This window comes from Streptosporangium sp. NPDC000509 (genome assembly GCF_042898365.1).
Lineage (GTDB): Bacteria > Actinomycetota > Actinomycetes > Streptosporangiales > Streptosporangiaceae > Streptosporangium.
The window spans coordinates 57672-172780 of the sequence record NZ_JBIAYX010000008.1; the positions used below are offsets into that span (position 1 = coordinate 57672).

General features: G+C 70.4%; 99 protein-coding genes and 2 pseudogenes (1 of these 101 only partly in view). 63 read left to right on the plus strand and 38 right to left on the minus strand.

Annotated elements, in window-relative coordinates:
• Positions 1 to 361: the 5' portion of an HAD family hydrolase gene (locus ACFY3D_RS16175; protein ID WP_389980133.1), read on the minus strand. It extends 233 nt beyond the left edge of the window; 361 of the gene's 594 nt are visible here — the first part of the coding sequence; it begins with the start codon at positions 359 to 361; its stop codon lies off the left edge, out of view.
• 267 nt (positions 362 to 628) lie between these two features.
• A complete protein-coding gene (locus ACFY3D_RS16180; RefSeq protein WP_362898679.1) occupies positions 629 to 1003 on the minus strand; it encodes a hypothetical protein in 375 nt (124 codons plus the stop codon).
• 191 nt (positions 1004 to 1194) lie between these two features.
• On the opposite strand from ACFY3D_RS16180, the gene ACFY3D_RS16185 reads away from it, so the two are divergent.
• The 6 genes from ACFY3D_RS16185 (at position 1195) to ACFY3D_RS16210 (ending at position 6874) form a co-directional block, all read left to right on the plus strand.
• Entirely contained in the window at positions 1195 to 2079 is an 885-nt protein-coding gene (locus tag ACFY3D_RS16185; RefSeq protein ID WP_389980135.1) for a MurR/RpiR family transcriptional regulator, read from the plus strand.
• 2 nt (positions 2080 to 2081) lie between these two features.
• Positions 2082 to 2840 (plus strand): SIS domain-containing protein, encoded by a 759-nt coding sequence (locus tag ACFY3D_RS16190; protein ID WP_350944771.1) that lies wholly within the window; start codon positions 2082 to 2084, stop codon positions 2838 to 2840.
• 39 nt (positions 2841 to 2879) lie between these two features.
• On the plus strand, positions 2880 to 4289 hold the full coding sequence (gene ngcE / locus ACFY3D_RS16195; protein WP_389980137.1) for an N-acetylglucosamine/diacetylchitobiose ABC transporter substrate-binding protein: 1410 nt from the start codon (positions 2880 to 2882) through the stop codon (positions 4287 to 4289).
• A 108-nt stretch (positions 4290 to 4397) separates the two neighbouring features.
• Entirely contained in the window at positions 4398 to 5300 is a 903-nt protein-coding gene (locus tag ACFY3D_RS16200) for a carbohydrate ABC transporter permease (RefSeq protein WP_389980139.1), read from the plus strand.
• On the plus strand, positions 5300 to 6211 hold the full coding sequence (locus ACFY3D_RS16205; protein WP_389770095.1) for a carbohydrate ABC transporter permease: 912 nt from the start codon (positions 5300 to 5302) through the stop codon (positions 6209 to 6211). Before ACFY3D_RS16200 ends, ACFY3D_RS16205 begins: the two co-directional genes overlap by 1 nt.
• Positions 6212 to 6298: 87 nt before the next feature.
• The gene (locus ACFY3D_RS16210; protein WP_389980141.1) at positions 6299 to 6874 is read left to right on the plus strand and encodes a helix-turn-helix domain-containing protein; all 576 of its coding nucleotides are present in this window, start codon (positions 6299 to 6301) and stop codon (positions 6872 to 6874) included.
• A 186-nt stretch (positions 6875 to 7060) separates the two neighbouring features.
• Here the strand turns inward: ACFY3D_RS16210 and ACFY3D_RS16215 are convergent, their stop codons facing one another.
• The 3 genes from ACFY3D_RS16215 to ACFY3D_RS16225 all read right to left on the minus strand — a co-directional run bounded on the left by ACFY3D_RS16215 (position 7061) and on the right by ACFY3D_RS16225 (position 8903).
• Positions 7061 to 7342: a hypothetical protein gene (locus tag ACFY3D_RS16215; RefSeq protein WP_389980143.1), complete on the minus strand. Its 282-nt coding sequence runs from the start codon at positions 7340 to 7342 to the stop codon at positions 7061 to 7063.
• 107 nt (positions 7343 to 7449) lie between these two features.
• Complete coding sequence (locus ACFY3D_RS16220) at positions 7450 to 8133, minus strand: DNA alkylation repair protein (RefSeq protein WP_389770091.1); 684 nt, start codon at positions 8131 to 8133, stop codon at positions 7450 to 7452.
• An 80-nt stretch (positions 8134 to 8213) separates the two neighbouring features.
• The gene (locus ACFY3D_RS16225) at positions 8214 to 8903 is read right to left on the minus strand and encodes a TetR/AcrR family transcriptional regulator (RefSeq protein ID WP_350944762.1); all 690 of its coding nucleotides are present in this window, start codon (positions 8901 to 8903) and stop codon (positions 8214 to 8216) included.
• 350 nt (positions 8904 to 9253) lie between these two features.
• Here ACFY3D_RS16225 and ACFY3D_RS16230 point away from each other — a divergent pair, with 350 nt between their 5' ends.
• Together ACFY3D_RS16230 and ACFY3D_RS16235 are read left to right on the plus strand one after the other, a co-directional pair.
• Positions 9254 to 10759 carry a glycoside hydrolase family 3 protein gene (locus ACFY3D_RS16230; protein WP_389980145.1) on the plus strand — a complete coding sequence of 502 codons (1506 nt, stop codon included), beginning with the start codon at positions 9254 to 9256 and terminating at the stop codon, positions 10757 to 10759.
• A gap of 161 nt (positions 10760 to 10920) precedes the next feature.
• On the plus strand, positions 10921 to 11622 hold the full coding sequence (locus tag ACFY3D_RS16235) for a pentapeptide repeat-containing protein (protein ID WP_389980147.1): 702 nt from the start codon (positions 10921 to 10923) through the stop codon (positions 11620 to 11622).
• 205 nt (positions 11623 to 11827) lie between these two features.
• Here the strand turns inward: ACFY3D_RS16235 and ACFY3D_RS16240 are convergent, their stop codons facing one another.
• Positions 11828 to 12679 carry a helix-turn-helix transcriptional regulator gene (locus tag ACFY3D_RS16240; RefSeq protein WP_389980149.1) on the minus strand — a complete coding sequence of 284 codons (852 nt, stop codon included), beginning with the start codon at positions 12677 to 12679 and terminating at the stop codon, positions 11828 to 11830.
• An 86-nt stretch (positions 12680 to 12765) separates the two neighbouring features.
• Here ACFY3D_RS16240 and ACFY3D_RS16245 point away from each other — a divergent pair.
• Positions 12766 to 13547 (plus strand): annotated as a pseudogene (locus ACFY3D_RS16245) (SDR family NAD(P)-dependent oxidoreductase).
• 197 nt (positions 13548 to 13744) lie between these two features.
• Here ACFY3D_RS16245 and ACFY3D_RS16250 read toward each other — a convergent pair.
• Both ACFY3D_RS16250 and ACFY3D_RS16255 read right to left on the minus strand, forming a co-directional pair.
• Complete coding sequence (locus tag ACFY3D_RS16250) at positions 13745 to 14266, minus strand: ATP-binding protein (RefSeq protein WP_389980151.1); 522 nt, start codon at positions 14264 to 14266, stop codon at positions 13745 to 13747.
• Entirely contained in the window at positions 14263 to 14526 is a 264-nt protein-coding gene (locus ACFY3D_RS16255; RefSeq protein ID WP_389980153.1) for a hypothetical protein, read from the minus strand. The genes ACFY3D_RS16250 and ACFY3D_RS16255 overlap by 4 nt, the downstream gene beginning before the upstream one ends.
• Positions 14527 to 14691: 165 nt before the next feature.
• Here ACFY3D_RS16255 and ACFY3D_RS16260 point away from each other — a divergent pair, with 165 nt between their 5' ends.
• The 5 genes and pseudogenes from ACFY3D_RS16260 (at position 14692) to ACFY3D_RS16280 (ending at position 17664) form a co-directional block, all read left to right on the plus strand.
• Positions 14692 to 15549, plus strand: a complete 858-nt coding sequence (locus tag ACFY3D_RS16260) for a helix-turn-helix domain-containing protein (RefSeq protein ID WP_389980155.1) — start codon at positions 14692 to 14694, stop codon at positions 15547 to 15549.
• Between the two features lie 23 nt (positions 15550 to 15572).
• Positions 15573 to 15770: a DUF397 domain-containing protein gene (locus tag ACFY3D_RS16265; protein ID WP_389980157.1), complete on the plus strand. Its 198-nt coding sequence runs from the start codon at positions 15573 to 15575 to the stop codon at positions 15768 to 15770.
• A 50-nt stretch (positions 15771 to 15820) separates the two neighbouring features.
• Positions 15821 to 16027: pseudogene (locus tag ACFY3D_RS16270) on the plus strand (Scr1 family TA system antitoxin-like transcriptional regulator); the annotation flags it as partial.
• 14 nt (positions 16028 to 16041) lie between these two features.
• The gene (locus ACFY3D_RS16275; protein ID WP_389980159.1) at positions 16042 to 16254 is read left to right on the plus strand and encodes a DUF397 domain-containing protein; all 213 of its coding nucleotides are present in this window, start codon (positions 16042 to 16044) and stop codon (positions 16252 to 16254) included.
• A 576-nt stretch (positions 16255 to 16830) separates the two neighbouring features.
• The gene (locus tag ACFY3D_RS16280; protein WP_389980161.1) at positions 16831 to 17664 is read left to right on the plus strand and encodes a RimK family alpha-L-glutamate ligase; all 834 of its coding nucleotides are present in this window, start codon (positions 16831 to 16833) and stop codon (positions 17662 to 17664) included.
• A gap of 105 nt (positions 17665 to 17769) precedes the next feature.
• On the opposite strand, the gene ACFY3D_RS16285 is transcribed toward ACFY3D_RS16280, so the two are convergent.
• Entirely contained in the window at positions 17770 to 18531 is a 762-nt protein-coding gene (locus ACFY3D_RS16285) for an SDR family oxidoreductase (RefSeq protein ID WP_362920823.1), read from the minus strand.
• Positions 18532 to 19044: 513 nt separating this feature from the next.
• On the opposite strand from ACFY3D_RS16285, the gene ACFY3D_RS16290 reads away from it, so the two are divergent.
• From ACFY3D_RS16290 to ACFY3D_RS16310, 5 genes are all read left to right on the plus strand, one after another.
• Positions 19045 to 20718, plus strand: coding sequence for an ABC transporter substrate-binding protein (locus ACFY3D_RS16290; protein WP_389980163.1), 1674 nt, complete (start codon positions 19045 to 19047; stop codon positions 20716 to 20718).
• A 6-nt stretch (positions 20719 to 20724) separates the two neighbouring features.
• A complete protein-coding gene (locus ACFY3D_RS16295) occupies positions 20725 to 21759 on the plus strand; it encodes an ABC transporter permease (RefSeq protein WP_389980165.1) in 1035 nt (344 codons plus the stop codon).
• A 74-nt stretch (positions 21760 to 21833) separates the two neighbouring features.
• Positions 21834 to 22751 (plus strand): ABC transporter permease, encoded by a 918-nt coding sequence (locus ACFY3D_RS16300; protein ID WP_389980167.1) that lies wholly within the window; start codon positions 21834 to 21836, stop codon positions 22749 to 22751.
• A 13-nt stretch (positions 22752 to 22764) separates the two neighbouring features.
• On the plus strand, positions 22765 to 23775 hold the full coding sequence (locus tag ACFY3D_RS16305) for an ABC transporter ATP-binding protein (RefSeq protein ID WP_389980169.1): 1011 nt from the start codon (positions 22765 to 22767) through the stop codon (positions 23773 to 23775).
• Positions 23776 to 23884: 109 nt separating this feature from the next.
• On the plus strand, positions 23885 to 24871 hold the full coding sequence (locus tag ACFY3D_RS16310) for an ABC transporter ATP-binding protein (protein WP_389980171.1): 987 nt from the start codon (positions 23885 to 23887) through the stop codon (positions 24869 to 24871).
• Between the two features lie 10 nt (positions 24872 to 24881).
• Here the strand turns inward: ACFY3D_RS16310 and ACFY3D_RS16315 are convergent, their stop codons facing one another.
• Entirely contained in the window at positions 24882 to 26180 is a 1299-nt protein-coding gene (locus ACFY3D_RS16315; protein WP_389980172.1) for a DUF2252 domain-containing protein, read from the minus strand.
• A gap of 213 nt (positions 26181 to 26393) precedes the next feature.
• Between ACFY3D_RS16315 and ACFY3D_RS16320 the strand changes: the two genes are divergently transcribed.
• On the plus strand, positions 26394 to 27167 hold the full coding sequence (locus tag ACFY3D_RS16320) for an SDR family oxidoreductase (protein WP_389980174.1): 774 nt from the start codon (positions 26394 to 26396) through the stop codon (positions 27165 to 27167).
• A gap of 53 nt (positions 27168 to 27220) precedes the next feature.
• Here the strand turns inward: ACFY3D_RS16320 and ACFY3D_RS16325 are convergent, their stop codons facing one another.
• From ACFY3D_RS16325 to ACFY3D_RS16335, 3 genes are all read right to left on the minus strand, one after another.
• Positions 27221 to 28258, minus strand: coding sequence for a 1-aminocyclopropane-1-carboxylate deaminase (locus tag ACFY3D_RS16325; RefSeq protein ID WP_389980176.1), 1038 nt, complete (start codon positions 28256 to 28258; stop codon positions 27221 to 27223).
• Positions 28259 to 28260: 2 nt separating this feature from the next.
• Positions 28261 to 28911, minus strand: a complete 651-nt coding sequence (locus ACFY3D_RS16330) for a GntR family transcriptional regulator (protein ID WP_389980178.1) — start codon at positions 28909 to 28911, stop codon at positions 28261 to 28263.
• Between the two features lie 272 nt (positions 28912 to 29183).
• Positions 29184 to 29537: a hypothetical protein gene (locus ACFY3D_RS16335; protein ID WP_362898612.1), complete on the minus strand. Its 354-nt coding sequence runs from the start codon at positions 29535 to 29537 to the stop codon at positions 29184 to 29186.
• A gap of 136 nt (positions 29538 to 29673) precedes the next feature.
• Here ACFY3D_RS16335 and ACFY3D_RS16340 point away from each other — a divergent pair, with 136 nt between their 5' ends.
• The 3 genes from ACFY3D_RS16340 to ACFY3D_RS16350 all read left to right on the plus strand — a co-directional run bounded on the left by ACFY3D_RS16340 (position 29674) and on the right by ACFY3D_RS16350 (position 32067).
• Positions 29674 to 30420, plus strand: coding sequence for a GntR family transcriptional regulator (locus tag ACFY3D_RS16340; protein ID WP_362501119.1), 747 nt, complete (start codon positions 29674 to 29676; stop codon positions 30418 to 30420).
• Positions 30421 to 30692: 272 nt separating this feature from the next.
• Positions 30693 to 31349, plus strand: a complete 657-nt coding sequence (locus ACFY3D_RS16345) for a GNAT family N-acetyltransferase (protein WP_389980180.1) — start codon at positions 30693 to 30695, stop codon at positions 31347 to 31349.
• Positions 31350 to 31392: 43 nt separating this feature from the next.
• A complete protein-coding gene (locus tag ACFY3D_RS16350) occupies positions 31393 to 32067 on the plus strand; it encodes a copper homeostasis protein CutC (protein WP_350944725.1) in 675 nt (224 codons plus the stop codon).
• A 161-nt stretch (positions 32068 to 32228) separates the two neighbouring features.
• Here the strand turns inward: ACFY3D_RS16350 and ACFY3D_RS16355 are convergent, their stop codons facing one another.
• Together ACFY3D_RS16355 and ACFY3D_RS16360 are read right to left on the minus strand one after the other, a co-directional pair.
• Positions 32229 to 33479 (minus strand): DUF6986 family protein, encoded by a 1251-nt coding sequence (locus tag ACFY3D_RS16355; RefSeq protein WP_389980182.1) that lies wholly within the window; start codon positions 33477 to 33479, stop codon positions 32229 to 32231.
• 157 nt (positions 33480 to 33636) lie between these two features.
• Complete coding sequence (locus ACFY3D_RS16360) at positions 33637 to 34986, minus strand: FAD-dependent oxidoreductase (RefSeq protein WP_389980184.1); 1350 nt, start codon at positions 34984 to 34986, stop codon at positions 33637 to 33639.
• A 543-nt stretch (positions 34987 to 35529) separates the two neighbouring features.
• Here ACFY3D_RS16360 and ACFY3D_RS16365 point away from each other — a divergent pair.
• Both ACFY3D_RS16365 and ACFY3D_RS16370 read left to right on the plus strand, forming a co-directional pair.
• The gene (locus tag ACFY3D_RS16365) at positions 35530 to 36096 is read left to right on the plus strand and encodes a hypothetical protein (protein WP_389980185.1); all 567 of its coding nucleotides are present in this window, start codon (positions 35530 to 35532) and stop codon (positions 36094 to 36096) included.
• 108 nt (positions 36097 to 36204) lie between these two features.
• Complete coding sequence (locus ACFY3D_RS16370) at positions 36205 to 37947, plus strand: proline--tRNA ligase (protein ID WP_389980187.1); 1743 nt, start codon at positions 36205 to 36207, stop codon at positions 37945 to 37947.
• 126 nt (positions 37948 to 38073) lie between these two features.
• Here the strand turns inward: ACFY3D_RS16370 and ACFY3D_RS16375 are convergent, their stop codons facing one another.
• The 4 genes from ACFY3D_RS16375 to ACFY3D_RS16390 all read right to left on the minus strand — a co-directional run bounded on the left by ACFY3D_RS16375 (position 38074) and on the right by ACFY3D_RS16390 (position 39738).
• Positions 38074 to 38367, minus strand: coding sequence for a DUF4236 domain-containing protein (locus ACFY3D_RS16375; RefSeq protein ID WP_389980189.1), 294 nt, complete (start codon positions 38365 to 38367; stop codon positions 38074 to 38076).
• The gene (locus ACFY3D_RS16380; RefSeq protein WP_389980191.1) at positions 38367 to 38666 is read right to left on the minus strand and encodes a DUF4236 domain-containing protein; all 300 of its coding nucleotides are present in this window, start codon (positions 38664 to 38666) and stop codon (positions 38367 to 38369) included. The genes ACFY3D_RS16375 and ACFY3D_RS16380 overlap by 1 nt, the downstream gene beginning before the upstream one ends.
• 71 nt (positions 38667 to 38737) lie before the next feature.
• A complete protein-coding gene (locus ACFY3D_RS16385; RefSeq protein ID WP_362898597.1) occupies positions 38738 to 39220 on the minus strand; it encodes a ferritin-like domain-containing protein in 483 nt (160 codons plus the stop codon).
• Positions 39217 to 39738 carry a hypothetical protein gene (locus ACFY3D_RS16390; RefSeq protein ID WP_389980193.1) on the minus strand — a complete coding sequence of 174 codons (522 nt, stop codon included), beginning with the start codon at positions 39736 to 39738 and terminating at the stop codon, positions 39217 to 39219. Before ACFY3D_RS16390 ends, ACFY3D_RS16385 begins: the two co-directional genes overlap by 4 nt.
• A gap of 156 nt (positions 39739 to 39894) precedes the next feature.
• Here ACFY3D_RS16390 and rimP point away from each other — a divergent pair, with 156 nt between their 5' ends.
• The 15 genes from rimP to ACFY3D_RS16465 all read left to right on the plus strand — a co-directional run bounded on the left by rimP (position 39895) and on the right by ACFY3D_RS16465 (position 55238).
• Positions 39895 to 40395, plus strand: a complete 501-nt coding sequence (gene rimP / locus ACFY3D_RS16395; RefSeq protein WP_389980195.1) for a ribosome maturation factor RimP — start codon at positions 39895 to 39897, stop codon at positions 40393 to 40395.
• Between the two features lie 12 nt (positions 40396 to 40407).
• Positions 40408 to 41415 carry a transcription termination factor NusA gene (gene nusA, locus ACFY3D_RS16400; RefSeq protein ID WP_350944715.1) on the plus strand — a complete coding sequence of 336 codons (1008 nt, stop codon included), beginning with the start codon at positions 40408 to 40410 and terminating at the stop codon, positions 41413 to 41415.
• On the plus strand, positions 41399 to 41701 hold the full coding sequence (locus ACFY3D_RS16405; protein WP_389980472.1) for a YlxR family protein: 303 nt from the start codon (positions 41399 to 41401) through the stop codon (positions 41699 to 41701). The genes nusA and ACFY3D_RS16405 overlap by 17 nt, the downstream gene beginning before the upstream one ends.
• A gap of 143 nt (positions 41702 to 41844) precedes the next feature.
• A complete protein-coding gene (gene infB, locus ACFY3D_RS16410) occupies positions 41845 to 45003 on the plus strand; it encodes a translation initiation factor IF-2 (protein ID WP_350944713.1) in 3159 nt (1052 codons plus the stop codon).
• 110 nt (positions 45004 to 45113) lie between these two features.
• On the plus strand, positions 45114 to 45413 hold the full coding sequence (locus ACFY3D_RS16415) for a DUF503 domain-containing protein (protein ID WP_350944711.1): 300 nt from the start codon (positions 45114 to 45116) through the stop codon (positions 45411 to 45413).
• A gap of 68 nt (positions 45414 to 45481) precedes the next feature.
• On the plus strand, positions 45482 to 45970 hold the full coding sequence (gene rbfA / locus ACFY3D_RS16420; protein WP_389980197.1) for a 30S ribosome-binding factor RbfA: 489 nt from the start codon (positions 45482 to 45484) through the stop codon (positions 45968 to 45970).
• On the plus strand, positions 45967 to 46974 hold the full coding sequence (locus ACFY3D_RS16425; RefSeq protein WP_389980199.1) for a bifunctional oligoribonuclease/PAP phosphatase NrnA: 1008 nt from the start codon (positions 45967 to 45969) through the stop codon (positions 46972 to 46974). Before rbfA ends, ACFY3D_RS16425 begins: the two co-directional genes overlap by 4 nt.
• Positions 46975 to 47004: 30 nt before the next feature.
• The gene (gene truB / locus ACFY3D_RS16430) at positions 47005 to 47913 is read left to right on the plus strand and encodes a tRNA pseudouridine(55) synthase TruB (protein WP_389980201.1); all 909 of its coding nucleotides are present in this window, start codon (positions 47005 to 47007) and stop codon (positions 47911 to 47913) included.
• A 145-nt stretch (positions 47914 to 48058) separates the two neighbouring features.
• Complete coding sequence (locus ACFY3D_RS16435) at positions 48059 to 49012, plus strand: bifunctional riboflavin kinase/FAD synthetase (RefSeq protein ID WP_389980203.1); 954 nt, start codon at positions 48059 to 48061, stop codon at positions 49010 to 49012.
• Positions 49013 to 49414: 402 nt separating this feature from the next.
• Positions 49415 to 49684 (plus strand): 30S ribosomal protein S15, encoded by a 270-nt coding sequence (gene rpsO / locus ACFY3D_RS16440; RefSeq protein WP_350944705.1) that lies wholly within the window; start codon positions 49415 to 49417, stop codon positions 49682 to 49684.
• A 322-nt stretch (positions 49685 to 50006) separates the two neighbouring features.
• The gene (locus ACFY3D_RS16445; RefSeq protein WP_389980205.1) at positions 50007 to 52349 is read left to right on the plus strand and encodes a polyribonucleotide nucleotidyltransferase; all 2343 of its coding nucleotides are present in this window, start codon (positions 50007 to 50009) and stop codon (positions 52347 to 52349) included.
• Positions 52349 to 53662, plus strand: coding sequence for a M16 family metallopeptidase (locus ACFY3D_RS16450; protein WP_389980474.1), 1314 nt, complete (start codon positions 52349 to 52351; stop codon positions 53660 to 53662). The genes ACFY3D_RS16445 and ACFY3D_RS16450 overlap by 1 nt, the downstream gene beginning before the upstream one ends.
• A 129-nt stretch (positions 53663 to 53791) precedes the next feature.
• On the plus strand, positions 53792 to 54529 hold the full coding sequence (dapB, locus tag ACFY3D_RS16455; protein WP_389980207.1) for a 4-hydroxy-tetrahydrodipicolinate reductase: 738 nt from the start codon (positions 53792 to 53794) through the stop codon (positions 54527 to 54529).
• A 54-nt stretch (positions 54530 to 54583) separates the two neighbouring features.
• The gene (locus ACFY3D_RS16460) at positions 54584 to 54760 is read left to right on the plus strand and encodes a hypothetical protein (protein ID WP_389980209.1); all 177 of its coding nucleotides are present in this window, start codon (positions 54584 to 54586) and stop codon (positions 54758 to 54760) included.
• On the plus strand, positions 54729 to 55238 hold the full coding sequence (locus ACFY3D_RS16465; RefSeq protein ID WP_389980211.1) for a GNAT family N-acetyltransferase: 510 nt from the start codon (positions 54729 to 54731) through the stop codon (positions 55236 to 55238). Before ACFY3D_RS16460 ends, ACFY3D_RS16465 begins: the two co-directional genes overlap by 32 nt.
• Positions 55239 to 55276: 38 nt before the next feature.
• Here ACFY3D_RS16465 and ACFY3D_RS16470 read toward each other — a convergent pair whose 3' ends face one another.
• The 4 genes from ACFY3D_RS16470 to ACFY3D_RS16485 form a co-directional block, all read right to left on the minus strand.
• On the minus strand, positions 55277 to 56146 hold the full coding sequence (locus ACFY3D_RS16470) for a 1,4-dihydroxy-2-naphthoate polyprenyltransferase (protein WP_389980213.1): 870 nt from the start codon (positions 56144 to 56146) through the stop codon (positions 55277 to 55279).
• A 25-nt stretch (positions 56147 to 56171) separates the two neighbouring features.
• Complete coding sequence (locus ACFY3D_RS16475) at positions 56172 to 56783, minus strand: GNAT family N-acetyltransferase (protein WP_362501163.1); 612 nt, start codon at positions 56781 to 56783, stop codon at positions 56172 to 56174.
• A 132-nt stretch (positions 56784 to 56915) separates the two neighbouring features.
• Positions 56916 to 57482, minus strand: a complete 567-nt coding sequence (locus tag ACFY3D_RS16480) for a CGNR zinc finger domain-containing protein (protein ID WP_389980215.1) — start codon at positions 57480 to 57482, stop codon at positions 56916 to 56918.
• 268 nt (positions 57483 to 57750) lie between these two features.
• The gene (locus tag ACFY3D_RS16485; RefSeq protein WP_389980217.1) at positions 57751 to 59148 is read right to left on the minus strand and encodes a PLP-dependent aminotransferase family protein; all 1398 of its coding nucleotides are present in this window, start codon (positions 59146 to 59148) and stop codon (positions 57751 to 57753) included.
• A 22-nt stretch (positions 59149 to 59170) separates the two neighbouring features.
• Between ACFY3D_RS16485 and ACFY3D_RS16490 the strand changes: the two genes are divergently transcribed.
• From ACFY3D_RS16490 to ACFY3D_RS16505, 4 genes are all read left to right on the plus strand, one after another.
• A complete protein-coding gene (locus ACFY3D_RS16490) occupies positions 59171 to 60157 on the plus strand; it encodes a DMT family transporter (protein WP_389980219.1) in 987 nt (328 codons plus the stop codon).
• Positions 60158 to 60223: 66 nt separating this feature from the next.
• Positions 60224 to 60385, plus strand: a complete 162-nt coding sequence (locus ACFY3D_RS16495; protein WP_389980221.1) for a hypothetical protein — start codon at positions 60224 to 60226, stop codon at positions 60383 to 60385.
• A gap of 300 nt (positions 60386 to 60685) precedes the next feature.
• The gene (locus tag ACFY3D_RS16500) at positions 60686 to 61336 is read left to right on the plus strand and encodes a YoaK family protein (protein ID WP_389980223.1); all 651 of its coding nucleotides are present in this window, start codon (positions 60686 to 60688) and stop codon (positions 61334 to 61336) included.
• Between the two features lie 187 nt (positions 61337 to 61523).
• Complete coding sequence (locus tag ACFY3D_RS16505) at positions 61524 to 61994, plus strand: peroxiredoxin (RefSeq protein ID WP_389980476.1); 471 nt, start codon at positions 61524 to 61526, stop codon at positions 61992 to 61994.
• Between the two features lie 46 nt (positions 61995 to 62040).
• Here the strand turns inward: ACFY3D_RS16505 and ACFY3D_RS16510 are convergent, their stop codons facing one another.
• Positions 62041 to 62763, minus strand: coding sequence for a GntR family transcriptional regulator (locus ACFY3D_RS16510; RefSeq protein ID WP_389980225.1), 723 nt, complete (start codon positions 62761 to 62763; stop codon positions 62041 to 62043).
• Positions 62764 to 63208: 445 nt separating this feature from the next.
• Between ACFY3D_RS16510 and dapA the strand changes: the two genes are divergently transcribed.
• The 8 genes from dapA (at position 63209) to ACFY3D_RS16550 (ending at position 72892) form a co-directional block, all read left to right on the plus strand.
• Positions 63209 to 64135 (plus strand): 4-hydroxy-tetrahydrodipicolinate synthase, encoded by a 927-nt coding sequence (gene dapA, locus ACFY3D_RS16515; protein WP_389980227.1) that lies wholly within the window; start codon positions 63209 to 63211, stop codon positions 64133 to 64135.
• Between the two features lie 164 nt (positions 64136 to 64299).
• A complete protein-coding gene (locus ACFY3D_RS16520) occupies positions 64300 to 65985 on the plus strand; it encodes a ribonuclease J (protein ID WP_350944687.1) in 1686 nt (561 codons plus the stop codon).
• 205 nt (positions 65986 to 66190) lie between these two features.
• Complete coding sequence (locus tag ACFY3D_RS16525; RefSeq protein WP_389980229.1) at positions 66191 to 68713, plus strand: DNA translocase FtsK; 2523 nt, start codon at positions 66191 to 66193, stop codon at positions 68711 to 68713.
• 100 nt (positions 68714 to 68813) lie between these two features.
• Positions 68814 to 69569, plus strand: a complete 756-nt coding sequence (locus ACFY3D_RS16530; RefSeq protein ID WP_350944684.1) for a RodZ domain-containing protein — start codon at positions 68814 to 68816, stop codon at positions 69567 to 69569.
• A gap of 192 nt (positions 69570 to 69761) precedes the next feature.
• Positions 69762 to 71171 carry a 30S ribosomal protein S12 methylthiotransferase RimO gene (gene rimO / locus ACFY3D_RS16535; RefSeq protein WP_350944682.1) on the plus strand — a complete coding sequence of 470 codons (1410 nt, stop codon included), beginning with the start codon at positions 69762 to 69764 and terminating at the stop codon, positions 71169 to 71171.
• Positions 71172 to 71196: 25 nt separating this feature from the next.
• Positions 71197 to 71802 carry a CDP-diacylglycerol--glycerol-3-phosphate 3-phosphatidyltransferase gene (pgsA, locus tag ACFY3D_RS16540; protein ID WP_389980231.1) on the plus strand — a complete coding sequence of 202 codons (606 nt, stop codon included), beginning with the start codon at positions 71197 to 71199 and terminating at the stop codon, positions 71800 to 71802.
• Positions 71803 to 71833: 31 nt separating this feature from the next.
• The gene (locus ACFY3D_RS16545; RefSeq protein ID WP_362898557.1) at positions 71834 to 72337 is read left to right on the plus strand and encodes a nicotinamide-nucleotide amidohydrolase family protein; all 504 of its coding nucleotides are present in this window, start codon (positions 71834 to 71836) and stop codon (positions 72335 to 72337) included.
• Positions 72338 to 72544: 207 nt separating this feature from the next.
• A complete protein-coding gene (locus ACFY3D_RS16550) occupies positions 72545 to 72892 on the plus strand; it encodes a helix-turn-helix transcriptional regulator (protein WP_350944677.1) in 348 nt (115 codons plus the stop codon).
• Here the strand turns inward: ACFY3D_RS16550 and ACFY3D_RS16555 are convergent.
• Entirely contained in the window at positions 72889 to 73680 is a 792-nt protein-coding gene (locus ACFY3D_RS16555) for a DNA-formamidopyrimidine glycosylase family protein (protein WP_362898555.1), read from the minus strand. The genes ACFY3D_RS16550 and ACFY3D_RS16555 overlap by 4 nt on opposite strands.
• A gap of 201 nt (positions 73681 to 73881) precedes the next feature.
• On the minus strand, positions 73882 to 74331 hold the full coding sequence (locus ACFY3D_RS16560) for an Rrf2 family transcriptional regulator (protein WP_326637143.1): 450 nt from the start codon (positions 74329 to 74331) through the stop codon (positions 73882 to 73884).
• Between the two features lie 760 nt (positions 74332 to 75091).
• Between ACFY3D_RS16560 and ACFY3D_RS16565 the strand changes: the two genes are divergently transcribed.
• Positions 75092 to 76270 (plus strand): ROK family transcriptional regulator, encoded by a 1179-nt coding sequence (locus tag ACFY3D_RS16565; protein WP_350944675.1) that lies wholly within the window; start codon positions 75092 to 75094, stop codon positions 76268 to 76270.
• Between the two features lie 458 nt (positions 76271 to 76728).
• Positions 76729 to 78003, plus strand: a complete 1275-nt coding sequence (locus ACFY3D_RS16570; protein WP_389980233.1) for a condensation domain-containing protein — start codon at positions 76729 to 76731, stop codon at positions 78001 to 78003.
• 52 nt (positions 78004 to 78055) lie between these two features.
• On the opposite strand, the gene ACFY3D_RS16575 is transcribed toward ACFY3D_RS16570, so the two are convergent.
• The 4 genes from ACFY3D_RS16575 to ACFY3D_RS16590 all read right to left on the minus strand — a co-directional run bounded on the left by ACFY3D_RS16575 (position 78056) and on the right by ACFY3D_RS16590 (position 82891).
• Positions 78056 to 79510: a glycoside hydrolase family 3 protein gene (locus tag ACFY3D_RS16575; RefSeq protein ID WP_389980235.1), complete on the minus strand. Its 1455-nt coding sequence runs from the start codon at positions 79508 to 79510 to the stop codon at positions 78056 to 78058.
• 122 nt (positions 79511 to 79632) lie between these two features.
• Positions 79633 to 80541, minus strand: a complete 909-nt coding sequence (locus tag ACFY3D_RS16580; RefSeq protein ID WP_389980237.1) for a carbohydrate ABC transporter permease — start codon at positions 80539 to 80541, stop codon at positions 79633 to 79635.
• The gene (locus ACFY3D_RS16585; RefSeq protein ID WP_350944670.1) at positions 80538 to 81551 is read right to left on the minus strand and encodes a sugar ABC transporter permease; all 1014 of its coding nucleotides are present in this window, start codon (positions 81549 to 81551) and stop codon (positions 80538 to 80540) included. The genes ACFY3D_RS16580 and ACFY3D_RS16585 overlap by 4 nt, the downstream gene beginning before the upstream one ends.
• A 2-nt stretch (positions 81552 to 81553) precedes the next feature.
• Positions 81554 to 82891, minus strand: a complete 1338-nt coding sequence (locus ACFY3D_RS16590; protein WP_389980239.1) for an extracellular solute-binding protein — start codon at positions 82889 to 82891, stop codon at positions 81554 to 81556.
• Between the two features lie 207 nt (positions 82892 to 83098).
• Between ACFY3D_RS16590 and ACFY3D_RS16595 the strand changes: the two genes are divergently transcribed.
• Positions 83099 to 84283, plus strand: coding sequence for an ROK family protein (locus ACFY3D_RS16595; RefSeq protein ID WP_389980241.1), 1185 nt, complete (start codon positions 83099 to 83101; stop codon positions 84281 to 84283).
• A 241-nt stretch (positions 84284 to 84524) separates the two neighbouring features.
• Here ACFY3D_RS16595 and ACFY3D_RS16600 read toward each other — a convergent pair whose 3' ends face one another.
• The gene (locus ACFY3D_RS16600; protein ID WP_389980243.1) at positions 84525 to 85433 is read right to left on the minus strand and encodes a MerR family transcriptional regulator; all 909 of its coding nucleotides are present in this window, start codon (positions 85431 to 85433) and stop codon (positions 84525 to 84527) included.
• A gap of 286 nt (positions 85434 to 85719) precedes the next feature.
• On the opposite strand from ACFY3D_RS16600, the gene ACFY3D_RS16605 reads away from it, so the two are divergent.
• Positions 85720 to 86364 (plus strand): M15 family metallopeptidase, encoded by a 645-nt coding sequence (locus tag ACFY3D_RS16605; protein WP_389980245.1) that lies wholly within the window; start codon positions 85720 to 85722, stop codon positions 86362 to 86364.
• A 368-nt stretch (positions 86365 to 86732) separates the two neighbouring features.
• Complete coding sequence (locus ACFY3D_RS16610) at positions 86733 to 86969, plus strand: hypothetical protein (RefSeq protein WP_389980247.1); 237 nt, start codon at positions 86733 to 86735, stop codon at positions 86967 to 86969.
• 21 nt (positions 86970 to 86990) lie between these two features.
• Here the strand turns inward: ACFY3D_RS16610 and ACFY3D_RS16615 are convergent, their stop codons facing one another.
• The 5 genes from ACFY3D_RS16615 to ACFY3D_RS16635 form a co-directional block, all read right to left on the minus strand.
• Positions 86991 to 88823, minus strand: coding sequence for a N,N-dimethylformamidase beta subunit family domain-containing protein (locus ACFY3D_RS16615; protein ID WP_389980249.1), 1833 nt, complete (start codon positions 88821 to 88823; stop codon positions 86991 to 86993).
• Entirely contained in the window at positions 88820 to 90241 is a 1422-nt protein-coding gene (locus ACFY3D_RS16620; protein WP_389980251.1) for a hypothetical protein, read from the minus strand. The genes ACFY3D_RS16615 and ACFY3D_RS16620 overlap by 4 nt, the downstream gene beginning before the upstream one ends.
• 25 nt (positions 90242 to 90266) lie before the next feature.
• Complete coding sequence (locus tag ACFY3D_RS16625; protein ID WP_350944660.1) at positions 90267 to 90518, minus strand: acyl carrier protein; 252 nt, start codon at positions 90516 to 90518, stop codon at positions 90267 to 90269.
• A 75-nt stretch (positions 90519 to 90593) separates the two neighbouring features.
• On the minus strand, positions 90594 to 90767 hold the full coding sequence (locus ACFY3D_RS16630; protein WP_350944658.1) for an MbtH family protein: 174 nt from the start codon (positions 90765 to 90767) through the stop codon (positions 90594 to 90596).
• A 1-nt stretch (position 90768) separates the two neighbouring features.
• On the minus strand, positions 90769 to 97242 hold the full coding sequence (locus ACFY3D_RS16635; protein ID WP_389980253.1) for an amino acid adenylation domain-containing protein: 6474 nt from the start codon (positions 97240 to 97242) through the stop codon (positions 90769 to 90771).
• A 367-nt stretch (positions 97243 to 97609) separates the two neighbouring features.
• On the opposite strand from ACFY3D_RS16635, the gene ACFY3D_RS16640 reads away from it, so the two are divergent.
• From ACFY3D_RS16640 to ACFY3D_RS16665, 6 genes are read left to right on the plus strand one after another with little or no spacing between them, the layout of a single operon-like run.
• Positions 97610 to 99064 (plus strand): class I adenylate-forming enzyme family protein, encoded by a 1455-nt coding sequence (locus ACFY3D_RS16640; protein WP_389980255.1) that lies wholly within the window; start codon positions 97610 to 97612, stop codon positions 99062 to 99064.
• Entirely contained in the window at positions 99064 to 100707 is a 1644-nt protein-coding gene (locus ACFY3D_RS16645; protein WP_389980257.1) for a condensation domain-containing protein, read from the plus strand. The genes ACFY3D_RS16640 and ACFY3D_RS16645 overlap by 1 nt, the downstream gene beginning before the upstream one ends.
• Positions 100700 to 101623, plus strand: coding sequence for a thiamine pyrophosphate-dependent dehydrogenase E1 component subunit alpha (locus ACFY3D_RS16650; RefSeq protein ID WP_389980259.1), 924 nt, complete (start codon positions 100700 to 100702; stop codon positions 101621 to 101623). The genes ACFY3D_RS16645 and ACFY3D_RS16650 overlap by 8 nt, the downstream gene beginning before the upstream one ends.
• Positions 101614 to 102597 carry an alpha-ketoacid dehydrogenase subunit beta gene (locus ACFY3D_RS16655; RefSeq protein WP_389980261.1) on the plus strand — a complete coding sequence of 328 codons (984 nt, stop codon included), beginning with the start codon at positions 101614 to 101616 and terminating at the stop codon, positions 102595 to 102597. Before ACFY3D_RS16650 ends, ACFY3D_RS16655 begins: the two co-directional genes overlap by 10 nt.
• A complete protein-coding gene (locus tag ACFY3D_RS16660; protein ID WP_389980263.1) occupies positions 102590 to 103795 on the plus strand; it encodes a 2-oxo acid dehydrogenase subunit E2 in 1206 nt (401 codons plus the stop codon). Before ACFY3D_RS16655 ends, ACFY3D_RS16660 begins: the two co-directional genes overlap by 8 nt.
• Positions 103792 to 109437, plus strand: a complete 5646-nt coding sequence (locus ACFY3D_RS16665; protein ID WP_389980265.1) for an amino acid adenylation domain-containing protein — start codon at positions 103792 to 103794, stop codon at positions 109435 to 109437. The genes ACFY3D_RS16660 and ACFY3D_RS16665 overlap by 4 nt, the downstream gene beginning before the upstream one ends.
• Positions 109438 to 109754: 317 nt before the next feature.
• Here the strand turns inward: ACFY3D_RS16665 and ACFY3D_RS16670 are convergent, their stop codons facing one another.
• Positions 109755 to 109898, minus strand: coding sequence for a hypothetical protein (locus ACFY3D_RS16670; protein WP_350944646.1), 144 nt, complete (start codon positions 109896 to 109898; stop codon positions 109755 to 109757).
• Between the two features lie 262 nt (positions 109899 to 110160).
• Positions 110161 to 115047, minus strand: coding sequence for an ATP-dependent helicase (locus ACFY3D_RS16675; RefSeq protein ID WP_389980267.1), 4887 nt, complete (start codon positions 115045 to 115047; stop codon positions 110161 to 110163).
• Positions 115048 to 115109 lie beyond the last annotated feature (62 nt).

The window sequence follows — 115109 nt, forward strand, 5'->3', positions numbered from 1 at the left end:
GGCGGGTACCTCCCGAGGCCACGGCCATCGGCACCCGTCCCCGGTGAGCCTCGGCGACCGCGCTGACCGGCCGGTGCGGGGTGACCGTGTGGATCAGCCACTGGTAGGCGTCGAGCGCCGCCGCCCGCACCGCCTGGTAGTCGAGCTCGGCTCCGGTCTCGGTCTCCAGCTCCGCCAGCAGACGGTCGGACGACAGGCCCGTGCGCGCCCGGTACCACGCGGAGTCGAGATCGACCTGCCACCCGGCCAGCGCGGTCCGCCACGCGCTCTCGTTGGCGGAGGTGGTGTCGACGAGGGTCCCGTCGCAGTCGAAGATCAGGGCCGCGTAGGGGGTGGGGGGCTGGAGTCGCTGGTGGAGCATGGTCGCCTAACACGTGACGGTGGATCTACGCCCACTTTAGCCCGCCCAGGAAAGGGCGGGCGCCTGCCCGGGGGGTGGTCGCGTCACCGCGACGGGTGAGATCGCGAGGGGCGGTCAGGGCGGCGAACGTGCGTTTTTTCGGCTTCCGCAGGCGGGGCGGGCAGGGCTCCCGAGCTCGTCCGGCGGGCTCCGGCCCGGCGGGTGCGCGCGGTCGCCCGCGTACCCCGGAGGTGCCGATCCGTCGGAACGCGGCCGGTGCGGGAGGACTCAGCTGATCTCGTCGCCCCAGCCGTCGTGCCGTGCCCTGGCCAGCTCGTTCTCCATCTCCTCAAGCTCCCGCATGAACCCCTGGAACCCCCGCGGGCCCAGACGGCGCCAGACGAGCAGCTGCAGGGAGCGTGTCTCCTCGTCGACGAGCGGCTCCTGGTGAGGCGGCGACGTCAGCAGCTCCTGGGCCTGGCGCTCCGCGGCCTGGAGTTCTTCGGCGGTGAAGCGGATGCCGTGCTCGTGTTCCAGCAGCCGGATGTGCGGGTCGTTGCGCAGTCTCTGGTCCCGGGCGCGCCGGGCGCGCCGAGCGGCGAGCTCGTCGTGGACGTGCGCGCCGGAAACCTGGTGCGGCGTGTCGGCCGGACGTGGAGTCATCGTGGGGTTCGCCTCCGTCAGCGCGGTTCCTTTTTCTGGAACCTCTGCTAGAAACGACGCCCGAAAGGCGCCGGAGGTTGTCGATTTCTCCCCCGAAGCCCCGGACGGGCGGGCGCGGTGCCCAGAACGGTGCCCTCGACGGCCTTGACGTGAGCTTGACTTGAGAATAATTTTCACCCAGAAGAACTCTGATGAAAGGAATGCTTGTGGCCGCAGGCGCGCTCGGACGCATACAGACCGAGACACCCGCGCTGCCCGAGGCGCTGCGCCGGGTGGGGGAGGCGATCCTGGCCGACCCCGCCGAGGCCGCGCGATCGACGATCATCACGCTCGCCGAGCGGAGCGGCAGCTCGCCCGCCACGGTGACCCGCTTCTGCAGGGTGTTCGGCTTCGCCGGGTACGCCGGGCTGCGCGTCGCCCTCGCCACGGAGAACGGGCGTGCCGCGCAGGCCAACTGGGACGCGGGGGTGGGCCACGAGATCGGTCCCACCGATCCGCTCGACGCGGCGATCGGCGTGATGGCCGCCGCCGACTCCCGGCTCATCCAGGAGACCGCCGCCCAGCTCGACGTGGGCACCGTCGCCACGGTCGCCGACGCCATCGTCGCGGCCCGCCGCGTCCTCATCTTCGGGGTCTCCACCAGCGGGGCGGTCGCCGTGATGATGGGCGGGCGGCTGCGCCGCATCCGGATCCCCTGCTGGAGCCACGCCGACGCGCACGAGGCGCTCGCCGACGCCGCGCTGCTCGCCGAGGGCGACGTCGCGATCGGCATCTCCCACCAGGGCCGCACCCGCGAGGTGCTGGAGTCCCTCGGCGAGGCGGGGGACCGGGGCGCGCTCACCGTCGCGGTCACCTCCTTCGCCCGCTCCCCGCTCGCCGAGCTGGCGGATCAGGTGCTGACCACCGCGAGCCGCGAGACCACCTTCAGGCTGGGCGGCCTCGCCGCCGTCCACTCCCAGCTCTTCGTCCTCGACACCGTCTATGTCGCGGTCGCGCAGCGCACCTACGAGCAGACCAACGAGGCCTTCGAGTTGACGATCAGGGCTCTGGAGAGCCATCGCGTGGAGAGGAGCTGACCGTGCGGATCGGTGCTGCCGAGTACGTTCACGAGGTCAAGGCACTGGTGGACGAGGTTTCCGGCACCCAGCAGGAGGCGGTGGGGGCCGCGGCGGCGCTGATCGTCGAGTCCCTGCGCGGTGGCGGTGTGATCCAGGCGTTCGGCTCCGGGCACTCCGAGGCGATCGCGATGGAGATCGCCGGACGCGCGGGCGGCCTGGTGCCCAGCAACCGCCTCGCCCTGCGCGACGTCGTCCTGTACGGGGACGCCCCGGTCGCCACCCTGCTGGGAGCACCCGGCGAGCTGGAGCGCGACCCCTCGGTCGCCCGGCGGATCTACGACCTGGCTCCTGTCCGTCCCGAGGACGTGTTCGTGCTGATCTCCAGTTCAGGGGTGAACGGATCGGTGGTCGAGCTCGCCTCGATCGTCAAGGAGCACGGGCACCCCCTGATCGCCCTGACATCGGTGCGGCACAGCACCGCGATGACCTCCCGCCACCCCTCGGGCCGCAAGCTCCTCGACCTCGCCGACGTGGTGCTCGACAACCGCGCCCCGTACGGCGACGCGGTCCTGCCGCTCCCGGACGGCGGCACGTTCGGTGCGGTCTCCACCATCACCTCGGCGCTGCTCGCCCAGATGGTCGTGGCCGAGGTGGTGCGCGACCTGAGTGAGGCGGGCCTCACCCCGCCGATCTACCGCTCCGCCAACGTGACCGGCGGTGACGAGCACAACCGCGCCCTTGAGAACCGCTACGCCGGAAGGATCCGGCGAGGTGCCTGAGCACCGCCCCTCACTCCCAGGCCACTTCCAGGAGGAAGCATGACCCAGCTATCCAGGCGCGAGCTCCTGCGCGCCGCCGCCCTGGCCGGTCTCACCGTGCCGGCCCTGTCCGCGTGCGCCACCCCCGCGGGCAACGGCGGCGCCGCCTCCTCGGCACCCGTCGTCGGGGCCACCAGCGCGGCCAACCCGCTCGGCCTCGTCGAGGACAGGCCCCTGGAGGTCTGGATCTTCGACGGTGGTTTCGGCGACGCCTACGCCACGGACGTCCACGAGCCGCTGCTCAAGACGAAACACCCCAACCTGGAGATCAGTCACAACGCCACCAAGGAGATCGCGAAGACCCTCCAGCCGCGCTTCGCCGGCGGCGACCCGCCGGAGTTCGTCAACAACTCCGGCGCCAACGCGATGGACTTCGGCGCCCTCGTCCAGGACGGCCAGCTCACCGACCTCACACCGCTGTACGACGCGCCGAGCTGGGACGACCCCGCCGTCAAGGTACGCGACACGATCGATCAGAACGCCATCGAGCTGGGCAGCTACGACGGCACGCCGTACGTCCTCAACTACGCCAACACCGTCTGGGGCATCTGGTACTCACGAAAGCTCTTCGAGGCCGAGGGCTGGCAGGTCCCCAAGACCTGGGCCGACTTCCTGGCCCTGTGCGAGACCATCAAGAAGTCGGGCAAGATGGCGCCCTTCACCTACGCGGGCAAGCACCCGTTCTACATCTACGAGGCCATCCTCACGCTCGCCGCGAAGATCGGCGGCAAGGACGTGCTGAAGAACATCGACAACCTCCAGGACGGCGCCTGGAAGGCCGAACCGGTCAGGCAGGCCGCGGGGGCCTTCGTCGAGCTCGGGGCGAAGTATCTGCTCCAGGGCACCGCGGGGCTCGACCACGTGCAGACCCAGACGGCGCACAACAAGGGCCAGGTCGCGATGCTGCCCTGCGGCTCCTGGCTGGAGAACGAGCAGAAGGACTCCACTCCAGAAGGCTTCGACTACGCGATGTTCGCGCTCCCCGACTTCGGCACCTCCGACGCCCTGCCGTACGGCACCCTGCACGCCCAGCCGGGCGAGGAGTACGTCGTCCCCGCCAAGTCGGCCAACCCCCGCGCGGGCCTTGAGTACATGCGCGCCATGCTCTCCAAGGAGGGCGCGGGCAGGTTCATGGAGATGGTCTCCACGCTCACGGTCGTCAAGGGCGCCGACGCGGGCCGCACCCTCCAGCCGGGACTGAAGAGCGCCTCGGCCGCGCTGGAGGCGGCGGGCGACAACGCCGTCTGGTTCCTGTTCCGCAAGTGGTACGTCGAGCTGCACGACGAGGTGGCCGCCGCGACCGGGCAGCTCATGGCGGGCAAACTCACCGTCGACCAGTGGGCGGACCGGGCGCAGAAGAAGGCGGACGCCATCAAGAAGGACGCCTCGGTGAAGAAGTTCAGCCGATGACGGCGGCAGGCGACGGGGCGCCCGGGGGCCGGCCCGTCGCTCACCGGGCACCGGTCCTGGGCCGTTGCCTCGGTGGTGTGACGACGCCGGGGAAACGGTAGGCCGGCGATGGACCACGGCAGGACACGGTTCGTCGCGGGGTTCCTCGCGATCCCGTTGACGCTCTACCTGATCTACGTGATCGCGCCCTACGCGCAGGCCTTCTACATCGCGTTCACCGACTGGCGCGGGGTGAACGCGACCCCGCGCCTGGTGGGGCTGGAGAACTTCCGGCGGCTGCTGGCCGACACCGTGTTCTGGCAGGCGGTGAGCCACAACCTGGTCCTGCTCCTCCTGCTGCCGATCCTCACACTCGGGATCGCGCTCTTCTTCGCCTTCCTGCTCAACGCGGGCGGGCGGGGCGGCACCGGGGGCATCTGGGGGTCGAAGTTCTACCGCGTGGTGTTCTTCTTCCCCCAGGTGCTGGCCGTCGCCGTGGTCGCCGTACTGTTCCAGCAGGTCTTCAGGCCCGACCGCAGCGGCATGCTCAACGCGCCGCTCATCGCCCTGGGCTTCGAGCCGATCGGTTTCCTGTCCAGCACCGACGTCGCCTTCTGGTCGATCCTCGCCGTGCTGGTCTGGCAGGCGGTCGGCTTCTACGTCGTGCTCTTCTCCGCGGGCATCGCCTCCATCCCGCGCGACCTCTTCGAGGCGGCGGCGATCGACGGCGCCGGAGGGCCCTCGCTGTTCCTGCGGGTCACGCTGCCGCTGCTGTGGGACACCATCCAGGTCGGCTGGGTCTATCTGGGCATCGCCGCGCTGGACGTCTTCGCCATCGTGTGGGTGATGACGGCCGAGCACGGCGGCCCCGACCACTCCACGACCGTGATGGCGGCGGAGATCTACCGCACCGCCTTCCAGTACTTCAAGTTCGGCTACGCCTCCGCGATGGGCGTGGTCCTGTTCTTCTTCACCATCGGGTTCGCGGCGCTGGCCCTGCGCCTGTCGCGGCGTGAGCGGATCGAGTTCTAGTGGCCGACGTCGTGACTTCCCCGAGCAGGGCGTTCGCCCGCGAGGAGCGCAGGCGGCGCCTGGGGCCCCTGTCGGCCCTGACGCACGTCGCGCTGCTCGTCTGGACGGTTCTGGTCGTCGTGCCGATCGTGTGGACGTTCCTCGCGTCGGTGAAGAGCGAGGACGAGATCTTCGGCGACGCCTGGTCGCTGCCCGCCCACCTCCGCCTCGACAACTGGGCCCGCGCCTGGGAGCAGGCGCACATCGGCCAGTACATGATCAACAGCATCGTCGTGGTGGCCTTCGGCACCCTGGGCACGATGCTGTTCGGCTCGATGGCCGCGTACGTGCTCGCCCGCTACCGCTTCCGGGGCAACCGGTCGATCTATCTGCTCTTCGTCTCCGGCCTCGCCTTCCCGGTCTACCTGGCGCTGACCCCGCTGTTCTTCGTCGTGCAGAACATGGGGGCGGTCCCGGTGATCGGCCCGTTCATCGGCCTGAACACGCACGGCGGGCTGGTGCTGGTCTACATCGCCTACTCGCTGCCCTTCACCGTCTTCTTCCTCGCGGCCTTCTTCAGGACGCTGCCCGGAGCGGTGGCCGAGGCGGCCTTCGTGGACGGGGCCTCGCACGCCCGGGTGTTCTTCCAGATCATGCTGCCGATGGCCAAGCCGGGCATCGTGAGCGTGACCATCTTCAACGTGCTCGGCCAGTGGAACCAGTATCAACTGCCCCTCGTCCTGCTCAACTCCGACCGGGACAAGTGGGTGCTCACCCAGGGCATCGCCGACATCTCCACCGCCGCGGGCTACGACGCCGACTGGTCGGCCCTGTTCGCCGCCCTCAGCATGGCCATCCTGCCGATGCTGATCGTCTACACGATCTTCCAGAGCCAGATCCAGAAGGGCCTCACCGCCGGCGCCCTCAAGTAGGACACCCGGTCGCCTCCCGCAGGAACCATCTCCGTGACACTTCGGCATCGTTGACGCTCTCGTATAACGAGAGTTATCGTCAACTATATGAGAGCATCAGCTCCCGAACTCATGCCCATCTTCCGATCACCTCTTCAGGCCCGCCTTCTGACACGCCTGTTCCTGGCCGCCGACGAAGAATTCACGATCACCGATCTGGCCGACCTCCTCGGTTCTCCGCTTCCCACGGTCCAGCGGGAGGTGCATCGCCTCGTGCGCGCCGGTCTCCTCAGGGAGCGCAGAATCGGCAGGGCGCGGCTTGTCAGAGCCAACGCCGAGGCCGCCGCCTCACGGCCGCTGGCGCAACTGCTGGCCGTCACCTTCGGTCCTCCCGCGATCATCGCTGAGGAGTTCGCGTCGGTGTCGGGGATCGAGCGGCTCGTCATCTTCGGCTCCTGGGCCGCGCGTTATCACGGACACTCCGGCCCTCAGCCCAATGACGTCGACCTCCTGGTCATCGGCTCCCCCTCCCGGGGGGACGTCTACGACGCGGCGGAGCGAGCCGAGCGCCGTCTGGGCATTTCCGTGAATCCGGTGTTACGGAGCGTATCCGCGTGGGAGTCTGGCGACGAAGGCCTGCTCCGCGAGATCGCGAACGGGCCGACGGTAACCGTGGAGGTCTAGGGGGAACTCGGCAGTGCAGTGGACCATCGGGGAAGCCGCGATCCGCAAGCTTCTCGACGATCGTGAGCTCCAACGGGTTCCCCTGGCCGATCACATGGCCGAGTCGATGCTCGAATCGGCGCGAAGCCATCTCGAATCGGTGGAGTTGATCCGTGACACCGATCCCGACGGTGCCTACACCCTCTGCTACGACGCCGCGAGGAAGGCATCAGCGGCGCTTCTGCCGGTGGCCACATCGCCCTCAGGGAGGCTGTCACGGCCCAGTTCGGGCAGACCAGGGAAGGTGCTTCGCTCCGTCGACTCGATCATATGCGGCGAAGAAGGAATGTCCTCGAATACTCCGGCCAGCCCAGCGAGGCGGTCACCGGCGCCGAACTCGACGAGGCGACCGCGTGGACCGCTGAGATCATTGACTTCTGCGAACGTCTCGTGTCGAAGCTCGATCTCTTTCCGCAGGGGTCGGTCCACCGAAAGTGATCATCGACATCGTCGTTCTGCCGTGAAACAGGCATATTCGGGCTTGGGCAACATGGGGCGCGGTCTTCCCAGGAGAGCCATGACGGCGCGTATCGGGTCTATCGGTTGGGGAGATTTTTCAGGGCCTCTCGGCGGCTCAGGCCGCTGATACGGGTGTGGTCGACGTAGCGGACGACCTCGTCGGGGTTGGTCTTGGCGTACTCGCGCAGGGCCCAGCCGATCGCCTTGCGGGCGAAGAAGTCGTTGTCGGACAGGCTCGGCTCGATGCAGGCGTACAGCAGGCCGGTGTCGGTGGCGGACTTGAAGCGGTTCTGGCTGAGGATGGCCGTACGGCGCTTCCACAGGTCGGTGCCGCGGGCCCAGCGGAGCATGAGCGGGCGCATGGTGTCGGGGAAGGCCGCGAGCAGGCCGCCGACGCGGTGGATGGCGAGCTCGTCGACGTAGTCCCACCAGGCTCCGGTGACGATCATCTCCTCGTACATCGGCAGCGCGTCGAGCGTCTGGAAGGAGCGGTAGAGGCGGAAACCGGTCAGCTCGATCGCCGCGTAGCGCTCCTCGCGGTATTCGGCCCCGCGCCACAGGGTCAGCGTCGCCTCTCGCCACGCGGACGCCTCGTCGACGGGATAGTCGGCGAAGACCCGCTTCAGCGCGGCGCGGCGGGGCGCGGCCTGCACGCCGAGAAACGGCATCGACGACCTCATGTAGGTCTGCATCACCGGAGCCTTGGCGGGATCGGCCACGTCGGTGAGCGCCATTCGTACGGCCTTCTGCAGAATCTCCACGCTGCCCACCACTTCCCGTTCGCTTCGCGGACGCTTGATTCTCACAGGCCGCGCCGCCCGCCGCGCCGGTTCCGTGGGCGTTATTCGTTCTGGCTACTTCGCTCGCCGGTCGCCAGGCCGTCGAACAGGATGGTGATGTAGTGCTCGGCGAGGCCCGCCGTGTTGAGACGGCCCCCCGGGCGGAACCAGCGCACCGTCACCCAGATGGTGTCGCGGATCATGCGGTAGGTGAGCTTGGGGTCGACGTCCGCGCGGAGCAGGCCGGCGGCCTGGCCGAGCTTGATCTGCCCGACCCACATGCGCTCGACCTCCTCCTCGGCCCTGACCAGGTAGTCGAAGCGGTCGCCGGGGAGCGACCTCAGGTAACTCCAGTCGTTCTGCATGACGGTGATCGCGGCGCGGTGGGGCTCCAGCGTGCCGAACCCGATGCGCACCATCTCTGAGAGGATCGTGCGGGGGTCGCCGTCGCGGTCCAGGGCGGCGCGGTAGCGGCCGACGAGGTCGTCGAGGAAGGTGGTGAGCACCTCGTCGACGATCGTCTCCTTGGAGTCGAAGTGGTGATAGAGGCTTCCGGACAGGATGCCCGCCTCTTCCGCGATCTCCCGGACGGTCGTCGCCTGGAAGCCCTTGCGTGCGAAGAGCTCGGCGGCGAGTTTGACGAGATGGTCACGGCGCTCCGAGGCGGGGCCCGATGTGGCCGCGCGTCTGGTCCCGCTCTGGCGCCTGACCGGGGTCGTGGTCGCGCCGCCGGAGTTCTTTCGCGTGTTCACGCCCCCATTATGAGCCCTTGCGCAATCGCTTGTTCACCGGAACGCGCCAGCTCATCCCGGTTATCTCCCGCGACCGAACGCTCACCGCATTTGTCGCCGGACGGGTCCCGCCGGGCGCGGGACCTCTCGTTCTCCGCCCGCCTATCAGCGGACCTTCGGCTCGTCCATCGTCGCGATCCGCAAAATCCTGAGCGGAAGCCCTATGGTCAGCCCACTAGCAATTAGGAAACTTTCCTATTAGATTTGCGCAGAGCCACCGTGGGAGCGCTTTCCCCGGAGGTCCGGTGACAACGCGGTGCCTGCGCGTTCCCGGCAGGGACGCCGACCGGTCGTCAGGCGAGGAGGGGTGAATGAAGCGCGGCCCAGAGCTGCTCCGTCTGGCGGAGACGGTCGTCTTTCCCGGGTTCGAGGGCAAATCGCCGCCGGACTGGATCCGACGCCGGATCGGCGAGGGACTGGCCGGAGTGGTGCTCTTCTCCAGGAACATCGCCACCCCCTCCCAGGTCGCCGAGCTCACCGCCGTACTCCGAGGGGAGAACCCCCAGGTCCTCGTCGGCATCGACGAGGAGTCCGGCGAGGTCACCCGCCTGGAGGCCGCGGGCGGGAGCACCCGGCCCGGCAACTTCGCCCTCGGCGTGGTCGACGACACCGACCTCACCGAGGAACTCGCCGCCGACCTCGGCCGCGACCTCGCCCTCGCCGGCGTCAACCTCAACTTCGCCCCCTCGGCGGACGTGAACTCCAACCCCGACAACCCGGTCATCGGCCTGCGCTCCTTCGGCGCGGACCCCGACCTCGTCGCCAGACACACCGTGGCCTGGATCCGCGGCATGCAGTCGGCGGGAGTGGCGGCCTGCGCCAAGCACTTCCCCGGCCACGGAGACACCTCCGTCGACTCCCACCACGGCGTGCCGCTCGTCGCCGCCACCCCCGAGGAACTGCGCGAGGTGGCGCTGCGGCCCTTCCGCGCCGCCGTCGAGCAGGGAGTACGCACGGTCATGACCGGGCACCTGCTCGTCTCCGCCCTGGACCCCGCGATGCCCGCCACCCTCAGCCGCCCGGTCCTGCACGACCTGCTCAGGGTCCAGCTGGGCTTCGAGGGCGTCGTCGTCACCGACGGCATCGAGATGGCCGCCGTCTCCGGCCCCTACGGCATCGGCGGTGCCTCGGTCCTCGCCGTCGCCGCGGGTGCCGACGCGATCTGCGTGGGCGGCGAGCACGCCGACGAGGAGACCGCGATCGGGATCCGCGACGCGATCGTGGACGCCGTGATCGAGGGCAGGCTCTCCGAGGAACGGCTCGCCGACGCCTCCCGGCGCGTCTGCGAACTCGCCCTCTGGAGCACGGCCACCCGTCGGAGCGCGTCGGCGGGCTCCGGCACCCCGTCGATCGGCCTGACCGCCGCCCGACGAGCCCTGCGGATCACCCGCCGCTCCGCGACCGCGCCCATCCCGCTGTCCGCACCGCCGCACGTTGTCGAACTCGCCCCCGAGATGAACCTCGCCATCGAGAAGGACACTCCGTGGGGCGTCGGGGAGCCGCTCGGCAAGCTCCTCCCCGGCACCACGGTCACCCGGCTCACCGCCTCCGGCGCCACCGGAGGCGCCATCGAGTCCGCACTCGCCGCGGCGGCCGAGCGCCCTCTCGTCGTGGTCGTCCGCGACGCCCACCGCCACCCCTGGCAGGCCGACGCGCTCCTGCACCTGCTGGCCGCCCGCGCCGACGCGGTCGTGGTCGAGATGGGACTGCCGGGCCGCTCCGACCTCGGCGCCGTCCACATCGCCACCCACGGCGCCTCCCGCGTCTGCGGCCAGGCCGCCGCCGAACTCCTCGCCGGGGATCAGGGCACGGCCTGAGCGGGAGCGCTCCCACCGACCACGACGGCCCCGGAGCGCCGTGGCCTCGCGGACCGCGGGACCTCTTGGACCACAGGGCCTTCCGGAGTCTCCGGAAGGCCCTGTGGTCTCCCGGAGCAGGGGTTGAGAATTCTGTCGGTGGGGGCTGCTTGAATCGCGGCATGAATGCGGCACGGTTGCTGACAGAGCAGCGGGAGATCCACGGGGTCGATCTGGCGGGGCTCTCGCTCAGCGATCATCTGACCGGTGAAGGACCCTACGTGTTCAGGGAGTGCGATCTCACCGGCGCGGACCTCGCCGGGGCGTCGCTGGTGGAGGCCTCGTTCGAGAAGTGCGTGCTGGAGCGGGCCGACTTCCGCCGCGCGGACCTGGACGGGGCACGCTTCTCCGGCGGCGGGGGAGCAGGGCTCAGGTTCACGAACGCCGAGCTGGTCGACGCGACCTTCACCGACGTCGACCTGTCCGGCGCGCGCTTCGAGTTGGCCCTGCTCACCGACGTCACCTTCACCGGTTGCCGCATGATCGGCGCGGTGCTGTCCTCCTGCCGGGGCACCGGCTACCGGTTCGACGGCTCCAACCTGGCACTGGCCGACCTCACCGGCTGCTCGATGCGAGGTCTCCACCTGCGGGGCGTCCGCTTCGACGACGCCAACCTGTCGGGCTGCGACTTCACCAAGAGCGTGTTCGAGGACTGCCGCATGATCGGCGCCCGCACCGTCGAGACGGTCTTCACCAAGGCGGACCTGCGCGGCGCCGACCTCGGCGAGGTCGACGACACCCGGCTCCGCTCGCTACGCGGAGCGATCGTCAGTCCCACCCAGGCCGCCCTGATCCTCGCCTCCCGGGGCCTGACCGTGGGCTGACGGAGGCTCACCGCAGACCAGACACACCGGCCCCAACCGGCCGGCCCACCTCGATCGCACTCACCTGGAGCCGTGACACCCGACCCTTGTCGAGCGGGAATCGGTGAACCTTGACCAGACGCTGCTGCCCCCGAAACCCGACAGGGGGTCGACCGTGCGCACCTAACGAACGCCTGGACTTCCGGCTTCGTCAGAGCTATCTGCGCTATCTGCTCGCATTGAAGCTCTCGGCTCCCAATACATTCAGAAGGGCGAGAATCTCGGCGTCACGGGATCCCGGTGGCGCGCTGTAGAGCACGAGGTTCTGGTCACGGTCGGCGAGCGTGAGCGAGTCGCAGTCGACGGTGACCTCTCCGACGACCGGGTGACGGAAGGTCTTCGTGAGCGTCGGCGCGGCCTGCACGTCGTGCCGCTCCCAGAGCCGGGCGAACTCGGGGCTGCCGTCGCGGAGCTCGTCGACGAGTTCTATCACCGCGGGGTCGGACGGGTACCGGGCGAGGGCGGATCGAAGTCCCATGACGACGTGGTGCCGGAACTCTGTGGCGTCGGAGACCCCGTACAGCGCCGCGTCGGCGTGCGCCGATCCGAAAAACGCCTTGCGCGCGAGGTTACGGTCCTTGGGGTCGAGTGTGGAGAAGTCCTCCATGAGCGCGGCCATGAGGTCGTTCCACGCGAGCACCTCGAACGCGGCGGATGTCACGAAAGCGGCCGTCTGCGGCAGCCGTTCGAGGAGCGCGAGGATGCTCGGGCGGACGTCGCGCCGGTGCAGTCCGCTACGGCTTGGCGCGGTGCCCGCCAGAACATGAAGGTGATCGGACTCGGCGTCGGTCAGCCGCAGCGCGCCGGCGATCCCGGAGAGGACCTCGCCGGACGGGCGTGGCGCCCTGCCCTGCTCAAGCCGGACGTAGTACTCCGTGGAGATGTGCGCGAGGACCGCCACCTCCTCACGGCGAAGACCCGGTGTCCGGCGTCGCGAGCCCGAGGGCAGGCCGACATCACGCGGCTGGAGCCGCTCGCGGCGGCTCCGGAGGAAGGCTCCGAGCTCCTGCTTGTCCATACTCCCAGTCTGCACGCCGCGCGGCGGCCGATCCTGGTACTGCCTGTGCCTGTATCCGGCCTGGTGGCCGACCTGACACTGCCGTCATGACGAACACCATCGACATCGCACCCATCGGCCTGCTCACCGGCAAGGTCGTGTTCATCACCGGTGCCAGCCGCGGCATCGGGGCGGCGGCGGCCCGGCTCTTCGCCTCCGAGGGGGCCGCCGTCGTGCTCGCCGCCCGCAGCACCGATGCCCTCCAGCGGATCGTCACCGAGATCCGTGCCGACGGCGGCGTGGCGGACGCCGTGACAGTGGACCTCGCCGACCGGGAGAGCTCCGCGCGGCGATCGACCACGTCGAGAAGCTGCACGGTCGGCTCGACGGCGCCTTCAACAACGGCGCGGCGATCCAGCAGCCCGGGCCGCTCGACACGACGAGCGACGAGGACATCGAGCAGCAGTTCGCGGTGAACTTCCGCGCGCACTGGACCGCGATGACAGCCGAGGCCACGCTCATGCGCCGGGGCGGTGGCGGGGCGATCGTCAACACCTCGAGCATCGGCAGCCGCCGCGCGAACCCGGAGCTCCCCGCGTACGGCGCGATGAAGCGCGCGCTCAACAGCATCACCGAGACCGCCGCCGTGACCTGGGGACGGCAGGGGGTCCGCGTGAACGGCATCACCCCCGGCGGCACCGCGACGCAGATGATCGACGAGTGGGAGGCGGTGTCCCCGGGGGTCGTCGAGCGCATCAACGCGAGCATCCCGCTCGGCCGGATGGCCGAGCCTCGCGAGGTCGCCGAGGTGGCGGCGTGGCTGCTCAGTGACCGGGCCTCGATGGTGACCGGCGCGATCGTGCCGGTGGACGGCGGCGCCGGCGCCTGAGTTCGAACCAATCCGTGATTCGAGCGGTTACCGAGACCGGCTCTCCAGGGCCAGGCCGGTTCGAAGGGGAGGTATCGCCTGCGTCGTCCCGCCAGGTGACGCAGGCCAAGCCCGGCTCATAGTCGGCACACCCCGCAAGACGTGCCCCTCGTGCACTTCACAAGGCCGGACCTGACGGCGCATCTCCGGCGTCCGGCCTACCGGGGAAACCCCAGGCCGCCTTCACCGTGAGGAAAGGGAGGCGTGTCCTGATCAGAAGGGCTGTGCCCGAGCCGGAACCAGACGGCCCCGCCTGCTTCGTCGTCGCGATCGGTGCCCCAGGCGCAGGCCAGACGGTCCACCCAGCTCAGGCCGCGCCCGCTGAGACTGTCGTCGTCGGTTGTCCGGATCGCGGGCACGCTGGTCGCCGAGCCGTCGTCGATCACCTCGATGTGGATCAGGTCGTCGCCCACCCCCACCCTGACCGTCACCAGCCCGCCGGGCCTGGCCGAGTCGCTGTGCAGGACGGCGTTGGTGACGACCTCGCTGATCAGCAGTTCGAGCGTTTCCAGTCTTTCAGCGGACGCGTGGCCCTCTAGAAGCTCCAAAGCCCACCTACGAGCCGCCCCCGCTGATTGCGCGATGCCGGGAAACTCCCGCTGACCCACGATCCGCAGCCCGTCCCAGCGCCCGGCCGCCGTATCCACCGCACCGGAGACGTCCTTCTCCGGCGCGCTCACGCGGTCACCGCCGACGCGACCATGTCGGCCGCGTTGTCGGCCTCGGCCCAGATCCAGTCGCGTCGCCAGACCCTCGACCACCAGGGACGCCAGACGAAGACCCAGCCGCAGGTGCGGCGAACGACCTGGATCCGAACCCGCACCCCACCAGGAGACATGATCTCCAGCACCGGCGCCCCGCCGACGGGGACGACCAGCGAGGTGGACACCCCAAGCCCTCGCAGACCCCAGCCGAGCCGCACGAGATGGATGTACTGCACTTGCTGCGAATCACGCTCTCGCGCCGGTATCTCCATCACCCCACCACTTCTGTAGTCGTTCGATTACACTCCGATAAGCTACCTCGGGTCGTATGTTCTTGGTAGTTACCTAAGGAAGTTTCCAAAGATAGTTTTCGGACGTAAGACCTCCAGGAAGGTGCGGTCATGGCTGCCGACACGAGTCCCACCGTCCGCAGGCGTCGCCTGGCGTCGGAGTTGCGCCGGTTGCGCGTCGAGCGCGGTCTGTCCATGCAGGAGGTGGCCGAGCGCATGGATCTGACGGCGGCCTCGGTCAGTCGGATCGAGACGGGCCGCCGGGGCATCCGGCCACGAGATTTGCGTGCGTTCCTCGACATGTACGAGGTCCCCGAGGTCGACAGGGAGCCATTGATGGCCCTGTCCAGGGAAGCGCGGCAACGGGGATGGTGGCAGAACTACGGGGACGTACTGCCTGGCGAGTACGCGACGCTCATCGGCCTCGAAGCCGAGGCGGCATCCGTCAGGACCTATCAGCAGACGCTGGTCCCCGGTCTACTGCAGACCGAGGAGTACGCGTGGGCGGTTGTCGCGGCTACTCGCCCCGGAGACGCGGAAGAGGAGATCGAACGCAGGGTCTCCGTGCGTATGGAGCGTCAGAAGCGACTCGCGGACGACCACCCGCTGGAACTATCCGTGGTTCTCGGAGAAGGGGTGGTGCGTCAGCACATGGGAACAACCGAGATCACTGCCACTCAGCTCAAATACCTTGCCGAAGTCGGCCGGCGACCCAACATCATGATCCAGGTCCTCCCTTACCGGGCCGGGGCGCATCAGGCGATGACCGGATCATTTAACATTGTGGGCTTTCCTGCTCCGAGTGACCTGGACGTCATCTATCTGGAGAACATGTCCAGCGGGCTGTACCTGGAGGACAGCGCTGACGTCCGACGCTACGTCGCAGTGTTCGACTACCTCAGAGCGGCGGCACTCAGTCCGGCGGATACGGCGGTTATGCTGATGAACGCGTCAAACAACCTGGTGTGAGTGTCCAGCGGAAGGGCCGTGCGATGTCCAACCCGGTAGACCCGACCAAAGCCATGTGGCGAAAGAGTTCGCTCAGCGGAGGCAACGGAGACTGCGTCGAAGTCGCGGACCTGGGCGATGCAGTGGCCGTCCGGGACTCCAAGGACCCCGAAGGCCCCAAGCTCGTCTTCGCCCGTAACGCCTGGACAGCATTCGTGACCGACCTGAAAAACGGTGCTTAGGCTGTAGCGCAACCAGGGTTCTATAACGGGCTGGTCCGGCCGACCCCCACTCTGGCATGCAAGGCTCATTTGCCGTCTTCCGCTTCTCGGAACCCGATCCGGATGTTGTGTATCTCGAAAGCATGGCTGGTGATCTTTTCATGGAGGCCGAGGTTGAGATCAAGCGATACAACCTGATTTTTGACTACCTCCATGACCTCGCCCTCAGCCTGGAAGCCTCACACGAACTGGCTGCCGACTTCGCATGGAAGACCTGATATTAGGAGGCGGGATGATCGCACCCGATCTGTCCCTCGCGAAATGGCGTAAGAGCAGCCGTAGCGGGGGCAACGGCCAGTGCGTCGAGGTGGCCGGCAACCTCGTTGGCATCGTGGCCGTCCGCGACAGCAAGAACCCGAACGGCCCCGCGCTGATCTTCTCACCCGGCGACTGGCGTGGTTTCGTCAACGGCATCAAGGACGGCGAGTTCGACAACTTGATCTAAGGCCATGCACACCAGCCTTGGGCAGGCCGGTCAGGTGCTCGACAGGGGGAGGTGGTGCTTAGGCCGTAGCGCAACCAAAGTTCCACAGCGGGCCGGTCCGGTCGGCGTCTTTCGCCTGCTCCGACGACATCGACCATGTTGCCCGTACCTGATCGACCCTGAAGTGGTGCGTGAGATACGCGTCAGCTACGGCGGTCGACTCTGGGCGGTCCCGTCGCGAGGGCTTCAGCATCGGAGAGCAGGCTGGGCGGCCGGAGAGTGAGCGACTACGGTCCGCACACGGTACGGCGAGGTGGGGGAGCGCGGAGGTGGGTGGGTGTTCCGGCCGGCGTATAAAAGCCCGCAACCGTCGCGCCCGAGCAGGCCGGAGGCCTGAAACACCGGGGAGCAACTGAGACGGCCGGCCGGAGCACCCACCCACCGGAGCGCGCACCTCGGATCAGCCGGAAACAGTCGCAGCACACACCCAACCCACCCGCCACCCAAGAACCACGACCCAGACCGGCCCGCAGCCGACAACGCGGCCATAGGTAAGGTGCCTTATGTCCAATTGATGCTGACATAAAGGGATGCCCCATGCCTGCTTCCGCGGCGTACGTGACCTTCACGGATCCGGACAAGATCGATGACGAGAAGGGAATCGCCGTCGCCGCCTGGGCCGACCAGGGGATCACCGGTCACATCGTGCGCTGGGACGACCCCGAGGTCGACTGGGCCGCGTTCGACGCCGTCGTGGTCCGCACCGCCTGGGACTATGTGACGAGGCGGGCGGAATTCCTCGACTGGGCGCGCCATGTGGAGTCCGTCACCCGGCTGCTCAACCCGGCCGCCGTACTGGAACGCAACACCGACAAGGTCTATTTGAAAGACCTGAAGGCGCCGATCATCCCCACCTTCTGGGTCGCGCCGGGCGAGGCCGCGGACCTCCCGCACCTCGACGAGTACGTGGTCAAGCCGTCGATCTCGGCCGGAGCCCGCGACACGATCAGGACCACGGACCGCGCACTGGCCGAGGAGCATGCCGCCAAGCTGGCCGCCAACGGCCGGACCGCGATGATCCAGCCGTACCTGGACATGGTCGAGGGCGAGGGGGAGACCTCGCTGCTCTACTTCGGCGGCCGGTTCAGCCATGCCGTCCGGCGCAGCCCGATGCTGACCGAGAACGCCACCAGGCCGGGACAGGGCGACGGCCACGGGGAGCTCCGTACCCCGGACCCCGACCAGTTCGCGCTCGCCGAGCAGGTGCTCGGCGAGTTTCCCGAACTGCTCTACGCCCGGGTGGACCTGGTCCGGCTGGCCGACGGCAGCCCGGCGCTCATCGAGATCGAGCTCGCCGAGCCCTACCTGTTCCTGTGCTACGCGCCCGACGCCGCCGCGAACCTGGCGACCGCCCTGGCCAAGGCGATCTGACCGATCGCGTTGGTGTGGACCCATAACGCTCCTGTTCAACGGCTCCGGACCACATTCCTCCGGTGCTTCGAAGCCGGAAATGCTCCAAGGTCCGATGGCGGAGGGCTACGCGCAGCCGGAGATGCCGCCGTCGACGGGGATCACGGTCCCGGTGAGGTAGGCGCCGGCGCGTGAGGACAGGAAGATCGCGGTGCCGGCCATGTCCTCCGGGCTGCCGATCCTGCCCAGCGGGACGTGCGAGGCGACGGCCGCGCGCATCGCCGGGTCGTCGAGTGCGAAGGCCATCATCTTCGACTCGAACGGCCCGGGAGCGATCGCGTTGACCGTGATCGACTCTCCCGCGAGCCGCTGGGCCAGGTGCCGGGTGAGCATGTGCACGGCCGCCTTCGCCGCAGAGTAGGCGTAGTTCTCCATCGCGGGCACCCGGAGACCGTCCACCGAGCCGATGTTGATGACCCTGGCCGGGTCCTCCGGGCTCGCGGCGGCGCGCAGCAGCGGCAGGAACCGCTGGGTGAGGTGGAAAACGCCCTTGACGTTGATCCCCCAGAGTTTGTCGAAGGCGTGCTCGGGATACTCCTCCAGTGGCGCTCCCCAGGTCGCCCCGGCGTTGTTGACCAGCACGTCGAGCCGCGACTCCCGCTCCGCGACCGCCTCGAACAGCGTGGACACCCCCTCCTGCGTGGACAGGTCTGCGGGGATCGCGGTGCACCCCAGCTCGGCGGCCGTCTTGCCGACCTCGGCCGCCTTGCGTGAGGAGATGTAGACCGTGGCCCCCGCGTCGACGAACCCGGACGCGATCATCCGGCCGATTCCCCGGGATCCGCCGGTGACGACGACCGTCTTGCCTTCCACCGAGAACAGAGTCATGTTCCGCAGCATGCCGCACCCCGCCGACCTCGTCCATACCAGCCGGTCGGTGCAGCGCATCGGCCGCCCTTTTCTCGAATAAAAATCCCTTTTGTCGACATTCGTCCCAGGGAATCTGAAAAATAATGTCGCCAAATAAAACGAGAGTGAAACAATCTTCCACCGCCCGTTGACACGCGCTGTTTGTATGGTGTGCCTTCGTTGTCAGGGAGTCACCGATCCGGAGGTGGGTACGGCATGCTCAGAAGGGGTGCGCGCCTGGCGGCGCTGAGCCTGGGACTGTCAATGGCACTCTCGACAACGGCACTTCCCATGGCGCACGCCTCACCCCCGGAACCCTCGGAACCCTCGGAACACCTCCCGTCGTCTCCAAGGCACTTCCCCCCACTTCCTGAACGCCCTCCCTCTCCCCAGCCCCTCACGCTCTCCGCCGCGGGGGCGTCGCAGTCGCAGTCGCAGCCACAGCGGCAGAAGAGGATCGTCCGGCTGGGCGCGACGCAGAGCGTGGACTCGATGAACCCGTTCCTGGCGGTCCGGGTGGTCTCCACGTCGATTCACCGCTGGATGTACGGCTTCCTCACGGTGCCCGACTCCAAGACCCTGAAGCCCAGCCCGGACCTCGCCGAGTCGTGGGAGACCTCACCGGACAAGCTGACCTGGACCTTCACCATGCGTGCCGGAGCCACCTGGTCGGACGGCAGGCCCGTCACCGCCCAGGACGCCGCGTGGACCTTCAACAAGATCATGACGGATGACGGGGCCAAGACGGCCAACGGCCCCGCCGTGGAGAACTTCGACACCGTGACCGCGTCCGACGACCGGACCTTGGTCATCACCACCAAAAAGCCTCAGGCATCGATGCTGGAGCTGCCGATCCCGATCATGCCCAAGCACGTCTGGGAGAGCGTCCCCGACATCGGCACCTACGAGAACGAGACCTACCCCGCCGTCGGCAGCGGCCCCTACATCACCGTCGAGCACAGGAAGAACGCCTATGTGAGGCTCAAGGCCAACCCGTCGTACTGGCGCGGCGCCCCCGGCATCGACGAGCTGCACGTCGTCTTCTACGAGAATCCCGAGGCGGCGATCGCCGGTCTGAAGAAGGGCGACATCGACTGGATCGGCCGCCTGCAGGGCCCGCAGTTCCAGGCTCTCGCGAACGACGCGAACATCACGCAGTGGAACACCCAGGGTCGCCGGGCCGCCTACCTGCAGTTCAACCCGGGCGCCGCGACGGCCGACGGCGAGCCGATCGGCGACGGGCACCCCGCGCTGAAGGACGTCAGGGTGCGCCGGGCCATCCACCACGCGATCGACAAGAAGACCCTCGTCGAGCAGGCGCAGAACGGTCTCGCCGTACCGGCGGACGGTTCGATCGTCCCGCCGATGTACCAGGAGTTCTTCTGGAAGGCCGAGGGCGAGGCGGCCGTCGCCTTCGACCTGGCGGAGGCCAACCGCATCCTCGACGAAGCCGGCTACACCAAGGGCGCGGACGGCATCCGCACCATGCCCGACGGCGGACGCAGGCTGGAGATGCGCTTCAGCATCCACACCGACGAACCCGTCGAGGACAAGATCGCCCAGTTCCTCACCGGCTGGCTGAAGGACATCGGCATTCAGGTCACCACCCGCAAGCTCGACTCCAACAAGTTCACCGAGGAGACGGGCAGCACGGCCCTCTACGACATCGCGATCAGCGGCTGGTCGGTCAACCCGGACCCGGAGGAGATCCTCGCCACCCACCTGTGCAGCCGCAGGCCCACCGCGAGCGGCCAGGGCGGCGGCACCGAGTCGTTCTTCTGTGACAAGGAGTACGAGCGGCTCTACCAGGCCCAGCTGGCCGAACTCGATCGGGCCGCCAGGGTCGAGCTGATCAAGCGGATGCAGGAGCGGCTCTACACCGAGGCCCCCGTCGTCGCGCTCTACTATCCCAACAACCTGGAGGGCTACCGCAAGGACCGGATCGCCGCCATCACCCCGATCCCCGAGGACAGGGGCATCCTGTACGGCGGGAGCAGCTACTGGCCGGTCTACTCGCTGCGTGCGGTGGAGCGCGTCGCCGCCCCGGCCGGGAGCGGTTCGGGAACCGGCACCGTGGTGGCCGTCGCGGCGGCCGTTGTACTGGCTCTCGGCGCCGGAGCTTTCCTCCTGCGGCGCCGCCGCGCCTCCGTCGACGACCGCGAGTAGCAGCCGATGCTCACAACACCGCGGGAGACGAGGGACGGCACCGAGGAGGGCGGTGCCCGCCGGGCCGTGGTCCGCTACGCGCTGGGCAAGCTCGGCGGGGCGCTGCTCGGCATCGGGCTGGTGATCGTCGCGACGTTCTTCCTGTTCCGCCTGATCCCCGGCGACCCGACCATCGCCTACACCCGCGACGTGCCCGTCACCCCCGACCAGCTCGCCCTGCTCAGACGGCAGATGGGCCTGGACCGGCCGCTGGGCGAGCAGTTCCTGGACTTCGTGCTGCGAACCCTGCGGCTGGATCTCGGCACCTCGTACGAGTACCGCAGGCCGGTCGCCGAACTCATCGGCGAGCGGGTGGGGCCCACACTGCTGCTGGTGGGCACCGGGCTCGCCGTCGCGGTCGGCCTGGGCATGTGGCAGGGCACGAGGGCCGCCTGGCGGCACGGAGGGCGGTTCGACCGCCTCTCCACGGGAACCGCGCTCACCCTGTGGTCGGTGCCGACCTTCTGGCTGGGGCTGCTGCTGCTCATGGTCCTCGCCGCGGGGGCAGGCCCGATACCCGGCCTGTTCCCCACCCGGGGCATGCGGGACGTCGACGCGCCCGACGGGCCGCTCTACCTCCTGCACGTCGCCCACCACCTGGTGCTGCCGTGCCTCACCCTGGTCGCCGTCGTCTACGCGCAGTACCTGCTGGTCATGCGCTCCTCGCTGCTGGACGAGATCGGCCAGGACTACGTGACCACCGCCCGCGCCAAGGGGTTGCGCGACGACGACGTGCGGCGGCGCCACGCGGTGCCGAACGCGCTGCTGCCGACGGTGACCCTGGTGTTCATGCAGATCGGCTTCGTGGTCGGCGGCGCGGTCTCGGTGGAGTTCGTCTACTCCTGGCCCGGCCTCGGCCTGCTGTTCGTCGAGGCGATCAGGGGACCCGACTACGCGGTCATGCAGGGGACCTTCATGCTCGTCTGCGTCGCGGTGATCGTCATGAACACGCTGGCCGACGTGGTCTACCACGTCCTGGACCCGAGGGTGAGGTCGGCGTGAGCACGAAAAAAGAGGACACGAGAGGCAGGCGGGCAGGCGAGGCGGCCTCACCGGTAACCGCCGATGGAGCCGCCATGACGTCGCCGACCGCCGATGACGACTCCGCGACTCCGCGCACGATCGCCAGGACGCGCCGCCGCGCCGCGTTCGCGCGGTTCCGCCGCGCGTACGGCCGCGACAGGGCCGGGTTGTACGGCGCGGCGATCCTGCTGATCGCCGTCCTGGCGGCCCTCGTCACGCCGCTGGTCACCGACCCGTCCGGCCTGGACGTGACCAGGGCGACGGGCGCCAAGATGGCTCCGCCGAGCGCCGGCTTCCCGCTCGGCACCGACGAGTCCGGCCGCTCGGTCCTGCTCATGCTCCTGTGGGGCGCGCGGGTCTCGCTGCTCATCGGGTTCATGTCCGCGCTGCTCAGCATGGTGATCGGTACGGTCTTCGGCATCGCCTCCGGGCACTTCCGAGGCTGGGTCTCCGCCGTGCTGATGCGCGTCACCGACTGGTTCCTGGTGCTGCCCGCCCTGGTCCTCGCCCTGGTGCTCGCGGCAGTACTCGGCGGCGGCACCTCCACGATCATCCTGGCGATCGGGGTGACCTCGTGGGCCTCCACGGCGAGGCTGATCCGGGCGCAGACGCTCGCGGTCGAGGCGAGGCCCTACATCGAGAGGTCCAGGGCGCTGGGCGCCGGGCACTGGCACGTGATGACCCGGCACGTGCTGCCGAACGTCGCCCCGCTGGTCCTGGCGAACACCACCCTCACGGTCGCCGGCGCGATCGTCACCGAGTCCACCCTCGCCTTCCTCGGCGCCGACTCCGGCCAGGTGTCGTGGGGCGGCATGCTGCGCGCCTCCTACGACTGGGGCGCGGCCACCTCGGGCGCCTGGTGGTACGTGCTGCCGCCGGGGCTGTGCATCATCCTGGTCGTCCTGGCGTTCACCCTCTGCGGGCGCGCTCTGGAGACCGTACTCAACCCACGTCTTCGGGGGGTCTCGTGACCGTACTCGACCGATGGTCTCCGGAGGTCTCGTGAGCCTGCTCGAACTGCGCGACGTGGCGGTGACCTACCGGAGCGCGACCGGAGACGTCCCCGCGGTGCGCGGGGTCTCACTCGGACTGGCGGAGGGCGAGGCCCTCGGCGTGGCGGGGGAGTCGGGGTCGGGCAAGTCGACGCTCGCCATGTCGCTGCTGCGGCTGTTGCCGAAGAACGCGCTGGTGTCTGGGGAGATCCTGCTGGACGGCGAGGACGTGCTCACGATGAGCTGGGGGCGGCTGCGCGCGGTCCGGTGGGCGTCGGCCTCCCTGGTCTTCCAGGGGGCACAGCACGCCCTGAACCCGGTGCGCAGGATCGGCGACCAGATCGCCGAGCCGCTGCGGGTGCACGGCATGGCGACCGGCGCGGCGGCGCGGCGCAGGACGGCGGAGCTGCTGGAGCAGGTCGGCCTGCCCGCCTGGCGGGCAGGCGGCTACCCGCACGAGCTGTCCGGCGGGCAGCGCCAGCGCGTGATGATCGCCATGGCGCTCGCCTGCTCCCCGCGCCTGATCATCGCCGACGAGCCGACCACCGCGCTGGACGTGATGATCCAGGCGCAGGTGCTCTCGCTCATCCGCTCGCTCATCGCCGAACACGGGATCGGCCTCATCATGATCTCTCACGACCTCTCGGTCCTCGCCGCGACGTGCGACCGGCTGGCGGTGATGTACGCGGGCCGCGTGGTCGAGTCCGGTCCCTCGCGCGAGGTCTTCCTGGACGCGAGGCACCCCTACGGCCACGCGCTGGCCGAGGCGTTCCCCACCGTCGGCGACCCGGCCTCCAGGATGGCGCCGAGAGGACTGGGCGGTGACCCGCCCGACCCGGCTCACCTGCCCGCGGGCTGCTCCTTCCATCCCCGCTGCCCGGTCTCGCTCGTCTCGTGCGCGTCGGAGCCGGTCGAACTCAGGGTCGTGGGCCGTACCGGGCCGGGTGGCGCCGAGGTGCCGCACACCGCCGCGTGCGTCCACGTCCCCGAGGAGGCCCGATGACCCCGCCGGAAACGCGGAGCGCGGAGTTCGTCGTCCGCGTCCTGTGTTCCCGAGGAGGCCCGATGATCCCGCGCGACGCGTGTGTCCACGGCGTCCCCGAGGAGGTCCGATGACCCTGCTCGAAGCGCGGGACCTGCGCGTGGAGTTCGTCTCGCGCGGGCGCCGCGCCCGCGCGGTGGACGGGGTGAACCTCGCCGTGGGCGAGGGGGAGATCGTCGCGCTGGTCGGCGAGTCCGGTTGCGGCAAGACGACGCTGGCTCGCACCCTGCTCGGCCTGGAGCGGCCCGCCTCGGGGGCGGTCCGGTACGGCGGGGCACCGCTGGCCTACTCCTCACGCGCGCTGCGGGCCCACCGGCGCGAGGTGCAACTCGTGCTCCAGGACCCCACGGGATCGCTCAACCCCCGGCACACCGTCTACGAGGCGGTGGCCGAGGGACCGCGCATCCACCGGCTGCCCGCGGAGGCGGACCGGGTCGCCTCCGCGCTGTCGCGCGCCGGGCTGCGCCCCCCCGAACGGTTCTTCGGCCGCTACCCGCACGAGCTGTCCGGCGGCCAGCGCCAGCGCGTCGTCATCGCGGGAGCCCTCGCGCTGGAGCCCAGGGTGCTGGTCGCCGACGAGCCGGTGGCCTCGCTGGACGCGTCGGTACGCGGCGAGATCCTCGCCCTGCTGCTCCGCCTCCGCGACGAGTTCGGCCTGGCGGCGCTGGTCGTCACCCACGATCTCGGGCTCGCCTGGAACATCGCCGATCGTGTCGCGGTGATGTATCTCGGCAGGATCGTCGAGGCCGGACCCGTGGAAACGATCCTCACCGCGCCGTCGCACCCGTACACCCAGGCATTGCTCTCGGTCCTGCCGGAGTCGCCGTCACCCGTGGTGCTGGGCGGCGAGCCGCCGGACCCGACCCGCGTCCCGCCGGGCTGCCGCTTCCATCCGCGTTGCCAGGTCCTCGCCTCGGGCGCGGCGGCCGAGGCGGGGGTCGACGGGTTGTGCGCGTCACGGCCGCTGCCCGTCCTGCCCTCCTCGGCCGAGGCCCAGGTCGCCTGCCACCACGCCGAGGCCCGCCGAGGGGCGGAGGTCGAAAACGGGAGACGGTGACCGGGAGAGGTCACAGACCGGGGAGGCGGCCGTTCCTGAACAGGTCGACGAAGAGACCGTGGTCGGCCCTCGCCCGCGCCCCGTAGGTGTGGGCGAACTCGACGAGGCCACGGGTGAAGCCTTCGGTGTCGCCGTCGATCACGGCCACGATCGCGTCCTCGGTGGAGAAGTCGACCAGGTCGTGACTGGACTCGTCGTCGGCCACCGAGTGCATCCTGGCCACGGCCCGGCCCAGGTCGCGGATGACCGAGGACAGCTCGTCCGGCTCGTTGACGTCGCCCCAGTCCAGGTCGGCGGAGTAGGGGGAGACCTCGGCGACCATCTGGCCGACGCCGTTCAGCGTGGTGTAGCCGAGCCACGGATCGGCGTACGCCTGCAGTGCCCGCTGCGACTCGGCGGTGCGGTGGCCCTGGTGTTTGAAGTAGCCGTGCACCTTCTCGTCGGTGATGTACCGCGCGACGGCCGGCACCTGGGCCTGCTTCATGTAGAGGATGACGTCGTTCTCCAGGGCCTGGGTGTGGCCCTCAAGAAGCATGTTGTACGAGGGCAGCCCGGCCGAGCCGATCCCGACGCCGGTGCGCAGCGCGAAGTCCTTGATCGTGTGTTCGATCTCGGAGACCGCGGGAAGGGTCGTCAGATAGTCGCGGAAGGCCACCTCCACCGCCTCGCGAGTCTCCTGGTCCACCGGGTAGCGGCCGTCCATGACGGCGAACCTGCGGTCGAAGTTCTCGATGGTGGTCTCCAGCTCCAGCAGCGCCACCCGGGTGTTCAGCCGGGCGTGCTGCAGCACGCGGTGCAGCACGCCGGTGGTGGTCTCCAGGGTGAGCGAGCCGATCGCGTCGTCCCCGCCCTCCGAGATGCCGTGCAGCTCGGAGAGGTAGGAGTGGGCGAACCCGGTCACCAGCTCGCCGATGACGTCGTCCGACAGCGCCTTGGCGTACCCGATGAGCGCGACGCTGGCCGCGAACCGCCGCAGGTCCCAGATGTACGGGCCGACGTAGGCCTCGTCGAAGTCGTTGACGTTGAACACCAGGACGCCCGAGGCGTTCATGTAGGTGCCGAAGTTCTCGGCGTGCAGGTCGCCGTGGATCCAGACGCGTCGCGTCTGGTCGTCGAGGAAGGTGTCGTCGGCGAACTCGCCGGTCATGTCCGCGTAGAACAGGCAGGCGCTGCCCCGGTAGAAGGCGAAGGGCGAGGCGGCCATCTTCCGGAACTTGCGCCGGAAGGCGGCGGGGTCGCGCTTCATGGAGTCACCGAACTCGGTGATGAGGACGTCGAGAATGCGCGCCGAGCGCCCATCGGTGGTCATGGTGGGCAGATTAGGTCGCGGGACCGAAATTCCGCCAGGGCCGGAGTATTACGGATCTGGAACGCGCCAAGGAACCGCTCCCGCTCCCATCCGGCGCGCGGGCTCCGGCACGGCTGTCCGAAAGGCGGAGAGGCATCGACAGGCACGCCGGTTGATCATAGATTCGCGGGAAGCCGAGGGGAGCGGACGGGGAGCGGACGCGAAGGCGCGGTCGTGGAGTTGGCGGTAGAGGCGGAGGTCGGCATGGCGGTGCTCGAAGGCAGGACGGCGGTGGTCACCGGGGGGTCCAGGGGCATCGGCCGGGCGATCGTGGAGCGCCTCGCCCGCGACGGGGCGGACGTCGTCTTCGGCTACGCGAACGCCGCCGTGTCCGCGAGCGAGGTGGAGGAGACCGTCAAGGAGGCGGGCGGCAGCGCCCGCGCCGTCCAGGTGGACCTCGCCAGGCGCGGCGCCGCGGAGTGGCTGATGGAGACCGCCGGGCAGGTCCTCGGCGGCCTCGACATCCTGGTGAACAACGCCGCGCTGAGCTTCACCCCGGTCTCCATCGCGGAGACCAGCGAGGAACTGTACGACCGCGCCATGGCGGTCAACGCCAAGGCCGCCTTCCTCACCATCCGGTACGCCGCGAGGCACATGCGCGACGGCGGCCGCATCGTCAACATCTCCACTCTCAACACCGTCCGCCCCGCGGCCGGTATCGCCCCCTACGCGGCGAGCAAGGGCGCGCTCGAACAGCTGACCGCCGTCGCGGCCCGCGAGCTCGGCGGGCGGGGCATCACCGTCAACACGGTCTCCCCGGGCGCGACGGACACCGACCTGCTGCGCGGTACCAACCCGGAGAAGGTCCTCACCGAGATGGCCGCACTCACCCCGCTCTCCCGCCTCGGCACCCCCTCGGACATCGCGGACGTCGTGGCCTTTCTGGTGGGACCCGACGGCCGCTGGCTCACCGGCCAGAACCTCCAGGCCAACGGCGGCCTCGGCTGAGCCGCGCGGTCCACGACGTCGAGGAGAGGTCCGAGCGCGAGCCGTGAGCGGGGTCAGGTGACCGGACCCGTGTGGGTGAACAGGGCGCTGTAGGCGTTCAGCGCCGGCTGGCCGCCCAGGTGGGCGTACAGGACGGTGGAGTCACGGGGGATCTCCCCGCCGGTGACGAGGTCGATCAGGCCAGCCATCGACTTGCCCTCGTAGACCGGGTCGATGATCACGCCCTCCAGCTCACCGGTGAGCCGGATCGCGTCCAGGGTCGACCGGACGGGGATCCCGTACAGGTCGCCCGCCCACCCGTCGAGGATGGTGATCTCGTCCTCTCTCAGGGGACGGCCGACGCCGATGAGCTCGGCGGTGGCCCTCGCGATCCGGGCCACCTGGTCGCGGGTCTCCTCGAGCTTCGCGCTCGCGTCGATCCCGATCACCCGGCGCGGCCGGCCGCCGGCCTCCTCCAGGGCGGCGAACCCGGCGATCATGCCGGCCTGGGTCGAGCCGGTGACCGCGCAGACCACGACGGTGTCGAAGAAGACGCCCAGCTCGCGTTCCTGCTCCGCCACCTCGTACGCCCAGTTCGCGAACCCGAGCCCGCCGAGCCGGTGGTCGGAGGCGCCCGCCGGGATCGGGTACGGCGTGCCGCCGCGCGCCTTCACGTCCTCGATCGCCCGGTTCCACGAGTCCTTGAAGCCGATGCCGAAGCCGGCCGGGTCGAGCCTGACCTCGGCGCCCATGATCCGGCTCAGCATGATGTTGCCGACCCGGTCGTTGACGGAGTCGGGCCAGTCGACCCAGTTCTCCTGCACCAGCACCGCCTTCAACCCCAGCGACGCGGCGACGGCGGCGACCTGGCGGGTGTGGTTGGACTGGTATCCGCCGATCGACACCAGTGTGTCGGCACCCTGGGCGAGCGCGTCGGGGACGATGTACTCGAGCTTGCGGGTCTTGTTGCCGCCGTACGCGAGCCCGGAGTTGCAGTCTTCGCGCTTCGCCCAGATGGACGCCCCGCCGAGATGCCGGGTGAGCCGCGGCAGCGGATGGACGGGACTCGGCCCGAAGGTCAGCCGGTGGCGGGGGAAATCGGACAGGGTCATGCTCACTCCTCGGTGGCGGGCAGTGTGTGCCAGGTGTCGAAGGCGACCGCTGCCGCCCGGTCCGTGTCTCCGGCCGCGCAGAGCCGGATCAGGTTGTCGTGCCGGGCGAGGGAGACGCGTCCGCCCAGTGACGAGAAGCGCAGCCGCTCGGCGCGGCGCAGCACCGGCGTGAACTGGTCGAGGACCGAGGCCAGGGCCCGGTTCGAGGCCACCCGCACGGGGATGCCGTGTAGTTCGTCGTCGGCGCGCAGGGCCGCCTCGACGTCGCCCTGCTCGATCGCCGCGCGGAACCGGTCATTGGCCTCGCGCATCGCATCGAGGTCGGTTTCGGTGAGAGCGCCCACCGCCTCACGGACGGCGAGCTCGTGCATCGCCGCCACCACGTCGCGGGCCTCACGGATGTCGCGGAGGTTCAGCGAGCTCACCGTCGTGGAGCGTCCTGGCTGGGCCACGACCAGCCCGGCCTCCGCGAGCCGCAGCAGCGCCTCGCGGACAGGGGTGCGGCTGACCCCGAGCCAGGTCGCCAGCTCGACGTCGCGTAACTGCTCGCCGGGCGCGAGGCTGCCGTCGACGATGGCGTCGCGCAGACGGTGGTAGACGTCGTCACGCAGGAGGCGCCGGTCGATGGCGGGCAGGTCCCTCGGAATGGGCATGCAATATATTGCACACATTAAACGGGAATCTTCAACCGGGCCGCGGTGGCAACGTGCGTCATCGCGCCGGATGCCTCCCGGCCGGGCATGGCGAGGTGCGCCTCGCGGGGAGGTGGGAGGCGAGCGATCACGTCCCGGCGGGTCCCTGTCCCGTCAGGACGCGTTTCCGTGATGGGAAGCGCGCCCTGGCGGGCGTGGGGGACCCGCCAGGACGCGTTCCGCCCCCGGCGCGGCGACGGAGGACCCCGGCGAGGGATGGGGTCCTCGGTCCGCTAGTCGCGCTCGGAGCCTGTGGCGGCGAAGGCGTGGACCGAAAGGTCCGCCGCCTCCTCCGGGAGGTCGTCGTCGGGTGTGGGCCGCCGGTAGTGCCGTGAGATGAGACGGGCCGCTCCCGCCGGGTCGTCGGCCGGGTGGGACGACTCGATGCCGTCCTCATTCCAGACAAACAACCCGTTTTTGCACCAAACGGTTAGATCGGTCATTACCGAGAGCACGGACATGCCGTTTCCGTTGCTCTGGTAGGTGTGGGTGAATCCCTGACGGTGCAACGCGTAACGCAGCAGACGCGTCGCCTCGCGGGGCTCACGCCAGGGCGCGTGCGGCGTGTTCGTGCGGACCGACAGCACCGGCTTCCACCCCCTCGTAGACCTTTCGGTGGATTTGTACCAACGATTGGATGATGCGGGTCTTGGGAGGTTGGGTCAAGGGGCTGTTCCCCACTAGAACCAGATCGTCTAGTTTTGTTGGCACAAAGGGGACTTAATGGCACGGTCAACGCTGTATCAACAGGTGGCCTCCGACCTGCGGAGGACCATCTACTCCGGTGCGCTCGGACCGGGAGATCAGCTGCCGACCGAGGCGGAACTCATGCTCGTGCACCAGGTGAGCCGCAACACCGTACGGCTCGCCCTCGGCGAGCTCGTGAACGAGGGCCTGGTCACCCGCACCCCCCGCAGGGGCACCGTCGTGAGGGAACGCCGCCCGCTGCTCATGCATCCCCAGCGCGAGCTGCAGCCGCGGCGCGAGGAGACCATGGAGGCCTTCGCCTGGGCCGTCTCCCGCGAGGGGCGCGCGCCGAGTCAGGAGATCGAGGTCTCGATCGTGCAGCCGGCCGAGGAGATCGCCAGCAGGCTGGAGCTCTCCGACGAGGAGCTCGCCGTGGTCCGCCGCAGGCTGCGCTTCGTGGACGGCCAGCCGTACAACACCAACGACTCCTATTTCCCCCTCGCCCTGGTCGCGGACTCCGAGATCACCCGCCCCGGTGACATCAAGCGCGGGGCGAACAAGGTCCTGGAGGAACTCGGCCACCGTCAGGTGCGGGTGGTGGACGACATCTGGGCGCGGATGCCCAACAGCGCCGAGAGCGAACGACTCCAACTCCAGCTCGGCACGCCGGTCGTCGTCTACATCCGGGTCGGCTACGACGAGGACGACACCCCCGTGCGCGTGGCGGTCTCCGTCCTGCCCGCGGACAAGCACCTGATCCGGTACGAGCTGGAAAGCCGTTGACGTCTCCGTGACCGCCCTGACGGGCCGGCCGCCGTTCCGCCCGCGCCGCGGGCGAACACAGGGTCGCGCCCGCCGGGTGGCTAGACGCCGCTCTCCGCGCCCGCCCGCACCTCTCGTTCCGCTGGGCCTCTCCCCGCCTCCTCTCCCCGGCGCGGCCCCGCCGCTCACCCCAGACCCCTAGGCATCCGCCTAGCCCGACATGGCTGCCGTGCGCCATCACATGGTCACGCTCCGTGTCATCTCACGCACCAAACGCAACGAAGGGATGAACCATGCACTCGAACACCGCCAGTTCCACCGCCACGCGCCCGTTCACGCTGCGCAGGGCCACGGACGGTGACCTCGACGGAGTGCTCGCGCTCCTCGCCGAGACCGCCGGATGGCTGAACGGCCGCGGCGTGCGGCAGTGGCCCGCGGACGGCTTCCCCGCCGGGCGCATCACCCCGCTGATCGGCGAGGGGGTCCTGTACCTGCTGGAAAGGCAGGCCGAGGAGGAGAGGCCGGACCTGGACGCCGACGACGGACACGTCCGGGAGGGCGGCCCCGTCGCCACCCTCGCCCTGGACGGCCACGCCGACCCCGAGTTCTGGAGCCGGGACGACGATCCCTCCTCGGCGCTCTATGTCCACAAGCTGGCCGTGGCGCGCGACCACGCCGGTACGGGCCTGGGAGAGGCGCTCCTCGACTGGGCGGGCCTGCGAGCCCTGGCCTTGGGGAAAAGATGGCTCAGGCTTGACTGCTCCAAGGACAACTCAAGGTTGCAGGACTACTATCGGGGACAGCGTTTCGCGCATCTCCGCACGGTCGACCTGCCGCACCGCGCCTCCGGCGCCCTGTTCCAGCGGCCGGGGGGCCTGCGCGCTCGCGCGTCCGGCCTCGCGCTGCCCTTCTCGGACCGGCGCGGAGCGTTCGTCCCCGAGCATGTCTGAACCACGGCGATCCCAGGACAAAACCATCCGATAACCTCCATCCATGACCGGATCCTTACTTGAGGTGATCACGCTCGATGTGCGTGACGCCGTCGCCGCGGAAGCGGGCGGCGCCGATCGCCTGGAGGTCGTCGCCGACATGACCTCCGACGGGGTCACCCCGGCGGTGGAGACGGTCGCGGCGATCTCCAGGAAGTGCGCGCTTCCGCAGATGGTGATGTTGCGCGCAGAGGCGTCGTTCCTGGCCACGCCCGAGTCGTTGAAGGCCCTGAGCCGCGCTGCCAGGGCCCTCGCCGACGCGGGCGCGGCCGGGTTCGTGTTCGGCTTCCTCGACGAGGCGGGAGCGGTCGACCTGGCCGCCACCGAGACGCTCATCCACGCGGTCGCGCCGCTGCCCTGGACCTTCCACCGGGCGGTGGACCACGCGGCCGACATCCAGGCGAGCTGGCGTGCCGTCCGTCTCCTGCCCAACCTCGCCACCGTGCTCACCTCAGGTGCGCCCGGTGGCGTGGCGGACGGGCTGCCGGTGCTCAAGACCCGGTGCGAGGCCGGCGACGGCCCGCTGATCATGGCCGGGGGTGGGTTGCGGCCCTGCCACGTCGGAGCGCTGATGGAGTACGGCGTGCGGGCCTTCCACGTCGGCAGCGCCGTGCGGGCGTCCTGGTCGGACCCTGTCGACGCCCGCCGGGTCCGCGAGTGGCGCACCCTGATCGACTGAGCCCCACAGGGCCTCGTCGGGCCTCGACGAGGCCCTGTGGGGGCGCGATGATCGGCCGCGAGAGACGGTGGGATCCCCGCCGTGCCACCCGGATCGGGCCTCCCCCGGCGGAACCCGTGCCCGGCACCCGTGGCCGAGACCGGACCCTGGAGGTGACCGGGTCAGGCCGGTGGCTTCGCGAGGCCGTCGTCCAGCGCCAGGTCGGCGCGGCGGAGAGCGGCGGCCATGGTCTTGACCGTGGCGGGCTCGTCCATCACCCCCTCACCGGCGTCGCGCCGCTCCTCCCAGGCGCGTACCCGGTGGGCGTACTCCCCGTACCGGGACAGGTGGAAGGCGTAGACCGCCGCGTACCGGCTGACCAGGTGTGACGGGTGCATGTCCCAGCCCTGGTAGAAGCCGTGCTTCAGGGAGTGCCCGACGAGCTCCGCGTGGCGCCGCCACAGGGCCCGCACGTCACTCCCGCCGTCCGAGGCGGGAGAGGCGGCCAGCGAGCCGTCCGACAGCTCCACCCCGGTCCCGGCGAAGACGGTCTGCATGACGTGCCTGGCGTGGTCGCAGGCGGGGTGGTCCAGCCGCTGCTCGTGCGGTGGAAGGGCGCAGCTCGCCGTGTAGTCGAAGACGCCGAAGTGGGCCGCGGCCAGCCTGCCCCGCAGGCTGGTCACCAGGCCCGCGTCGAGGAACAGCACCGTCTGCGGTGCCTCCACCTGGATCTCGAACCTCAGCGCGCCCCGGCCGAGACCCAGTCCGTCCTCCAGCGCGTCGAGGCAGTCGGCGAACTGGTACAGGTAGTCCCTCATCAGCACCTTCGGGAAGGTGACCACGAAACCTTCGGGCAGGTGCCCGGCCCGATCGAGCACGCCGGTGAGGAAACCGTCCAGGGTCCTGACGGCGCGGACCGGGTCGCCGTCGGCGAACGACTTCACCCGCAGCCCCCAGCGGCGGGGGAGCGTCCCGGCCGCGTGCATGGCCGCGATCGCCTTGGCGGCGGAGGAGGCGTGGCCGTCCTCCTCCCCGGGGCGCGTCCCGTAGCCGTCCTCGAAGTCGATCCGCAGGTCCTCGACGGGCTCCCCGGCGAGCTTGGCGGCCACCATCCGGTGCACGGCTCCGGCGACGTCCTCGCCCGAGCCGAAGGGCGCACCGAGGGGGACGCCGAGGGGGGCACCGAGAACAACGCCGGGGGTCGTGCCGAGGATCACGGCGAGGTCGCCCGCCGGCAGGTGCCGCCGGAACAGCTCCAGCGCCGCGTCCCCCCACTCCCGCGTCGTCCCGGCGTCGAACCGGTCGGCGGGGACGTAGACCGTGTGCACGGGCTGCCAGTCGGCCGGTCGGTACGGGTACAGCGCGGACTGCTCACGGTGGGTCTGCTCGAAACCCGAGATCAGGGCGGACGGGTCGGCGAGCGTGACGCGCATGCTGGTGCTCCTCCTGGACGTGCTGGTTCGCGCGGGGGCCGGTTCGGGGCGGGCGTGCCGGTTCGACCGGGGCGCGAGTACGAAAGCGCCCGGTTCACCGGCCATTCCCGGCTTTTGGTCGGTTCGGTCGGTAAGGGCTGCCCGGCCGGTCGCCGGTTCAGCCCGCCTGGCCGGTTCGGCCGGCCTCCAGATCGCCTCCCGGCCGTAGCTCCAGATCACAGGCGGTGAGCATGGCGGCGAGACCGAGGAGCTTCACCCGCTCTCCTCGGTCGAGGGACCTGGCCAGAGCCGCCTCGGCCGCCTCGATGGCGAGCCAGTGCTCGTAGGTGATCGGCGAGACGCCCCGGGAGGCGAGAAGCTCGTCCGGGTCCGCGCGGCGGACAGGATCGAGGTCGGCCAGGTCGGCGAGGAGGGTGCGGACCGTCTCCGCGGCGTCGGACTTGTTGGTGCCGATCACACCGGTGGGACCCCGCTTGAGCCAGCCCGCGACGTATTCGCGGTCGCGGACCCGGCCGGCCTCGTTCGGCACGGTCATGGTGGTCTCCGAGAAGGGGACACCGGGCAGTGGCACGCTCTGGTAGCCGACCGAGCGCAGCACCATGCCGACCGGGAGGGTCTCGAACTCGCCGGTGCCGACCACCCGGCCGTCCTCCAGCCGGGTGCGCTCCAGCCTGAGCGCCTCCACCCGCCCTTCGCCGAGGATCTCCACCGGGCGCATCCAGAACCGCACGTCCAGCCGCCGGGGGAGGCCCTTCGCGGGGCGGGTCGCCCAGCTCCGCAGCACCTCGACGTTCCCCCGGACCTGCCGGGAAGCCGCCGTGACGTCCGCCACGCACTCCTCGGGCCGTACGCGCACGTCCGCGTTGGCCAGCTCGCCCAGCTCCCTGAGCTCCTTCAACGTGAACTTGGCGTGCTCGGGCCCCCGGCGCCCGATCATGTGGACGGTCTTCACCTCGCTGGCGGCGAGCCGGGTCAGCACCTCCTCGGGCACGTCGGTGGCGCGCAACTCCTCCGCGGTCTTGGCCAGGACGCGCACCACGTCGACCGCCACGTTGCCCACGCCGATCACCGCGACCTCGGGGCTGTCGAGGACGAAACGGTCGGCGGGCATGTCGGGGTGACCGCAGTACCAGTTGACGAAGTCGGTGGCGGCCACACTGCCCGGCAGGTCCTCGCCGGGAATGCCCATCCGCCGGTCCACCATCGCGCCGGTGCAGTAGACCACGGCGTCGTAGCAGTCGAGCAGGTCGGCGACGTCGACATCCTTGCCCAGCTCGACGCCCCCGAGGAACCGCACCTCGGGAAGCTCCAGCACGCCGCGCAGGTATCCGGCTATCGACTTGATCGAGGTGTGATCGGGAGCCACTCCGTACCGCACCAGCCCGTACGGCGTCGGCAGCCTTTCCAGCACGTCCACCCTGAGAGGCACGGTGGCCTGTTTCGTCAGAGCCTCCGCGGTGTAGATCCCGGCGGGTCCTGACCCCACGATCGCGACTCGCAGTGACATATCGCCTCCTCGGCGTTGGATGTCATGAACGCGACGCCCTGCTCGATTCTGTATCACCGAGGGGGGCGACTGCCAGACTCACGCGCCGACATGATCGAGCCTTTCTTCGGTGAACGGCGGATGCGGTGATCAAGATGTCATCCGGTGCCGGGTTCCGCCTCCCGTCGTTGGAAGATCCTCCAGGGGAGCGTCGGGGGCGTGTTCCCGTGTTCTCCCGAGTGGACCCCGCCCACCCGACGGTGGACCGGTCCGGGGTGTCCGGAGGCCGGAATACCGCCGGAGAAAGACGCGGGCGGCGTCGCGGAGCTTCGGCGGAGTTCTGTGAAAGATTAATCAAACGCTCAAGGAAAGCCGGGAGCGGGCAGCGTGACCAAGCGCCCACCTGCTTTGCGAATTTGATTTGTTCAAGGTGTTGTCGCAGGTCAGATAGACTGCCGGTGGCCACTAGCAAATGTGATCGGGGGATCAGTGGCTTTGGTGGAACGCAATTACACGCTTGACTTCGCCGCAGGAGACCGCCGGGACCGCGCCATCCTTCGGCACATGCTCCTCTCGCTCTTCGTGGGAATGTTGCTCGGGGGCGTCGGAGCGCTGGCGGCCTACGGGCCCGATCTGCTGTACGCGCTTTACAACCCGTACGCCTACCTTCTCCTCGTCGTCGTCGTGGGGCGGACCGCCACCGGCTTCGGCTGGGCGGTGCTCTCCAGCGTGCTGGCCACGTTCGGGCCGATACTCTCGCTGCTCGTCGCCGCGATCTTCGAGTCGAGTGCCTGGAGCATGAGCCTCGGCGACGACGGCATCTCGATAAACCTCATGATCACGAACCTCGTCGCGATCGGCATCCTCTCCTACCTCGCCAAACGCCGCGACCGCTGGGGGACCACCGCGGCCGGCGGCGCGGCCGGGCTGGCGCTGCTCGACGGGATCGACAAGACGATGCCCGGTGGGCCCGAGTACGTCTCGGGTTTCTGGCCGTGGGGCGTCGCGGCGGTGGTCGCGATCGCGGTGGGGATGCTGGGTTCGCTGGGGCGCGGACGCGACCATGTCTGCTCCGCGCTGATCGCACTCGTCCTCGGTGCCTCGTACTTCGTTTTCCTCACCGGGCTCTGAGGGGCGCAGTGGGGTTCTGTGGGGGTTCGGAAGCCGCCGACCGCAGACAATCGGCTTGCGAGACTCGATAGCCTGTAGGGCATCGAACCTCGCTAGCTAGGAGTAGCCGTGCTGCTGCGCATGTCGTCGCTGTTTCTTCGAACGCTGAGGGACGACCCGGCAGACGCGGAAGTCCCGAGCCACAAGCTGCTCGTCCGCGCCGGTTACGTCCGCCGCGTCGCGCCCGGCGTCTATTCCTGGCTGCCGCTCGGCAAGACGGTCCTGGAGAACGTCACGCGCGTCGTGCGCGAGGAGATGGACCGCATGGGCGGACAGGAGGTGCTCTTCCCCGCCCTGCTGCCCCGCGAATACTACGAGGCGACCGGCCGCTGGACCGAGTACGGCGACACGCTCTTCCGCCTCAAGGACCGCAAGGGGGCCGACTATCTCCTCGGGCCCACCCACGAGGAGATGTTCACCGACATGGTCAAGGGGGAGTATTCCTCCTACAAGGACTATCCGGTGACCCTCTACCAGATCCAGACCAAATACCGCGACGAGGCCCGTCCCCGGGCCGGCATCCTGCGCGGGCGCGAGTTCGTCATGAAGGACTCCTACTCCTTCGACCTCGACGACGACGGCCTCAAGCGCTCCTACGAGCGCCACCGCGAGACCTACATCAAGACCTTCGACCGCCTCGGCATCGCCTACAAGATCTGCTTCGCCACCTCGGGGGCGATGGGCGGGTCGGCCTCCGAGGAGTTCCTCGCTCCCGCGGCCACCGGTGAGGACACCTTCGTCGCCTGCCACAACTGCGGCTACGCGGCCAACGCGGAGGCCGTCGTCACCCCCGCGCCGGCCGCGGTCACCGGTGAGCGGCCCGCGACGCGGGTGCTCGACACCCCCGACACCCCGACCATCGAGTCACTGGTCGGCCACGTCAACGAGCACTACGGCCTCGGCATCACCGCCGCCCAGACGCTCAAGAACATCGTGGTCAAGGTGACGGTTCCCGGCACCGGCAAGACCGAGACCCTGATCATCGGCGTTCCCGGAGACCGCGAGGTCGACTTCAAGCGGCTGGAGGCCTCCCTCGCCCCCGGTGAGCCCGCGATCTTCGAGGCCGAGGACTTCGCCAGGCACCCCGGCCTGGTCCGCGGCTACATCGGCCCCCAGGTCCTCAAGGATCTCGGCATCCGCTACCTCGTCGACCCCCGCGTGGTCGACGGCACCGCCTGGGTGACCGGCGCGAACGAGCCGGGCAAGCACGCCGTGGACGTCGTCGCCGGCCGTGACTTCGCCGCCGACGGCACCATCGAGGCCGCGGAGGTCCGCGCGGGCGACGCCTGCCCGGTCTGCGGCTCCGGCCTGTCCATCGACCGCGGCATCGAGATCGGCCACATCTTCCAGCTCGGCCGCAAGTACGCCGACGCCGCGAAGCTCGACGCCCTCGGCCCCGACGGCAAGCCCATTCGCGTCACCATGGGCTCCTACGGCATCGGCGTCTCCCGGGCCGTGGCGGTGCTGGCCGAGCAGAGGCACGACGAGCTCGGCCTGGTCTGGCCCCGTGAGATCGCCCCCGCCGACGTCCATGTCGTGGGCACCGGCAAGGACGGCCAGATAGAGGCCGCCACCCGCCTCGCCGAAGAGCTGGAGGCCCGCGGGCTGCGCGTCCTGGTGGACGACCGGGCCGGCGTCTCCCCGGGGGTGAAGTTCAAGGACGCCGAGCTGCTCGGCATGCCGACGATCCTGATCGTCGGCCGAGGTCTCACCCAGGGGGTCGCGGAGCTGCGCGACCGCGCCACCGGCGCCAAGGAGGAGATCCCGCTCGCCGAGGCCGTCGACCGCGTCGTGGCGGCCTGCCAGGGGTGAGAACGGCCCATCGGGGATGATTTCCGAACACGCGGCACGGCTTCGCGGCGGGTGATCCCCGAACGCGTGAGAGCGGCCCGCCCCTTCCAAGGGGCGGGCCGCTCTTTTCGAGTGTGTGGCCGCGCGTCAGTAGTGGTGGTGTCGGCGCCGGGAGCTCGGGCCGATCGCCTTACCCACGTGAAACCCGCCGGGCAGGTTGACGGTCACGTATGTGCGGCCGTCGGGAGTTCTGCTGACGTGAAATCCGCGACCGCCGAAACTGTGGCCGATCCCGCGCGGGGACAGGTCGATCCTGAAAGGACCGACTTCGACTGACTTTCTGTATCCCCAGCCCAATGCCTTCTCCCCGGACTCGCGGAAACGCCGTGTCGTCTCGTGAGAACGAGCGGCGTCCGCGAAGGGTTCCGGAGTGATGCCCATCAGCGACGGCTGCTGCTGACGGTCTTGCGCCAGTGGAAGCCACCGGGAAGATTGATGCTCAGCGTGCGGCGCCCGTCGGCCGTTCTGGTGACCCTGAAGGCGCGGTTTCCCCAGCTGTGGCCCACTCCACTCCGCGAAAGGTTAAGACGGAACGGACCGAACTTCATGGATTTCCGGTATCCCCAGCCCATTACTTCCTCCTTAGGCGTATTCGGCGAGATCCAACTACCCGGCAGGCACGGTGCAAACGTGGTCGAAATCGGGTTTGATTCGCGACTCGCGCCCCGGGCGACCCTCATTGGAGATCGATTTCCACGTTGACCAGTCCGTTGTGCCGGAAGGGGTCACCCGTGAAATGCGAAAGGAAAGGTCACTGGGACGTGGCCGGGGTGGGAGTGGGCTCCGGGTTCGGCGGCGCGGTCCTGGGCGGCATGCCGGGAAAGGCGTCGATCTCGGGCCGCAGGCTGTAGGAGCGGGTGACGCACTCCTGCATGACCAGCGCGGCCATCTTGCGCAGCGTGGTGTCGGTGGTCGCGGCCAGCTCCAGATAGGCGCCGGTCACCCCGCGCTCGACCAGCACGGCCAGCTCCACCGCCTGGTCCGGGCCGGAGGGCGTGATCGGAAGCTCGTAGACCGCTTTGGGCTCGGCGGGTGTGCCGCCCGCGGTGGTGATCATCGTGCGGAGCTGGTCGCGGCGGGCGCGATGGGCGTTGTAGGCCGTCGTCATCGCCGCCCGCAGCCTGCCCGTGGTCCTGGCCCCGAGGATCCCGTACGCGTACACGGCGGCGTGCTCGGCCGCCAGCGCCGCGCCGAGCCCTTGATCGGCCCCTGCGGACCCCCGCGCGCCTCTCACAGCGGCCTCGACAGGGCGAGGGCGTGCGCGGCCTCGCAGGCGCCGATGGACGCGAGCAACTGGGCGAGCGGGGGTGAGACCCCCTCGATCTGACGGGTGCGCAGCGCCGCGGCCTTGCGTTCCAGGTCGCGCAGGGCCCGCACCGACGTGCTCCGAGCCGGGCCACCCGACGGGGACGGCGTGGGCGAAGCAGAGGGGGGCGCGGCCGTGGACGCCGGAGCGGGCGGGAGACGGCGGCGGAGCTCGGCGAGATGGGCCTCGTGCCGCTGCCTGAAGGGCTCCAGCCGGGGCGAGGCGGCCGAGGCGTACAGCGCCACGGTCCGCTCCTTGCCCGCGATCAGCTCGCGCAGGAGCAGCGTCTCGGGGTCGGGCGGCGCGGCCACGGGCGGCACCGGCTCACCGGTGGCGCACCCCGCGGCCGTCACGGCTGCCACCCCGAGAGCGCCGCCCCTCAGCAGGGCGCGCCGGGAGACGGAACGCACGACGACCTCCGGTTCTGTGTCGGGCAGCTGACGCACTTAGCATCGTACGGGCTTGGAATAATGGCACTCACCTCGCTTCTCGGGCGGCTCCGCCACACCGAGTGGCGCTGTTTCTACGCCCTGGTGTGGATAGGCTGGTTAATCGCATGGGCGAGGTCCGCCCGGCTGAGATCGTGACAATGGGAGGTCGGCATGGGCAGCGCCACATCCCGCGACCGCCTGATGAAGCTTCTGGAACCTGTCGTCGGAGCCGGAGGGCTCGACTTGGAGGACGTCACGGTCACCCCCGCGGGCAAGCGGCGGCTGCTGCGTGTCGTGGTCGACCGTGACGGCGGCGTGAGCCTCGACGACGTCGCGGAGATCAGCCACGTCGTCTCCGAGACACTGGACGCCGACGAGGCGATGGGAACCACCCCGTACGTGCTGGAGGTCTCCTCTCCAGGAGTCGACCGCCCCCTCACCGAGCCGCGTCACTGGCGCCGCGCGGTGAAGAGGCTGGTCAAGGCCGACCTGCGGGACGGCACCGCCGTGGAGGGCCGGATCGTCGCCACCGACGAGACCGGCGTGGAGCTGGACGTCGACGGCACACCGCGCCGCATCGACTATGAGGACCTGACCCGAGGACGGGTACAGGTGGAATTCCGCCGGCTCGACGACGCCGAAGACGACGGCGAAGACGGCGACGAGGGCTAAGGGGGAAGCCTCGTGGACATCGACATGAGCGTCCTGCGCAGCCTGGAGAGGGAGAAGGACATCTCCTTCGACCTGGTCGTCAAGGCGATCGAGGACGCGCTGCTGATCGCGTATTTCCGGAGTGAGGGCGCGGCGGCCAAGGCGCGCGCCGAGCTCGACCGCAAGTCAGGGCACGTGACCATCTTCGCGGCCGAGCTCGACGACGAGAGCGGGGAGGTGCTCAGGGAGTTCGACGACACCCCGGGCAACTTCAGCCGCATCGCCGCGACCACGGCCAAGCAGGTGATCCTGCAGCAGCTCCGCGACGCCGAGGACGAGATCAACTTCGGTGAGTTCGCCAGCCGTGAGGGCGAACTCGTGGCGGGGGTCATCCAGCAGGGCAAGGACCCGAGGGTCGTCCTGGTCGACCTGGGCAAGATCGAGGCGGTGCTGCCGCACAGCGAGCAGGTCCCGGGCGAGGAATACGTCCACGGCGACCGCATCCGCTGCTACGTGGTGCAGGTCAAGAAGGGCCACAAGGGTCCCTCGGTGACCCTGTCGCGCACCCACCCCGGCCTGGTGAAGAAGCTCTTCGCGCTGGAGGTGCCCGAGATCGCCGACGGCACGGTCGAGATCGCCGCCGTCGCCCGCGAGGCCGGTCACCGCACCAAGCTCGCGGTCCGGTCCCGGCGCCCGGGGGTGAACGCCAAGGGTGCCTGCATCGGCCCGATGGGCTCGCGGGTACGCAACGTGATGACGGAGTTGCACGGCGAGAAGATCGACATCATCGACTGGTCGGAGGATCCCGCGGAGTTCGTGGGGAATGCGTTGTCCCCGGCCCGCGTTTCCCACGTAGAGGTGATCGACTTCGACGGCCGCGCCGCGCGCGTGACCGTGCCTGACTACCAGCTCTCCCTCGCCATCGGCAAGGAGGGGCAGAACGCCCGGCTCGCCGCCCGCCTCACCGGCTGGCGGATCGACATCCGTCCCGACACCCAGCCGGGGGACGCGGCCGGTGCCGCAGATGCGCCCACACGGTAAGCTGGAATATGGTGGCCAGGCTGCCCTACGAAGAACATGTGTGGGGTGCCGGGTTCGCACGGTTTCCTCCGAGCTGCTCCGCCTGGTGGTGGTCGAGGGCGTTATCGTCCCTGACCTGCGAAGACGGCTCCAAGGGCGTGGTGCTTCACTGCATCCCACCTTGAGCTGTCTCGAACTCGCAGAGCGTCGCCGAGCGTTTTCGCGGGCTTTTCGCGTCGCGGAATCGCTCGACCTGTCGCGACTGCGCGGCCACCTGGAAGAGCAACAGGCTGAAAGGATCGGGTGAAATGGTTACCGACTGTCATGTAGGACGCCGAACTGATGGGCTGGTCAGATAGCTATGAGCGCCTGATGAGCATGCGGCGATGAGTACGTCAACGTAACGACGGTCCGGCGGCACCGCCTCCCGGGCCGAGACAAGGGAGTGCAGTGGCGAAGGTCCGGGTATACGAGCTCGCCAAGGAGTTCGGTGTGGAGAGCAAGGTCGTGATGGCCAAGCTCCAGGAGATGGGCGAGTTCGTGCGTTCGGCGTCCTCGACTATCGAAGCACCGGTAGTCCGCAGGCTCACGGAAGCTTTGGGCGGCCCCAGTAAGGGCTCGTCCGACAGGGGCAGAGGCCCCAGGCCGCCTCAGGCGGCCCCTCGGCCGGGTGACGGCCAGCCAAACGGTGCCACCTCGGCGCCGACATCCATCCCCAAGCCGGGTCCGGCCCCCAGGCCGGGTCCTCGTCCGGGGCCCGTGCAGGCCCGTCCCGCGGCCCCCGCGCCGCAGGCGGCCCCGCCGGTGGTTCCTCCGGCTCCGCCGGTCCAGCCCCCGCAGCCGCCGCGTCAGCAGCCGCCGCAGGTGCAGGCACCGCGGTTCGAGGCGCCCCGCACCGAGAGCGGACGCCCGACCCCCGGCCCCAAGCCGGGTCCCAGGCCCGCCCCGCGTCCGGGTCCCGCACAGCGCCCCGAGGCGCGCCCCGAGGGCGGTCGTCCCTCGGGCGGTCCCGGTGGAGCACCCTCGGGCCCCAGGCCCGGTGCCGGTGCCCCCGGCGCCGGTGCGCCCAAGCCCGGCCCGCGTCCGGGCCCGCGCGGTCCGCGCCCCGGTAACAACCCGTTCTCCTCGAACGCGAGCGGCATGGGCCAGGCCCGTCCGCCGCGCGGTGGCGGCCCCGGTGGTCCCGGTGGCCCCGGCCGTGACGGCGGCCCCGGCGACAGAGGCCCGCGTCCCGGCCCCCGCGAGGACCGCGGTCCTCGCCAGGACCGCGACAACGCCGGTCCCCGTCCGCCCGGCGCCCGTTCCGGCCCGCCCGGATCGGGTGGCCCGCGTCCGGGGCCCGGCGCCGGTGGCCCGCGTCCCGGTGGCGGCGCCGGTGGTCCCGGTGGCCCGCGTCCGGGTGGTCCGCGTCCCAGCCCGATGATGATGCCCCAGGGCCGGCCCGCCGGTCCCGGCGGCGGTGGCGCCGGCCGTCCCGGTGGCGGCGCGGGTGCCGGTCGCCCGGGTGGCGGCGCCGGTCGTCCCGGTGGCGGCGGTCGTCCCGGTGGTGGCGGCGGCTTCGCCGGTCGCCCGGGTGGCGGTGGCGGCGCGGGTCGTCCCGGCACCGGAACCGGTGGCCCCGGTGGTGGCGGCGGCGGTTTCGCCGGTCGTCCCGGTGGTGGTGGCCGTGGTCGCGGTGGAGGCACCGCGGGCGCGTTCGGCCGTCCCGGCGGACGCCCGACCCGCGGTCGCAAGTCCAAGCGCCAGCGGCGTCAGGAATTCGACAACATGCAGGCCCCGGCGATCGGCGGCGTGCAGGCTCCTCGCGGCAACGGGCAGACGATCCGCCTGTCGCGCGGCGCCTCCCTGTCGGACTTCGCCGACAAGATCGGCGCGATCCCGGCGTCCCTGGTGCAGATCATGCTGCACCTGGGCGAGATGGTGACCGCCACGCAGTCGGTCAACGAGGAGACGCTCCAGCTTCTGGCCGCCGAGCTCGACTACAACCTGCTTGTGGTCAGCCCGGAGGAGGAGGACCGCGAGCTCCTGGAGACCTTCGACATCGAGTTCGGCGAGGACGAGGGCGACGAGTCCGACCTGGTCGCCCGCCCGCCGGTGGTGACCGTCATGGGTCACGTCGACCACGGTAAGACCAAGCTGCTCGACGCCATCCGCAACACCAACGAGGTGGCGCGGGAGGCGGGTGGCATCACCCAGCACATCGGTGCCTACCAGATCGCCACCACGCACGAGGACGAAGAGCGGAAGATCACCTTCATCGACACCCCGGGTCACGAGGCGTTCACCGCCATGCGTGCCCGAGGCGCCAAGGTGACCGACATCGCCGTCCTGGTCGTCGCGGCCGACGACGGCGTGAAGCCGCAGACCATCGAGGCGCTCAACCACGCCCAGGCGGCCGACGTGCCGATCGTCGTCGCGGTCAACAAGGTCGACAAGGAGGGGGCGGACCCGAGCAAGGTGCGCGCCCAGCTCACCGAGTACGGTCTGGTCGCCGAGGAGTACGGCGGCACCACGATGTTCGTCGACATCTCCGCCAAGAACGGGATCGGCATCGAGCAGCTGCTCGAGGCCATCCTGCTCACCGCGGACGCCGAGCTCGACCTGCGGGCCAACGCCACGATGGACGCCCAGGGCGTCGCCATCGAGGCGCACCTCGACAAGGGCCGCGGCCCGGTCGCGACCGTGCTGGTCCAGCGCGGCACGCTCCGCGTCGGAGACTCGATCGTCTGTGGCGAGGCCTTCGGCCGCGTCCGGGCGATGCTCGACGACAAGGGCGAGGCGATCCCGGAGGCCGACCCGTCCCGTCCGGTGCAGGTCCTCGGTCTGACCGCGACGCCGGGAGCCGGTGACAACTTCATCGTCGTCACCGACGACCGGATGGCGCGCCAGATCGCCCAGCAGCGCGCCGCGCGCAAGCGCATCGCGGACATGGCCAGGTCCGGCCGTCGCCGCACCCTCGAAGAGCTCTTCAGCGAGATGGAGAAGGGCCAGGTCGACGAGCTCAAGCTCATCATCAAGGGTGACGTCTCCGGTTCCGTCGAAGCCCTGGAAGACGCGCTGCTCAAGATCGATGTCGGCGACGAGGTGCGCCTGCGGGTGCTCCACCGCGCCGTCGGTGCGATCACCGAGTACGACGTCAACCTGGCGGTCGCCGACGACAACGCCGTCATCATCGGCTTCAACGTGCGTCCCGAGGTCAGGGCGCGCGATCTGGCCGAGCGCGAGGGCGTCGACATCCGCTACTACTCGGTCATCTACCAGGCGATCGAGGAGATCGAGGCGGCCCTCAAGGGCATGCTCAAGCCGGAGTTCGAAGAGGTCCAGATGGGCACCGCCGAAGTCCGCGAGGTCTTCAAGGTGCCGAAGATCGGCAACATCGCCGGTGCGCTGGTCCGTTCGGGCACGATCGTCCGCAACAGCAAGGCCCGGATCATCCGCGGCGGGGTCGTCATCTCCGACAACCTCACCGTCTCCTCGCTGCGCCGTTTCAAGGACGACGCGACCGAGGTCCGCGAAGGGTTCGAGTGCGGTATCGGTGTCGGCTACAACGACATCAAGATCGATGACGTCATCGAGACCTTCGAGATGCGGGAGAAGCCGCGAACCTGATGCCTCGGCAGGCAGGGAAACCGTTCCATCGGCCGCGCACCCTCGGGTGCGCGGCCGGTGGGCGGGACCCGAGCCCGTGGCACGGTGTCGATCGTGGCGAGTGACCCACCATGTATGTAGGTGCACTGACATTGGACATCCTGCTCGGCGACGTCCACTCGCTGAAGCAGAAGCGCTCGGTGGTGCGTCCCATCGTCGCGGAGGTGCGGCGACGGTTCCCGAATGTGGCCGTCGCGGAGACCGGTCATCTTGACCTGCATCGCCGTACCGAGATCGGGATCGCGGTCGTCTCCGCCACCGCCGCCAACTGCGGTGAGGTGCTCGACGACTGCGAGCGCCTGATCGCCTTCCACCCGGAGATCGAGCTGCTGTCCGCCAGACATCGGCTCTACAACGAGGACGAAGACTAGATACGGAGACGGCCGGTCGCGGAAGAACCCCTACCGCCACCGGCCATCCCCGTGAGAAGGGGGGAGCTATGGACGCCGCACGCGCGCGCAAGATCGCCGATCGGATCCAGCAGATCGTGGCGGAGATGCTGGAGCGCCGCATCAAGGACCCCAGGCTGGGGTTCGTGACCGTGACGGACACCCGCATCACCAACGACCTGGGCGAGGCCACGGTGTTCTACACCGTGTTCGGCTCCGAGGCCGAGCGGGCCGACTCCGCCATGGCACTGGAGAGCGCCAAGGGGCTCATCCGCTCGGAGGTGGGCCGCCAGACGGGGCTGCGCCACACGCCGACGCTGACGTTCACCCACGACCCGCTCCCTGACAGCGCCCGTCATCTGGAGGATCTGCTCGCCGAGGCGAAGGCCAGGGACGTGGAGATCGCCAAGCGGGCCGAAGGGGCGTCGCACGCCGGGGACGCCGACCCCTACCGCAAGCCCGAGGACAGGGAAGACGGCGACGAATCCGGGGACGAGGAAGACGAATCCCCGGAACGCGCGGGACGCTCCGCGACGTGACGCCCGCCTCGCGTGACGACGGCTCGGCCGGTCCGGTGTCCGGCCAGGACTGGGCACGGGCCGTCGAGCTCATCTCCGCCGCGGACGAGATCGCGCTCGCCTGTCACGTCTCACCCGACGGTGACGCGCTCGGCTCGATGCTCGCCGTCGGGCTCGCACTGCGCGCGGCGGGCAAGCGGGTCACCGCCTCCTTCGGCGACCGGCGCTTCAGTGTGCCCAGGCTGCTGCGTTTCCTGCCGGGGCAGGAGCTGCTGGCCGACCCCGCGCACTATCCCGCCGCGCCCGAGGTGATGGTCACCTTCGACGTCCCCACCGTCGGGCGTCTCGGCGTGCTGACCGGCAACACGGTCAAGGCGAACGAGCTGGTCGTGCTGGACCACCACCCGTCCAACACCGGGTTCGGCACCCTCAACCTGGTCGATCCCGACGCCGCGGCCACCGCCGTGCTCGCCGAGGAGCTGATCCACCGGCTCGGCCTGCCGATCGACAAGGACATCGCGACCTGCCTGTACGTCGGGCTCGTCACCGACACCGGCTCCTTCAGGCACTCCTCCACCACCCCGGAGGCGCACGCGATGGCCGCCCGGCTGCTCGACACCGGGCTCGATCCCGAGAAGATCTCCCGCGAGCTGTGGGATCGCTCTCCGTTCGGCTACCTGAAGGTGCTCGGCGTCGTGCTCGGCAGGGTGCGCCTGGAGCCCGAGGTGGGCGGTGGCCTGGTCTGGACGTTCGTCACCCGAGCCGACCGCGCCGCGTACGGGCTGCCGTACGACGAGGTCGAGGGGATGATCGACGTGATCCGGCGCACCGACGAGGCGGACGTCGCCACGATTCTCAAGGAGGACGACGACGGCGTCTGGCAGGTCTCCATGCGCTCCAAGGGCGGGGTGGACGTCTCGCGCGTCAGCGTCGCGCTGGGAGGCGGCGGGCACGCCAAGGCGGCGGGTTTCACCTCCCACCAGCCCGTCGAGGAGACGATCGCGAGTCTCCGGGCACTGCTGTAAGCCCTTCACCGCACGCCTGTGAGGACCACAATGAGTACGGCCCGCGCCAAGCGCACCCCGCCGCCGAGCGGACTGATCATCGTTGACAAGCCCGCCGAGTGGACCTCGCACGACGTGGTGGCCAAGCTCCGCGGCATCGCGGGCACCCGCAAGGTCGGTCACGCGGGCACCCTCGACCCGATGGCCACCGGCGTGCTGGTGGTCGGTGTCGAGAAGGCCACCCGCCTGCTCGGCCACCTCGCGCTCACCGAGAAGGGCTACGACGCCACGATCCGCCTCGGTCAGACCACCAACACCGACGACGCCGAGGGCGAGATCACCGCGTCGGTGCCGGCGGGGCAGGTCACCGAGGAGGACATCAGGAAGGGCGTCGCCACGTTGACCGGCCCGATCATGCAGATCCCGCCGCAGGTCAGCGCGATCAAGGTGAACGGCGAGCGAGCCTACAAACGGGCGAGGGCGGGGGAGGAGGTCGAGCTCAAGGCTCGCCAGGTGACCGTGTCGAGCTTCGAGATCACCGCCGTGCGCCGGCACGGTGAGTTCGGCGACCTCGTCGACGTCGACGCCTCGGTGTCCTGTTCCAGTGGCACCTACATCCGCGCGCTCGCCCGTGATCTCGGCGCCGACCTGGGCGTCGGCGGTCATCTGACCGCCCTGCGCCGTACCCGGGTGGGTCCCTACGACCTGTCGGTGGCCCACACCCTGGAGCACCTCGCCGCCGAGTGCGTGATCCTGCCGATGGCCGACGCGGTCGCGGCGGCCTTTCCCCGCCGGGACGTGACCGCCGAAGAGGCGGCCACCGTCGCGCACGGCGGGCGGCTGCCCGCGCTGGGCGCGGGGAGCGGGCCGATCGGGGTGTTCGCCCCCGACGGCACCCTGGTGGCGCTGATGGAGGAGCGTGGCCAGGTCGCCAGGTCCCTGGCCGTCTTCGTCCCCTGACGGGCCGTCCGTCGTCGTCTCGGGTGTTGTCCCGGACCTTTCGCGGCGAGGGGCGCGCCACGGGCAAGGGGCTCCCCGATTGGGGGGAAGGGCTCAGAGCATGGCAGGCTTTAGGGGTTCATCCGCTACGAGGGAAGAGGCTGCGGTGCGAGGCTGGCACGGATTGGACGACGTGCCCGAAGACTGGGGCAGGTCCGTCGTCACGATCGGCGTCTTCGACGGCGTTCACCGCGGGCACCAGCAGATGGTGGCCCGTGCCGTCGGGATGGCCGCTCGTCTCGGGGTTCCCTCGGTGGTGGTGACCTTCGACCCGCATCCCGAGGAGGTCGTGCGGCCGGGTACGCACCCTCCGAGGCTGACGACGGCGAGGCACCGCACCGAGCTCCTCGCGGGCCTGGGCGTCGACGCGGTGTGCGTCCTGCCGTTCACGCTGGAGTTCTCCCGGATGAGCCCGGACGAGTTCGTGCAGACCGTCCTCGTCGACCGGCTGCACGCCGCCGGGGTCGTGGTGGGGGAGAACTTCCGTTTCGGCCACAAGGCCTCCGGCGACGTGGAGACGCTGCGCACCCTGGGGGAGAAGTACGACTTCGTGGCCGAGGCGGTCCCGCTGGTCAGCGACGGGGAGACGATCTCCTCCACCCTGATCCGCGAGCAGATCGCCTCCGGCGACATGGAGGCGGTCCGGCAGACGCTCGGCCGTCCGCACCGGGTCGAGGGCGTGGTCGTCCGCGGTTACCAGCGCGGCCGGCAGCTCGGTTTCCCGACGGCGAACCTGGAGTCGCCGGAGTTCACCGCCATCCCCGCGGACGGCGTCTACGCCGGTTGGCTGCAGGGTGTCGAGACCGGCAACCTGCCCGCGGTGTACGGCGGCGAGCGCTGGCCCGCAGCGATCTCCGTAGGCACCAACCCGACCTTCGAGGGGGTGCCCCGCACCGTCGAGGCGTACGCCCTCGACCGCGACGACCTCGATCTTTACGGCGCGCACGTGGCCGTCGACTTCGGGCCCAGGCTGCGCGGCAACACCAGGTTCGACTCGATCGAGGCTCTCGTCGCGCAGATCCACGCCGACGTGGACGAGGTCCGGCGCTTGACGAGCTGACCACCTCCGGGAGGGGGCCCGCGGGGGTCCCGGCCGGTCCTCATGCCACGCCGACCCCGGAATTCCGGTTCCGTGCCCGATCCCCTGCCCGGTTCCGTGCGCGATTCCGTGCCCGATCCTGTGCTCGATCTCATGTCCGGTCCCACCCGGCCCCCGTGTCACACGGCCCTCGCGTCACGTGGACCTCGGAGGCCGAAATGCCGGTCCTGTAGGGGTTTCGGGTGAGACTCGCCGGGCTCTCACAGGATGTGCGGGGGTCGCGAAGCCGGTGGTAGCCTGGCATGTCAGCTCTGTAACCGGTGTCGTATGATCCCGGTGCTGATCTCGCCACGGCGACTGTAGGCACGCACGGTCGTTCGGGGAGCCGGAATTGCGCGTGCCCGCAGAGGTCCAAGGAGAAAAGTGTCTCTCGACACCGCAGCAAAGAAGAAGATCATCGGTGACTACGCCAAGGGTGAGACCGACACCGGTTCCCCCGAGGTGCAGATCGCGCTGCTGAGCAAGCGCATCAGCGAGCTCACCGAGCACCTGAAGGTGCACAAGCACGACCACCACAGCCGCCGTGGCCTGCTGCTGCTCGTCGGCCGCCGCCGCCGGCTGCTGAAGTACCTGCAGAGCAAGGACATCGCGCGCTACCGCTCGCTCATCGAGCGGCTCGGCCTGCGCCGATAGTGTTGTGAGGGAGTGGCGTCCGCGCCGCTCCCTCATCTCATGGGGGACGATGTCGGCGCGTCGCGCCACGAAGACGTCGCCCCGGTGAGCAAACTGAATAGCCGAGACAGTGCCCCGCGTCCGCAAGCAAGCGCGCCCCACGGCGTCGGAGGGCCGGTCCTCGGTAGTGGCCCCCGGTCATCATGGCACAAAGCCATACGGAACCGGGCGCTTCGATCGAAGACCGGCGCTGCACCTACGGGGAGCCGGCAAAACACGACGAACCAGGCGCGACACGTGCGTCTGGCCGGACGCGGGCGACCGATCCACAAGGAGGTCCCCCGTGGAGGGTGTCCACAGCAGCGAAGCCGTCATCGACAACGGCTCATTCGGCACACGTACCATCCGGTTCGAGACCGGACGGCTCGCGCGCCAGGCGGCGGGTTCCGCCGTCGTCTATCTCGACGACGACACGATGGTCCTCTCAGCGACCACCGCGTCCAAGAATCCCAAGGAGAACCTCGACTTCTTCCCCCTCACGGTGGACGTCGAGGAGCGAATGTACGCCGCGGGCCGCATTCCCGGCTCGTTCTTCCGGCGTGAGGGCCGTCCCTCCGAGGACGCCATCCTCACCTGCCGCCTGATCGACCGGCCGCTGCGCCCCTCGTTCGTCAAGGGCCTGCGCAACGAGATCCAGGTGGTCGCCACCATCATGGCGCTCCACCCCGAGCACCTGTACGACGTCGTGGCGATCAACGCCGCGTCCCTGTCCACCCAGCTCGCCGGGCTGCCGTTCTCCGGCCCGATCGGCGGCGTCCGCGTCGCGCTGATCGAGGGCCAGTGGGTCGCCTTCCCGACCAACACCGAGCTGGCCAGTGCCACCTTCGACATGGTGGTCGCGGGCCGGGTCCTGGACGACGGCGACGTCGCGATCATGATGGTCGAGGCCGAGTCCACCCGCGACACGCTCAAGCTCGTCGCCGAGGGCGCGGTGGCTCCGACCGAGGAGACCGTGGCCCAGGGCCTTGAGGCCGCCAAGCCGTTCATCAAGGTGCTGTGCGAGGCGCAGGCCAAGGTCGCGAAGGTCGCCGCCAAGGAGACCGCCGAATACCCGCTGTTCCTCGACTACCAGGACGACGTCCTGGAGGCGGTGACCGGCGCGGTGCGCAGCGAGCTCGCCGCCGCGCTCACCATCGCCGGCAAGCAGGAGCGCGAGATCGAGCTCGACAGGGTCAAGGCCCTGGTGCTGGAGAAGGTCGGCCCCGACTTCGAGGGCCGCGAGAAGGAGCTCGGCGCCGCGTTCCGGTCGCTGACCAAGAAGCTCATGCGCGAGCGGGTCATCGCCGAGGGCGTCCGCATCGACGGCCGCGGCGTCAAGGACATCAGGCAGCTCAGCGCCGAGGTCCACGTCGTACCCCGGGTGCACGGCTCGGCCCTGTTCGAGCGCGGCGAGACCCAGATCCTGGGCATCACCACGCTCAACATGCTCCGTATGGAGCAGATGATCGACACGCTGAACCCCGAGCGCACCAAGCGCTACATGCACAACTACAACTTCCCCCCCTACTCCACCGGTGAGACCGGCCGGGTGGGCTCGCCCAAGCGGCGCGAGATCGGGCACGGCGCGCTCGCCGAGCGGGCGCTGCTGCCGGTGCTGCCGGCGCGCGAGGAGTTCCCCTACGCGATCCGCCAGGTCTCCGAGGCGCTGGGCTCCAACGGCTCGACCTCGATGGGGTCGGTCTGCGCCTCGACGATGGCGCTGCTCGACGCGGGTGTCCCGCTCAAGGGCATCGTCGCGGGCATCGCGATGGGCCTCATCAACGAGGGCGACCAGTACGTCACGCTGACCGACATCCTCGGCGCCGAGGACGCGATGGGCGACATGGACTTCAAGGTCGCCGGCACCAAGGACGTCATCACCGCGCTCCAGCTCGACACGAAGCTGGACGGCATTCCGGCCTCCGTGCTGGCGGCCGCGCTGAGGCAGGCCAAGGGCGCCCGCCTGGCGATCATCGACGTGATGCAGGAGGCCATCGACTCCCCGGCGGAGATGAACGCGACGGCTCCGCGCATCATCACGATCAAGATTCCGGTGGACAAGATCGGAGAGGTCATCGGCCCGAAGGGCAAGATGATCAACCAGATCCAGGACGACACCGGCGCCGAGATCACCCTGGAAGACGACGGAACCATCTACATCGGCGCCACCGACGGCCCGTCCGCCGAGGCGGCCAGGTCGGCGATCAACGCCATCGCGAACCCGCACATGCCGGAGGTCGGCGAGCGCTACCTGGGCACGGTCGTCAAGATCGCCGCCTTCGGCGCCTTCATCTCCCTCATGCCGGGCAAGGACGGCCTCCTGCACGTCTCCCAGATCCGCAAGCTGCACGGCGGCAAGCGCATCGAGAACGTCGAGGACGTCATGAACGTCGGCGAGAAGGTCCAGGTGGAGATCGCCGAGATCGACTCCCGCGGCAAGCTCTCCCTGGTGCCCGTCGAGGTCATCGAGAAGGAGGCCGCGGCCAAGGCCGAGTCCGGCGACACCGAGACGTCGGCCGCCCCGGCGGCCGAGGCGTCCGCCGACGAGCGGCCCCGCGAGGAGCGGCCCCGTCGCACCCGCACCCGCAGCAGCAACAGCGGCGGTGGCAACCGCGGTGGCGGCGGAGGGGAAGACCGCAACTCGTGATCACCACCACTCTGCACCCCGGCAAGGACGGCGCCGGGGTCGTGAAGCGCACCGTCCTTCCCGGTGGGCTCCGGGTGGTGACCGAGTCCATGCCGACCGTGCGTTCCGTCGCGGTCGGCATGTGGGTCGGCATCGGATCGAGAGACGAGTCCCCCCAGCACATGGGCTCCTCCCACTTCCTTGAGCACCTGCTGTTCAAGGGCACGCCGACCCGGGACGCCCTGGAGATCTCCGCGGCCATCGAGGGCATCGGCGGTGAGATCAACGCCTTCACCGCCAAGGAGTACACCTGCTACTACGCGCGGGTCCTCGACGAGGACCTGCGGGTAGCGATCGACGTGCTCGCCGACGTGGTGACCTCCTCGCTCATCACCGAGGAGGACGTCGAGGCCGAGCGTGGCGTGATCCTGGAGGAGATCGCCATGCACGACGACGACCCCTCCGACGTGGTGCACGAGCAGTTCTCCGCGGAGCTGTACGGTGACACGCCGGTCGGCAGGCCGATCCTCGGCACGGTCGACTCGATCACCGCGGTCACCCGCGACCGGATCGCCGAGTACTACCGGCGTTTCTACCTGCCGACCCACACCGTGGTGTCGGTGGCGGGCAACGTCGACCACGAGCGGGTCGTGGCTCTCGTCGCCGCCGCCTATGAGCGGGCCGGGGCCCTGGGCGGGGACGCCTCGCCGGTGCCCCCGCGCGTGTCGGGGCCCGGCGTGGAGCTGCGCTCCGGCACGCGGGTGGTCCACCGGCCGACCGAGCAGGCGAACCTGGTCCTCGGCACGACCGCGCTGACCCGCACCGACGAGCGCCGCTTCGCGCTCGGGGTGCTCAACGCGGCGCTCGGCGGCGGCATGTCCTCGCGGCTGTTCCAGGAGATCAGGGAGAAGAGGGGCCTGGCCTACTCGGCGTACTCCTACACCTCCGCCCTCGCCGACACCGGACAGTTCGGCATCTACGTCGGCTGCCTGCCGTCGAAGATCGACGACGTGCTGAAGATCTGCCGTGAGGAGGTGCTCCGCGTGGTCACCGACGGCATCACCGAGGAGGAGATCGTCCGCGGCAAGGGCCAGATGCGCGGCGGCCTCGTGCTCGGCCTGGAGGACACCGGCTCCCGGATGTCCAGGATCGGCAAGGGCGAACTGGTCTTCGACGAGCTGCTCTCCGTCGACGACCTGCTCGCCAGGATCGACGCGGTGACCCCGGAGCAGATCGCCGAGGTCGCCTCGGACGTCCTCACCCGCCCGATGTCCCTCGCGGTCATCGGCCCCTACGAGGAGGACAGGGACTTCAGCGCGGTCGTCACCGGCTGACGACCCCGCCTGTCGCGGCCCCGGCGCATCCCGCGCGGGGGCCGCCCGTGTCTTCGGGGGCGCTCCCGGAGGGCCGGACCCGGTGGTCCGCGACAGCCCGGCGGGCCCGCACGGTATAGCCTTGGGGCCGTGATCAGGGTTGGAGTTCTCGGCGCCCGAGGGCGCGTCGGTGTCGAAGTGTGCAGGGCCGTCGAGGCGGCGGACGATATGGAGCTGGTCGCGGCCGTCGACCAGGGCGACCCGATCGAGGCGTTGGAAGGCGCCGAGGTGGTGGTCGACTTCACCCACCCCGACGTCGTGATGGGCAACCTCGAATGGTGCGTCTCCCACGGCATCCACCCGGTGGTCGGCACCACCGGCTTCGACGCCGGGCGGCTGGCGACCGTCAAGGGCTGGCTGGACGCCAACCCCGGCGTCAACGCGCTGATCGCCCCCAACTTCGGCATCGCGGCCGTGCTCATGATGCACTTCGCCCAGCAGGCCGCCCGCTACTTCGAGTCGGCCGAGATCGTCGAGCTGCACCACCCGAACAAGGCCGACGCGCCCTCGGGCACCGCCCGCCGCACGGCCGAGCTGATCGCCGATGCCCGGCGCAAGGCGGGCTCCGCGCCGATGCCCGACGCCACCAGCACGGAGCTCGACGGGGCGCGCGGCGCCGACGTCGACGGGGTCCGGGTGCACGCGGTGCGGCTGGCCGGGCTCATCGCCCACCAGGAGGTGATCCTGGGCGGCGACGGCGAGATCCTCACCATCCGCCACGACACCATGAACCGCTCGTCGTTCACCCCGGGGGTGCTCCTGGGCGTGCGCCGGGTCCGTGAGCTGCCCGGCCTGACCGTCGGCCTGGAGCCCCTTCTCGACCTCTGAGCACCCGCCCCGTGGGGCCCTGGCCCCCGGCCTGGCGCCGTTCGTCGCGCGAGTATGACGCACCCTGAGCTCGCCTGCCCGCTCTGTCGCGGCACGGAGTTCCGCAAGGAGACGGGCAGGCTCGACAGTCGCTGGGGCATCACCTCGCACCGGTTAACCCTGATGATCTGCGAGCGATGCCGCAATATCCTCCAGTTCCATGACAAACACTCGATCTTCGACTTCGACTGAGGTTCGCTGGGCGCGGCCGGAGGAGTTGTCCGGGCTGGCGGCGGTGGAACTGGCGGCCGACGGGCTGTTCGCCGAGGTCGGGATCACCTTTCCGCCGGGGACCACGATGATCGAGGAGACCGAGGACCCAGGACGGGTGCTCGTCGCGGGTGACCCGCCGATCGGGTTCGCCATGGTCGGCCTGGTCGACGGGCAACTCCACCTCGACCAGCTGGCCGTCCATCCCGACCATGGGCGCAGGGGTGCCGGTGGGCGCCTGCTGGAGGCCGTCTGCGAGCACGCGGCCTCGACCGGCTTCGCCGCCGTGACGCTGACGACCTACCGCGACGTGTCCTGGAACGCACCTTGGTACGCCCGGCGCGGCTTCGTCGTGCTCGACCCGGCCGAGTGGGGGCCGGAGATGGCCGAGTTGGTGCGCCACGAACGGGAACTGGGTATCGAGATCGTCCCCCGCGTCGTGATGCGCCGGATCCTGTGAAGGGCCTCGGCCGGGTGCGGCCGGGGAGCGTTTGAAGATCAGAGGGCGAGGCCGACGGTGAGCAGCAGGCCGTACACGAGCTGGAAGCGGCCCGTCTGCTGGAGCGTCGCGATGAGCGCCGGACCTGTGGCACCCGCCCGGACCGCCTTGACCGGGGCGACGGCGAGCGGGGCGGCGAGCAGTGCCAGGGCCGCGAAGGGCCGCCACGGCGCGAGCGCGAGCGCGATCACCAGGGGCAGGACGAGGCAGAGGGTGTAGAGGACGCGGGTGCGGGTGTCACCGAGCACCACGGCCATGGTGCGCTTGCCCGCGGGGCCGTCGGTCACGATGTCGCGCAGGTTGTTGACCACGAGCATCGCACAGGCCAGCAGGCCGGCCGGGACGGCGGCCACCACCGCGAGCCAGGGCAGGTGTTCGAGCTGGACGTAGGTGGTGCCCGTCACCGCCACCAGGCCGAAGAACACGAAGACCGAGACCTCGCCCAGCGCCCGGTAGCCGTACGGGCTGGAACCGCCGGTGTAGAACCAGGCCGCGGCGATCGCCGCCGCGCCGACCAGCAGCAGCCACCAGGCCCCGGTGACCGCGACGAGCACCAGGCCGGCCACCGCGGCGGCGAGGAAGCAGGCGAGGGCCGCGACGAGGACCTGACGAGGGGGCGCGGCGCCCGAGCCGACCAGGCGCATCGGACCGACCCGGTCGGAGTCGGTGCCGCGCACCCCGTCGCTGTAGTCGTTGGCGTAGTTGACGCCCACCTGGAGGGCGAGGGCCACGAACAGGGCCAGCAGGGCCCGCCACCACACTCCTCCGCCGTATCCGATCGCGACTCCGGTGCCGATCGCGACGGGGACGACGGCGGCGGGGAGGGTGCGCGGGCGTGCTCCGGCGATCCACTGGCTCGGGGTGGCCATGGCGTTGCGGCGTTCCTCTCGGGCTCTAGCTGATGTCGGTCGCCAGGCGGATCATCCGCACCGTACGGCCCATGTCGATGACCCGCTCGGCCCCGTCGGCGCCCCACCCGGCGGACTCCAGGAAGCCCCGCACCGCGTAGTTCTCGGCGAAGACCCAGGTCACGATGGTGTGGTAGCCGTCGTCACGGAGGTAGTCGACCGTGGCGTTCAGCAGCCTGCTGCCGTGGCCGCGCCGGACGTGGTCGGGGTCGATCAGGAACGTGAGCATCTCTCCGGCGGTGGTCGGGTCGAGGTCGGGATCCTCCGCCGGGGCGTGTGACGCCAGACCGGCGATCTTCTCCGCGCCCTGCAGCGCGGCCATGGCCTCGATGCCGCCCGGGCCGAGCGCCGGGAAGGCGTCGGTGTCGAGGACGACCTGCTCCACGGCCACCAGTACGCGGTGCCGGCGGCTGGGCGGCGAGGTGATCGCGTCGTCCCACTGCTGTCGCCACATGTTCTCGGCCGCGGGGCCGGTCATCTGCTCCAGCGGTCCTTCGGGAAGGAAGTCCCGGTAGCCGTATCTCCACGCGCGGATCTGGGTGCCCGTCACCGCGGCGACATCATCGTGCCGAGCCGCCCGCACGCCTACGTCTGCCATCTCGGCCCGCTCCTTCTCTGCCGTCTGCCGTCGCCTCGGAACGCGCTGTCTCATGGATCTCGTGCCACGCGAGCGGGCATCAGGCGGGTGGATCCGTGAGACAGGCTCTTACACCGTATCGGGGAATCCGACTCAGAGATGACGTGAACCCGGCTCCATCTGCCGTCGGGCCCGATATGCCCTTGTCTTCGTACGGTTGCCGCAGACCTTCATGGAACACCACGAGCGTGAGCGGTTCTTGGAGGAGTCGACGAACGCCCACTGGCAGGTGCTCTCGGTGCAGACCTTCAGGCGCGGCCACATCCCGTCGGAACGGGTGCCCATCACGGCGGCGACGATCCCGGCCAGCCCTCCGGGCACCCCCGTCGCGACCGGTTCGAGCACCGGCCCTGAGGCGGTGAGGGCGACGCGTAGCGGGAGGGCGGCGAAGGGCCTCGACAGCTCCGCCTCGTGACCGTCGCCGGTCTCGCCGGGGCGGTCGTGGTTGTGACGGAGCGCCTCGCGGAGTGCCTCGCGAAGATCGGCGGCCGTCGCCAGATCCCGCTCGTCGGCGGTGTCCCCGGGGCCGATCAGATCCCGCCCGGCGAGCCAGGCGGTGAGCGCGGCCGGGGAGGGGATCGAGTCGGTCCGCTCCTCGACGTCGTACGTGTTCACGAAGTCGATCACCAGGTCGGAGGGGTTGCCCATGGCGTCGCTCACCTCTTCCCTCTTCGCAACCACTGTACGGCATTAGGGGGTTGTGTTACTTTCAACACCTGCATAACGCGATAGATGGTGTTTTGATGGGAAGTGCGCATGTGGTACCTGGTCTATCTCGCGTTCAAGGAGGCCGGCAGGCGCACGTCGTACCGGAGGAGAGATCATGATCATGAGGGTGTGAAGAGGAGGTCTTCGCGGTCGGCTGACCACTCTCGCGGGGGTTCGGGGCAGGGGGCGCCTCCGAGTCCCCGCGAGGGTGACCAGACGGTCAGTGGTCGTTGAGGGCCGTCGCCAGCCTGCGTACGCCCTCGACCAGCTCGGCCGTGTGGACGGCCGCCGAGTGGGTCACCCTGATGCGCGGGCCCGGAGGCTCGGCCGGGTAGTAGATGCGCCCGGGACTCACCAGGGCTCCCGCCCTCCTGGCGGCCTCCACCGCACTCTCCTCGTCCCGGTCCTCGGGGAGCCGTACCCACAGGTGCAGGCCGCCTCGAGGAACGAGGTGGATCGTGGCGCCGGGCATCCGGGCGGTGAGGGCCGCGGCGAGGGTGTCCCTGCGGAGCGCCAGCTCGGTGCCGAGCGCGGCGAGGTGACGCCGCCAGGCGGGCGAGCCGACGAACTCCAGCGCCGTCTCCTGGAGCGGCCTGGCGACGAAGAACGACTCCACGAGCTGGCTCGCCCGGAGGCGCCGCGCAGCCGGACCTCGGGCGACGACCCCGGCGACCCGCAGGTTCGGCGACAGGACCTTGGTCAGGGAGTTGATGTGCACGACCGTTCCGTGGGCGTCCAGCGCGACCATCGGCGGGGGTACGGGTGCGGTGGTGAAGTAGCGCGCGTAGTCGTCCTCGATCACGAACGCCCCGGCGGCGCGGGCGATCGCCAGCACCTGCTCGCGCCGCTCCAGGGGCAGGGTCGCGCCCGTGGGGTTGTGCAGGGTCGGCTGGCAGAGGAACACCCGCGCGCCGGTCACGGCGAACGCCTCCGCGAGGAGTTCGGGCCGCACCCCCTCGCGGTCCATGGGCACGGCCGTCGCGCGAAGCCCCGCGGCCCGCGCGGCCGCGAGCGCGCCCGGGTAGGTGGGGGTCTCGACGAGTACGGGGGTCCCGGGGGCCGCGAGGGCGCGAAAGGCGTGAATGAGCGCCGTCTGCCCGCCGCTGACGATCAGGACGTCCGACGGGGTGACGTCACCTCCCAACTCCTGGGCGAACCACCTGCGCAGCTCGGGCAGACCGCTCAGCGGCGGCATCTCCCAGACGTCGGGACGTCGCAGCGCGCGGGAGGCGGCGGCCGACAGCGCCCTGGAGGGGCGCAGAGCCGGGTTGAGGTAGCCGCCGGTGAGCGGGATGACCCCCTCGGGCGGCGAGGCGAGAAGGCCGCTCACCTCGCTGTCGTCCACCACCCTGTCGCCGAGCGCCACCGTTTGCCATGACATGTCGGTGTTGTCGCCGCCCCGTGTGATCGCCGGAGCCACGTAGGCCCCGCTGCCGGGTCTGGTGATCACCCGTCCTTCGGCGGCGAGCCTGCCGATCGCGCGTGACACGGTCACCGGGCTCACGTGGTGCAGCCGGACCAGCTCCCGGCTCGACGGCAGCCGGTCGCCCGGACGGAGCCGCGACACCTCCTCACGGAGCGTGGCGGTGAGCCGGACGATACTGCTATCGTCATTCATGAGTGAAAAGAGTAGCGCTATCGTGCCAAATCGGATAGCGGCGGGTACGGTCCCGCCCGCAGAGGTGCTGTCCGGCCTCGCCTCACCGGCAAAGGCGCGTCACGATCGGCGGCCGGGGGGCGCGACGCCGCCGGAGGCGCCGGGCAGGGCGTGGCGGGGGACCCTGCTGGCCGGGCTCGGGGTGCTGGCCTTCTCGGGGTCGTTCCCGGCGACGGTCTTCGCGATGGAGGGCTTCGACCCCTACCTGGTGGCCGTCGGCCGGGCCGTCGTCGCCGCGGTCGCGGCCGCCCTGTTCCTGCTCGCGGCGAGAGTGCCGTTGCTGCCGCCCAGGTCCCAGCTCCGGTCCTACGGCGTCATCGTGGCGGGCGTGGTGTTCGGCTTCCCGCTTTTCAGCGGTCTCGCGCTTCACGCCGGGGCCTCCACCTCGCACGCCGCAGTGGTGATCGGGCTGCTGCCCGCCGCCACCGCCGCCTGCGCGGTGCTGCGGGCGTGGGAGCGGCCCAGGGCGCTGTTCTGGGTGTCCTGCGGCCTCGGAGCCGTGTCGATCACCGTCTTCACCCTCAGCATGGGCGGCGGTCACATCACCGGAGCCGACCTGCTGCTCGTCGGTGCGCTGCTGTCGGCCGCCGTCGGCTACACCGAAGGCGGGCGCCTGTCCCGCGACACCCCCGGCTGGAGGGTGATCTCCCACACCCTCGTCCTCGCCGCACCGCTGACCGTGCCGATCACCGTCGCGCTCGCGCTGGCCACCGATCCGCGCCCCACCACCGCCTCACTCGCCGGGTTCGCGTACGTCGGCCTGGTCTCGATGTTCCTCGGCTTCATCCCCTGGTACGCGGGCCTGGCCATGGGCGGCATCGCCCGCGCCGGGCAGACCCAGCTCGCCCAGCCGCTGCTGACGCTGCTGTGGGCCTGGCTGCTGCTCGGCGAGCTCTTCGGTCCCGTCACCATCGCGGCGGCTCTGGCCGTCCTCGCGTGCGTGGCCCTGACGCAGCGGGCCCGCTCCTGAGGCGTCCCTGACGGATGTGACGCACAGCTGCGAAAAGTGAGACGAAGCTGTCACAGTGGTGCGGCCATGGCGGACCCGACGATCCAGGAGGGCGGTTTCCAGGCGCTCCCGCCGTGCTTCCTGCACGACCATCGGGTCCTGGTGGAGCACGCCCGCGACGCGGATCTCGCCAGGGAGGCGTCGTACCGGCTGCCTGCGAAGGTGAGAAGCCGGGTGAAACCGCTCTGAGCTGGGAAGATCCACCATGCGCGCACCCGCATGACCACGGAGGACGGCAGATGGCCGATCAGCCCCATGACCCACCGTGAGGGGGAGGACCCCTCGGTGTCACCCGCCGGCCCGTCCTCCTCGCCCGCGCCCGACGCGCCTTCCGAATCCGTTTCGGCTCCCGCGTCCGGCGAGCCCGTTCCGGACCCCCTGCGCGGCCCGTCGTCCGCGCCCGTTCCGGCTTCCACGCGCGGTGGTGAGCCCGTTCCGGCGCGAACACCCGAGACGAGGTGCGTACAGCGGCGCGGCCATGCCGCTCTCGTGCTGCTGACGCTGGCGGCGGGGGCGATGGACGCGGTCGCCTTCCTCGGGCTCGGTGGCGTCTTCACCGCGAACATGACCGGCAACCTCATCCTCTTCGCCCTCGTCGGCCGCGAGGACTGGGTGCTCCACGCGTTGCGGTCCGGCCTCGCCTGCGTGGGGTTCTGCGCGGGACTTCTCATCGGCTTCACGATGCCCGGGCGTCACGAGGGGAACGCGTTGTGGCCGTTGGCCGTCATCAGGCTCCTGCGGGCCGACCTGGCCCTCCAGAGCGTCTTTCTCGCCGGCTGGGCGCTCAGCGGGGGCGCACCCGGCCCGGCCGTGATCCTCGCGCTGATCGGGGTGGGATCCTGCGCCATGGGCATGCAGGCCGCGGCGGCCCGCCGGGTCGACCTCGCCGGTATCACGGCAACGTTCGTCACGGGCACCCTCACCTCGCTGTTCGAGAGCTCGGCGTCGGGCTGGTCCACCGACAACCGGCGTCGCGCCGCCATCGTCGTCGCTCTCGTCCTCGGTGCCCTCTGTGCGTCCCTGCTCCTGCGTTTCGCGCCGCCCTGGGCCGGTGTGGTCGCCCCGGCCTTCACGCTCCTCGCGCTCGCCGTCGCGCACCCGTACGGGTTCCGGGGACGACCGGACCGGGGGAGCCGGTGATGATCCGCCGTTTTCCGGTTTCCGGACGGGAAGAACGGATATTCCACGGTGGGTCGGTTGTGGGCCTGTCGCTCGAACGGTGAATCGCTTAGAAATGGGGTTGGGACTCCGACTCTCAGCCTCGCCGATCACGACGGCCAAGGTGAGCGGAGATCCTCCGGTGAACTTAAGGAGATGACTCGTGGGCATGGGCCTCGCGGTGGGAGATGTGGTCGAGGACTTCGAACTCCTCGACGAGACGGGCACGCCGAGGCGGCTCAGCGAGTTTCTGGCCAAGGGGCCGGTGGTGCTCTTCTTCTATCCGGCGGCGATGACCTCCGGGTGCACGCTCGAGAGCTGTCACTTCCGCGACCTGGCCGCCGAGTTCGCGGCCGAGGGAGCGACCAGGATCGGGATCAGTCGCGACCAGGTCGAGCGGCAGGCGAGGTTCGCCACGTCCAACCAGCTGGGCTTTCCCCTGCTCTCCGACCCCGATGGCACCGTCGCCCGTCGCCTCGGCGCCCGCCGTACCGTCGCGGTGGGACCGTTTCTCACCCGCCGGATGACCTTCGTCATCGACGTGGACCACCGCCTCCTGGAGGTGATCCACAGCGAGACCTCCCCGGAGGCGCACGCCGACCACGCGCTCGAAGCCCTCCGCTCCCGCCCACGTCCCTGACCTTCACGGGTCCCGCGGTGCCCTACCGCCGCGGTGGACGCGGCGGTCAGGGGTGCAGGGGATGGGTGTACACGAGGCGGAAGCGGTCGCCGGGGATGACGATGTCGCTCGTCTCCACCGGGCGGTCCCCCGCCCAGTGGGTGCGTTCGACGTGCAGGACCTGGACGCCCGCGGGCAGGGCGAGGGCGTCGCTCTCGGCCGGTTGCGGGACGCGGGTGTAGACCTGCTCGACGATCTCGGTGACCTTGACGCCGATCGCCGACAGGCGGGCGATCAGGCTTCGGGGGCTCTCCTCCGTGATCTCACCGAACTCGGCTGGCTCGTAGGAGGTGGCGAGCTGGATCGGCTTGCCGTCGCCGCGGAAGACGTAGTGGGTGCGGGTGACCGGGGCCGATTCGTCCAGCCGCAGGCGGTGGGCGATGTCGGGGGTGGCGTCGGCGGGTTCGGCCCGCCAGTCCCAGGTGGCCCGGGTGCCCTGCGGCTGGATGTCGGCGCCGAAGGGGGTGGGGTGGTCGTGGAAACGCCATCGGTGCAGCGGGAGCAGCACCGGCTGCTCCCGTACGTAGTGGCCCGAGCCGACGCGGCCGACGATGAGGCCCTCGGCGGCGAGCACGCGCAGCGCGTGCCGGGCGGCCGTCTCGCCCACGCCGTACTTCCTGGTCAGCTGGGCGCGCGAGGGGATCGAGGCGCCGGGGGGAAGGGAGCCGTCGACGATCTGGCGCCGGATGTCGGCGACGACGCGCAGGTAGACAGGATCGGAGCTTGCCACGTGTCCATCCCTGGGGGTCTGGGGCGTTGCCCCATCCTGCCGTATTCGATACGCGACGCAGGGTAATGGCCCCGATTTGGAGCTCCAACTTTACCGTTGTCCCCAGAGGGATCCAAAAATATCTCAGAGACCCTGTAACGCCCGCGTAAGGACCGCCGATTCAACGGTAGAGGTCGTCGATGTGTGTACCCCCGAGCACATATCGGCGGCCTCTTTCTCGTTCAGGGAAGTCCGTGTCGCCACCAAAGTAGACAAAAGCCTTATTTGTCTATAAATGGGTCAGGGGTGTGATCGCCGGGGTCCGTCGCCGTGACGGGGTATATCCACGTGTACGGTGTGCAGCGGGCGCCTCGGGGGGATGTTCGCTCTTGGGCCCATCGGTGGACGGAGGTTAGGCGGGGTGGCGGGGTCCACCGTTTCGACGGATCCGGGTAGCGTTCGGTCTATGGCAGCGCCAACTGGAACCTCCGACGCCCCCTTCGGCCGCATGCTGACCGCCATGGTCACACCGTTCACACGTGACGGAGCGGTCGACTACGAGACAGCGGGTCGCCTCGCAACCTACCTGGTGGACGAGCAGCGTAACGACGGCATCGTCGTGAGCGGTACGACGGGGGAGTCCCCGACGACCACCGACGACGAGAAGGAGCGCCTCCTGCGCGCCGTCGTCGAGGCGGTCGGTGATCGCGCCACGGTCGTCGCCGGAGCCGGGACCAACGACACCCACCACAGCGTGGAGCTCGCCAGGTCCGCCGAGCGCGCCGGAGCCCACGGTCTCCTGTTGGTGACGCCCTACTACAGCAAGCCTCCCCAGGAGGGGATCTACCGCCACTTCGCCACCGTGGCGGACGCGACGGCCCTGCCGGCCATGCTCTACGACATCCCCGGCCGGAGCGGCGTGCCGATCCTGAGTGAGACGCTCGCCAGGCTCGCCCGGCACGAGCGGATCGTCGCGGTGAAGGACGCCAAGGCCGATCTGTTCGAGGGGACGCAGGTCATCGCGTCCACCGGCCTCGCCTACTACTCGGGTGACGACACGCTCAACCTGCCGTGGCTGTCGGTGGGAGCCGTGGGGTGCGTCAGCGTGATCGGCCATGTCGCGGGCGCGGAGATCGCCACGATGATCGAGGCGTACCGCTCGGGGGATGTCGCGGGTGCGCTCGCCGTCCACCGCAGGCTGCTCCCCGTGGTCTCCGGGATCATGATGCAGGCCGGTGGCGCGATCATGGCGAAGGCGGCGCTCTCCCTGGTCGGACGGCCCGCGGGGCCGATGCGGCCACCCCTGGTGGAGGCGACGGGGGAGCAGCTCGCCAGGCTGCGCGAAGACTTGATCGCGGGCGGTGTGAAGCTGCCCGACGAAGTTGTGACATGAGACAAGACGCCGCGGCCCTCACCGGCCGCATTCGGGAGGAACGAGAGTTTGCGCGAGAGAAGACACAAGGGTCCGCTGGGGGACGGAGTGCTCGGCGAGGGAGTGGTCCTGCTGCCCACGAGGGCTTCCGTCGCATGTGAGACCTCTGAGAGAGGTGTGGCCGGATGAGTCACCCCCATCCCGAACTCGGGCTGCCGCCCGCGCTCGTCGACGGTGCCCTGCGCATCGTCGCGCTGGGCGGGCTCGGTGAGATCGGCCGCAACATGGCCGTGTTCGAGTACGAAGGCCGGTTGCTGATCGTCGACTGCGGGGTGCTCTTCCCCGAGCCCGACCAGCCCGGCATCGACCTGATCCTGCCCGACTTCGAATACATCCGGGACCGCCTGGACGACGTCGAGGCCGTGGTCCTGACCCACGCGCACGAGGACCACATCGGTGCCGTGCCCTATCTGCTGCGCGAGCGCCGCGACATCCCGATCGTGGGATCGAAGCTGACGCTGGCGCTGATCGAGGCCAAGCTCACCGAGCACCGCATCCAGCCGACCAGACGTGAGGTCGTGGAGGGCGAGCGGCACAGGTTCGGGCCGTTCGAGTGCGAGTTCCTCGCCGTCAACCACTCCATTCCCGACGCGCTCGCCGTCGCGATCAGGACGCCCGCGGGCATCGTCCTGCACACCGGTGACTTCCGGATGGACCAGCTGCCCAGTGACGGGCGGCTGACCGACCTGGGCGGGTTCGCCAGGCTCGGCGCCGAGGGCGTCGACCTGCTGATGTCCGACTCGACCAACGCCGAGGTGCCGGGCTTCGTCACCAGTGAGCGGGAGATCGCGCCGGTCATCGACGAGGTCATCCGCACCGCGAGCAAGCGGGTGATCGTGGCGAGCTTCGCCTCCCACATCCACCGCGTCCAGCAGGTCATCGACGCGGCGGAGAAGCACGGCCGCAAGGTCGCGCTGGTCGGCCGTTCGATGGTGCGCAACATGGGCGTCGCCCGCGACCTGGGCTACCTGAGGGTCTCACCCGGCCTGATCGTCGACGCCAAGGAGATCGAGGGCCGTCCGCCGGAGGACGTGGTGCTGATCTGCACCGGGTCCCAGGGCGAGCCGATGGCGGCGCTGTCACGCATGGCCAACCGCGACCACCCGATCCGGATCGCCGAAGGCGACACGGTCCTGCTGGCCTCCTCGCTGGTGCCGGGCAACGAGACCGCGGTGAACAACGTGATCAACGGGCTGTCCCGCTGGGGCGCTCGCGTGGTGCACAAGGGCAACGCGAAGGTGCACGTCTCCGGGCACGCCGCCGCGGGCGAGCTGCTGTACGTGCTCAACCTGACGCGGCCGTCCAACTTCATGCCGGTGCACGGTGAATGGCGTCACCTGCGGGCACACGCCAAGCTCGCAGCGCTGACCGGGGTTCCCGACGACCACATCGTGATCGCCGAGGACGGCGTCGTGGTGGACCTGATCGACGGCCGGGCCAAGATCGTGGGTGCGGTTCCCGCCGGTTACGTCTACGTGGACGGCACCTCGGTGGGCGATGTCACCGACTTCGCGCTGAAGGACCGCCGCATCCTGGGCGAGGAGGGCTTCATCTCCATCGTCATCGTGGTCGACACCGCCACCGGCAAGCTCGCCGGGGGCCCGGAGATCCACGCCAGGGGATCCGGCATCGACCCGGCCATGTTCGACGACATCCTTCCGCAGGTCGAGAGGGCGCTGCAGGAGAACGCGGCCGACGGGGTGGTGGACATCCAGCAGGTCCGCCGCGTGGTCCGCAGGACCGTGGGGCGCTGGGTGAGCGACACCTACCGCCGTCGCCCGATGATCATTCCCGTGGTGGTCGAGGTCTGACCTTCGCCCCGTACGGCGGCCTCACCGGCCGTCGTACGGGGCCCTGCCGGGGCATGGAAGGCGCTTTCCAGCAGGCCAATGGGACATTCGTTGCTCTTCATTGCTTTTTGTGAAGTATCGACCGATATGGCGAAATGCGGCCGAGGGTCGATCGCTCCGGCGAGTCGGCGCGCAATCCACCACCCGTCTCGTTAACCTCCCTAGCATGGCCACCCGTACGTCTAAAGGATCCTCAGGAAAGCCCCCCGGGAAGGGGTCCTCCGGTCGTTCGGGCACCTCCCAGGCCCGTACGGCCTCCGCCAGGCGGCCGCCCGCCGCCCGGAAGAGGAGCACGAGCCAGGCCCGCAGGCCCTCGCCCCAGCACGACCCGATCAGCTGGGTGCTCATCATGATCGGCAAGCTGTTCATGGGCATCTGGATGCTCCTGGCGGGGGGCATCGGCAGCGCCGCGCGGGCGCTGGGGCAGAACGCGCGTGAGCTCGACCCCGTCCACCGCCGCGACGGGCTCGGCCTGGCGGTGTTCGCCGGAGCGGTCGTGCTCGCCGCCATGACCTGGCGGAAGAACACCGGCACCGTCTCCACCGTGGTCGACGGCGTCATGCGCGGCGTCTTCGGTTCGCTGACCTGGGTGATCCCGATCCTGCTCGTGCTGCTGGCCTGGCGGCTGCTACGCCACCCCGACCAGAACGCCGACACCGGCCGGATGATCATCGGCTGGTCCGCCCTGACCATCGGCGTGCTCGGCGTCGTGCACGTGGTCCACAACACCCCGTACCCGTCCGGGGGAGAATCCGACGGCATGGACAAGGTCTCGGCCGCCGGAGGCATGGTCGGCTTCATCGTCTCCGCGCCCCCGGCGAGCATCCTGCCGTCCTTCATCACCATCCCGCTGCTGCTGATCCTGTCGGGCTTCGGCATCCTGGTGATCACCGCGACGCCGGTGCACCGGGTCCCCGAACGGCTGGCAGAGATCCGGCACATGCTCTTCAACCGGGATATGCCCCCCGCGCCGCGCGTGTCCAGGAAGAAGCCCTCCACCCGCAAGAAGCCGGAGTCCGAGGGCGACGAGCTCGGCGACCACGTCAAGCCCTACGACACGCCCCTGGTCGCCGAGACGCCCGGCGGGTCACCGGAACACTCCCCGGAGATCGTGCCCGGCCTGATGGAGGACGAGGCGGCGGAGGAGGCGGTGGTCAGGGCCGCGCCGCCCGAGCCGTCCCCGGCCCCGCGCAAGGTCGAGCAGCTCGTCCTGTCCTCCCAGGCCGGCCCGTACACCCTGCCCGAGCCGCAGCTCCTGCGTCCCGGCACCGCGCCCAAGCCGCAGACGAAGGCCAACACCGTCGTCGTCAACGCGCTGACCAGCGTGCTGGAGCAATTCGCCATCGACGCCCAGGTGATCGGCTTCACCCGGGGGCCGACGGTGACGCGCTACGAGATCGAGCTCGGCCCGGCGGTCAAGGTCGAGAAGGTCACCGCGCTCACCAAGAACATCGCGTACGCGGTCAAGTCGGCCGATGTCCGGATCCTTTCTCCGATCCCCGGGAAGTCGGCGATCGGGGTCGAGATCCCCAACACCGACAAGGACCTCGTCTCGCTGGGCGACATCCTGCGCTCCCCGGTGGCCCAGGCCGACCATCACCCGATGATCGTCGGACTCGGCAAGGACGTCGAGGGGCGCACGATAGTGGCCAACCTGGCGAAGATGCCGCACCTGCTCATCGCGGGCGCCACCGGCGCGGGCAAGTCGGTCTGCGTCAACGGACTGATCACCTCGATCCTGATGCGCGCCACCCCCGACGAGGTCCGCATGGTCCTCGTCGACCCCAAGCGGGTCGAGCTCAGCGTCTACGAGGGTATCCCGCACCTCATCACGCCGATCATCACCAACCCCAAGAAGGCCGCCGAAGCGCTGGAGTGGGTCGTCGGTGAGATGGACCGCCGCTACGACGACCTCGCCGCCAGCGGCTTCCGGCACGTCGACGACTTCAACAAGGCGGTCCGCACCGGCAAGCTGGTGGCGCCGCCGGGCAGCGAGCGCGTCTACCAGTCCTACCCGTACCTGCTGGTGATCGTCGACGAGCTCGCCGACCTGATGATGGTCGCTCCGCGCGACGTCGAGGACTCCATCGTCCGCATCACCCAGCTGGCCCGCGCCGCGGGCATCCACCTGGTCATCGCCACCCAGCGCCCCAGCGTGGACGTGGTCACCGGTCTGATCAAGGCCAACGTGCCCTCCCGGCTCGCCTTCGCCACCTCCTCACTGGCCGACTCCCGGGTCATCCTGGACCAGCCGGGTGCCGAGAAGCTCGTCGGGCAGGGCGACTCGCTCTTCCTGCCGATGGGTGCGAGCAAGCCCATGCGGCTGCAGAACGCCTTCGTCTCCGAGAAGGAGATCGGCGAGATCGTCGGGCACTGCAAGGCCCAGATGACGGTCGAGTACCGCGAGGACGTGTCCGTCGTGGCGACCGCGAAGAAGGAGATCGACGAGGACATCGGCGACGACCTCGACCTGCTGGTCCAGGCGGCCGAGCTCATCGTGACCACCCAGTTCGGCTCGACCTCGATGCTCCAGCGCAAGCTCAGGGTCGGCTTCGCCAAGGCGGGTCGCCTGATGGACCTGCTGGAGAGCAGGAACGTCGTCGGGCCCAGCGAGGGGTCGAAGGCGAGGGAGGTCATGGTCAAACCCGACGATCTGCCCGGTCTCCTGGCCGACCTGCGCGGGGGCTGACGGCACCGTACGGGAACGGCACCCCCGCCGCACACCTTCCGCCCGGTTACTGATTGAATAGGTATCGCTACGCAACGTCGGGGGCTGGGAGGCGTGCGCCATGGGCATTGGAAGCGATCTGGCGGATGCCAGGCGGTCGATGGGGATGACCGTCGGGCAGTTGAGCGCGCGGACACGCATTCGCGAGGTTCTCATCCAGGCGATCGAGAGGAACGACTTCTCGCAATGCGGGGGAGATTTCTACGCGCGAGGCCATATAAGAAACATCGCCAAGGTCGTCGATCTCGATCCCGAGACGCTGGTGCACCGCTACGACGAGCAGCACGGGGGCGTGCCGCTGCCGGTGCGGGCCTCCAGCGTCTTCCAGGCCGACATGCCCCTGAAGATCCGTGAGCGCCGCTCGCCCAACTGGACGACGGCGATGGCGGTGGCGCTGGGCATCGTGGTCATCTTCGGTGTGGTGCGGACCATGGGCGGGGGAGACACTCCCGTGGCGGATCTCCGTCCCATGCCGGTGCCCGCCGTGCCGCCGCCCTCGGCGGGCTCGGGTCACGACTCACCGCGCCGGGCGGCGTCGCTGGCCGAGGGGAAGCGGCGCGACATGGTCGTCCTCCAGGTCAAGGCGAAGCGCACCTCCTGGCTCGACGTGCAGGACGCGGGCGGCCGGAGGATCTTCTCGGGGACGCTCGCGGCGGGCAAGACCTCGACCTGGAAGGCGAAGGTCGGCATGAGGGTCACTTTCGGTGACGGAGGAGCCGTCTCGCTGAAGGTGAACGGTAAGGACGTGGGTGCCCCCGGCCGCCGAGGACAGGTCGTCAACCGCTCCTACGAGGCTCCTGCGGCCAAGAAGCGCTAGGTCAGGCCATGGGGGAACGCCTCACGCGCCGCGCGTCCGGGAAGGCCCGCGGAGCCCCGGGACCGCCCGCGACGGCGGCGTGCCCGGGGTGGGGCGGTGCCTGAACGGAGGCCTGGGCGGGGCCTCGATGGGGGCCTCAATGGGGGGAGGTGCATCGGGTAGTGGCCAACTCCCGATACCGTAGTGTTCACCATGTCATCCCGCCGAACCGCATCGCTGATCACGCTTGGTTGCGCACGCAACGAGGTCGACTCCGAGGAACTCGCCGCTCGCCTTGAGGCTGCCGGTTGGCAGCTGGGCGACGACGATCCCGACGTCGTCGTCGTCAACACGTGCGGCTTCATCGACTCGGCGAAAAAGGACTCCATCGACACGCTGCTCGCCGCGGCCGACTCCGGGGCCAAGGTGGTCGCCGCGGGCTGCATGGCGGAGCGATACGGCGACCAGCTCGCCGACGCGCTGCCCGAGGCCGCGGCCGTCATCTCCTTCGACGACTACACCGACATCGGCACGCGTCTCGACGACGTGCTGGAGGGCAGGCCGCTCGTCCCGCACAGTCCCCGCGACCGCAGGACCCTGCTGCCCATCTCCCCGGTGGAACGCGCCGCGGCCCCCAGGACCGGCATTCCGGGCCACGGCGAGCTGCCCGAGGGCCTGGCCCCCGCGAGCGGTCCCCGGCCGCTCCGCAAGCGTCTGGGTGACGGCCCGGTGGCGTCACTGAAACTCGCCTCCGGCTGCGACCGGCGCTGTACGTTCTGCGCCATCCCCGCCTTCCGCGGAGCCTACGTCTCGCGCGGTGCCGAGGAACTCCTCGGCGAGGCCGCCTGGCTGGCCGAGCAGGGCGTGAAGGAGCTGGTGCTGGTCAGCGAGAACTCCACCTCCTACGGCAAGGATCTGGGCGATCTGAGGGCGCTGGAGAAGCTCCTGCCCTCCATCGCCGCGACCGAGGGCGTCGAGCGGGTGCGCGTCAGCTATCTGCAGCCCGCCGAGCTCCGCCCGGGACTGCTGGAGATCATCGCCTCGACCGAGGGTGTGGCCCCCTACTTCGACCTGTCCTTCCAGCACGCGAGTGGCCCGGTGCTGCGCCGGATGCGCCGCTTCGGTGACCCCCGGCGTTTCCTGGACCTCCTGGAGTCGATTCGTGCCCACGCGCCCGAGGCGGGTGTGCGCTCCAACTTCATCGTGGGTTTCCCCGGCGAGACCGAGGAGGAGTTCGGGGAGCTGGTGGGCTTCCTGGAGGAGGCCAGGCTCGACGTCATCGGCGTCTTCGGCTACTCCGACGAGGACGGCACCGAGGCGGCCTCGCTCCCCGGCAAGCTCGACCAGGAGATCGTCGACGCCCGGGTGTCCGCCCTCACCGAACTGGCCGAGGAGCTCATGGCTCAGCGGGCCGAGGAGCGGATCGGGACCGAGGTCGACGTCCTGATCGAGGAGGACCTGGGCGACGGCGGCTACGAGGGCCGCGCCGCTCACCAGGGGCCCGAGGTGGACGGATCCGTGACGGTCCAGGGCATCGGGCTGGTGCCGGGCCAGATCGTCCGGGCCGTCGTGGTCGACTCGGAGGGGGTCGACCTGATCGCCCGCATCAAGGCGGCCCCATGAGTGCGCCGCCGGGCCGGGAGAGCGTATGACCAACACGCCAGAGACCGGCACCGACTCGACAGCGGCATCCGCGCGCCCCAAGGTGAGCGCCTGGAACATCGCCAACGTCGTGACGGTGATACGGCTGGCGATGGTTCCGTTCTTCGCGGCCTGCCTCTTCTTCCCCGGAACCGGCTGGCGGGCCGCGGCGCTGGTGGTCTTTCTGGTGGCCTCGCTCACCGACCTGCTCGACGGCGAACTGGCCCGCCGTTACGGCTTGATCACCGACTTCGGGAAGATCGCCGACCCGATCGCCGACAAGGCCCTCATCGGCGCCGCCCTGGTCAGTCTCTCCATCCTGGGAGAGCTGCCCTGGTGGGTCACCGCCGTGATCCTGGGCAGGGAGTTGGGTGTCACCACGCTGAGGTTCGCGGTCATCCGGCACGGTGTCATCCCGGCCAGTTACGGCGGGAAGGTGAAGACCGTCCTGCAGATCGCCGCGATCGTCTCCTACATCTGGCCGGGCGTGCCCGACCTGATCCGCTGGGTCGTGATGGGCGCGGCGGCCCTCGTCACCGTCGTCACCGGCCTCGACTACGTGATCCGGGCGATCAAGCTGCGGCAGGTCGCGAAGCGGGCGCGGGCCAGATGAGGACGGGCGCCGAGTCTGTGAGGTGGGCCGGATGAGCCGACGCCCGCCCGTGACCGCCGAGATCCTCTCCCTTCTCGTCCGCAGGGGCGAGACGGTGGCGGTGGCCGAGTCGCTGACCGCCGGGCTGATCTGCGCGGCCCTCACCGGCCCTCCCGGGGCTTCGGCGGCCTTTTTGGGCGGGGTCGTCTCCTACGCCACCGAACTCAAGCACCGGCTGCTGAACGTTCCGGCGGACCTGCTCGCCCGTGAGGGGGCGGTGCACCCAGGGGTCGCCGCCGCCATGGCCGAAGGGGTACGCCTCCTCGTCGGTTCCACATACGGTCTGGCGGTCACCGGGGTGGCCGGCCCTGAGCCGCAGGATGGTAAACCGGTCGGCACTGTGCATCTCGCTGTTAGCGGTCCGGGAGGGCGGGTATGGCACCGGGATCCGCGGCTCTCCGGGACGCGCGATCAGATCCGGGAGGCGACCGTGAATGAGGCCGTAGACCTCCTCCGAGGTGTGCTGGAGGCGAACGTGAGGGAACATTCGGGATGATTACCGCGTTACGTCCCCAGCGAACATGCTCCACATGGTCTGCCGCGTTGTCGGTGGATACAGGTACGGTGGAACTGTGAGTGAGGTAAAGGTCAAGCGATGATGACGGCGAGGAGTATGTACCAAGGGTCGCGTTCGAAGAACGGGCGGCACGAACCGATAGCGCGGAGTGTCGTGAAGACGCCCGCGCCGGGGAGGGAGCGACAGATGGTCCTGCTGCGTCAGCTGCTCGGTGACGTGCTGCGGCGGCTTAGGGTGCGCCAGAGTCGCACCCTTCGTGAGGTGTCCACATTGGCTCGGGTTTCTCTCGGATATCTGTCCGAGGTGGAGCGCGGCCAGAAGGAGGCCTCTTCGGAGCTGCTCGCGTCGATCTGCGGTGCCTTGGGCGTGCCGCTTTCACAGGTTCTCCGTGAGGTTTCCGATCAATTTGCCCTGGCCGAGCTGCAGCATGCTCCGGTCCTGGCCAACGATGTTCCCGAACGGGAGCGTCTGCCGATCCCCGAAACCGTGCCTGATTCCGTGTTCCCCGAGGTCAACGACATGGTCGCCGCCTAGCCGGTCGGTTCTTCCGGCTGGCAGTGACGGCACCAGACGATCAGCCGTTCCTGCGGCTGTTCGCCCATCTCCCCACGACTGATCCGACGCCCGCAGCGCAGGCAAGGCCGCCCGGCTCTGCCGTAGACCCAGGTGCTCCGTCCCGGACGGAGGTCGCCCGTCGTCGTTCTACTCGGGCGTTCCTTGTTGGCGTCCAGTAGTCGCCGTGCGATCGACACGATCGCCCCCAGATCCTCAATGGCCCCTACGGGTCGCCACGGCGACACTCCGGCGAGAAAAAGCGTCTCGGCGCGATAGATGGTGCCGATTCCCGCCAGGTTGCGCTGATCGAGCAGCGCGACCCCGATGCTCGTTTCAGGCCGCCGTGCCAGCCGCCGTACGGCTTCGGTCTCGTCCCAGTCCTCCCCGAGCAGATCGGGTCCGAGGTGCCCGACGAGCAGTTCCTCCCGCTCGGTCGCCACCAGATCGACCATGCCCAGCCGTATCCCCGCCGCCTGCCATTTCGCGTTGGCGAGCACCAGGCGGACGACATCGCCGCCGGGCAGCCCACGTCCCGCGGGTGAGATCTGCCAGTGGCCCTCCATCCGCAGGTGGGTGTGGACGGTGAGCCCGCCCTCGACCCTGGTGAGCAGATGCTTGCCGCGCGAGACGGTCTCCAGCACCGCGCGTCCGGTCAGGTCGGCGGTGGAGTGGCGGGGCACGCGGAAGTCCGAGCGGGTGAGCACCCGTCCGTCGAGCGCCCGGCCGAGCCGCAGTGCGGAGCGGTGGACGACGTCACCCTCGGGCACGGCGCCCGCCCCGAGACGTGGGCCGCTCCCGTGCGGTGAGCTGGTCGAGTGAGACGGATGGATCCCGCGAGCCGGACCTGTCCCGGGTGGCGGGGCGGGCGGGTGAGACGAGGTCTCCTGAGATGAGCCGGTCTCGGACGGGAGGCCGGTTCCGGAAGGACCCGGCCGGCCGGAACCCTGTGGGCGGCCACCCCGGCACGGTCAGTCCCAGGCCGCGGGGTCCGCGGACAGGCTGCGGACCCGCTCGGGGAGGGCTCCGGTGGCCACGTTCTCCAGGGTGACCTCCTCCAGGATCGCCCGTTCGCTGGCACGCAGCGCGATCCAGACCTGCTGCAGTGATTCGGCGGGACCTCGGTATCCGACGTGCTCGGGCCGTTCCCCCCTGACATTGGCGAGCGGGCCGTCAACGGCGCGGATCACATCGGCGAGGCTGATCTCGGCGGGCGGGCGGGCCAGCACGTAGCCTCCCTCCGGGCCGCGCTGGCCGCGAACCAGTCCGGCGCGGCGCATCTGAAGCAGGATGTTCTCAAGATACTTGGGAGGCATGTCCTGCTCTTTGGCCAGCTCACCCACCGTGGTAGGGCCGTCACCCGCGGCGGCGAGTTCGGCGGCGGCACGGAGGGCATAGTCGACACGAGCGGATAGGCGCATGTAGCCGATTATCCCGCCTGCTATTGGTTCCTTACGCGCGAGGGGCCGAAGGAGGTGAAATCACCCCCGTCGCTCTCGGTGACGACGGGCACGTAGAGCGACGCGCCGGTGTGTCCCGGCGGGTGCGTGACACGGTGGTGAGGTGCCGTCGCGGGGGTACGGTCCGGCGGCGGAGCGAGGCGGCCGGTGGGGATCTCCTCGGGTTTTCGGAAGTGATGTCGCAGCTCAGAGGTGTGTCGGGGGTGTGTGTCACGAGGATGAGACGCCTTTGGGTGCTCTCGTGGGCCCAGTGGCACCACCGCGCCGCGGCTCACTCGATAGGGGGCGGTGTGATCCGTTCCAGATCGTGCCAGATAGGCGAAATTCCCGATATATTCGTAATGTCGGAAGCGTGGACACCTCCGCCCCGGCTCCGGACCGGATCGTGGCGATGGTGTCCGTGTCGAAGTCTGCCGCACCCCGGCCGTGAGGGCTTGCCGGAAAGAATCTCTGCCGCTTCTGGGAGCGTTCCACGCACCGGGCAGGCGTCGCGGCCCCTCGCCCTACGGGCGTCGCGGCGGCGGGTGCGGGAGACGTGCGGTGAAACGGCGACGAGCGGGAGAGGCGGCGCCGGCGTGTCCTCCGCAGCCCTCGCGGGGTGAGGGCGGGGCTAAACTGTCAGGAAGCCTTATTAAGAATAGAGTTCTTATTCTTGATTGAAAGTAATCGCGACGGGGAAGCGACGAGCAAAAGAGGAAGCGGCGAGCAAGAGAGCATGCGTATGGAGCGACGTCCTGGCGTGCCCAGGCTACTGAGGGAGATCAACGACAGGGCCGCCCTGGAGTTGCTGCTCGCTTCCGGACCGCTGACGCGGGGGCAGATCGGCGAGCTCACGGGCCTTTCCAAGGTGACGGCGTCGCAGACACTCGCCCGCCTGGAAGGGCGCGGGCTGGTGGAGGTGGCGGGGGAGCAGGCGGGAGGCCGGGGGCCCAATGCCGCCCTTTATGGGATTATTTCCTCCTCGGCCTATGTGGCGGGTCTGGACGTCGGCCCGGAATTCGTCACGACCGCCATCGCCGATATCCACGGGGAGATCATCGCCGAGGTGCAGGTGGCACCGAAAGGACACGACGATCCGGTGGCCCTCGTGCACAGCGCGGTGGTCAAGGCGTGCCGGTCGGCCAAGGTCGCGCTCTCCAAGCTGCGCTCGGTCGTCATCGGCACCCCCGGCGTGGTCGACCCCCGCACCGGGGACGTGCGGTTCTCCTTCGACCTGCCGGGCTGGCACGAGGGCATCCACGAGGCGCTCGCCCGTGACCTGCGCCGCGACGTCAGGATAGAGAACGACGTGAACCTCGTCGCCATCGCCGAGCGCACCCTCGGTGCCGCCCGCGAGGTCGACGACTTCGTGCTCCTGTGGGTGGGGCGCGGCATCGGTCTCGGTGTCGTGCTCGGAGGCCGGCTGCACCGGGGCCGCTCCGGCAGCGCGGGCGAGATCGGCTACCTGCCGGTGCCCGGGGTGCCGCTGGCCGAGGACGTGCGGGCCGTGCCGGGCAGGTTGCCGTCGCTCGCCGGGGGCCTGCAGTCCCTGGTCAGCGCCGAGGCGGTCGCCGAGCTCGCCGCGACGTACGGCTTCGAGGGGGAGAGCGCCGCCGAGTGCGTCGCGGCGGCGGTCGCGGCGGGGGAGCGGGGGGAGCCCTTGATCAACGACATCGCAGGGCGGCTCGCGCTGGGGGTGGCGTCGGTGTGCGTCGTGCTCGACCCCGGGCTCGTGGTGCTCGCGGGGGAGGTGAGCAGGGCCGGAGGCGACGAGCTCACCTCCAGGATCGAGGAGGCGGTGGCGAGGAGCTGCCCGGTCAGGCCGCAGGTGGTGGCGAGCGAGGTGGAGGGCAACCCGGTGTTGCGCGGGGCCGTCATCGCCGCACTGGAACAGGCGAGGGAAGAGATCTTCACCTCCTGATCCTTCTGACTTCTTGAGGGCCCGGGGTTCTGTCGCCGGGCCTTGAGTCCTCGGCGATTCCTTGGCCGGGAGTTCCTGGGGCCGGTTCCTGGAGCGGAAGTCCTTGGCCGTAAGTTTCCAAGGTCCGGTTCCTGGAGTCGGAATCCCTGGCCGGAAGTTTCCAAGGTCCGGGCTCCCGGAGCCGGAATCGCCCTGCCCGCGACCCCCGTGCCGATGAGTCCGGCCGGTTCGGGGCTCGCGCCGTCCGGTGCGCTCTTTCGGGCATCGCGGACGGTCGTCACCGTGCCCTGACCGGTTCGTGGCAGGTCGCTTGTCTCAGGCGTGTCTCGTGTGTAGCATTCTGGTTGTTTAAATAAACAAGAAACTTTCCTAATAATTAAGCGTCGAGATCGCATGTCGGAGGCGAGGAGGCCCCGGCGCCTGCCCGAGGTGAGCCACCCCCGAGGGAGACGGACAGGATGTCGCACAGTCCTTTCGACCTGCGGGGAATTCCGCTGGCGCTCCACCTGAACGGCCCCGTCGACGTCCTCGCGCTGACGGAGGCGTGCGCCGACGTGGCCGGCAGGCATCCGGTGCTCGGGCGCGTCAGGGTCACCCGCGCGGAGTCGACCCCGGAGCGCTACCCCGAGCTCGCCACGGCGGAGGCCACGCGCCCCTTCGACCTGGAACGCGGCCCGTTCGCCCGGTTCACGCTGGTCACGGTGGGTCCCGAGCGCGTCAGGCTGCTCTTCACCGCGCACGGACGAGTGTTCGACGCGGCCTCCAAGGACATCCTGGTCCGCGACCTCGCCGACGCCTACTTCTCCCGGGCGACCCTGCCGGTGCCGACGCCGCACTCCTCACCGGTCTCGCCGTCGTACGGCTCGGCGCAGGCCGTCCCGTCCACGCGGACGGGACGGCACGGCGGCTCGGAGGCGGACCACGAGGCGTCTCCGGCGACGCCCTGCGGAGCCGAGGAGTTCTGGAAGGAGCGCGACCGCGAGCCTGCGGAACCGATCCTGCCCGGGTTGCGCGCCGTCCCGCGTGGCACCGGCCCCGGAGAGATCGTCGAGATGGTCCTCGGCGGCGTGGAGTCCGGGGCCCTCACCGAGGCCGCCACAGAGCTCGGCGCCACCAGGTTCGAGTTGCTGCTCGCGGCCGTGGGCGTGCTGCTGCGCCGCTACGGTGCCTCCGCGTCACCGCTCGCCCTCGATCTCGGCACCCGCACGCGCGAGACGCGCGACCGCGTCGGGCCCTTCGTGGCGAGGGTGCCGTTCGTTCCGCACCCCGGCCTCGAAGAGGGTTTTCCCGGCTATCTGCGTACGGTCCGGACCGAGCTCCAGGCCATGTACCGCTTCCGGCACGCGCCTCCCGAGCCGCCCTCCTCACCGGTGCTGCTCAGCTACCGCAGAAGGACGGCCGTCCCTGAGTTCCCCGGTGTCGGGGCGGGTGTGGAGTGGACCGTCTTCAACGGGGCCGCCCACGGCGCGCTGCACGTCCAGGCCGTGGACGCCGGGTCGAGCCTCACCCTCGGCCTGCGCTTCAACCCCACCGCGATCGGCCACGACGATGTGTCCGCGATCGCGGGTCACCTGCGCGTGCTGCTGCGCGCCGTCTCCGAGCACCCCCGTGCGAAGGTCGCGGATCTGGTGGCATCGGCCGATTCCATGCCCGGAGAATCGGCCGATGCCACGCTTGAGGAGAAGCCTCCCGCGACCGGCCCGCTCGTCCCGGACCTCGGGAAGGTGACGTAACCGTCCGTGAGGGAAGGGGCGATCACCCCGCAGGCGAGGGTGGCCGGTGCCGTCAGACGCCGAGGAGTTCGGCGGCGGCCTGGGCGTTGGCGCGGGCGGCGCCGTAGGTGGCCAGGTAGGTGACACCCTCGGGACGCCAGATCGGCAGACCCATCTCGACGACCGTGGCGTCGGGGCGGGCGGCCAGCAACGCGGAGACCACCGACTGGCTGGCCTCGTAGCGATGGGCGTCCTTGACGACGACGATCAGGGAGCGGCCCGAGGCGCGCTCCAGGATGTCCGCCACGTCGGCCATCTCCGGCTTGACCCGCAGCACCTCCGCCTGCGGCAGCAGTGGCGTGAAGCCCCACGGTACGTCGCCGACCGCGATGGTCGGCGGGGTGTCCACCTCGACCACCAGCGGGTCTACCGGGGACGGGGCGGAGCCGGTGAGGCTGACCGCGCGACGGGCGGCGGTGAGACCGATCACGTCCCGCTCGGCCTCGCCGGTGCGTGGCGTGCCGAACCAGGCGCGCAGGGCGGCGACCCGCTCGGCCGCCGCCTCCAGGCGGGCCACGGGAAGCCGCTCGTCGTGGACGGCCGCGACGATCTCGTCCACGATGAGGCGGACGTCGCTCTCCGTGGGGATCGGGCCGAGGCAGAGCAGATCGGCTCCGGCGGCGAGGGAGAGCACCGAGCCCCCGGCGAGACCGTAGGCGGCGGTGACGGCCCCCATGTCGAGGGCGTCGGTGATGATCACGCCCTCGTAGCCCATCTCGCCGCGAAGCAGGCCGGTGAGGGCGGCGGGGGAGAGCGTCGCGGGAAGCGCGCCGGTGACGGCGGGGACGCGTACGTGCGCGGTCATGATGGATCTGGTCCCGGCCTCGATCGCGGCGCGGAAGGGGGCGAGCTCGCGCTCGCGCAGCAACTCCATGGAGGCGTCGACGAGCGGGACCTCCAGGTGGGAGTCCTGCCGGGTCGCACCGTGGCCGGGAAAGTGCTTGACACAGGCGGCCACTCCGGCCGCCTGCAGGCCGTGGACCGCGGCGACGGTGTGCCGGGCGACGAGCGCGGTCTGTGACCCGAACGAGCGGGTACCGATAACCGGATTGTCGGCGGCGGTGTTGACGTCCGCGGACGGCGCCATGTCCAGGTTGATGCCGCAGCGGGCCAGTTCGTCGCCGATGGACCGGTAGACCCGCCGGGTGAGCTCGACGTCGTCCACCGCGCCGAGGGCGGCGTTGCCGGGGTACGGGCTGCCGACGTGGTAGGCGAGCCGGGTGACGTCACCCCCCTCCTCGTCCAGCGATATGACCGGATCGGCGGACGCGCGCAGCCGGGAGGTGAGAGCGGACAGCTGGGCGGCGTCGGCGACGTTGAAGCCGAAGAGCGTGACGCCGCCGAGACCGTTCTCCAGCTCCCGCAGGACCCACTCGGGTGCCTCGGTGCCCTGGAACGCGGCGAGCAGCGTGCCGGCGGCGAGACGACGCAGCCCCTGGTCGCCGCGATCCGCGATGAACTCAGACATGGCGGTAGGTGTTCCTTACCTGAGATGTGGGGGTGTCGGACATGGAAGTGAGCAACAGGAAAACGGGCAGGGCCGGCACGGCCCGCGCCTTGTGGGTGCGTGCCGTGCCGGCACCGATGGGGTCAGCCCTTGACGGCGCCCGCGACGAGCCCGGAGACCATCCGCCGCTGCACCAGGAGGAAGAAGACGATGACCGGGATGGTCATCAGCGTGGAGGCGGCCATGATGCCGCCCCAGTCCACCGACCGCTGGCTGACGAAGTAGCGCAGCGCCACGGGCATGGTGAAGTTGCTCTGGTCGCCGATGAGCGTCAGCGCGAAGACGAACTCGTTCCACGCGGTGATGAACGAGAAGATGCTGGTCGCCACCAGCCCGGGGGCCACCAGCGGGAACAACACCCTCCAGAAGGTGGCGAACCGGCTCGCGCCGTCGATCCAGGCGGCCTCCTCCAACTCCTTGGGCACCGCCGCGACGAAGGTGCGCAGCATCCAGATGGCGAACGGCAGCGTCATGGCGACGTTCACCACGACGAGGCCGAGGAGCTGGTCGTACAGCCCGGCCCGCCTGACCATCAGGAACAGCGGGATGAGCAGCGCCTCGCCGGGGACCATCTGCACGATGAGCAGCAGGATGAGGAACGAGGTGCGTCCGCGGAAACGGAAGCGGGCCACCGCGGTCGCCGCCAGCAGGGCGAACACCGCGCCGACGAGCACGGTGCCGATGGCGACGATGGAACTGTTGAGCAGGTAGCGCCAGATGGAGTGGCCCGCGACGCCCTCGGTGAAGACCCGCTTCACGTGTTCGAGCGTGGGATCGGTGGGGAACGGGATGAAGTCCGTCGTGAAGATCTGCTCGCTGCTCTTGAAGGCCGTGCTCACCATCCAGTAGACGGGGAACACCGCGAACAGGAACACCAGGACGGCCATGGTGTTCAGGCCGATCTTGCCGAGCGTCCTGCGCCGCTTGAGACCGATCTGCGTCCCGGACGCGGGCCGCCGTCGCCGGGGTGCCCGTGTGTCGTAGGTGGTCATCGCACGTCCTCCGTCTTCACGATCTGGCGGACGTAGAAGAAGGTGATGACGAGCAGGATCAGCGTCAGCACCACGGCGATCGCCGCGCCCATGCCCATCTTGGGCGGCGCGCTGAAGGCCTGGGTGAAGGCGAACAGCGACAGGTTGAACGCCTCCCGGTTGGACGTGCCGCCCGCGAGCACGAACAGCTGGGTGAAGACCTTGAAGTCCCAGATCACCGAGAGCACCGTCAGCACCGCGAAGACCGGCTTCAGCAGCGGGAAGGTGATCCTCCAGAAGATCCGCCACGCGGAGGCGCCGTCCACCCTGGCGGCCTCGTACAGCTCCTGGGAGATGCTTTTCAGCCCGGCCAGCACCGAGACCGCGATGAACGGGAACGACGCCCAGACCACCGCGATGATCAGTACGACGTAGATGGTGAACGCGTCGTTGAGCCACGGCTCGCCGGTCCAGTCGGAGCGGCCGAACAGCAGGGAGGAGAACCAGTCGGGCAGCGCGTTGAGCGCCCAGTTGATCACGCCGGATTCGGCGTCGAACAGCCAGCGCCAGATGATCGCGGTGGCGATCTGCGGGGTGGCCCAGGCGGCCATGATGCCGACGATCAGGAAGGTCGACATCTTCTTGCCCAGCTTGTGCAGGAGCAGGCCGACCAGCGTGCCGAGGATCAGGGTGCACGCCACCGTGACGACGGCGAAGACGACGGTGTTGCGGAGCGACGTCCAGAACAGCTCGGACTCGACCAGCTTCTGGTAGTTCTCGACGCCGACGAACTCGGCCGGTACCCCCCGGATCTGCCGCAGTCCCACGTTCTGGAAGGACATGACGACCATCTGGTACAGCGGGTAGAGCAGCAGGCCGGCAATGACGATCAGGCCGGGGACGAGCAGCGCGTAGGGGACTGCCCAGGCGGGCAGACCCCTGGACCCGCGCGGGGGCGTGGTGCCTCGGTGCCCCCGCGCCGGGACGGAGGGGGAGCCCCCGTCCCGGGCGATGGTTGAGGTGTTCGCCATGGTTACTGGTTCAGGATCTCTTCGAGTTCCTTGTTGGCGTCGGTCAGCGCGGTGTCGACGTCCTTCTTACCCTCGATGACCGAGCGGGCCGCGCTCTGCAGGACCGCCTTGGTGTCGTTCGCCTCGGCCCAGTTGGTGTCGTTCGGGAAGCCCTTGGCGACCTTGAAGGTCTCGGCGAACGGCGCCTGCACCGGGTCGGCGGCGTACTCGGCCAGAGCCTCGGGGTAGAGCGGCAGCAGACCGCCCTCCTTGGCGTAGCGGGTGCCGAACTCCTTGCCGGCGGCGAGCTTGACGTACTCGGCGGACAGTTCGGCGTTCTTGGTGTCCTTCCAGATGGCGATGTCGTTGCCGCCCTGGAAGGCCGGGGCCGGGCCGCTGCCGTCCTTGGCCGGGAGCGAGAAGAAGGCCATCTTCGACTCGTCGACCTTGCCGCCGCTCTGCTCCTTGATGGTGGTGATGTCCCAGCCGCCGGTCACGTACATGCCGACCTTGCTGTTGGCGAAGCGGGTCGCGATGTCCACCGAGTTCTGGGTGAGGGCGGACTTGCGCGAGACGCCGTGCTTGGTCACCAGGTCGGTGTAGTACTGGAAGCCCTCCTTGAAGCCGGGCTCGGTCAGCTTGCCGACCCACTTGCCGCCCTCGAAGGCGGCGAAGTCGCCACCGGCCGACCAGACGAACGGGGAGAGCGACATGTTGGCGTCGGAACCGCCGTTGAAGGCGAAGCCGTCGACGTCCTTGCCCTTCTCGGCGACGATCTTCTTGCCCGCCGCGACGAGGTCCTCCCAGGTCTTGGGGACCTCGATCTTCAGGTCCTCGAACCAGTCCTTGCGGTAGAGGACGGCGCGGGTGCCGCCACCCCACGGGGCGGCGTAGATCTTGCCGTCCACCGTCTCGTAGCCCCACAGGTTCTGCGGGATCTGCTGGAAGTCGGGCGCGCTCTTGACGACGTCGGTGATGTCGGTCAGCGCGTCCTGCGCGACCCAGGCGGCGACCTGGTCGTTGCCGAACTCGGTGACGTCGGGGCCCTCACCGCCGGCGAGGGCGGCGGTCCACTTGGCCTGCGCGTCGGGCCAGGGAACCCACTGGACCTTGACATCTGCGCCGGTGGTCTCCTTGAACTTGGCGTTCAGGTCGGCCATCAGCTTGTCCTGCTTCTCGTCCGGAGCGCCGAGGCGCCAGACGGTCAGCGTCTGACCTGCGAACTTGGGGCCGGACGCGGCGGGGGCCGTCGCGTCGGAGCCGGCGGCCGGAGCGGCAGGCTCGCTGCTGCCACACGCGGCGAGACCCAGGGCGAGGGCGGCCGTGGTGGCCGTCGTGGTGGCGATTCTCGCGAACTTCACTGGAGTTCTCCCTTTCAGGCTTTCGCCGGGGTTTGCGCTCATCTGTTATGGCCGGGGTCCCCGTGACCCTCTGCACGCACTGGGAGCTGTCGGGTTTACCGCAACCCGCGGCTCCGATCGCTTGCCTGCGGGCTGACTAGGGTTAAACTAACAAGAAACTTTCTTAAAAGAAACGATCGTTAGCGGATCGTGACGGGGAGGACGGCCTTGCCCACACGCCCGGGGACCCCCCGGCTGCTGCGCCAGCTCAACGACCGCGCAGCGCTGGAACTCCTACTGTCCAGCGGCCCTCTCACCCGGGCCGAGCTGGGAGAATATACCGGGCTCTCCAAGGTGACCGCCGGTCAGCTGCTGTCCAGACTCCAGGATCGCGGTCTCGTCGCGGTGGTCGGCGAGCAGGCGGGCGGACGCGGACCCAACGCCGCCCTCTACGGGGTGGTGCCCTCCTGCGCGTACGTGGCAGGGCTCGACGTGCTGCCCGGCAGGATCAGCGCCGGGGTCGCCGACATCACCGGCACCCTCGTCGCCGAGGTCGCCGCGGATCCCAGCGGGCACGACGACCCCGTACGGCTCGTGCGGAGCGCGCTCGGCCAGGCGTGCGAGGCGGCGGGCATCGGCGTCGACCGGTTGCGCGCCTTCGTGATCGGCACCCGGGGCGTCGTCGACCCCGGCACCGGTGACGTGCGTTTCTCCTTCGACCTGCCCTCCTGGCACAACGGCGTGCTCGCCGAGCTCCGCCGCGACCTCGGGGTCCCGGTGACGATAGAGAACGACGTGAACCTGGCCGCGCTGGCCGAACGCTCGTACGGGGCGGCGCTGGGCGTCGACGACTTCGTGCTCGTCTGGGCGGGGGTCGGCCAGGGACTCGGCGTCATGCTGGGCGGACGGCTGCACCGCGGCTTCACCGGCGGTGCGGGCGAGATCGGCTGGCTCCCCGTCCCCGGCGAACCGCTCCCCACCGACGTGAGCGAGCCCCAGTCGGGCTCGTTCCAGCGCCTGGTCGGCGGTGACGCCGTGGCCGGGCTCGCGAGCGCCCACGGCATCGGCTTCGCCCCCGGGGCCGACCCCGACGCCGACTCCGTGGGAGAACATGTCCGTACGGCCGTCGCCCAGGGTGCCGAGGCGTTCCTGGACGAGCTGGCCGGGCGGCTCGCTATCGGCGTCGCCGCCGTCGCGGTGGTCCTGGACCCCGGGCTCATCGTGCTCAGCGGTGACGTCGGCAGGGCCGGGGGAGACGCGCTCGCCGACAGGGTGCAGGACGCGGTGGCCCGGTTCTGCCCGAGCCGGCCCAGGGTCATGGTCTCCCGGGTCAGGGGGAACCCCGTGCTGCGCGGAGCCCTGGTGTCGGCGCTGCACCAGGCCCGTGAGCAGGTGTTCTCGGACACGGTCTGATCTCGTTCTTCAACCTCCGAGATCGCGGTCGGGGACGCCGGTCACCTGTGGACTTTCCCCAGGTCATGTCGGGGAGCATGGCCTCGGTCGTGGGAACCGGTGTGCCGCTTGGGCGGAGCCCGGCCCGACGGGGTCCTACGAGGCGAGGGCCGGCCTGCACACGGCCTTCACCGCCTCCTCCCGCTTCCCGGTCAGCGGGCCCTCACCCGCGGGGTCCCCGACGAGGAAGGACGGGACTGGCTCAGCGGTGGGCGCGCAGCGCGGCGAGCAGCCATTGGAAGGCCGGCACCGCCTCCGGGGCCGGCGGCAGCCCCCGAAGGAGGTTCAGAAGCTGCCAGTACCGCTCCACCCGGGGCTCGGCGACCAGTTCCAGCCAGTCCGTCAGGGAGACGGTCTCCTCGGCGGGAAGCTCCACGGGGATGATCCGGTCCAGAATCACGCTTGCGCCAGGCGACTCCGGTGGGATCCCCTTCTCAAGGGCGTCGGCTGCGTGCTGGAGGACCAGGGGCCGGAGGTTGAGCCCGAACTCAAGGCGATTGTCCTGCCTTCCGCTCAGGACCATCTGCCGGACCGTCCGCCGGAAGCTCTCGTCGGCGACCAGTTCTGCCAGCTCCATCCAGGCGTCCACCTGCTCGGACGTCGGTTCTTCGGGAAGCTCGGAGGGGACGTCGCGCATCCATTCCGCGACGAGGGTGGCGTCCTCGTCGATGACGTCGGCGAATGCCCCGTTGACGAACTCGTCGATGATCTGCTGGCGTTCCCGCGCCGACAGTCGGGCCAGTGCATGCATCAAGGTGATCTCCTCGGTGGTGCTGTCACGTTCGGCGAGAACACGCAGGACGGCACGCCGTATCTTCAAGGTGCGGATCTCCGCGTCGAGCGCTTTGACGTGTGTCTCCGCCAGTTCCCTCAGTGGGGCCTGCTTTTCCAGGATCTGCTGGATGGCATCAAGGCTGAGCCCGAGATCGCGAAGGGTTCTGACCAGGTCCAGCCGTGCGACCGCCTCCGCGTCATAAAGCCGGTATCCCCCGCTCGACCTGCGGGCCGGGGGGACGACGCCGCTGTCGGACCAGAAGCGGATCGTGCGCGCCTGCAACCCGGTGCGCCGGGCCAGCTGCCCGATCGTGTAGAGATCCGTCGCGTCGCTCATGGCTCGAATCTGCACCTTCCACCCGCTGGAACCTCAAGCGATGCGCCCAAATTCTCGCCATAGGGCGGCCGTTTAGGCGTTATTTATACTTTTATGTCGTCGAATGGCTCGGCCGGTTCGTTGGTCCGGGTGGAGGTTTGGCGGCGAAACGCAGACCGCTGTCCCGTGCGACGGGGCCGGTGCCGGACCGGCGTACTGCGAGCGGGTGTTCCCGGGCACGGTTCGGCACCTCTGTTCCCCCGTGAGCGGGTCTGCGCACTGTGATGCTTGGGGAAGAATTACCGCCATGCGCGACATCGTTCTGATCTCCGATGCCAGAGTCGCCTCGATCCCCGTCGAGGAGTCAGGAGAGCGGCTGGTAGACGTCCGGGGACGGCTGCGGACGGACGGACGGCTCGCCGACCCCGCGGGAGCCTTCGCCCACCTCAGGCTCGGGCTGCTCACCCGGCTGGAGGAGGCCCAGGCACAGCTGCCGGAGGGATACCGGCTGCTGGTGGTGGAGGGGTACCGGCCACCGGCGACGCAGAAGGAGATCTTCGACGGCTACTCGGCGGAGCTCAGAACGCTGTATCCGGAAATGTCGCCCGCAGAGCTGCGAGCTGCGGCGAGCCGCTACGTCTCGCCCGTCGAGATCGCCCCGCACACCGCGGGAGCGGCGGTCGACCTCACCCTGTCCACCGAGGACGGGACCGAGATCGACATGGGCACCCGGCTCAACGCCACCCCCGAGCAGAGCGGCGGCGCCTGCTACACCGACGCCCCCGGCCTGTCGCCTGAGGCCCGCCACCACCGCAAGCTCCTCGGCGTCGCCCTGGAGGCGGCAGGACTGGTCAACTACCCCACCGAGTGGTGGCACTGGTCCTACGGCGACCGCTACTGGGCCCTCACCACCGGCTCCCCGGCCGCTCTCTACGGCCCGGTATCCGTCTGACCTGATACTCCCGGTGCGCTCGTTCGTGCCCTCACTCCGGCTCGGCCGGTGAGCCTGGAGATCATTCCGTATCTCGTGGAACACCTGGTGGCGGTGCTCGCAGGGCAGGAGCTGCTCCTGGTCCTCGACAACTGCGAGCACGTGAACGCCGCCGTCGCCGTGCCGGCCCGCAGGCTGCTGGGAGAATGCCCCGAGCTGGCCGTGCTGGCCACCGGCCGTGAGCCTCTTGGCATCATCGGCGAGACGCTGGTGCCGCTGGCACCGCTGGAGAGCCCGCCGCCGGACTCCCCGCCGTCCGTCGCCCTGGCATGTCCGGCCGTGCGGCTCTTCGCCGACCGGGCGGCGGCCGTACGGCCGGGATTCGAGGTGTGGCAGGACAACGTGGAGGCGTCGTCCGGATCGGCGCGGCGCTGGACGGGTTGCCGCTGGCCATCGAGCCGGCGGCCGCGCGGCTGCGTTCCTTCACCGTCGAGGAGATCGCCACGCGTCTGGAGGAGTACGGCCGGTTCCTGCTGCGGGCGTCGCTCAGGCTGACGGACAGGTTCGCCACCGACATCAGGCTCAAGGGCTACCCGGCGCTCGCCGGGACCTCCGCCGCGACATGAACGACGGTGGCCGCGAAGGGGTCACGGGGTCGGTGCCGCCTTCTTCAGGAGGTTCGCGCGCCGGAGCAGGGGGCGGTCGCGGGCGGTGCCGATCAGGGTGCCCGCGTGCCCGGTCAGCACGGTACAGCCGCCCGCGTCGCACAGGTCGGTCCATCCGGCCGGGGTCGCCACCGGCAGCCGCGTGCGGATCCCGCCGTCCGCGTCCGCCAGGTAGAGCCGGCCGTTCATCGCGGTCAGGGCCACGGCGCCGGAACCGGCCTCGACCAGGTTCCAGGCCGAGGTCTCCGGGTCGAGCAGCCACAGGCCCTCCGCGGCGGCGGCGAACAGCTCGCCGTTCACCATGCCCAGGCCGACCCCGTCGCGGGGCCCGTCGGCGAGGGTGATCCAGCCGTGCTCGGGGTCGCGGTAGACGAGCCGGTCGTCGGCGGTGAGACCGTACAGGCCGATCGGGTGGACGGCGGTGGCCTCTCTGGGGGTGGCGAGGGCGACGAGGGCGGGGGCGGTGCCGACGGGGCGCCAGCGCAGGTTCTGGCCAGAGACCTCGCGGGCGAGCAGCGAGCCGCCGGAGGTGGCACCGTACAGCAGGGAGTCGAACACGGTCAGCGCCCGGATCCCGTCCGCGGCGCCGATGGTCTCCCAGCCGTCCGCGCGCACCGAGAGCCGGTCCAGCACGTTGCGGGTGATCCGGTCCACGACCGGGTCGTGCAGGGTGTTTCCCCAGTTCACGGTGGAGGCGGTGAAGACCGTCCCGGCGCCGAGGCCGAAGACGCCCATCGTCGCCATGCCGCCCTGGCCGTACCGGTGCCAGTGGCGCAGGTCGGCGGTGGCGAGGATGACGAAGGACGGCGGGGTGCCGTCGCGTCCGGTGGCCACCGGCACGCCGTCCTCCTCGACGAAGTCGCAGGCGTCCGTCTCGTAGCCGATGGCGCCCTTGCCGAACGTGTCGCCCTCGTCCAGCTTGGTGCCCTCGAACACCCAGTGTTCGGGGAAGCGGACGGTGTAGGTCTCCTCGTGCATGAGCCGCATGTACGGGCCCCACGTCCCGGCGCCGCGCCGGAAGCTGACTCCGGTCAGGCCGTTCTCGGGGCGGTTCACCGGCGCGCTCGACCACTCGACCGTGGTGAGGGCGGGATCCACCGCGGCCATCGGGTCGGCGACCGCGTCGCGGTAGCAGACCATGGTGCGCCCCTCGTCCTCCAGCCGGAACTGCCACCAGCAGGTGTTGCCGGAGAAGACGGCCATGTTGCCGCCCCGGCGGACGAACTCCTCCACGCTGTCGCGCATCCCCGCCGACCAGTACTCGTCGTGTCCGCTGATCATCAGCAGCCGGTAACCGGAGAGCAGCTCGCGCCCGGAGTGCAGGTCCAGGGCCGAGCAGTAGTCGACGTCGTACCCGGCGGGGCCCAGCCAGCGGATCATGCCCTCCTCCCAGCGCTCGGGCGGCGGCCCGCCGCCCGGCCGGTCGAAGGAGACGCGCGCGGCGCGGGTCGGCTGCTCGGTCCAGTAGACGGACTCGCCGGGGATGCCCGCCCGGTTGTAGGCCTGCCAGGTCGGGAACGGGATCGACAGCAGGACCGGTGAGCGGGGACGGGCGGCCCGTACGACGAAGTAGACCTCGCTGCTCTCCTCGTCGGCGCTGAAGATCGCCCGGTAGAGCGAGCTGCGCCAGCCGGGGGAGACCTCCAGCGTCCACAGCGGCCCGGTGAACTCCCCGTCGAGCACGGCCAGGTCGGTGGCCACGTCCTCGACCAGCACCGAGCCGCGCAGCGGGGCGCGGGAGGCGCGGGCGAGATGGAAGCGGAGCGCGCCGCCCTGGACGCAGGACGTCGACTCGGCGTAGGCGTGGATCGTCAACCGACCGGCTCCAGCACCTCGCGGAACGCGGCCTCGACCAGCAAGGACTCCAGGTCGAGCAGGTAGCGTTCCATGGCGGGGCGGGAAAGACAGCCGGTGTCGGCGGTGAGCGAGACGCCCAGCCCGCCGGGCTCGTCGGTCACGTGCAGGCAGAAGCGGCAGTTGAGCCGTTCCTGGCTGAGCGGCCAGGTGAGGGTCGTCTCGTCCAGCGCCCGCCGCACGCTTCGCTCGTCGGGGGAGGCGTCCACCCGGTCGGTGAAGCGCATGTCGTTGAAGCAGCAGTACGGGTGGATCCGCACCCCCCGCTCCCGGCCGGCCCGCTCGGTGAGCCGGTCCCGGTCGTCCGGGTCGTGGTATGCGGACCGGTAGGCGCGCAGCGCGGCGGGCTTGGCCGCGCGCAGCAGCTCGGTGAAGCCGCCCTCGCGCAGGTCCAGCACGAACAGGCCCTCCTGGGAGAGCGTGGTGACCGCGTTGACGGTGTCGCCGCGGAAGCGGTTGCTCACGATCGGCAGCATCACGCCCAGGTCGTGGCCGGTCACCCTTCCGGCCAGCGCGGACGCGGCGGCGAGCAGGACGGTCGAGGTGGCCGCGCCGCGCACCGCGGCGATCCGCCGCACGGCCAGGTCCATCGCCCGTGAGACCAGGTGTGCCCGCCAGATCGGGGGATCCTCGGCGGCGCCGTCCGTCCGCCGCTCGAACACGGTCGGGGGGATGCGCCGGTACTCGCTCGCCCAGTGTTCCGCGGCCACCGCCGCGACCTTCAGACCGTGCTGCGAGCTCTGCCAGCGGGCCAGCTCCAGCGGTGAGGGCGGGGTCGGGCCGGGTACGGAGCCGCGCAGCAGGAGCAGCCGCAGGTTCGTGACCGCCACCTCGGCGCCGAGGCCGTCGGCCGCCAGGTGACAGAAGACGAGCACGATGTGGGTGACCTCGTCGCGGTCGACGACGAGCCCGATCCTGAGCGGCCATTCGCCGCCGTAGTCGAACGCGGTCTTCGCCAGCGCGTCCCGCAGCCGCTCGGGGTCGCCCTCCGACACGGTGACCGGGATGGAGCCGCCGGCGATGAGCACCTGCCACGGCTCCGCGCCGTCGTTTGCGCGGGAGCCGCCTTCGCGGGGTGTCGTGCCGCTCGCGTGGACCGCCTTTCCGTATGGCGTCGTGCCGCCCGCGTGCGCCGCGTTTCCGCGCGGCGCCTCGCCGAGCCTGGTGCGCAGGGACTCGTGCCGTTCCACCAGGGCGCGCAGCACCTCGGCCGCTCCCGCCACGGTGAGCGGCCTGGCTCTCCTGGGTACGGCGAGCACGCGGCCGAAGTTGAAGTAGTGGTCGTCCGGTGCCGTCTTTCTGATCGTGTCCCAGATGGCCCGCTGCCCCCAGGTCAGCGGTGCCATTCCCGAGCGGCTCCCCGAGAACCGGATGTCCATGTGTCTCCCCCGTTCGGAGCTGGGTTCAGGAACGCGCGCTTCGCGCCTCGTTGATGTGGCGTTCCAGCGCGTCCAGGTCGTCGAGCAGGTCGAACCCGTCGCCGGACAGGTCGATCTCGATCCCGAACTCGGTCTCCACCGCGTCGATCAGCCGCATCTGCGCCAGGGAGGTGACTCCCAGCGCGGACAGCGGGACCGTGGCGGCGAGTGCCTCCCCGGCCGTGACCGCTCCGTCGGACGCCGAGGCGACCATCGCCGCCAGCCGTTCCCTAACCATTGCGGGCCCCTCTCCTGCGGTCTCCGGCGCCGCTCGCCGGGATCCGGATCCAGTTGTCGAACATTTCCGGACTTTTCATGAACTTCTCGCGCTGAGCGGGCGCAGGTCGGTCCAGACGCGGTCGATGTGGGCGAGGCACTCCTCCTTGCTGCCGGAGACGCCCTCCTCTCGCCAGCCGTCGGGAAGGTCCCGGCCGTCCGGCCAGATCGAGTACTGCTCCTCGTGGTTGACCACGACGCGGTGACCCATCTCAGCTCCCGGTTTCCATGAGGCGCTCGGCCTCCTCGTCGGACATCTCAGCCAGCTCGGCGACGAGCAGCTCCTCCACCGCTGCCGCGAGGTCGGCCACGGTGCTTCTGGCGAACAGGGTGCGGATCGGCACCTCCACCTCGACGGCGGCGCGGAGCCTGGCGGCGGCGCGGGTGGCGAGCAGCGAGTGCCCGCCCAGCGCGAAGAAGTCGTCGAAGGCGCCGACCTCCTCGACGCCCAGCACCTCGCCGAAGATCTCGGCCACCAGCTCCTCGGCGTCACCGCGCGGGGCGGTCCTCATCCGGGAGCCGGCCTCGGGCGCGGGCAGCGCGGCCCGGTCGAGCTTGCCGTTCGCGGTCAGCGGCAGGACGGCGAGACCCACCCAGGCGGCCGGGACCATGTAGGCGGGCAACGTCGCCGCCAGGTATCCGGCCAGCTCGTCTCCCGTGGCCGTGCCGACGACGTAGCCGACCAGCGTCTCCCCGCGGACCGCCACCGCCGCCTGGCCGACGCCCGGGTGGGCGAGCAGCCGCGCCTCGATCTCGCCGAGTTCGATCCGGAAGCCGCGTACCTTGACCTGGTCGTCCAGGCGGCCCAGGAACTCCAGCCGCCCGTCGGACCGCCAGCGCGCCAGGTCGCCGGTCCGGTAGATCCGCTCTCCGCCGAGGGCACCGGGAACGCCGGGGACACCGGGATCACCGGAGACACCGAGGGTGGGGAAGCGCTCGCCCGTGAGGTCCGGTCTGCCCAGGTAGCCGACGGCCACCCCGGCCCCGCCGACGCACAGCTCACCCGGCGCTCCCGGCGGCACGGCCTCACCGGAGCCGTCCAGAAGCAGGACCGAGGTGTCGGCGATCGGGACGCCGATGGGCGGGCGTCCGGGGGAGCCGTCCAGTTCGGCGGCGGTGGCGATGATCGTCGCCTCGGTCGGGCCGTAGGTGTTGACCAGCCGCACCTTGTCGCCGAAGCGTTCCCGCCAGCGGGTCACGGCCGCCTCGTGCACCTGCTCGCCGCCGAGGATCACCAGCCGCAGCGTCGGCGGCCAGGAGATCTCGTCGATGTCGTCGACCAGCGCGTGCCAGTACGCCGTCGGCAGGTCGAGCACGGTGACCTGGTCGAGGTGGTCGGGCAGGGTGACGCCGCCCTCGGGCAGCAACTCCAGCCGGGCCCCGGCGGCCAGCGCCGGATAGATCTCCTCGGCGTGGGTGTCGAAGCTCAGCGAGGCGAACTGGACCACCCGGTCTTCGGGGCCCAGCTCGTACGCCTCGCGCATCCACGCGACGCGGGCGGCCAGGTTGTGGTGCGAGACCACGACCCCCTTGGGCGTTCCGGTGGATCCGGAGGTGTAGATCACGTAAGCGGCCGAGCCGGGCGCGGGGACGCTCGTCGGGACGTTCACCGTGCCGTTCAGCATGGTGGGAGGGCGTTCGTTCGTGTGCGCGCGTGGCGTTCCCGGCGGCAGGCGGTCGCCCAGGTCCGCCGAGGTGAGGACGAGGGAGGCGGCGCTGTCGTCCAGCATGAAGGCGAGCCGCTCGGCGGGATGGTCCGGGTCGAGCGGCAGGTAGACCGCCCCCGCCCGCCAGACGGCGAGCAGGGCCGCGACGGCGTCGGGCGACCTGTCCAGGCAGACGCCGACCACGTCGCCGGGCACGACCCCCCGCCCCCGCAGCAGCGCCGCGAGCTCGTCCGCGCGGGCGTCCAGGTCGGCGTAGCCGAGCGTGGCGCCCCCGCATCCGATCGCCGTCGCGTCCGGCGTGTCCCGTACGGTCGCCGCGAACAGGGCGGGCACCGGGAGCGCGGGGGGTCGCGCGGGTCCCCGCGAGAGGCGCCGCAGCAGGGCGTCGTCCTCCCCGGTGCGCAACGGAAGCTCGGAGATCCGGTCGCCGGACGCCTCCGGCAGCGCGGTGAGCAGCAGGCGGAACCGCGCGGCCATCGCCTCGATCGTGGACCGGTCGAACAGTTCGGCGTCGTAGACGAAGCTGAGCGTGAGCTCGTGCTCGTCCTGCCAGGCCTCCAGCATCAGTTCGAGCTTGGCCTGCCGCATGCCGTGCTCGAACCCCGTCGTGGTCAGCCCCGCGAAGGCGTCGCGGGGCCGGCCGACGTCCTGGGTGTGCAGGATGAGCATGGTCTGGAACAGCGGCGTGCGGGTGAGGTCGCGCTCGACCCTCAGGGCCGCCACCAGCTCCTCGAACGGCACGCCCTGGTGGGAGAAGGCGTCCAGGACGCCGATCTGGGTCTCGCGGAGCAGCTCGGCGAAGGTGGGGTCGGCAGACAGGTCGCCGCGCATGACCAGGGTGTCGCTGAGATAGCCCACGACCGGTTCGAGCTGGACCCGGTCCCGGCCCGCGGTGGCCGTACCGACCAGGATGTCGCTGTGCCCGGTGTGCCGTGACAGCAGGACCTGGTAGGCGGCGAGCAGGACCATGAACATGGTCGCGCCGTGCTCCCTGCCCAGCCGGGCGAGGGCGGCGGCCTCCGCCGCGTCCAGCCGGACGTTCGCCACGTCGCCGCGCCTGGCGGCACCCGCGGTACGCGGCCGGTCGACCGGAAGGTCCAGCGGGGTGGGGTCGGCGAGCCTGTCCCGCCAGTAGCCGAGCAGGTCGCCGAGATCGCGCCCGCGCTGCCAGAGGGCGACGTCGCCGAACTGGAGCGGGACCGGCGGCAGGGCGCCGGCGCCGGAGTACAGGTGCGACACCTCGTCGAAGATGAGGTTGAGCGACCAGCCGTCGCCGAGGATGTGGTGCAGCACGACGCACAGGACGTGGTCGTCCTCGGCGATCCTGATCAGGGTGACCCGCAGCGGCGGCCTGGCGCCCAGCTCGAAGGGCGCGTTGGTCAGGGTCGCGACCAGCTCCAACGCCCCGGCCTCGCCCGCCGCGTCCGTCTCCTCGACAGCCACCGGCCCCGGCGGGTCGACGACCACGACCGGCACCCCGTCCACCTCGGGAAAGCGGGTGCGCAGGCTCTCGTGCCTCGCGACGGTCCCGGCGAGGGCACCGGCGAGCGCGTTCCGGTCCAGTGGCCCGCGCAGCCGCCTGACCAGGCACATGTTGTACGACGCGTCATCGGGATCGAGCCGGTTGAGGAACCAGAGCCGCTCCTGCCCGAAGGAGAGCGGCGGGACGGTTCCCTCCGGCCGAGGCCGCGGCCCGTCGCTCCTGTCGCCGGACGCGGTGGCGATCAGTTCTGCCACGGACGCGGTGGCGATCAGGTCCGCCAGCGCGGCGACCGTCGGACGCAGGAACACCTCCCGCACGGGCACCTCCATCCCGGACAGCGCCGTCAGCCGCGCGGTGACCATGGTGGCCAGCAGCGAGTGGCCGCCGAGGGTGAAGAAGTCGTCGTACGCCCCGACCTCCGCGGTCCCGAGCACTTCGGCGAAGACCTGCGCGACCATCCGTTCGCCCGGGGTGCGGGGGGCGATCGCGTCCGGTGAGGGCGCCGCGTCCACGTCGGGGAGCGCGTTGCGGTCGACCTTCCCGTTGGGGGTGAGCGGCAGCGTCTCCACCTCGACGAACACGCTGGGCACCATGTAGCCGGGCAGCTCGCGCGCGGCGTGTTCCCGAAGACCGTCAAGCGTTCCCACGCCCTGCGCCCGGCCCGTTTCGGCGCCGTCCGTTCCCATGCGGTCTGCTCCGGACCCGCCCGTTCGCGCACGACCCGTTTCCGCGCCGCCCGTTTCCGGGCGGTCCGGTCCGGTGGGCGCGGCGTCCGTCTCAGAGAGGACGGCGGGTACGGCGAAGGCGACCAGGCGGTCTCCGCGCACCACGACGACCGCCTGCCGCACGCCGGGGCAGGCGTCGAGCACGGCCTCGATCTCGCCCAGCTCGATACGGTGACCCCGCAGCTTGACCTGGTTGTCGGTCCGGCCGAGAAACTCCAGGGTGCCGTCGTTACGCAGGCGGACGCGGTCTCCCGTCCGATAGTGCCGCGAACCGCCGGGGCCGGGGACGAAGCGTTCAGCGGTCAGGGCGGGGCGGCCGAGGTAACCGGTCGCGACCCCCTCGCCGCCGATGAGCAGCTCCCCGGCCACCCCGATCGGGCACGACCGGCCGCCGAGGTCGACGACGTGGACGACGGTGTTGGCGATCGGGCGGCCGATGACGATCTCGCCGGGGTCCTCGGGAACGTCCCAGGCCGTGGACCAGATGGTGGTCTCGGTCGGCCCGTAGACGTTGACGAGCCGGTCGACCCGGGGACGCAGTTCGCGGGCGAGCCGGGGGGCGAGCGGCTCGCCGCCGGTCAGGCCCACCACGCGCGGCAGGTCGCCGGTGAGCAGGACGCGCCACCCCGAGGGCGTCGCCTGGACGTGGGTCACGCCCTCGTCCCGCACGAGCCGGGCGAGCCGCACCCCGTCGCGGGCCGTCTCCGCGTCGGCGACGACCACCCGTCCTCCCGTCACCAGCGGCAGGTAGAGCTCCAGGGCGGAGATGTCGAACGACAGCGAGGTCAGCGCGAGCCACACGTCCTGCGGCGAGGACCGTACCAGGTCACGCATGGCCAGCAGGAAGTTGGTCAGTGCCCGGTGGGGTACCACGACGCCTTTCGGCCGGCCGGTGGATCCCGAGGTGTAGAGCACGTACGCGGTGTCGTCGGGAAGCGGCCGGGCGGGTGCCGCGGGGACCAGCGCGCCGGTCACTGTGCCGGTTACCGGGCCGGTCGCCTCGCCCGTCATCGCGCCCGTCATCGGGGGGAGGTCGTCGAGGCCGGTCAGGACGAGCGCCGCCGCGGAGTCCTCGATCACGTACGAGACGCGGGCCTCGGGGTAGTCGGGGTCGACGGGAAGGTAGGCCGCGCCGCTCATCGCCACGCCCAGCAGGGCGACGAGCATGTCGGCGCCGCGCTCCATCCGGACCGCGACGAGCGAGCCGCGCCCGATCCCGGCCGCGCTCAGCCGCCCTGCCAGCTCCGCCGCCCGTCCGGCCAGCTCCGCGTACGTCAGTTCCCGCGCGGCGGGTCCGTCCACCGGCGCTCCCTCGCGCACCGGTTCGTTCGCGGTGAGCGGGGTGGTTCCGGCCGGTGTCGCGGCGGGGGCGGGTGTGGCGCGTACCGCGATCGCGTCGGGGGTCGCCGCGACCTGTTCGAGCAGCAGGTCGACAAGTGTGAGCTCCGGTAGTTCGGTCGCGGTGTCGTTCCACTCCTCCAGCAGGTCGAGCTCGGCGTCCGGCAGCATCCGCAGCGAGCTCACCGGAGCGCCCGGGTCCGCCACGGCGGCTGTGAGCAGCTCCTGGAAGCGGGCGATGATCCGTTCCACGGTCTCGTGGTCGAACAGGTCGGTGCTGTAGATGGCGGTGCCGTTCAGGGCGCCGTCCTCGCCACGGTAGAGGTCCACCGAGAGGTCGAGCCGGGCGCGGGCCCAGCCGTTGGGGAAGTACGTGGCGTCGAGGCCGGGCAGCGGCTCGTCCGGTTCGCCGTGGGTGTGGAAGGCGAACAGGGTCTGGAACAGGGGAGTGCGGCTCAGGTCCCGTTCCACGTCGAGATCGGCCACGAGGCGCTCGAAGGGGACGTCCTGCCGCGAGAGCCCGTCCAGCACGACCCTGCGAGTGCGCCTGAGCAGCTCCTCGAAGGTGGGGTCGCCGGAGACGTCGCAGCGCAGGGCGAGGGTGGTCGAGAGAAAACCGATCATGGTCTCCAGCTCGGTGCTGCCGCGACCGGCCGAGGGGGTGCCCACGCAGAAGTCGCTCTGGCCGGTGTGCCGGTGCATCAGGACCTGGTAGGCGGAGAGCAGCACCATGAACGGTGTGCACCGGGTGCGGCGGGCGAGGTCGCCGATCGAGGCGGTCAGGTCGGGGGCGATCCGGAAGTCGACCTGGGCGCCCGCGCCGGTCCGCCGGGCCGGGCGCGGCCGGTCCGTGGGGAGTTCCAGGGGAGGCACCCCGGCCAGCCGCTCGGTCCACCAGCGCAGCTCGGAGTCCTCGGGACGCTGGGCGCGGGCGTACTCGCCGTACTGCAGGGGCAGTTCGGGCAGCGGGGCGCTGCCCCGGCTTCCGTAGTGGACGGCGACCTCGGAGCGGAGCACGCTCAGCGACCAGCCGTCGCCGTTGATGTGGTGCAGGACGACGCAGAGCACGTGATCGGCGGGGCCGAGCTGGATCAGCGAGACGCGGAACGGCGGCGCGGCGGCCAGGTCGAAGGCCGTGTTGGTGAGCGTCGAGACCAGAGCCGTGGCTTCCCGCTCGTCGGGGGCGGTGAGGTGCTCGACCGTCACCGGCGACGGCGGCTCGACGATCGCGACGGCCTCCCCGGCCACTTCACGGAACCGGGTCCTCAGGCTCTCGTGCCGTGCCGCCACGGCGGTGAAAGCAGCGGCCAAAGCGATCTTGTCAAGGCGACCTTTCAACCTGTAAACATAGGATGTGTTGTAGGCCGAGTCGCTGGGGTCGAGCTTGTGGAGAAACCAAAGCCGTTGCTGACCGTACGACAGGGGGTATTCCGTCCCTGTTTGACCGGTTGGAACGGTCTCCGGTGGGAACACAAAGGGCTCCTTTGCCGGCCACGGGCCCGTTAGTTCACGCAATCGCGTTGGAGGTTGGTACGCAAAAAACCCACTCTGTGCCTATTTGACCAGTTAAGTGGGCGTCGGGAAAGGTCTCTTTCTGGAAAGAAACCTTTCAGTTAGCTCCGCGGTCGTCAGTGTTACACCTTCGTCCTGAGGGCGCAAGGGTCACTTTCGCGCGTTTTCAGTTCCTTTGTGAACCCCCTCCCCAAAGTCTTGTGTGAGCCTTACGATCATGTAAGACTAGCGCTCGATTTTAAATAGTAAAGATTCTTTCCTGTTGCGCCTTCGGTGCTCGCACACACCGAACGCGCATACATCCGATCTTTAATGGGAGGTTCACTTGGTGAACCTGACCGTCCCCCAGTTGCTCAGGGATCGAGCCCTCGCCGACCCCGAGGGGGTCGCGCTGATCGTGCACGGCTCGGCTCGGCTCACCTATCGCGAGTGGCACGAGCGGTCCACCGCGCTCGCGAACAGCCTGGTCGCACGGGGCGTCACCCGAGGCGACCGGGTGGGTCTGGTGTTCGGAGCCGCGGACTGGGCGGACTACGCCGTGGCGTTCTGCGGGGTGCTGGCGGCAGGGGCGGTGGGCGTACCGCTCTCCGACCGCCTCGCCCTCGATGACCTGCGCCTCATGCTGGAGAACTGCCGCGCGACCGGCGTCGTGCACGCCCCGGGTCTCGCGGTGCCCGAGGTCGGCTGGAGCGCCACGGTCGACGGTCTGAACGTCGAAACCTCCTATGAGAAGGCCGATATCGCGCCTCCGGAGCCCGGAGATCTCGCCCAGATCCTCTACACCTCCGGTACGACGGGCCGTCCCAAGGGGGTCTCGGCGACCCATGCCAATCTGGCCTACGGCTGCGGTGCCAAACGCCGCCCGTTCGCGCACTCCCGGCATCTGGTCCACGCCTTCCCGATCGGGACCAACGCCGGACAGGCGATGCTGATCAACGCGCTCGACGCCCATCCGGCCGTCGTGACGCTGCCGCGCTTCACCCCGGCCCGTTTCGCCTCGCTGATCGAGTCCTACCGCGCGGGAACGGTCTTCCTCGTCCCCGCGATGGCCATCGAGCTGATCAACGCGAAGGTGGCCGAACGGCACGACCTGTCCAGCGTGCTGCTGCTCGGCTCGGCCGCCGCGCCGCTGCCCTCGGCCGTCGCCCAGGCGCTGACCACGGCCTTCCCCAGAGCGACGATCACCAACTACTACACCTCGACCGAGGCGGCCCCGGCCCAGACGGTGATGATGTTCGACCCGGACCGGCCGGGAAGCGTCGGCCGCGCCATCGCCGGAGGACGGGTCAGGATCGCCACCGCGGAGGGGGAGCCACTAGAGGCGGGAGAGACCGGGGAGGTCTGGATGCGATCCCCCGCGGCACCGCGCGCCTACTACGGCGACCCCGAGAACGGGACCTTCCGCGACGGCTGGGTGCGGATGGGCGACCTCGGCTACATCGACGCCGAGGGCTACCTCTACCTCGTCGACCGCGAGAGCGACGTGGTGAAGTCCGGGGCCTTCAAGGTCTCCACGATCCACATCGAGGAGGTCGTCTACCGGCACCCCGCGGTGATCGAGGCCGCCGCGTTCGGGGTTCCCCACCCCGTGCTCGGAACCGTCGTCGCGGTGGCCCTCGTCACCGAAAAGGCCCTCGCGCCCGAGGATCTGCGGATCTTTCTCAAGGACCGCCTCGCCCCGCACGAGTTGCCCGCGCACGTCATCACAGTCGACGCCCTGCCGCGCAACGCCGGCGGCAAGGTCGACAAGAAGGCCCTGCGCCGGATGACGGAGAGCGAGTGATGGCCGGTCTCCCCGCCGAGAACACTTCACGGAACGAGGTGGCGGAGACCTCGGAGACCTCGCGGGAGAACACGTCCGCGGGCCTGCCGGAGGTCACGTTCACCCAGCAGGGAATGTGGGTGACCGAGCAGACCGTGGGCGGGGGCGCCGCCTATCACATGCCGATACTCGTCCACCTGCGCGGCGATCTGGACACCGGCGCGCTCCTGGCGGCCTGCGCGGCGGTGGTCGCCCGGCATCCGATGCTGCGCGATGTGGTGGCGGAGGTGGACAACGAGCTGCGGCTGGTGCCGGGAGCCGAGGTTCCCGTACGCCGGGTGACGATCCCCTCTTCCGCCGATGTCGCCGCGGGGGCGGCGGGGGACACGCGCGACCTTTCGCCCTCGCCGCATTCGCCTTCCCGGGACGGCGAGAGCGGTGAGGACGGCGAGCGGTACGGGCGGGCCGTGCGGGAGGAGATCCTGCGCGCGTTCGACCTGGAGAAGGGGCCGCTGGCCAGGTTCACCCTGTTCGAGATCGGCCCCGGACGGAACCTCCTGCTCTTCGTCGCCCACCATCTGATCTTCGACGGGCAGTCGAAGGACATCCTGGTGCGCGATCTGGCCGCCTTCTACAACGGCGCGCCGCCGCCCCCGCTGCCGGAAATCGACCACGGCCGGGCCGAGCGCGACCGGGTGGCCGCCCTGCTTCCCGCCGCGCGCGAGTTCTGGAAGCCCCGCTGGCGCGATCCCGGCGAGACCGTCGTTCTCGGCCGCGCGCTGAGATCCCGGCGAGCGGCCGAGGGCCGGGTGCTGCGGTTCACCGTGAACCCGTCGATCGAGCCGGACCCGTCGCGGGACCTCTCCTCCACCCCCGTCCTGACCCGGTTCGAGGTGCTGCTCGCCGCGCTGCACACCCTGCTCCTCGGCTACGGCAACACCGCGGTCACCACCGCCGTCGACCTGTCGACCCGGACCCCCGAGGCCGCGGGACACGTCGGTCTGTTCGTCAACGAACTCCCGGTCGCCTCCGGTCCGTCCCCCGAGGCGACCTTCCGCGAGTTCGCCACCGCGCTGCGCACCGAACTGAGGGAGATCTACCGCTTCCGCCAGGTGCCGCTCTCCCGGGCGATGCCCCGCCTCAGACCGCACGCCGCGCTCGTCCCCGTCTCCGTCAGCTACCGCACCCGCCGCGACGCGGACCCGGTGTTCACCGGGCTCGACGCGTCGGTGGAGTGGACCGTCTTCAACCACGCGGTACGCGGCGCGCTGCACCTGCAGTGCGTGGACGGTCCCGGCGGGCTGGAGATCAGCCTGCGCCACGACCCCGAGACGGTGCCCGACGCCGCCAGGGTCGCCGACGACCTGCGTCTCCTTCTGGAACGCGCCACGCACAACCCCAACCTGACACTGCACGAAATTCTGGAGGACGAGATGGGTTCCGTCACCACGCTGAACGACCAGGTACGCGAGATCTGGGAAGAGGTGCTCGGCATATCACCGATCGCCGATGACGACGACATCTTCGATCTGGGGGGCCATTCCCTCACCATCACGCAGATCATCGCCCGGATGCGCAAGCGCCTGGACATCGAGGTCTCCCTCGACGACTTCTTCGACAACCCGACAATCGCCGGGATCGTGGACTCCCTCGGCGATGACTGAGATCCTCGACGGCCTCCGTCTCTCCCGCCTCGCCGACGACGACCTGGAACTCCTGCTGTTGGTGAGGCACTTCGAGCTCAAGCTCCTGGAGTTGTACGGCAGGGGCGACCTCAACGGCACCACGCACACCTGCCTCGGCCAGGAGTACGTCCCGGTCGCGCTGCGATCCCTGCTCGGCCCGGCCGACCACGTCTTCAGCAACCACCGGGGACACGGCCACTACCTGTCCAGGTTCCGCGACCCGCACGGCCTGCTCGCCGAGATCATGGGCAGGGAGGGCGCGGTCTGCGGGGGTGTCGGCGGCAGCCAGCACATCCACCGCGACCGCTACATGTCCACCGGCGTTCAGGGTGAGAGCATGCCGGTCGCCGCCGGTGTCGCGCTGCACCTCAAGCGCTCCGAGCCCGGCACCCTCGCCTGCGTCCACATCGGCGACGGCACCTGGGGCGAGGGCGCGGTCTACGAGGCGCTGAACCTCGCCGCGCTCTGGCGGCTCCCGCTGCTCGTCGTGGTGGAGAACAACGGCATCGCCCAGTCCACTCCGACCGCCTCGCAGATGGCCGGGACGGTGGCCGGCCGGGCGGCGGCCTTCGGCATCACGCACCGGCTGGTCGTCTCCACCGACGTCAACGAGATCCGCCTCTCGCTGGAACGCGAGATCGCGCGGGTGCGCGAGGGGCAGCCTCTGGTGGTCGAGTTCGTCACCCACCGCCTCGGGCCGCACAGCAAGGGCGACGACATCCGCCCGGCCGACGTCGTACAGGCCGCGAGGGAGAACGACTGGTACGCCCGCTACGCCCACGACCACCCCGAGCACTTCCACCGGCTCGACGGCGTCGTCAAGGCCGAGGTCGAGGCCGTCGCCGACGAGGTGGCCGCGCGCCCCCTCTCCCGCTGGGAGGGATCGTGCGTGTAGCGGAGAACCTCAACGCGGCCCTGCACGGGCTGCTGAACGACGACCACACCGCCTACGTGCTCGGCGAGGACATCCTCGACCCGTACGGCGGCGCCTTCAAAATCACCAAGGGGCTCTCCACCCGCTTTCCCGAGCGGGTGATCGGCACCCCGATCAGCGAGGGCGCGCTCACCGGCGTCGCGGCGGGACTGGCGCTCGCCGGTAACACGGCCGTGGCCGAGATCATGTTCGGCGACTTCGTGGCGCTCGCCTTCGACCAGCTGTGCAACTTCGCCGGCAAGTCGGTGTCGATGTACGGCAGGCGGCTGCCGCTGCGAATGGTGGTGCGCTGCCCCACCGGTGGCGGCCGGGGCTACGGTCCCACGCACAGCCAGAGCCTGCAGAAGCACTTCGTCGGCATGCCGGGACTGTCGCTGTACGAGATGTCCCCCTTCCATGACAACCGCGCGGTGTTCGCGGCGATGCTGGAACGGGGCGAGCCGTGCGTGTTCTTCGAGGACAAGGTCCTCTACACCCGGCAGATGGAACGGGTGGACCCGCTGTTCCTGATGCGCCGCGACGGGGACCTGGCCGTGGTGGACATCCGCGACGCGGGTGACCGTCCCGACTGCGTGGTCATCGCTCCCGGCGGAATGGTCCACCGGGTGCTGGGCGCGATGCGCTCCCTGATGATGGAGGAGGAGATCTCCGCCCGGCTGCTCGTCCCCTCCCGGCTCTACCCGCTGGACGTCGGCACGCTGCTGCCCCACCTCGGGGACGTCGTCCTGGTCGCGGAGGAGAGCACCGCCGGGGGCACCTGGGGCAGCGAGGTCGCCCACCTGCTGCACGCCCGTCTCTGGGACCGTCTGCGAGGACCCGTCCGCCTCGTCCACTCGCGGGACTCCGTGATCCCCACCGCCGCGCACCTGGAGAACGAGGTCCTGGCCGGGGAGTCCACGATCCACCACGCCGTACGGGAGGCTCTGCGTGGCTGACATCCACGTTCCCAAACTCAACAACAACGACACCGAGTACCTGGTCGTCGAGTGGCTCGTCGGGAACGGAAAGCCCGTCGTCGCGGGAGAGCCGATCGCCGTACTGGAGACCTCCAAGGCGGCCGACGAGCTGGAGGCGGGGGAGAGCGGCTACCTGCACCACGTCGCCGCCCTCGACAGCTGGATCGCTCCGGGCGCGCTCCTCGCCCGCATCACCGCCGAGGCGGTTCCGCAGCCCGCCCCGGTCACCGACGTACCCGCGCCGGTCACCGGCGTGCCCGCCCCGGTGGTCTCCGAGGACGCGGTGCGGCAGCGGGACGCGCCGGTGGCCGAGCCGGTCGTCACCGCTCCCGCGCGGGTGGCGATGGAGGAACTCGGCGTCTCCCACGCCGAGGTCGCGTCCCTGGGCCTCGCCGTCGTCCGCAGGACCGACGTGGAGGCCCTGGTCCGCCGCCGTACCGGGCAGACGGCCTCCGACGTGCACGAAGACGTGCACGAAGGCGCGCGGAAGGAGCGGCAGGACGCGCGGGAACCGGCCGCGGACCCGGGCGCGCACCGCCTCTCGCGGGTGCAGCGTGCCGTCGCGCGTGCCGTCACCACCTCGCACGCGACCATCCCCGCCGCGTACACCGTGGTGAAGTTCGAGGTGGGCCCGCTGCTGGAGCGGGCCAAGGGGCTGAGCAGGGAGGTACGCAGGCCGGTCGGGCCGGCGGAGCTGTTCGTCCAGGCCGTGGCCGCACTGCACCCGGCGTTCCCGCTGTTCTTCGCCTCGGTCGACGGTGACCGGGTACATCCGGCCGACGCCCCGCGCGTCGGCGTCACCTTCGACATGGGAGAGGGCCTGTACGTGCCGGTCGTCCACGACACCGGCTCGCTCAAGGCCATCGCCGACGCGCTCATGCGCTACCGGCTCGCCGCCACCGAGGGGGACTTCCGCGAGAAGGACCTCACCGGTGCCAACATCGCCGTCACCCTGCACACCGACGCCGACGTCATCCTCGCGATCCCCCTCATCTTCCCCGGTACGGTCTGCGCTCTCGCGATCACCTCGCCGCAGCCCGAACCGCGACTCGCCGAGGACGGCACGGTGACGATGAGAACCGTCGCCAACATCGGCCTCGCCTACGACCATCGGCTGATCAACGGACGGGACGCCGCGCTCTTCCTCGCGGCCCTCCGGATGGAGTTACAAGCGTGACCGAGACAACACTGTCGGACGCCAAGAAGGCGCTGCTCGCCAGGCGGCTCAAGAGCCGCGGAGAGTCACGGGCCACCGTCGCCCGCCGCGCCTCAGGAACCGTCCCGCCCCTGTCCCACGCCCAGGAACGCCTGTGGTTCCTTGAGCAGTACCGGCCGGGCACCACCACCTACACCGTCCCCGTCGCGGTGCGTCTGCGCGGTGAGCTGGACGAAGACGCGCTGCGCCGGGCGCTGGACGAGCTCGTCGCGCGCCACGAGGCCCTGCGGACGCGGTTCCTCACCACCGACGACGGCACCCCGGAACTCGTCATCGACGAGCCGGGTCCGGCCGCGCTGCGCGTCGTCGAGGCGGACGGCGTGGACGCCGCGATCGAGCTGCTCGACGCCGACCTCGCCGTCCCGTTCGACCTGGAGCACGGCCCGCTCTTCCGCACCGTGCTGGTGAGGATCGCGCCCGACGACCACGTCCTCCTCATCGCCGCCCACCACACCGTCATCGACGGCTGGTCCAGCGACCTGCTCATCCGCGAGCTGCTCGTCCTGCACGACGGCGGGACCCCGCCGCCCGCACCGGTCGGCTACGGCGACTACGCCCTCTGGCAGCGGGGCCGCGACCACCGCCGCGAGATCGACCACTGGCGCGACCGGCTCGCCGGGCTGCCCGCGATCGAGCTGCCCACCGACAGACCGCGCCCCGCCGAGCAGCGCCACGAGGGAGCCGCCCTCGACGTCCGGGTGGACGCCGACCTCACCAGGCGGCTCACCGAGCTGGGTGCCGAGGCCGGCGCCACGCCGTACATGACGCTGCTCGCCGCCTTCCAGGTCCTGCTGGCCCGCTACTCGGGACAGACGGACTTCGCGGTCGGCTCCCCGGTCGCCGGGCGCGGGCTGCCCGAGCTGGACGGGGTCGTCGGCATGTTCGTCAACACCCTGGTCCTGCGCGCGGACCTGGCCGACGACCCGTCGTTCACCACCTTCCTCGCCAGGACGCGCGAGAGCGCGCTGGACGCCTACGCGCACCAGGAGCTCCCGTTCGACCAGCTGGTCAACGAACTGAACGTGATCCGTGACGTGAGCCGGTCGCCGCTCGCGCAGGTCACCTTCGCGCTGCAGAACTTCAAGGCGGGAGAGGAGGACGGGCGCGTCTCCTACCTCACGCTCCCGGCGAGGACGACCCGCTTCGACCTCGGCCTCTACCTGTTCGAGAGCCCGGACGGGCTGGTCGGCCACCTCGCCTACAGCACCGCGCTCTTCGACCCGGAGACCGTGGAACTGCTGGCGGCGCGCTTCGAGACGCTGCTGCGCTCGATCGTGGCGGACCCGGACACGCGGGTGGGCGAGCTGTCGCTGCTCTCCGACGAGGAGCGGGAGAGGGTCCTGGGCTTCGGCTCGGGTCCCGCGCTCCGGCCGTCGGGTCACGACCTGCTGCACGACCTCGTCACCGCGCGGGCCGCGCTCACGCCCGGTGCGACGGCCGTGGTCCACGAGGGCTCGCCCGTCTCGACCACGCTGCCCGCCACGCGCGGCGGCTCAGGGCCGGGTACGGCGTCGACGGCGGGCGGCTCGCTGACGTACGCCGAGCTCGACGAGCGTTCCACCAGGATCGCCGCCCTGCTGAGGAACCGTCACGGCGTGGGCCCCGACACCAGGGTGGGCGTCTTCCTCGACCAGTCCACCGACCTGGCCGCGGCCGTCATCGGCGTGCTGAAGGCCGGTGGCGCCTACGTGCCCCTCGACCCCAAGCAGCCCCGTGACCGGCTGGCGTACATGCTCGCCGACGCCGGAGCCGTCGCCGTCCTGACCACCTCCGCCCTGAGCGACCTGCTTCCCGACGTCGCCGGCGCGCCGACGATCCGCCTGGACTCCGAGGCGCTTGACGAGACCGGGTTCGAGCCACCGGAGGTGTCGCCCGGCCATCTCGCGTACGTGATCTACACGTCGGGGACCACCGGGCGGCCGAAGGGCGTCGGGGTGCAGCACCGGCAGGTGCTCAACTATCTCGCCGGGGTCGAGGAGCGCTTCGAGGTCGAACCCGGTGGGGTCTACACCCTGCTGCAGTCGCTCTCGTTCGACTTCGGGGTGACGATCTTCTACCTGTCGCTCATGACCGGCGGAGAGCTGCACCTGGCCGACCCGCAGGCCCCCGCCGAGGAGCTCGCCGGGCTGCTGAGCGGCACCGACTACCTGAAGATGACCCCCTCCCACCTCGCCTCGCTGCTCGCCGCGGTGGACGACCCCGCGCAGCTGCTCCCGCGCAAGCTCCTCGTCCTCGGCGGAGAGGCCTCCCGGTGGAGCTGGGCCCGCGAGCTGACCGCGCACACCACGGTGGTCAACCACTACGGCCCCACCGAGGCGACGGTCGGCATCTCCACCCACGCCGTCACCGGCGAGCACGAGCGGGCGCTGAACCTGCCGATCGGCAGACCGCTGCCCGGGGCCGCGGTCTACGTGCTCGACGAGCACCTGCGGCTGGTCCCGCCCGGCATGACCGGCGAGATCTACCTCGGCGGCGACCGGCTCGCCCGCGGATATCTCGGGCGGCCCGGCCTGACGGCCGAGAGATTCCTGCCCGACCCGTACGGCGGGCCCGGCGCCCGCATGTACAGGACCGGTGACCTCGGCCGGTGGCTGCCCTCGGGCGACCTGTGCTTCCTCGGCCGCCGCGACCTGCAGGTCAAGGTCAGGGGCTACCGGGTGGAGCTGCCGGAGATCGAGTCGGTGCTCGCCGACCAGCCGGGGATCGCCCACGCCGTCGTCGACCTGCGCGGGGACCGGCTGGTCGCGTACGTGGTCGGCGAGGTCGCCGGAGACCAGATCAGCGTCAGCGAGCTGCGGGCGCGGCTCGGTGAACGGCTCCCCGAGTACATGATCCCCGGGCGGTTCGTCTGGCTGGACGAGCTGCCCCTGAAGTCGCACGGCAAGGTCGACCGGGCCAGGCTGCCCGAACCCGACGAGGCGCGGCCCGACCAGGAAGCCGGATTCGTCCCGCCGGAGACGCCTCTCGAAGAGGCGATCGCCGAGGTGTGGGCGAAGGTGCTCGGCCTGGTACAGGTCGGCGTGCTGGACGACTTCTTCGACCTGGGCGGTCATTCGCTGCTCGCCGCACAGGTGGTCGCCCGCCTTCGGAAAGCCATTCCTGAAGGCGGGCGCCAGGTCACGATCCTGGACCTGTTCAAGCACCGGACCGTCCGCGAGCTGGCGCGGCTCGTCGAGACGGCCGACGACGGCCCGCGCATGCTGCTGCACCGGCTCACCCCAGCCCGCGCGGCCACCTCGACCCTGGTCTGCGTGCCGTACGGCGGCGGCAGCGCCGCCATCTACCAGCCGCTGGCCGACAGGCTGCCCCAGAACTGGGCGCTGCACGCGGTCGCCGTCCCCGGCCAGGAGATGGGGCTGATCGAGGAGACCCGGCCGGTGGCGGAGGTCGCGCAGGGCTGCGTGGACGAGATCCTCAAGGACATCCGAGGCCCGCTCGCGCTGTACGGGCACTGCGGGCTCGGCGTCATGCTGACCGTGGAGATCGCTCGCCGTCTGGAGGCCGCGGGCCGCCCGGTCGAGGCGATCTACCTCGGCGGCATCTTCCCCTTCGCCCGCCCCACCTCGGTGCTGGCCAAGCTGTCGAACCTGACCGACCGCCTCCGCAGCGACCAGGTCTGGGCGAACGCCCTGCAGGCCGCGGGCCTCGACGTGGAGGACCTGGAGCGCGACCAGCTCAAGCTGATGATCGACAACCGTCGCAAGGGCACCAAGGAGGCGGAGCGCTACTTCACCCGCCTCTTCGAGGAGGGCGTCGAGCCGCTCAAGGCGCCGATCATCTCCGTGGCGGGCGACCGCGACCCGGCCACCGAGTTCTACCAGGAGCGCTACCGCGAGTGGCATCTCCTCACCGGCTCCACGGCCGTGGTCGTCCTCGACGAGGCCGGGCACTTTTTCCTGAAATATCGGGCGGAAGAGCTCGCGACCATCGTCACCGGCACCCACCGGGCCATCGCCTCGGGTGACACGGCCAAGCTGGCCCGCACCGACCGGTCCACCTGGTGGCTCGGCGGCGTCTCCACCCAGGACGACCTCGCCGAAGTCGCCCCGGCGACGACGGCACCCGCGATCACCGGTGCGGGACCGGTCGCCCCCGCCGGTCCTGACTCCACCGGTCCTGACTCCGCGGCGTCCGCCCTTCCCGGCTCCGGTACGGGCGGCGCGCCACCGGGGACGACAGACCCGCTCGCGACGGGCACCCCGGCACGCTCGGGACCTCCGCCCAGCATGAAACGGTTCGCCGTCGTGGCGGGCGGGCAGCTCGTCTCGATCGTCGGGTCGTCGCTCACCGAGTTCGCCATCCCGCTGTGGATCTACATCACCACCGACTCGCTCGCCAGGTTCGCCCTCTTCTCCGTCCTCGCGCTCGTCCCCGGCATGCTGGTCTCCCCGTTGGCGGGAGCCCTCGTCGACCGCCACGACCGGCGTAAGATCATGATCGCCGGAGACATCGGCGCGTTCGGCACCCAGCTGACACTGGGCATCCTGCTGTGGACCGGCAACCTGCAGATCTGGCACATTTACCCGCTCCTTGTGCTGCTGTCGATCGCGCTGACCTTCCAGCGCCTCGCCTACAACTCCGCCATCCCGCAACTGGTGCCCAAACGCTTCCTCGGGCACGCCAACGGTGTGGTCCAGATGGTCACCGGTACCGCTCAGCTCGTCGTCCCGCTGGCCGCGGTCGGCCTGATGGCCGCGATCGGGCTGGAGGGCATCCTCGTCCTGGACGTCGCCGCGTACGTCTTCGCGATCAGCGTGCTGCTCTTCGTCCGCTTCCCGAAGACGATGGCGTGGAAGCGCAGGGAGTCGCTGGTCGCCGAGATGGTCGAGGGCTGGAAGTTCTCCTGGGGCAACCGGGGCTTCCGCGGCATGCTGTTCTTCTTCGCGGTGCTGAACATCTTCCTGTCCCCGCTGTTCCTGCTCATCTCACCGCTCGTCCTGGGCTTCGCCACCCTGGACGACGTCGGCCGGATCTCCTTCTTCGGCGGTCTCGGCGTCTTCCTCGGCGGCCTGACCATGACCGTCTGGGGAGGCCCGCGACGGCAGCGGCTGCGCGGCGTCATGCTCTCCACCCTCGTGCTCGGCGTCTTCTGCCTGGTCACCGGTCTGCAGCAGAACCTGATCCTGATCGGGATCGGCGCCTTCGGCATGTCGTTCTGGCTGACCATGCTCAACGGCGTCTACGCGACGATCATCCAGGTCAAGGTGCCGCAACGCTTCCACGGTCGCGTCATCGCGCTCAACACGCTCGTCGCCTGGTCGACCCTGCCGGTCGGCTTCGGCCTGGTCGCCCCGTACGGCAGCGAGCTGTTCGAACCGCTGATGCTCCCCGGAGGGCCGCTGGCCGACACGGTCGGCCTCGTGCTCGGCACCGGCGAGGGCCGGGGCGTCGGCCTGATGTACGTGCTGTTCGCCGTCGCCATCGTGGTCACGGCGCTGGTCGCGATGCGGACCCGCACGCTGTCCAGGTTCGACACCGACGTCCCCGACGCGCTCCCGGACGACCTGGTCGGCTTCCAGGCCATCCAGAGGCGCCAGGAGCGCGAGCGTGAGGAACGCGAGCGCGGCGAGCCGACCGCCGAGGTGATCTCGATTCGGAGATGACGTCCTTCCCACGCCCGAAGGCGGGGTCTCCATGCTGAAAGCGATCACTTCTCCCGGCCGGCCGGCAGAGGCGCGGTCTTTCATCAGGACTCAGGGCCCGGGAACACAGAGTGCTCACCTGTCGGCGGCCACCACCGGGAGTCCGCCGGATGGCTTACTCCCGGAACCGATCAGGAAGACGACGACCCCGTCCTGAGCGGCGTGACCCCGGCCCTCTTTCGGAGAGGGCCGGAAGGAACGGGTGAAGAGAAAACGGACGGGGCGCGGTCGACGACCACGCCCCGTCCTCTCATGTCTGTCCGGCTACCCGCGCGGCGTCAGTACGCCCAGCCACCGGGGGCGAAGTCCTCCCAGTGGTAGAAGTCCCAGTAGTACCCACCGTTGACCTGCGCGAGCTGGCTCTCCTCCAGCTCGGTGCCGATCCCAGCCAGCTCGGACAGCTGAGGCTTGGCCTTGGCCATCGTTGTTTCCCCTTTCGATCTGACAACGCGGCCAATGTCCCAACCTCCGGTTGCGAACCAGTGGTGGACGACTGCAATCGCCTCGCCGAGCACACGCGCCGACACGGGCAAGACCGGATGACAGGTCATGGAGCGCGCGTATCGATACGGGCGGGACCGGACAACGGGGCATGGAGCGCACGTATCGATACGAGGGCCGGATGACAGGTCACGTGGCACGCGTGTCGACGCGAGGTGGGACCGGACGACAGGTCACGGTGCTCTATGCCCGCAGACGCAGCCCTCTCGGGGTCGGGTGGAAGCCGGCGGACTCCAGGGCCGCGCCCAGGGGGGAGTCGTTGACGGCGGTGCCGTCCGCCCGCTCGACGGTGAGCTTGCCCAGGGCGCCGTCGCGCACGGCGAGCGCGAGGGCGTCGACGGCGGGCTGGAGACGGTCGTCACCCGAGAAGGAGAGCAGGGTCTTGCCGCCGCGCTCGACGTAGAGGGCGAGGTGCCCGTCGACGAGCACCACCAGGGACCCGGCCTTTCTGCCCGGCTTGTGGGACACCTCCCCGGGATGGGCGGGCCACGGCAGGGCCGCGCCGTACGGATTGGCCGGGTCGGCGGCCGCCAGCACCACCGCCCGCCGGGTGCTCGCCTCCGCCCTCTCCGGCTTCCGCGTGCTCCACGGGTCGGGCGCCGGCGCCGTGTCCGGCCCGGTGGGGGAGAGGGATGTGGAGCGCATCCGGTCGACGGCGCCGGGAAGGGCGAACTGGGCGCCGCCCAGCCCTTCCACGAAGTAACCCCTACGGCATCGGCCGCTCTCCTCGAAGGCACGAAGCACCTGGTAGACGGCGGCGAACCCGCCCGGCAGCCGCTCGCCGGTCACCGCCCCCCTGGTCACCACGCCGTGTCGCTCCAGCAGCACCTCGGCCTGGGCGTGGGCGCGCTGGGTGGTGTCCTCCGCGAGGGCGGGCAGTGCCCACCAGCGCCCGCTCACGGTGGGCGGGCCGCTCCTCGTCGGCAGCACCGCCCGACGGCGCCTGGTCGGGGCCGGGCGATGCGCGGGGCGTCCCGTTCCGAGGACGGCCCGCAGCGGCGCGAGCGTGTCACCGGTGATCCGGCCCGACCACACCAGATCCCACACGGCGGCGGACAGGGCGCGGTCATCCGGGACGGAACCGGTCAGGAGCGCGCCGACCCGGCTGCCCAGCTCGCGGAAGAACAGCGCGCCCCCGCCGCCGAGAACCTCCAGCACCGCCTCGTGCACCGGCGTCAGGGTGACGTCGGCGGGAGGGGGCATCAGCAGCGGCGCGGTGTCGGCGAAGTAGAGCGACACCCAGCCGTCACCGCCTGGCAAGGACCCCTGCCCTGCCCAGACCACCTCGCCCGAGGCGGTCAGCTCGTCCAGGAGCGACGGGTCGTATCCGGGCACCCGCGAGGGCAGGATGAGCGTCTCCAACGCCGACGCGGGCACCGCCGCACCCTGCAACTGCTCGATCGCGCCCACCAGCGCGTCGATCGGCGGCCTGCCCCGTGGGGGAGAGCCGCTGATGCCGTGCCAGGCGGGCGCGAAGGCGGCCAGGGTCTCCGGGGAGACCGGCTCCACCTCCTTGCGGAGCCTGGCGAGGGACCGGCGGCGCAGCATCCGCAGCACCCCCGCGTCACACCACTCCTCACCGCGGCCCCCCGGCCTGAACTCCCCGCTCACCACCCGCCCCGAGGCGGCCAGGCGGCGCAGCGCGTCGGTGACGACCGCGGCACCGAGGCCGAACCTGGCCGCGGCGGTGCTCGCGAGGAAGGGGGCGCGCGTACGGGCGTGCCGGGCGAGCAGGTCGCCCAGCGGGTCGTCGACCGGCTCCAGGAACGCGTGCGGCACACCCACGGGCAGCGGCACGCCGAGCGCGTCGCGCAGCCGGGCGGCGTCCTCGATCGCCGCCCACCGCTCCTGCCCCGCCACCCGCACCCTGATGGCCCGCCGGGAGCCCTCCAGCGCGGTCAGCCACGCGGGGTCGCCCTCGCGCACGCCGACGTCCTCGGCCACGAGGGGGCCGTGGGAGCGAAGCAGGTCGGCCAGGTCCTCGGCGTCGCGCAGCGGCCTGTCCAGCCGGGCCAGCTCCCGCTCGGTGTCGGTGATCACATCGAGGTCGAGCAGCTCGCGCAGGTCCGCCTGGCCGAGCAACTCGGCCAGCAGGCTCGTGTCGAGCGCGAGCGCCTGGGCGCGTCGCTCGGCCAGCGGGGCGTCGCCCTCGTACATGAACGCGCCGATGTAGTTGAACAGCAGCGACGCCGCGAACGGCGACGCCTGGCCGGTCTCGACCTCCACCAGCCGGACCCGCCGCGCCTCGATGTCACGCATCAGCCGGACCAGCCCCGGCACGTCGAACACGTCCTGGAGGCACTCGCGCATCGTCTCCAGCACCACCGGGAACGACCCGTAGCGACCCGCCACGCTCAGCAGGTGCGAGGCGCGCTGCCGCTGCTGCCAGAGCGGCGACCGCCTGCCCGGCACGCGGCGCGGCAACAGCAGGGATCTTCCCGCGCACTCGCGGAACCGCGCCGCGAACAGCGCCGAGCCGCCCAACTCCTCGGTGACGATCCGCTCGATCTCGTCCGCGTCGAAGATCGCGACATCGGACGGAGGATCGGAGAGCGTGTCGGGAACACGCAGCACGATCCCGTCGTCGGAGTGCACGGCCTGCACGTCGACGCCGTAGCGCTCCCGCAGCCGCCGCCCGATCGCCAGCGCCCACGGCGCGTGCACCCGGGCACCGTACGGGGAGTGCACCACCACCCGCCAGTCGCCCAGCTCGTCGTGGAAGCGCTCGACCAGCAACGTCCTGTCGTCCGGCACGTAGCCGGTCGCCTGCCGCTGCTCGGCCAGGTAGGAGAGCAGGTTGGCCGCGGCGAACTCGTCCAGTCCCGCCGCCCTGATCCTCTCCAGGGCGCCCTCCCGCGCCGCGTCGCCCGCTTCGGCCTTACCCGTCTTCCCGTCCCCCGCTTTCGCTTTCCTCCTCTCTCCGTCTCCCGTGCCTCCCGCTCCGGCGCTTCTCGCCTCCGCCGCTCCCGTCCCCGGGCTCCGGGTGCCTCCGCCTCCCACTCCGGCGTCCGCGCCCGCCGCCGACATCTCGCGGAGGAACGCGCCGATGGCCCTCCCCAGCTCCGCGGGCCGCCCCGCGGTGTCGCCATGCCAGAACGGGAGCTTTCCCGGCTGGCCGGGGGCGGGCGTGACCAGCACCCGATCGGCCGTGATCTCCTCGATCCGCCAGGAGGTCGCGCCCAGCACGAACACGTCACCGGCCCGCGACTCGTAGACCATCTCCTCGTCCAGCTCGCCCACCCGGGAGGACTTCTCTCCGACCAGGAACACGCCGAACAATCCCCGGTCGGGGATGGTGCCGCCGTTGGTGACCGCGAGCCGCTGGGCTCCGGGACGGCCCCGCAGGGTGCCGGTCACCCGGTCCCAGACGATGCGCGGCCGCAGCTCGGCGAACTCCTCGCTCGGGTATCGCCCGGCGAGCATGTCGAGCGTCGCCTCCAGCGCGCTCCTGGGCAGCGTCCGGTAGGGGGCGGCCCGCCGCACGACCTCCTCCAGCTCGTCGACCGTCCACTCGTCCAGCGCGGTCATCGCGACGATCTGCTGGGCGAGCACGTCGAGGGGGTTGCGCGGGTAGCGCAGATCCTCGATCTCCCCGCTCCTCATCCGCTCGGCCACCACCGCCGTCTGGACCAGGTCCCCCCGGTATTTGGGGAAGATCACGCCGCGCGAGACGGCCCCCACCTGGTGCCCGGCCCGGCCGATCCGCTGCAGGCCGCTCGCCACGCTCGGCGGTGCCCCGACACACGCCACCAGGTCGACCGCGCCCATGTCGATGCCGAGCTCCAGGCTGGAGGTCGCGACCACGGCGGGCAGCCGCCCGGACTTGAGCGCCTCCTCGATCTGGGAGCGCTCCTCCTTCGACACCGAACCGTGGTGGGCTCTCACGATCTCAGGGACGACCCCCTTGGCCGCACCGGCCTGCGCCATCATCGCCGCAGGGGTGGAGATGGAGGCCGGTGGCACGGGGAACCCCTCGGCCCAGTGCACCGGCTCCGCTCCCGCGCCCTCCGCCGCCGCCCGCTCCCCGCCGTCGTCCCGTCGCTCCCACGCCAGCTCGTTGAGGCGGGTGCACAGTCTCTCCGCGAGCCGCCGGGAGTTGGCGAACACGATCGTGGAAGCGTGGTCGCCGATCAGCTCGAACAGCCGCTCCTCCACATGCGGCCAGATCGACCGCCTGGCCGGGGTCTCCGTCAGCCAGCGGTCGTCGTCGGGGGCGGGGGCGGGGGGAGGCGTGTCGAGCTCGGTCATGTCCTCGATCGGGACGACCACCTTGACCGCGATCTCCTTCTCGGAGGGCGGCTGGACCACTGTCGCCGGGCGCGTCCCCCCCAGGAAGGCGGCCACCTCGCTCACCGGGCGTACGGTCGCGGACAGGCCGATCCGCTGGGCGGGCCTGGGCAGGAGGGTGTCGAGCCGCTCCAGGCTGAGGGCGAGGTGCGCGCCGCGCTTGGTGGCCGCCACCGCGTGCACCTCGTCGACGACGACCGTCTCCACGTCGCGTAACGCCTCGCGGGCCTGGCTGGTGAGCAGCAGGAACAGCGACTCGGGGGTGGTGATCAGGATGTCGGACGGCCTGGTCGCGAACCGGCGCCGCTCCTCGGGGGAGGTGTCGCCCGACCGGATCGCCACCGAGATCTCCGGCACCGGCAGACCGAGCCGCCGCGCGGTCTGCCTCAGCCCGGCGAGCGGGGCCCGGAGGTTGCGCTCGACGTCGACGGCGAGAGCCTTGAGCGGCGACACGTACAGGACCCGGCACCGCCTCGCCGGCTCGCCGTCCCCGCGAGAACGTCCCCGCCCGCGCCGCGAGCCCGCACCGCCCGCCTGACCCGTACCGGAGGTCTCGGCGTCGGGGGGAGGGGCGGAGGCGAGCCGGTCGAGCGACCACAGGAAGGCGGCGAGCGTCTTGCCGGAGCCGGTGGGCGCGACCACCAGGGTGTTGTCACCCCGGGCTATCGCCGCCCACGCCCCCTCCTGCGCGGCGGTCGGCGCGGAGAACGCCCCGGTGAACCAGTCTCTGGTCATCCGGGTGAAGTGGTCGAGCGCGCCGCCCGTGCCCGTTGCCTCGCTCATCGCCGCCCCCCTGGCTCCCGGTCCGCCGACCAACCGGGTCACCGCCCATACTGCACGGTCCC

Coding starts and splice junctions, on each gene's coding strand:
- ACFY3D_RS16360 (WP_389980184.1), bottom strand. CDS start 34,986: ATGTCACTGCGAGTCGCGATCGTGGGGTCAGGACCCGCCGGGATCTAC.
- rimO (WP_350944682.1), top strand. CDS start 69,762: ATGTCATCCCGCCGAACCGCATCGCTGATCACGCTTGGTTGCGCACGC.
- ACFY3D_RS16300 (WP_389980167.1), top strand. CDS start 21,834: ATGACGTCGCCGACCGCCGATGACGACTCCGCGACTCCGCGCACGATC.
- ACFY3D_RS16405 (WP_389980472.1), top strand. CDS start 41,399: ATGCGCCCACACGGTAAGCTGGAATATGGTGGCCAGGCTGCCCTACGA.
- ACFY3D_RS16570 (WP_389980233.1), top strand. CDS start 76,729: ATGTCGCACAGTCCTTTCGACCTGCGGGGAATTCCGCTGGCGCTCCAC.
- ACFY3D_RS16520 (WP_350944687.1), top strand. CDS start 64,300: ATGAGTCACCCCCATCCCGAACTCGGGCTGCCGCCCGCGCTCGTCGAC.
- truB (WP_389980201.1), top strand. CDS start 47,005: ATGAGTACGGCCCGCGCCAAGCGCACCCCGCCGCCGAGCGGACTGATC.
- ACFY3D_RS16210 (WP_389980141.1), top strand. CDS start 6,299: ATGAGAGCATCAGCTCCCGAACTCATGCCCATCTTCCGATCACCTCTT.
- pgsA (WP_389980231.1), top strand. CDS start 71,197: ATGACCAACACGCCAGAGACCGGCACCGACTCGACAGCGGCATCCGCG.
- ACFY3D_RS16550 (WP_350944677.1), top strand. CDS start 72,545: ATGGTCCTGCTGCGTCAGCTGCTCGGTGACGTGCTGCGGCGGCTTAGG.
- ACFY3D_RS16350 (WP_350944725.1), top strand. CDS start 31,393: ATGACCGGATCCTTACTTGAGGTGATCACGCTCGATGTGCGTGACGCC.
- ACFY3D_RS16365 (WP_389980185.1), top strand. CDS start 35,530: ATGCTCCTCTCGCTCTTCGTGGGAATGTTGCTCGGGGGCGTCGGAGCG.
- ACFY3D_RS16505 (WP_389980476.1), top strand. CDS start 61,524: ATGGGCCTCGCGGTGGGAGATGTGGTCGAGGACTTCGAACTCCTCGAC.
- ACFY3D_RS16200 (WP_389980139.1), top strand. CDS start 4,398: ATGGACCACGGCAGGACACGGTTCGTCGCGGGGTTCCTCGCGATCCCG.
- ACFY3D_RS16530 (WP_350944684.1), top strand. CDS start 68,814: ATGGGCATTGGAAGCGATCTGGCGGATGCCAGGCGGTCGATGGGGATG.
- ACFY3D_RS16460 (WP_389980209.1), top strand. CDS start 54,584: ATGACGCACCCTGAGCTCGCCTGCCCGCTCTGTCGCGGCACGGAGTTC.
- ACFY3D_RS16355 (WP_389980182.1), bottom strand. CDS start 33,479: ATGCGCGTCACGCTCGCCGACCCGTCCGCCCTGATCTCGGGTTTCGAG.
- ACFY3D_RS16560 (WP_326637143.1), bottom strand. CDS start 74,331: ATGCGCCTATCCGCTCGTGTCGACTATGCCCTCCGTGCCGCCGCCGAA.
- ACFY3D_RS16565 (WP_350944675.1), top strand. CDS start 75,092: ATGGAGCGACGTCCTGGCGTGCCCAGGCTACTGAGGGAGATCAACGAC.
- ngcE (WP_389980137.1), top strand. CDS start 2,880: ATGACCCAGCTATCCAGGCGCGAGCTCCTGCGCGCCGCCGCCCTGGCC.
- ACFY3D_RS16185 (WP_389980135.1), top strand. CDS start 1,195: ATGAAAGGAATGCTTGTGGCCGCAGGCGCGCTCGGACGCATACAGACC.
- ACFY3D_RS16650 (WP_389980259.1), top strand. CDS start 100,700: ATGACTGAGATCCTCGACGGCCTCCGTCTCTCCCGCCTCGCCGACGAC.
- ACFY3D_RS16380 (WP_389980191.1), bottom strand. CDS start 38,666: ATGAGGGTCGCCCGGGGCGCGAGTCGCGAATCAAACCCGATTTCGACC.
- ACFY3D_RS16600 (WP_389980243.1), bottom strand. CDS start 85,433: ATGAGCGACGCGACGGATCTCTACACGATCGGGCAGCTGGCCCGGCGC.
- ACFY3D_RS16485 (WP_389980217.1), bottom strand. CDS start 59,148: ATGAATGACGATAGCAGTATCGTCCGGCTCACCGCCACGCTCCGTGAG.
- ACFY3D_RS16285 (WP_362920823.1), bottom strand. CDS start 18,531: ATGACTCTGTTCTCGGTGGAAGGCAAGACGGTCGTCGTCACCGGCGGA.
- ACFY3D_RS16525 (WP_389980229.1), top strand. CDS start 66,191: ATGGCCACCCGTACGTCTAAAGGATCCTCAGGAAAGCCCCCCGGGAAG.
- ACFY3D_RS16265 (WP_389980157.1), top strand. CDS start 15,573: ATGTCCAACCCGGTAGACCCGACCAAAGCCATGTGGCGAAAGAGTTCG.
- ACFY3D_RS16545 (WP_362898557.1), top strand. CDS start 71,834: ATGAGCCGACGCCCGCCCGTGACCGCCGAGATCCTCTCCCTTCTCGTC.
- dapA (WP_389980227.1), top strand. CDS start 63,209: ATGGCAGCGCCAACTGGAACCTCCGACGCCCCCTTCGGCCGCATGCTG.
- ACFY3D_RS16630 (WP_350944658.1), bottom strand. CDS start 90,767: ATGGGTCACCGCGTCGTGGTCAACCACGAGGAGCAGTACTCGATCTGG.
- ACFY3D_RS16305 (WP_389980169.1), top strand. CDS start 22,765: ATGGTCTCCGGAGGTCTCGTGAGCCTGCTCGAACTGCGCGACGTGGCG.
- ACFY3D_RS16345 (WP_389980180.1), top strand. CDS start 30,693: ATGCACTCGAACACCGCCAGTTCCACCGCCACGCGCCCGTTCACGCTG.
- ACFY3D_RS16670 (WP_350944646.1), bottom strand. CDS start 109,898: ATGGCCAAGGCCAAGCCTCAGCTGTCCGAGCTGGCTGGGATCGGCACC.
- ACFY3D_RS16235 (WP_389980147.1), top strand. CDS start 10,921: ATGAATGCGGCACGGTTGCTGACAGAGCAGCGGGAGATCCACGGGGTC.
- ACFY3D_RS16465 (WP_389980211.1), top strand. CDS start 54,729: ATGACAAACACTCGATCTTCGACTTCGACTGAGGTTCGCTGGGCGCGG.
- ACFY3D_RS16475 (WP_362501163.1), bottom strand. CDS start 56,783: ATGGCAGACGTAGGCGTGCGGGCGGCTCGGCACGATGATGTCGCCGCG.
- ACFY3D_RS16315 (WP_389980172.1), bottom strand. CDS start 26,180: ATGACCACCGATGGGCGCTCGGCGCGCATTCTCGACGTCCTCATCACC.
- ACFY3D_RS16375 (WP_389980189.1), bottom strand. CDS start 38,367: ATGGGCATCACTCCGGAACCCTTCGCGGACGCCGCTCGTTCTCACGAG.
- ACFY3D_RS16675 (WP_389980267.1), bottom strand. CDS start 115,047: ATGAGCGAGGCAACGGGCACGGGCGGCGCGCTCGACCACTTCACCCGG.
- rbfA (WP_389980197.1), top strand. CDS start 45,482: ATGGACGCCGCACGCGCGCGCAAGATCGCCGATCGGATCCAGCAGATC.
- ACFY3D_RS16495 (WP_389980221.1), top strand. CDS start 60,224: ATGGCGGACCCGACGATCCAGGAGGGCGGTTTCCAGGCGCTCCCGCCG.
- ACFY3D_RS16275 (WP_389980159.1), top strand. CDS start 16,042: ATGATCGCACCCGATCTGTCCCTCGCGAAATGGCGTAAGAGCAGCCGT.
- ACFY3D_RS16625 (WP_350944660.1), bottom strand. CDS start 90,518: ATGGTTAGGGAACGGCTGGCGGCGATGGTCGCCTCGGCGTCCGACGGA.
- ACFY3D_RS16330 (WP_389980178.1), bottom strand. CDS start 28,911: ATGCCCATTCCGAGGGACCTGCCCGCCATCGACCGGCGCCTCCTGCGT.
- ACFY3D_RS16645 (WP_389980257.1), top strand. CDS start 99,064: ATGGCCGGTCTCCCCGCCGAGAACACTTCACGGAACGAGGTGGCGGAG.
- ACFY3D_RS16470 (WP_389980213.1), bottom strand. CDS start 56,146: ATGGCCACCCCGAGCCAGTGGATCGCCGGAGCACGCCCGCGCACCCTC.
- ACFY3D_RS16310 (WP_389980171.1), top strand. CDS start 23,885: ATGACCCTGCTCGAAGCGCGGGACCTGCGCGTGGAGTTCGTCTCGCGC.
- ACFY3D_RS16240 (WP_389980149.1), bottom strand. CDS start 12,679: ATGGACAAGCAGGAGCTCGGAGCCTTCCTCCGGAGCCGCCGCGAGCGG.
- ACFY3D_RS16230 (WP_389980145.1), top strand. CDS start 9,254: ATGAAGCGCGGCCCAGAGCTGCTCCGTCTGGCGGAGACGGTCGTCTTT.
- ACFY3D_RS16295 (WP_389980165.1), top strand. CDS start 20,725: ATGCTCACAACACCGCGGGAGACGAGGGACGGCACCGAGGAGGGCGGT.
- ACFY3D_RS16280 (WP_389980161.1), top strand. CDS start 16,831: ATGCCTGCTTCCGCGGCGTACGTGACCTTCACGGATCCGGACAAGATC.
- ACFY3D_RS16260 (WP_389980155.1), top strand. CDS start 14,692: ATGGCTGCCGACACGAGTCCCACCGTCCGCAGGCGTCGCCTGGCGTCG.
- ACFY3D_RS16325 (WP_389980176.1), bottom strand. CDS start 28,258: ATGACCCTGTCCGATTTCCCCCGCCACCGGCTGACCTTCGGGCCGAGT.
- rimP (WP_389980195.1), top strand. CDS start 39,895: ATGGGCAGCGCCACATCCCGCGACCGCCTGATGAAGCTTCTGGAACCT.
- ACFY3D_RS16620 (WP_389980251.1), bottom strand. CDS start 90,241: ATGGACATCCGGTTCTCGGGGAGCCGCTCGGGAATGGCACCGCTGACC.
- ACFY3D_RS16585 (WP_350944670.1), bottom strand. CDS start 81,551: ATGGCGAACACCTCAACCATCGCCCGGGACGGGGGCTCCCCCTCCGTC.
- ACFY3D_RS16605 (WP_389980245.1), top strand. CDS start 85,720: ATGCGCGACATCGTTCTGATCTCCGATGCCAGAGTCGCCTCGATCCCC.
- ACFY3D_RS16340 (WP_362501119.1), top strand. CDS start 29,674: ATGGCACGGTCAACGCTGTATCAACAGGTGGCCTCCGACCTGCGGAGG.
- ACFY3D_RS16290 (WP_389980163.1), top strand. CDS start 19,045: ATGAACCCGTTCCTGGCGGTCCGGGTGGTCTCCACGTCGATTCACCGC.
- ACFY3D_RS16575 (WP_389980235.1), bottom strand. CDS start 79,510: ATGTCTGAGTTCATCGCGGATCGCGGCGACCAGGGGCTGCGTCGTCTC.
- ACFY3D_RS16415 (WP_350944711.1), top strand. CDS start 45,114: ATGTATGTAGGTGCACTGACATTGGACATCCTGCTCGGCGACGTCCAC.
- ACFY3D_RS16580 (WP_389980237.1), bottom strand. CDS start 80,541: ATGACCACCTACGACACACGGGCACCCCGGCGACGGCGGCCCGCGTCC.
- ACFY3D_RS16180 (WP_362898679.1), bottom strand. CDS start 1,003: ATGACTCCACGTCCGGCCGACACGCCGCACCAGGTTTCCGGCGCGCAC.